A 113,636-nucleotide genomic window follows, 5' to 3' on the forward strand; every position below is an offset into this window, starting at 1 on the left:
GTTTTTAGAAGCAGAACACATAGAAGCCTCCTGTCTTTAGGTGATACATATAGCTATATCCCTAAAACAGGAGGCTTCCCTTTTTCATCCCATTACAAAGTTCGGGATGACTCATGTTTTTCTAAAGTGGCAGCTTTATGTCTTGCAGCAGCCTGGCTACGGGATACATGTTGTGCGTGAACTCATAGTGAGGTGTATTTCTGTACACAAAATCCAGTTGGGCACGGGCATTCTTTGCAAAGTCAGGGTCTTGCTTTTTACGCTCTTCCAGGCGTTTTCTCAGGTCCGGGTCTTTTTTCAGGTATTCCGCTGCCAGGTCCTCAAAAACATAACTGGAAAAATACTCTTTCTGCATCAGTATGGAGTCGAAGAAATTCCAGGCAAAGTATGAGTCTACTGCCTGCGGCTCCAGGGTCTCGACCAGGAAACGGTTAGCCGGCTGATTCAAGTATACCACATAGTCCCCTTTCAGAAACTGGCGTGGCATGGTGCGTTTCTCCACTTTTACATCAGTGTGCAGATAATGCCCTTCGTAAGCACGCGGACTGTTTTTATAGTCTGTTATGTAATAAGTTTCTACCTGTAGGGTTGTGTCGCGCTTCAGTTGCTTCATCTCCACCTTGTCCGTTTTCAGGCGCTCTATTACCTCACGCCAGGCAAAAGGTATAATGTAGGCTACTGGCTTTTGAACGGTTGTGCCGGGTTTAAATTCATTGTAATAGTTCAGCTTGGTAGTATAAGGCGCTGAACGGTCATAGTATAAACGTTCAAGGCCGCTTACCTCGCTAGGTTTATACTTTGCGGCATAGCCCATAAAAGGGATCTTGTCTACTTTGGTGGTGTCCAGCTTCCAGTTCAGTGCAAAGTCTCGTTGCGAAAGCGTTTCCTGCTTTGCCTTTGCCCTGAGCCTGCCGATTTCATCGGCATCGCGGTGCACTGTCTCTATCATGTTCTCCATCAGCTTATAGGTAGCCTGCACGCGCTGGTTAAATGGCTTTAGCATGTGTGTTTCTGGCACAAAACCAATGGTGTTGTATAGGGCGGTGTAGCCAGTGGCGTAGCGAGGAGACTCCATAAAGCCTTCAATCCCTTTCTCCGGAGTTTCACTTCTGGTGTTCATGTAAGGCACCATCGGGAACTTGTCTTTTTTCATGCCATCATAAAGGGCAGGCAGCATTTTCTGGTTCAGATAGCCGGCCAGCGTGGGGTTCAGTTTGTTGTGTTGCGTGGCGATAAGCGTCATTACATGCTGATAGTCGGCCCCATTGGAAGTATGGTTGTCCATGAAAACATCAGGGTCCCAGTCGCGGAAGATGAGGTGGAAAAGCTCGGCGTTGCGCGAGTCCGTTTTAATGTAATCACGGTTAAGGTCCAAGTTGCGGGCATTGCCCCGGAAGCCGTACTCCTCTGGCCCGTTCTGATTGGTGCGGGTGTGGCTGTTGCGGTTAAGGGCACCGCCAATATTGTAAACCGGTATTATGGCCAGCACCACATTGTCCAGTTGCTTGCGTTTGTTTTTATCCTGCAGGTAATCGCGTACCAGCATCATAGTGGCATCAATACCTTCCGGCTCGCCAGGGTGGATCCCATTCTGGATAAGCAGCACGCGCTTGTTTTTCTGTTTGACAGATGCCGGGTCAAAGTCTTTACCGGTAGAGACAAGGACAAGGTGCAGTAGCCTGCCGGAGTCGGTGTAGCCGTAAGGCACCATCTTTACCTCATCGTAGGCTTTGTCTAAAGCACGGTACCATTCTATGGCTTCTTCGTAAGTGGCGGTTTGGTTGCCATTTCCTTTTTCGTAGGGTGTTTTAAGGTCGGGGTTGCCTTGTACAGGGTTGCCTGTGCTTAGCAAGGCCGCGAGTAATAGGGTGGTTAACATGTTTGCGTAGCGTGTTTGGTAATCTGAATGTAATGTTAGTTATTTCTGGGTAGAAATGGTAGTGGTAGATTGGTGACAATAGCTTTTTGTTACAGCTGCATCTTTAGTTTTGGTGACTATGCTTTCTAGCATCCTTTAATCCTCAGCTTTATTAACCTGTAGTTTTATAGTTCGCTTTGGTGACCTCAAGGCCCCCGAAATGCTTCGGGGTAAACTCAAGGCCTCGTCCTTGGCCATCGCGCGGCTGGGGGTAGGGGCCCTCTTCGCTTACTTTGCTCCTGACGTCGCAATGCCTCGCTTGCGCTCGTCACCGGAACCTCTCAAGGCGCTCAACCCAAGGACTGGGATGGATACTTCTTCGTAAGCGGCTGTCGCAATTGGAGATGAAGTATAAAATACGTTTTGTAGGGACAGGTCGTGACCTGTCCGAGGAATAGCCGAAGCTATGAATTTTATACTTTGGCTGAAGTAATGGCAGAAACTCCCCTCCTTGGACAAGGAGGGGATAAAGGGGTGGTTTGACCCGGCAGTGTGAAAATTCCCCCATCAGGGCTAAGGCTACAATTCCGTACTTATTTCGGGAGGAGGGCAGGGCCGTTTCATTTTATCTTTTTTGTCATCCTGAAAGGATCTTGGTGGCTGGGAGGATAAGCTTAACCTCCCTTCTCACAAGTTTCTTTACAGAATGACAGTAGTTTTAGTTACTTTTTTAGTAGAATACAACGGCCCTGGGGTACGGAGCGGTCCGATTTAATAGGACTTACCACAGTAAATTCACTCATTCACCAATTCAGCATTAAAGACGCTCATGGGACCTTCGCACGCCGCGAGGTCGAGGTCTGTAAATAAAAACGCAAAGTATAACTGCAGTTAAAACAAAAAAAGCCCCGACTATTGCCAGGGCTCCTCTTTATAAAACAAAGTATAACTCTTAACTATAGATCCTGCGGTTCTTTTTGTCGGGGAAAATGGCTTTGTCCAGGCTATACTTGCCAGGGCCGATGAAGTATAACGAGAAGAAAAGTATGGCTGCCTCCAGGGCATGAGAGTAGCCTCCAAAACCATCGCCGGCTGTTATGTGCTTTGTGGTGGCAACCAGCATGGTAATAAATAAAAGTATACTGACAGGCCTGAAGAAAAGACCGAGCATCAACAGCAAACCTCCAATAGTTTCGGCAAAGGCTGCCATAAAGCCCCAGAACGCAGGTAAAAAGTCAATACCGAACATCTCCATACTTTTGCCGATCATCTCCCAACGTTCGGGGCCGCCCTGCATTTTAGGCCAGCCATGAAGTATAAACATGATGCCGATACCAACTCGTAGTAGCAGCAGTCCGAGGTTTCTGTAGTTATAGCGCGATCGTAGGAATGACATGAGAGCAATAATACAAATTCATGACATATATCGCAAACACCTAATATATTAATATGCCTTTTATTATGGTATTGGCCGGTACGGTTTGGGGTGTGAGGCTGGCAACTTCGCTTTTGGGTATCTGAGAGGTGTCCAGGACGAATGTCATGCCTCCCTGCTCCGATAGCGCCACCAGTCCGCCATCTGCCAGTTCTATGGCGCTGATGGGGTAATAGCGCTGCACTTCGCTATACTTGGACCCGACCCCAATGCCTTTGGGCGTCTTAAAGTCCGGGTGCTGCACGTTTATGCGCCATACCCTGCAGGAAGGGTTGCAAAGTTGCTCTATTATCAAGCCTTTGTTATGGTTGTTTGGCTTTAGCAGGTAAGCTGCTGCCTGTGTGCCTTCCAGCAAGAGAACAGTATCGGTCAGGGTATAGCCGGCAGGCACCTGGTTGCGTACGCTATCTATAAGGGCTCCTATTTCCATGTCGCCGACCTCGCCTTTCTGAATTACAAAAGAAGCAGGATCGGGTTTTCTTTCAATGTCACTAAGTTCTGCTTCGGCAGTTGTGGCCGGCCGTTCGGCTTCAATTTCAGCCTCGTCGTCGCGTTGCGACAAACAGGCGGCCATCCCAATACCCAACAGTATCGCGTAAATTATACTTCTTACCATTCCTCACTCGTTTTATTTCTATTTAACCTTGAAGTACAGCGGCAGGTTGTCGTATATTAGCACGAAATAGATGTTTGTTTATTTTATCATACATTAACTTTAAAAAATAGCATGGCCAAACCCTTAATTCTTGTTTCGAACGATGATGGCATTACCGCTCCGGGTATAAGAACGCTGGTAGAGGTGGCAAGGTCCATTGGTGAGGTAGTGGTAGTAGCGCCGGATGGGCCGCAGTCGGGTATGGGCCACGCCATTACAATTGGTAACACACTGCGCCTCGACAAGTCTATTGCCTTTGAAGACATTGGTATTGAAGCCTACGAATGCTCCGGCACCCCTGCCGACTGCGTTAAGCTGGCCAAACACCATGTACTGAAAGACCGCAAACCTGACCTGGTGGTGAGTGGCATTAACCACGGCTCCAACTCAAGTATAAGCGTATTGTATTCCGGTACCATGTCGGCTGCCATAGAGGCGGCTATTGAGGGGTTGCCTTCTATCGGTTTCTCGCTGTGCGACTATAGCCATGAGGCGGATTTTTCGCATACCAAGCCCTTTATCAAGCAGATAATTGAGCAGGCTCTGGAGCACCGGATACCGGAGAACACTGCATTAAACGTTAACTTCCCGAAGAAAAGCAAGGAAGAGATAAAGGGAATTAAAGTATGCCGCCAGGCGCATGCCAAATGGCAGGAGGAATTTGACGAAAGACTGGACCCGCGCAACCGAAAATACTACTGGATGACGGGTAGCTTCGTGAATTTTGACAAAGGGGAAGACACTGATGAGTGGGCTCTTATCAATAACTACGTTTCTGTGGTGCCATGCCAGTTTGATATGACGGCACACCATGCCATTGCCATACTTAACGAAGGCTGGCAGTTTTAGCAATTGCTGTTTTTGCTGCAGAATCATACTTAGCGGAATTATTTAGCTTGAAATAAGCTGCAAAGGCCAGGGTAACATTGGGTTGCCCTGGCCTTTCGTGTTTTAGTATATATGTAAGAGTGGTTTGTATTTGTGTGATAATGAGGTGTTTGTTTTGGAGTTATAGAGCGGCTTAAAAACCCTTCAAAAAATCGGCATTATAACATCAGATATAGTATGCAGACATAACATTTTTTTACTATGTTTGCCGGCCGATTTTTTTGACAGCATTAAAAAGGTCATTTAAATCTGCGATTACTATCTTAAATGTTTATAAACCATTTAGTTATCACTATCTACATGAAAAAACTATTACTAGTAGTTATGGTGCTTGGTTTGGTTGCGATGCAGCATGTTTATGCGCAGAGCAGAACCATTACGGGTACTGTAACTGAAAAGGCGTCCGGAATGGGCTTGCCAGGTGTTTCGGTTTTAGTGAAAGGCACTACAACCGGAGCCAGCACCGATGTAAACGGAGCGTACTCTGTTACGGTTCCGGAAAACATCAACCTTAGCACTGCTACTTTGGTCTTCAGGTTCATTGGCATGAACGTGCAGGAAGAAGTTGTAGGCAACAGAAAATCGATCAGTGTGGCGTTAACTCCTGATACGAAACAGCTTTCTGAAGTTGTTATCACAGGTTATACTACACAGACACAGCGTGAAACTGTAGGTTCCGTGTCAACTGTGAAGTCTCAGGAGATCAGACAGGTACCTGTTGGTTCTTTTGACCAGGCGTTACAGGGTAGAGCAACAGGTATCCTGGTGCAGGCTAACTCAGGCCAGCCAGGTGCGGCGGCTAACGTAGTTATCCGTGGTAAAGGCTCTATCTTAGGTAGCAACGAACCATTGTATGTAATGGACGGTGTGCAGATCTCTGCAAACGACTTTGCAACGCTTAACCCTGCCGACTTTGAAAGCCTGACGATTCTGAAGGATGCTTCTGCAACTTCTATCTACGGTTCAAGAGGTGCCAACGGTGTTGTGGTAATCACTACAAGAAAAGGTCTTGCCGGTAAAACCCGCATCAGCTACGATGGCCAGTATGGTTTCTCAAGAGCTCCTGAGAACAAACTGCAGGTAATGAACACGGCTCAGAAACTGGAGTATGAGCTGGCAAACGGTAACCCATTCGGTTGGGATGCTGCTGATCTGGAGCGTCTGAGAAAAGTTGACACCAACTGGGAAGATGTATTCTTCAAAACTGGCCACACTCGTAACCATACATTAAGCGCAGCTGGCGGTAGCGACAAAACTACTTACTTCCTTTCTGGCTCTATGTTCGACCAGACAGGTACTGTACCAAACACTGGCCTGGAGCGCTATACAGGTAGAGCTAACGTAGAATCAAGAGCAGGTGAGTTTACATTTGGTTTGAACTCTACTTTCGGTGTATCTGATTTTACAAACACAAGCGAGGCGAACACAGGTATTGCAACGCCGCTTAACGCGATCCGTTGGAGTAACCCTTACGAAACTCCTTATGATGCAGAAGGAAACTATACTCAGTTAACTTCTGGCCAGCCAAACGCTTTACAGGAACTATTGGAGAACACCAACCTGCGTAAGCAGTTGAAGGGTGTTGGTAACTTCTATGTTGCCTATGAGGCTCCATTCATTAATGGTCTTACGCTAAGAACTAACTGGGGTGCTGACTTTACTTCAAATGAACTTGCTATCTATGTTAACCCTACTACATACTCAGGTTCATTCTCAACAGGCGGTTCAGGTAGCTATGGCCGTGGTTACAACAGAAACTTCCGTTATACTGGTACATCATCAGCAACTTATAACACAAAGTTTGGTGAAGAGCATACACTTACTGTAGGCCTTTTCAACGAGATCGTTAACCAGAAGTATAAAACCTTCAGCTTCACGGGATATGGTTTAGGTGGTGCTTTCCAGAACGAGGCTGGCATTACACCAGGTAACGCTACAAACGGTTTCATTCCGGCTGTAGGTGGTTTCGGCACTGAGAACGCATTGTTGTCATACTTTACCAACATCAACTACGGTTTCAGAGACAAATACTTCCTGACTATAGGTGCACGTCGTGACGGTTCTTCCCGTTTCGGTGCCGACAGAAAGTATGCGAACTTCGGTTCAGTTGGATTTAGCTGGATCGTGATCGATGAGCCGTTCATGGAAGGCCTGACAGATATCTTCAGCGATATGAAGTTTAAAGTTAGCTACGGTTCGGCTGGTAACCAGGCGCTTACTGAGGACTTCAGATCAAGAGAGCTTTTCAGCAGATCAGTTTACAACGGTATCAGCGGTTTGGCTCAAACACAGCTTTCTAATCCAGAACTGCAGTGGGAGAGAAAAACCACTTTCAACACTGGCCTTGAGTTTACGGCATTTAGCGGTCGCTTAAGATCTACTGTAGAATTCTATAACTCTATTACAAATGACCTGTTCCTGAACAGACAGCTTTCAAGAACTACTGGTTATGAGTCTTTATTATCTAACGTAGGTGAGCTTCAGAACAGAGGTGTGGAATTGTCACTTGACGGTGATATCATCCAGGCTGGTGGTTTTACATGGAGTGCCAACGTAAGTGTTACACGCAACCAGAACAAGGTATTGTCACTTGTAGGTGACCAGCAGGAGATCGTGAACGGCATCTACATCAACCGTGTAGGTGAGCCGATGAACTCGCTTTACCTTGTTCGTTACGCTGGCGTTAACCCAGACAATGGTAATGCACAGTACCTGAACAAGGATGGCGAGATCACAGAAGTATACAACCCTAACGATCGTGTGATTGTTGGTACTGCTGAAACGCCATGGTTCGGTGGTTTTGGAACTACTCTAAAGTATAAAGGCTTTGAGGTTAACTCTTTCTTCAGCTTTGTAACCGGTAATAAGTTGTACAACAACGACCGCGTTAACATAGAGAACCCGCTTTACTTGTGGGATAACCTTTCTACAGACCTGCTTAACGAGTGGAGAACGCCAGGCCAGATCACAAGCATCCCAAGCCCGAACAACCCATTCAGATCAGGTACTACACGTTTCGTAGAGGATGGCGACTTCCTGCGTCTGCGTAACATTACGGTATCTTACTCGCTGCCTAAGCAGTGGTTTGGTGTAACAGGCCTGAACAATGTGCGTGTGTTTGCCCAAGGACAGAACCTGCTAACCTGGACTGACTTCCGTGGTTTTGACCCGGAAATCTCAACTGGTTCACTTGTAGGTGCTCAGTACCCTGCGCTACGTACTGTTACGTTTGGCTTAAACCTAGGCTTATAATTTTATAGTTGATCAGAAATGAAATTAAGACATATAGTTTTCGGAATCGGATTGAGCCTTACCTTAGGCCTCTCGTCTTGCGAGAAGGTAATTGAGGTAGAGCCTGAATACAACAAAGACGGCTCTCAGATCTTCAAAAGCCTTGATGATTATGAGTTCGTACTTACAGGAGCATACTCTCAGTTCCGCGCAGTAGGTTACTACGGAAGTGGTGCGCAAACTACCAGCACCTGGGCCATGTTGCCAGACTTAATGGGCAATGACTTTGCTCAGACTGCTGAAGACCTTGGTAACTGGCAGAACCAGACCAACTGGAACTACACCAGCGACGAGGCTGACATTGCACAGGCTTGGGTGGCGGCTTACAATGTAATCACACAGGCAAACCTTGTGCTGCGTAACATTGAGCAGTTCTCAACAGCTAACCCTACGCGCGTTAACCGTATCAAAGGTCAGGCGTTGGCGATCAGAGGTATGGTGCATTTCGACCTGCTGCGTTTCTGGGGCGAGAGCTACGACAGAAACTCTACGAAGCTGGGCGTACCTTACAAACTAACCGTTAACAAGGACGACATGCCATCCAGGCTATCAGTTAAGGAGACTTATGACAAGATCTTTGCTGACCTGAAAGAGGCTGAAACACTGTTGGGTAATGTTGACAGAGCGATCAACACGTCTTCTTCAAAAGCGATGATCGACAGACTGGCGACTCGTGCCCTGCTAGCGCGCTTAAACCTGTACGCGAAGGATTTTGCTGAAGCTGAGCGTTATGCAACACTGGTTATCAGCGAAAGACCGCTTGCTTCTAAAGCTAACTTCCCGAACATCTGGAAAGACGCTTCTGTTGATGAGGTTATCTGGTCGGTTACATTCAGTGCCGGTGAGGGTTCTCCTTCAAGCGGTACTTACAACGGTCCGTCAAACCGTAACCGTTTCAGACCTACTAACCCGATCATGGAGTCATTTGACCAAGTGAACGATATTCGTTTCCCGGCTTACTTCAGCACGCGTGTTAGAAGTGGTGTTACCCGTCCTATTATTAACAAGTTTCTGGGTCGTGGTACTGCCGTGGATAACCTTGTAAACTGGAAAGTGTTGAGAACTGGTGAGATGTACCTGATCCGTGCTGAAGCAAGAGCTTTACAGGGCAAGACAGTTGAAGCTTTAGATGATCTGAACGCATTAAGAGCTGCACGTATCAATGGCTATTTACCAGTTGTTTTAGCCGGCCAGCCATTATTAGACGCCATCTACCTGGAAAGACGCAAAGAGCTTTTCGGAGAAGGCCACAGATGGTTTGATGCGAGAAGAACTACCAGCACCATTACAAGAACAGATTGCGGTACGATTGCAAGAGATTGCAGCATTGTGCCAGCTGATCGTGAGTGGGTATGGCCAATTCCTCAGGCAGAAATTGACGCTAACTCTAATATTAAGAACCAGCAGTCTGCAGGTTACTAATAATAAGTTGATTCTAACAAAAAAGGGTACCCGCACCGGGTACCCTTTTTTTGTCTAAAGGCTTAATGATCTGTATATTTTACAGGACTGCATTGTGCAAAGGGTTCCGCTGCTGTAAGTGGCAATATATAATCTTTCACAAACTGTTCTAAAAGGCTGGCAAACTGCTGTTCCTTCTCAAGGCTTATCTGCCCCTCCGGGAAATTGTAAATAAAATAGTCCACCTTACCATTAGGGCTAAAGTATATTCTGTTAAAGCACCTCACTTCGCTACCCCAGGTAAAATTGTTCTCCTTGAGGAAACTACCCAAGTCAGTAAGAAGCACGGCATAGGCTTTTTGTAGACGCTGTTGTTCCGCTGGCTTCTTGAATACCGCCAGTTCAGGGTTGCTGTGCACTGCGCTTTTGTATACTTCGTCCAGTTGATGGAATGGTGTTCCTTGTTCCTCTGCTTCTTCAAATGTCATGGCTTTATCCTGAGAAAAAGCCATACTTGTCGTGGTCAGGATAAACATTAACAGCGTGTAAAGTTTAAGTTGCATGAGTCTGGTTTCGTTCATGAGTTTATACTTGCCAATTCTTTACTTGTATCTCGTAACGACTACATCCGGCTTAACATCAGAGGCTACAGAATGCTTTTTACTTCCATCGTCTGTTACAAACCTGATGACTAAGTTATAGGTAACCGGTACGGCCTGGCCATCCACCTTTCCGGGGCTCCACTTGCCGTCCATCAGTTTAATTACCTTTCTTAACTCTTCATGTAAAAGTTGGGCATCTTCTTTACTGAGCGCTTTATTCGCGTACATGTATGGCCCAACCACTGAGCCGTCTGGCTTCACAACGAAGCCGGTCTTATAATCGCCTTCAAAAGTGAGGTCTTTAGGGTAACGCAGGTTCTTAGCCAGGAACTTATTGAGTGGTCCATCCTGCAAGGTTGGCTTTACATCTGCTTCATCATAGCTGTAAGATGATTTTGTATACTTTGACATGGATGGGGCCGGCAGGTTTTCTTCAGTTTTCTTATCTGCTGTACCTAAAAACTGAACAGGCAATACCACTTCGGAAGCTGCAGGTTGTCCGCTTTTTAAAGCAGGCTCCCAGTTGCCGGAGGTGGCTTTTACAGCAGCCACAGCTGCCTCGGAAAGTTTTGCCAACAGGGTCTTGTTCTGTAACCCAAAAGTCGAGGCATCCATGTAATCAAGGTCAGAACCAGGGCCAACCGTTTTCTTGAACTTAGTACTCTCTAACCTGATGTTGGATACGTCACCTGCTTTGTCAACATAAAATTTCACAACAACACGTGCATTCAGGTTCTCGTGTTTTGCTTCATCCGGCAGTTTAAGGTAGTTGCTCATAGCCTTCAGCATGGCCTCCTGTCCGCCTTTGTACTGCGGCATTTTGTTGGCAACGGCATTCGTTTCAGCCCTGTCAGATTCGTTTAGCGCAAAGCGTATGGGCATGGTATAGCGTACACTTACTGCTTTGCCGTTTTGTTTCCCGGCTGTCCATTGCCCGTTCATAAGTTTGATCACGCGCATCGCTTCTTCGTCTGTGCCATGGCCGAGCTTTTTAACTGGTTGTACATTGGTAATAGTACCGTCAGTGTCTACCACAAACTGAAGCACAACCAGGCCTTCCACGCCTTTGCTTTTAGCCTCGGCGGGGTATTTTATGTTGCTTGCCAAAAACTTCAGCATTTCGGTTTCGCCGCCTCTAAACTGCGGCATTTGTTCTACATAAGTATAAGGCTGCTCCTTTGATTGGGCATTTGCAGCGTTTGCTGCCAGTAAAGAGCAACCCAGCAATACAGCTGCGGCCATTTTGGGTATTCTGTTTTTCTGTTTCATGGTTGTTTGTTTATAGTTTGGAAAAGGCAATACAAATCTGGTTCGGCTGTTTAATGGCCGAAAAAAGTATTAAGATTAAGAAAATAAGTATGCTTATTTAAGGGTAAAGCGCACCGGTAAAGTATAGCGTACTTGTACAGGTACTCCGTTCTGTTTGCCAGGGTACCAATTGCCGTTCATGCTCTTTACCACACGCAAGGCCTCTGCATCTGTAGCCTCATCAAGCGATTTTAAAACCTCGAAATCCGACAAAGAACCGTCCCGGCTCACAACGAAGCTTATCACCACCAGTCCTTGATTCCCTGTTTCCTGAGACTCTTTAGGATAGCGTATGTTTTTTGCCAGGTATTTCAGCATTTCTGTCTCTCCACCCTTAAAGCCAGGCATCTGCTCTACATAAACGAAGGGTTTTTCTGCATCCGGGTTGGCAGATGTTGTGCCTGCTTTCTCTTCTTTGGGTGGGAGTGGGGCTGCTTTCGTCTCAGTCGGTTTCTCTTTTACAGGCTCAATAGCTTCTGCTTCAGTTGGCGCTTTATCTGGTTCAGTCTTTTCAGCAGTAGTTATACTTTGAGCGTTTGGAAGATCATCCTGGGTAGCAAGCTCTTTGTTTCCAACCACTGCGTTAACTTCCTGTGTAAGCTCCTGTAGTATGCCGGTTTGCGCATCTACCTGCTGCACAGAAAAAACAATTACCAACCCCGCTACAAAAGGCACTGCTAACACCTGTCTTGTCCAGCCAGGTTTGTTGTCCTTTAACTGGAGCATCTTCAAACGCTTTAGCACCTGCGGTTTCTGAAAATAACTGCCAACTGGCAGCCCCATGTTCAGGAGGGCTTCTTTGGAAAGGAGAGAGCTGTATGCCTGAGCCTGGAACGATGCCGCAACGCTGGCATCTGCCTGGTATTCGTGCACGTCGCGGAGCTCCTGCTTTAAAAGCCACACAACCGGGTGTACCCAAAGTATAGCCGACAGGATTTCATAGTATAGCACATCCCAGGTATGGCGAAGCTTTACGTGGGCCAATTCGTGCGCCAGCACCTGGTCCTGATCTGCTTTGCTAAGGTGTTCGCTCTTGCTTAAGAAGATTTTGTTGCCAAAAGCGAAAGTAGCCAGGTTTCCGGGCAACTGGTATACTTGAGCTTCAGCTGGTTGCATGGCTGCAGGGGTGGCGGTTGCTTTAATAGTATAAAGTTGCCAGAGCTGCTTTGCCAGCTTAAACAGCACCAGGGTAACACCGCAAATGTATACTAATGTTGCTAACAGCGATATAGAAAATACGCCAGTTTCTGAGATAGGCTTATTAGTCGGGCCGTAACCTGTCACTGTAATTTCGCTAAGTTGGATTGCCTGCAGCGCTTCGCCTACGGCTGTTTCCGGGGCAAGGGCAACAGGCCACTTCAGCAGCGGAACCACCAGCGCTAACACAGGTGCCAGAAGCAAGTATAGCCTGTTAAAGGTAAAGCTGTTCTGGTTACGCAGCAGGCCATAGTAAAACAGGTACAGCGCCAGCAATACTATTACCGACTTAAGGATGTAACTAATTGTTAGTTCCATTTTTTTCCTCCTTTTCTTCAGAGCTTATGTCTTTGCGTACGTGCTGCATCAGTTGGTCAAGTTCCTGCATATTCAGGTTGTTGTCTTTGGCAAAAAAGGAAACAAGCTTTTCGAAAGAGCCGCCAAAGTATCCTGTCATAAAGCTCTTCAGAAAGTCACTTTTATACTTATCCTTTGGCACAAGCGGAAAGTATTGATGCGATTTGCCAAATGCCTCGTGGCCTACAAAGCCTTTGGTCTCCAGGATGCGCACAATCGTTGACACCGTGTTGTAGGCAGGTTTTGGTTCCGGTAGCTTATCCAGTATGTCACGCACAAATGCACGCTCCAACTGCCAGAGTACCTGCATTATCTCTTCTTCGGCTCTTGTTAGTTCTTTCATCTATACTTATTTGGAGTTCTTTATACTAAGATATAACTAAATACTTAGTAAGCAAACTAAATGTTTAGTTAAAAGAAGAAATAAAATAAAAAGTGGCCCTGAAATACTCCAGAGCCACTTTTTATTTTTAATTAATAACTCAAGTTGCGATTAATACCCAGGGTTTTGCGTAAGGCTTGAGTTAACCTCGATCTGCTGTAACGGAATTGGCCACAGATTACGGAAGGTTTCGTTTGTTGCCGCACAGAAACCAAGTCTTTCGCAGGTCAGGTTATAGCGCTTTAAGTCTATAAAGCGAAGGCCTTCACCAATAAACTCAAGTCTGCGTTGTTCCAGAATCTCGGTAAGTGCCTGCGCATTTGTTAGCACAAGTACAGGCGGCAGGCCGGCCCTGGTTCTGATCTGGTTAATATCAGCGATAACCTGCGGGCTTGCCGGAGCAGAAGCTATCCCTTGTCTGGCACGTGCCTCCGCACGGATGAGGTACATTTCCGCAAGGCGTATTACCGGTACGTTATCTGCGTTATTTACCACATCCTCATACTTGATGAGTCTTCTTCGGCTGCTTTGAATTGTTGTAGTGGCTGCAAAGCGTTTATCGCCATTTTGCGCAGATGTCTGCAGTGCATTATAGGCACCCTCTCTTAAGTAGAATTTCTGTCCTGGCGTTGCAGGGTTCGATGCAGATCCAAGCCCGTTCTGGTCATTCAGCGTAAAGTCAACCTCAAAAATAATTTCAGAGCCACCTTCTGTTGCGAAGATGTTTCTAAAATCCTGCTCCAGGGCAAATCTGTTGCTGGTGATAACCTGGTTGGCTTTTGCCTCTGCCAGCGCGTTGTTGCCCCGCTGCAGGTGCACACGGGCAAGCAAAGCGGTTGCAGCAGAACTGGTGGCGCGAGTTTTAGGGCTGTTAATACCTTGCAGCAACGTCTCAGCCTGGTTCAGGTCATTAATAATGAGGTCATACACCTGGCTTTCTGTAGACCTTGGCAGGCTTTGGATTTCACTTATCTCTGTTGTTGGGGTAAGCGGAGTAGGCACCCCTCCAAAAACCTTAACGAGGTCGAAGTATGCCAGTCCGCGTAAGAAGAGCATTTCGCCTTTAATTCTGTTACGCTGCGCATCAGTTAAATTAGTAAGCTGGTCTGCGGAGCGTAAAACTAAATTAGCCCGGTTTATCACAGTATAAATAGTTGCCCAGGTATTGGCAATCTGTAAGTTTGAGGCATTTATGTTTCGTGCAGTTACCTCACGGTCAGTCGTAAATGTGCCTCTGTGCTCCAGGTTGTCGGCATACACGCCTTGGTATAAAAGGTAGCGCAAGCCATAGTAGTTTGTAGACTGCATGGCACTGTATGCTCCAAGCGCGGCTCTTTGCAGTGTAGTGAAATCTGAGATGGCCCCTTCAGCTTCTATGGCCGTTGTAGGCTCTACGTCCAGTACGTCGTCGCAGCCTGAAAAGGTAGCAAGCCCGAGCGCGGTTAGTAGTATAATCGAATATCTTTTCATGGTCTTTTTCCTTTAGCTAATTAAAATCCAACATTTACACCAAACGTAATGGTACGCGCCTGCGGGAAAGTATAGAAGTCAACACCCAGAGTTGTGTTTGATGTACCCGCGAAGTTTACTTCAGGGTCAAATCCTGGATAATCAGTAAATGTGATCAGGTTTTGGGCCTGCAGGTATACACGCAGGTTGCGCATTTTCAGGCGTTCTGTTACACTGCTTGGCAGGTTGTAACCAAGTATAACATTCTTAAAGCGCAGGTAAGAGCCATCGTAAATGAACCTGGATGAGTTGCTGCGGTTATTGTTGTTCGGGTCAAGCGCTGTTGCTCTTGGTGTGTCTGTTACATCTCCAGGGTTTCTCCAGCGGTTAAGTACATCTGTTAACATGTTGTCATCCAAAAAGTCGTTGCCCAGGTGCTTCTGATACTGATGGCTTGGCGCAGCAATGTCGTTGCCGTAAGAGAACTGCAGGAAAATGTTCAGATCAAAGCCTTTATAACGGAAATCGTTAGTGAAACCGCCTACAGCTTTAGGCTGTGCATTACCGATAATGGTCAGGTCATCATCTGTCAATACGCCATCGTTGTTAACATCCCGGAAGTTTACGTCACCAGGTTGGGCGCCCTGCGCCCGGCGGGAAGCCGGAATCTCTTCCAGGGTGCTATAAACACCGTCTGCAATAAAGCCATAGAAAGTACCGATAGGCTCACCTACACGTAGTACTAGCGAGTTGCCACCGAAGCCATAAAAAATGTCTTGCCCTTGATAAAGGGCTGTTACCTCGTTTCTGTTAAAAGCCAGATTCAGGTCAGAGGTCCATCTCAAACCATCTCCGGTAGGGTCCAGGTTGATTGTTCTAAGGGCTACTTCAAATCCTTTATTCTCAGTGGAGCCTACGTTTGCTTGGAAGCTGCCAAAACCGTTTTGAGTAGGTACAGGGCGTGAGAAAAGCAGGTCATCCGTTTTCTTGATATAGTAATCCAGGGCAAGGTTCACTCTGTTGTTCCATAATCCAATATCAGCGCCGATGTTAAGTTGCTTTGTCTCTTCCCATCTTAAATCTGGGTTCGGCAACTGTGTTAAGGCGATACCTGGCTGATCTAAATAATTAGCTCCAGTAATTAATGCAAAATATCCAAAGTTTCCGATTTCTTGATTACCTGTAGCACCATATGAGGCACGTAGTTTTAACTCGCTCAAGCTTTCTATTCCAGACATAAAGTCTTCACCAATAATTCTCCATCCAGCCGAGATAGATGGGAAGTAACCATAGCGGTTATTTTCACCAAATCGAGAAGAGCCGTCAGCTCGGAAGTTTACACCTACTAAGTATTTGTCGCTGTAGTTATAGTTCAACCTGCCGAAGTATGACAATATACTAGACTCCGATTCTGCGTTGGAACCTGCATTTACGATGGCTGCACTGGCTACATAACGGAAACGCTCGCCAGGGAATCCCTCACCAGTCACAAATGATTGATTGAAAACATTCTTCTCGGTACTGGTGCCAATAACGGCTGAGATATTATGCACATCGCTGAAAACCTTGTTATAAGAGGTAGTGGCTTCTAAAAGACGTTTAGTTATTGTTGAAGTAGCATTGGTAGCAGAGCCACCAACTGCAGTTGATGATGAGCCAGGGTAATTAGTAGGAGTATAACGTCGCTCGTTAATATTCAGTGCGTCATAACCTGCTCTCAGTTGAAAGTCAAGGCCTGGTATAATAGTATACTTGCCAAATATGTTACCTATGCCACGCAAGTTAATTGTTTCGTCATCGTTCTCGGTGCCTTCGGCAACAGGGTTGGTGTAAAAGAAGTTTGGTCGTGTATAGGTGCCGTCATCAAAAAATACCGGCCATACAGGCGATGCTGCAAGTGCGTTGGCAAACGGGCCATTCAGGGTGTTGTCACTGACAATACGATTATTCTCGGAACGACCCAGTTGAATACTCGTGCCAACAGTCATCCTATCAGAAACCTGGTAATCGAGATTAAGGCGTGTAGTATACCTCTGGTACTGGCTGCCTATTACAATACCTTCCTGATCAAAATAAGAACCTGATAAATAGTACCGTGCTTTAGCGTCGCCACCATTCATTGTTAATTCGTAATTTTGGATAGATGCGCTTCTTGTTACTTCATCAATCCAATCTGTTTCAGTGGCTTCAAAGCCAAGACCACCATAGTATAAGTCAGCAAAATCTTCAAATGTTGCTCCAGGAGCGAGGAAGCCATCATTGATGTAAGCTTCCGTCATGATCTCCTTATACTGATCTGCGTTCAGGAAATTTGGCTCTTTCCATAGGTTTTGCACCCCGGCATAAGCATTGAAATTAACTTGCGTTTTTTGGGCTGCACCTCGCTTGGTAGTGATGATAACCACACCATTTGCCGCTCTTGAACCATAAATGGCCGCAGCAGAGGCATCTTTTAAGATGTCAATAGACTCGATGTCATTGGGGTTAAGGTCTGATACAGCGTTCACGTTCTGGCCACCAAAGCCGATCTGTGAGAAGTCGCCGGTTGTAAGCGGTACACCGTCAACTACATAAAGTGGCTGGTTGCTTGCCGAGATGGATGTGGCACCACGCACACGTACGCTTATACCGCCACCAGGCGTTCCAGAGTTTTGCGATATCTGCACACCTGCGGCACGTCCCTGCAGGGCCTGGTCAACGCCAACAACAGGTATGTTCTTTAATTCTTCAGATGTTACCTTGGCAGTGGCACCGGTTACCTCACGGCGTTCCTGCGTACCGTAACCCACCACCACAACTTCTTTCAATAGTTCCTGGTCGGCAACTAAAGCTACATTGATGGTTGAGCGTCCACTCACCGGAACTTCCTGTGTGGTCATGCCAATGAACCGGAACACCAGTGTAGCGTTGGGCCTTACGTTTAACAAGAATTCCCCTTTAGCTCCGGTAGAAACACCGTTTGTGGTGCCTTTTTCCAGAACAGTTACACCAGGCAAGGGTTGCCCGCTCTCTGCCGACGTTACCACGCCTGAAACAGTTTGAGTTTGTGCCCATGCATTGCTAATAACAGCAAATATGAGCAGGAAACTCAGTAGTAAACCTCTCTTCATAATCTTATATTTAATTAAGGTGAAAAACGAAAAACTTTAAAATTAACCACCAAGTAGCAAAAAAGTTATATTCAGGATTGTGTACATTTATTTCGGCTTACTTGTTATGCTATCTGCTATATATCGTTTTGGAAATTTGTCCTGGGTATGCTAAAGGCCTATCCGGTGCAATTGGGTATACCTTTAAAAACAGTTTTGCCTTTGACAGTAGCTTATACTAATTATGTTAGCTAGTGTTACGTTTGGGGAGTTAAAGTTTAGGCTTTAGCGTGCTTATAACTAACTTTAATTAAAAATTCGGCCAAATTTATGAGCTAGGACTGAAGCACCGTTACAGACAAAAAACCATGCCCCTGGTCAAGTGTTTTCTTCCAGCCCATTTTCTGCAACTCCCTCATGATAAAGTTGTTCAGAAGGCCATGTGCCACAAGTACTGTTGTTTTGTGTTCAGCAGCATCGGAAGCCAGGGTTTGAGCACAGCGGCGGGCACGTTTTTTAGCCTCCTTAAATGTTTCGATGTCGCGGTTGTTGAAGCCAAGGAACCAAAGTATGCGTGCACTTACAAGCCATAGTTTTATGGGCAGACGCACAAGCGGCAACGTATAAACCCGGCGCTCAAACTCCCTGAAAACCTGGTCTATCCTGAGCTGTATGTCGGATCCGAAAATGGCTTTGGCGGTGAGCTGGGAGCGGGCCAGGGTGCTGCAGTATACTTTGTCTATCTCGTCGAAGGGGATAACTTCATGCTCCAGCACAAAATGCTCGATGGCCGCGGCATCGTAATCATTAATGTACTTGCAGGCATCCTCGTAGCTAAATAGCCCTTTCTTAGACACAGCAGGTCTGGCATGCCGGATAAGGAAGATACGCTTAGGCAATAAGGCGCTGTTTTCAGGAGCATCCACGGTAAGTTAGGGTTGGTTCCGTGTTTTATACGGCCACAGTTACTATGTAAGTTAAAATAGGGTAGTACCGGAATTACATAGCCATATCGCCGAAGACAGTTTGTTTGATCTGTTCCCACTCCGGCTTAAGTATGCTGTAGTAAATAGTGTCGCGGCGGCGGCCGTCATGCATCAGGGTATGGCTGCGTAAAACGCCTTCTTCCGTAGCCCCAATTTTCTGCATAGCCCTCCTGGATCGCAAGTTCAGTACATCGGTTTTAAGCTCCACCCTTTCATACTTCAGTACCTCAAAAGCATACTGCAGCAGTAAAAATTTGCAGTGTTTGTTCAGGCCGGTTCCCCGGTAATTCCTGCTCAGCCAGGTCCAGCCAATTTCCAGTCTCCTGTCTGTGCCCGAAATGTTGCCATAGCTCGTACTGCCTGCAACTTTGCCTGTGGCTTTGTCAATGATCATAAAAGTATAGCGGGTGCCGCTTTTGTAGCCATGTTCCACAGTTTGTATCCAGGTGTCTAGCTCCTCAGGGGTGCTAACTTTGGTAGGCATCAGCCGCCAGATGTCTTCATCATACACGATATCTTCTAACTGAATTTTATCCGTGGTATGGTATCTGCGCAAAAGCACGCACTCGTCTTCAAGTATGATATCGGTATCAAAAATCATGGCGATTAGCTGTTATAGTATGGCAAATATAGTAAAAGCCCTTTGTTGGTAACGTGGAACAGGGTGTGTTGCACAAGTATAACCAGTAGGCCAGAGTGGGAGTGGTGGTTGGATGTTGTTAAGGTAGTGTAGTAAAATAGAACCTGTTTTGAGTTTATTAAAATCCAAACTGCCTGCCCTTGCTGCGTGTTATCAACAGCAAGTATAATAGCCAGCCCCTTAAATTGTTGGTGAAAAACACCAACAATGGCGGATTCGATTTCTTTTAGCCAAAATCCTAAACAGCTTCATAGGCAATGGCGATACCATGAAGTAAAGCCCACTTTAAAATTGTTAAAAAAATATAGTGATAAACCAACGGAAATTTATGGTAACGCGTAAGAGAGTGCACCGGAATTGAGAGGAAGTTGTAACCTGCCCGGTAAATGCTGCGCAAAACGTGCAAAGCTGATGGTTGCCGGAACCGATAAAAGTATATATCTGCAAGCAGGTATACTTTCAAACTGAAATTTACACTTACTGAACTTAACCGATTCTCCAGTAAGCGATCTTCAAATAAGCATCAATAGTATAAGTTAGCCTCTGATGGCATGCGTTATTCCTTTGTATAGTGAGTACTCATATTTATACTTTAAACGATACAGCCTGAAACTACAGGCCAACAAACTTAGCAACCTGAACGACATCAACAGCTTTGTTGCCATACCAGACAATGCAGGAAATTATACTTGATACGAGGGCACTGACCATGGTGTCTTATTTAGTTAAAATGAACAGCATATAACTTGGCTTAATGGCATCGACTGGATGCTGTGAAGGCAAAGCCAGAGCTGTTGCTTCTGAAAAATGCATTACAGGGGCGAGGATGATAAGATAACAGATGTATAAGATAAATTTTACGGAAGATAGAAGTATGGAAGCACATCACCCTTCAAAGATTTTAATGACAGCCGATACCGTTGGCGGCGTTTGGAATTACTCGCTGGAGCTGATAAGAGCTCTGGGACCATTTAAAACAGAAGTAGCCTTGGCAACCATGGGCGCACCCTTAACAGAGGAGCAGCGACGCCAGGCCGATGAGATAGACAACCTCACCGTTTATGAAAGCAAGTATAAGCTGGAGTGGATGGAGGATGCCTGGGAAGACGTTGAAGCTGCCGGAAAATGGCTGCTGGATTTAAAAGATGAAGTTGAACCTGACCTGGTGCATCTGAACAGTATGGTGCATGGTGCCCTGGACTTTGGTGTGCCTAAAGTGGTTGTAGTGCATTCGTGTGTGCTTTCGTGGTGGAAGGCAGTGCATGGCGAAGACGCTCCGCGGGAATGGGATAAGTATAAAGAACTTGTAACAAGAGGGCTGCAGTCTGCGGATATGGTGGTGGCCCCAACCCAGGCCATGCTCAATCTGGCCACTTCGCTTTACGGACCGTTCAGGAAGAGCACAGTAGTTTACAATGGCCGGGGGCAGCATGGTTTTCAGTTTGGTAAAAAAGAGCCCTTTGTGTTTAGCATGGGCCGGGTATGGGATGAGGCCAAGAACATTTCGATGCTGGCGCACATTGCCTCCGAGCTGCACTGGCCCGTATATATTGCCGGCGACGATAAGCACCCGGCTACAGGCAAAACCATAAATCTGGAAAACGTACATTTCCTGGGGCAGCTGTCTGAGAAAGAAGTGTCTGACTGGTTGTCCAGGGCATCTATTTATGCGTTGCCGGCCAAGTATGAGCCGTTTGGTTTAACTATTCTGGAGGCTGCCATGTCGGGTTGTGCGCTGGTGGTGGGTAAAACCGAGAGCCAGGCCGAGATTTGGGGCAATGCCGCCAAATACGTAAGCCCTAACGATGCCGATGAACTTCGCGACACCATTAACAACCTGATAGACGACGAGTTTGGCAGAAACATCATGGCCTGCCGCGCTGTTAAACGCTCCCATGGCTACACGTCTACCCCAATGGGCCAGGACTATGATCATATTTACCGCCAGGTAATGAAACAGACCGTAACGGTATAGACTCCGAAAGTATGGATCAGGAGTAGCCGTGATCTTTACAACGGATTACTACCGGCGTTTCTTGTATGCTCTGGAATCTGGTTTAACTAAATCAAAATATAGTAGCCGCACTTGCAAAGCAAAAGCAAGTGTGGCTTTTTTACGTGAGTAAAGTATAAATTGCAGCTATGTCAAGTAATCAGCACATGCCAACCCCCAAGCCCTGGAAAGTTCTGAAATCTGAACTGGTTTTTGATGAAAAATGGTATACTCTGCGACGTGATGAGGTAGAATTACCAAACGGCAAAGTGCTGGATGACTATTATGTAAGCGTACGTCCGGATGTGGTGCTCACTTTCCCGATCACAGAAAATGGCGAAGTTATATTTGTGCGCCAGTACAAGCACGCCGGGGCAAATATCTTCACGGAACTTCCGGGAGGCGTTATAGATGAACACGAGCACCATCCCGCAGATGCAGCCAAACGCGAAATGCTGGAAGAAACCGGCTATACTTCCGATGACCTGGAACTACTGGCAGAGGTAATTGACAACCCAACCAAAGACACCAACAAAATATATTTTTACCTGGCCCGCAACGCAAGAAAAGTAGCCGACCAAGACCTGGACGAAACCGAAAACATTGAAGTGCTAAAAATACCTGTCTCAGAAGTAGAAGGTATGGTGCTTCGTGGAGAAATCTGTGTCTCAGGGTCTGTTGCACTGTGCCTGCTGGCTTTAAGAAAACTGGAAATTTAATTGTTGGTTGTTAGTTATTGGTTATTGGGGAATGTAAAGACGCTATTATCGTTGATCGTTGTTCGTTGTTAGGAAATGTAGAGACGCAATACTTTGCGTCTTGTTTGCTACTGTGCGGTAAGCTTCAATATTGAATATTAATCTGTAGAGACGCAATATCTTGCGTCTTGCCAGCAACAAGGCAATAAGTTTCGTTACTGGTTATTGGTGTTTTATACGCTATATTTTGCGTCTTATACTTCCAGAACGCCACCAGGCTGACTTTATCAACACTGCCAAAAGTATAAAGTATACCTTTAGCCTGAACTCGCCCTGAGCATTTTATAGAAATTACCTTTATTTGGTATCAGCTCTACTAACAAAACCTTTCACCTACACTTACTCGGCTTTCAAAGTATAAAGCCGGAACTCTCAAAACAAAATACATGTTGTGTTTGTACATTAAATGTATGTACATTAAATTTGAATCGTACATTAAAGTATAGATTAAAACAATAAATTGAGCAACATGACAACAACAGAAAATAAAATAGCGGTACACAACCTGATAGAGAAGCGCTGGAGCCCAAGGTCCTTTGAAAGTACAGCTGTAGGGGAGGTGCAATTGGAAGCTCTTTTTGAGGCAGCACGCTGGGCACCCTCAGCCATGAACGAACAGCCGTGGCGCTTTATCCATGCCACCCAGGACGATCCTGAAGCGTATGAAAGACTTTTGAATTGCCTGGTAGAAGCCAATCAAGTATGGGCCAAAAATGCACCTGTTCTTTTTCTGTCGGTTGCCAAAACAACGTATGACTTTAACGGAAATGTGAACGGCCACGCCTGGCACGATGTAGGGATGGCAACTGCCAACCTGGTGCTGCAGGCTACAGACCTGGACCTGCATGTGCATTTGATGGGCGGCTTTAGTGCAGACAAAGCACGAGTGGCACTTGGAATACCAGATGGTTATGAGCCCGTAGCAATGGGTGCGATTGGCTATGTAGGAGATCCGGAGGCTTTGCCGGAGCATTTAAGAGCAAGAGAGCTGGCACCAAGGCAGCGAAAGCCACTGCAAGACATTGTGTTTAACGGAATCTGGAAATAATAAAGCATACTGCCATGAGCAAAAAAGTAATTCATAAAGCCGATACCCGTGGCCACGCAAACCACGGCTGGCTGAACTCTTACCATAGTTTTAGCTTTGCAAGCTATTATAACCCGGAACGCATGGGTTTTGGTCTGCTGCGTGTCTTAAACGACGATACCGTAGCACCCGGCATGGGGTTTGGCGCGCACCCGCACGATAATATGGAGATCGTTTCTATTCCTTTGTCCGGGGAGCTGGCGCACAAAGACAGTACCGGCAATGAAAAGACCATACGCACAAATGAGGTGCAGATTATGTCGGCAGGAACGGGCATTACCCACTCAGAGTATAACCACTCTAAAACCGATGAAGTGAAGTTTCTGCAGATCTGGGTGTTCCCGAAAGAGCGTGACATACAGCCCCGTTACGAGCAGAAGACCTTTAAACCGGAAGATCGCCAAAACAAACTGCAAACTGTGGTTTCGCCGGAAAAGGACAATGGAGCCATCTGGATCAACCAAGATGCCTGGTTTACACTCGGCACGCTTAAGCCCGGTTTTTCAGAGGAGTATAAGCTGCGCAGCAAAGACCATGGAGTTTATGCCTTCGTGCTGGAGGGTGAAGTTGAGATCGACGGTGAAAAGCTGGGCAAAAGAGATGGAATGGGCATTTGGGATGCAGATAGCATTCAGATTAAAGCGGATGCGGAGACTGAGTTGCTGCTGATGGAAGTGCCGATGAAGCAATAGAGATCATTTAGTTTAGTATATTGGAAAGCCTGGTAACATTGTTGCCGGGCTTTGGTTTTATACTTTTACGGCATCAAATGGCAGTTCTTGATTCACTACTTTTTTTGTAGATTGACCTCTGAATAACATATGCTATAAACATGCTCAAGAATACCATATATTCTTTATTGCTGGCTTTTAGCTTAGGCGCTTGTCAGCAGCAGGCAACCCAAACAACCACTGCAACTCAGGCTGCCAGCCAGACAAGTAAATATTATTACCCCGGCAAAGGCGATGACTGGAAGTATAAAAAGCCGGAAGAGGTAGACATGGATGCTGCTTTATTGCAAGAGGCTGTAGAGTGGGCCAAGCAACAGGAAACCACCCAGATCGAGAAAGACTTTTCTACACAGAAAGAGATATTCGGGGAGCCGCTGGGGCCGCTGCCGGCCACCAGGGCCAACACCAACGGCATCATCCTCAAAAACGGTTACATTGTGGCCGAGTGGGGCGATACCAAAGCCGCAGACCCTACCTACAGCGTGGCCAAAAGTTTCCTCTCTACCATACTTGGCTTAACCATAGACCGAGGTATGATCCAAAGTATAAGCGACCCAGTGGCAAAGTATGTAAAGGATGGTGGCTACGAATCAGAGCATAACAGCAAGGTAACCTGGGAGCACCATGCCCGCCAAACATCAGAATGGCAGGGCGAAATGTGGGGTAAGAAGCATGACTTTATAGGAAAAGAAGCCTTTGGTCGTGGCGAACGAAAACCGCGTGAATTGCAGGAGCCGGGTACTTTCTACGAGTACAACGATACGCGCATTAACCGCTTTGCCTTATCGTTGTTGCGTTTGTGGGAGAAACCGTTACCGAAGGTTTTAGAAGATGAGATCATGGACCCGATTGGCGCTTCTGAAACCTGGAAATGGGTTCCTTACAGAAATTCTATAGTAGAGATAAACGGCCAGCAGATGCCATCGGTGAGCGGCGGTACGCGCTGGGGCGGCGGCCTCTGGATCAGTGCACGCGACGAAGCTCGTTTCGGTTACCTGTTCCTGCGCAATGGCCGCTGGGAAAATAAGCAGCTGGTATCAGAAAAGTGGGTGAAAGAGGCGACTACCTCCCGCGGCACTGTTGGCCCCGATTACGGTTACCTGTGGTGGCTGAACACCGAAGGCAAAGCCTGGCCCGATGCCCCGACTACCAGCTACGCAGCCTTAGGTGCCGGACAAAATACCGTTTGGGTTGATCCCGAGCATGATATTGTTATTGTTTGGCGCTGGCATGATGGCAAGCAGAACGAGTTGTTTAAAAGGGTTTTGGCGGCGGTGAAGGAGTAGTTGGTTGTTGATTATTAATTGTTTGAAAAACAAGATGTGGGTATGGCATGAGTATTCGCGCTTGGGTACTGTTATGATATCGACGATAAAAGTATCTCTCAGTTCATGATCTCTCCTTTAAGATGCTAATTTGTCTTTGGCTGGCTTTTCGCCTCGCCGGCTGGGCCCTACTTTTTTTCTTGACAAAAAAAGTAGGCAAAAAAGTCAAGACGATTTTGTTTTTCGAGGGCCCCTACCCCCACTCGCTGAACGCTCAAACAAAAAATCGTCGTCTGTGCACCTAGTAAATATCGTCTCTTAGGAGGATAAGTTTAAAACACACCCCTGCCCCTCTCAAGAGGGGAATCCGACACCATAAGCTTATAATTTGTTTCCTGTTGCAAAGGCTCCTACTAAGCAGTGTCGATCCCAGCCTTTGGGTTGAGCGCCTTCTATTGTTGCGGTGCTGAGCTTGCTCAGCAGCCCGCAGCGGAGCGAGGAGCAGCTTCAATAGACAGCGCGATGCCCGAAGGCGAGGCCTCGCGGCCTTGAGCGCACCAAAGCCAAAGGTAAAACGATAGGCAAGCAAGACTGAGGAAAGACATAAACTAGATAGAAAGGCGGGGTTAATTTATCTCAAATAATCACTTTATACACACTCATGATTCAGTAACTACAAAAACAAAAAGCGGCTGCCCCATCTGGAGCAGCCGCTTTTTTACTTTATACTTATAATTTCTTAGTGGCGACAAGTGCAATGCTCACCGGCTATGCCTTCGAAGCGGGTATCAGTACCTTCATGCCAATCAAAGGCAGTAGCAGTACGGCTGTTTTCCCACCAGAACTTACCCGGCTGCTTGTTGTAGTTGCCCATTTCTGCCATGGTAGCGGCATTGTACAGGCGACCATTCACCATCGTATACTTCACGTGCTCGGTGTTCTGGATATTCTCCAGCGGGTTCTGGTCCAGCACGATCAAATCGGCTAGTTTGCCGGTTTCCAGAGAGCCGATTTCCTTGCCCATGCCCAGGTACTCAGCACCGTTCAGGGTAGCGGCGCGAAGTGCTTCCAGGTTCGTCATGCCGCCTTGCTGCAGCATCCAAAGTTCCCAGTGCGCGCCTAAGCCTTGCAGCTGACCGTGAGCACCCAAGTTTACTTTTACACCAGCATCTGTCAACTGCTTGCAAGCTTCTGAAGTCAGGATGTGGCCGTGCTTATACTCTTCGTCTGGCACCAACGTAACTCGGCGCGAACGGCCATCGATGATGGAGCGTGGCGTGAATTTAAGCAGGCGTTCTTTGTCCCAAGCGTTGGTTTTTTGGTACCAGTAGTACTCACCGGAGTTACCACCATAGTTCACGATCAGGGTAGGCGTGTAGCCAGTTTCAGAGGCTTTCCATACTTCTACCACGTCTTTGTAAAGCGGCGCAACCGGGATGTTGTGCTCAATGCCTGAGTGGCCGTCCAGGATCATGCTCATGTTGTGGAAGAACGTAGAACCACCTTCCGGTACCACCGTCATGTCCAGTTCGCGGGCAGCCTGAATTATTTGCTGGCGCTGCTCACGGCGTGGCTGATTGTAGCTCTTCACCGAGAAACCACCGATTGCCTTTAAACGGCGCAGGTGCGAACGGGCATCGTCAATGCCATTTACAACAGCTTTAAAGTTACCGTCAGCACCATAAAGTATTGTACCCGTAGAGAAAATTCTAGGACCAACCATCGTACCGGCTTTCACGGCTTCCGACTGGCTGAATACCATCTCGGTGGTAGAAGAAGGGTCGTGGGTAGTGGTTACACCGTAAGCCAGGTTCGCATAGTATGACCATTGCTTCTGCGGACTCATACCCAAACGGAAAGTACCCAGGTGTGCGTGTACATCCACTAAACCAGGCATAATGGTTTTACCGGCAGCGTCAATTACTTTGGCATCTTTCGGAACGGTTACGTTTTTGCCTACAGCAACAATTTTATTGCCTTCAACAACTATAGTTCCGCCTTCAATCACTTCATCGCCTTTCATGGTAATGATGCGTGCGTTGGTGAAAGCTACTTTACCTTCTGGTGTATCTGTTTTGAGAACTAGGCCAATTTTAGTACCGGTTGTGTCGATGGCAGGTAGTTTATCCGGAGCGCCTTCCACAAACGTGAAGCGGTCTTTCAGGTCGTTTGAGAAATACTCATCGCCCAAAACCCAATTCACTTTTTTGCTGTCTGCAGACCAATGCACACTTGTACCGGCGTCGCGGGTGAAGCGGGCAACCGGAACTGCTTTCGTCTCGGCACTCAACTCAAGGCCAGAACCGTTGGCTGTGAACGGAGCCACATACCCGTTAAACAGCTCTACAAAGGCAATCCATTTGTTGTCAGGGCTTGGGTAGAACTGCTCGGTATACTTGGAAGTATAGTGTGTCTGCTCTTCCTTACCTTTCAGGTCCACGCTTTTAAAAGCATACTTGTCGCCGGCACGGGCCGTGAAGAAAATGCGATCAGAAGCAGCGTTGAAAAGTGGAGAAGAACCATTTTTCTGTACTAATGTAGGGTTATTGCCATCGGCAGTCATGTAGTAAATACCACGCTCGTTGCCGTGAGCATAGCCCATGTGGTTGTTGCCGCTTTCCTTGTTGTAAACGATATACTTACCATTTGGAGAGAACACTGGGTTAGCGTAAAATCCTTTTTCAGAAGTAAGTTTAACCGGCTTTGGATTTTTCTTACGGATGTCCAGCTTCATGATGTTACTGTAGCTGTCATCGTTCCAGGTAGCGTACACAATATACTTGCCATCCGGAGAGAAGGCAGGATAGAACTCAAAATCTGTGCTGTTGGTGATGCGCTCTGGCTTACCATTTGGCAGTTCTTTTTTGTAGATATGGCCGGCAGCATTGAACACCAGTAGCTTACCATCCGGAGAGGTTACTGCATGGCGAATAGCCTTAGCCTCAAACTGCTTCGGCGATACACCACCATTCTTGCTGAAATCGTGGCGCACGGCATCGGCAATGTAATGCGTGGCAGTAGCCTCGAAAGGTATGTTTGTTACTTTCTGCGTGGCTACATCTATTTTATTGATCTTGCCATTCGCCCAGTAAACGATGCTCTTGTTATCAGGTGTCCAGGAGAAAGACGGGTATACACCAAAAATGGCCCAGGCTTCCTGCTGGTCTTTGCTCAGGTTATCCGTGATCGGCCATTGCTCTCCGGTTTTCAGGTCCTGCACAAAAAGCACCGATTTGGTTCTTACACGGCGCACAAAGGCAATGTGCTTGCCATCGCGGGAGACAGTTGGGCGCACAGAGCCACCGTTTCCAGTTACAATGTTCTCTACCTCGCCTGTATTGCGGTCTACCCTGCGAATCACGTAGATCTGGCCGTTAGGGTCTTTATTGTACTCAAACGTAGAGCCGCCACTCATGTCTTCGGAGTAGTATACATACTTTCCCTCTGGCGACACGAAAGGCTCACCGGCGTCCTGCTGGTCGTTTTTACGCTTGGTCAGCTGCACGCCTGCGCCACCGCTTCTGTGGTACATCCACATCTCGCCGGCACCCAGCGAGCGGGTGTTGGTAAAGTGCTTACGCGCGATCAGGTACTCACCGTCCGGCGTCCAGACAGCGTTGTTCAGCAAGCGGAAATTCTCTGTCGTAATCTGCTTGGCATCAGAGCCATCGCGTTTCATGATCCAGATATTGTCGCCGCCGCCTTTATCCGAAGTATAAGAAATATACTTTCCGTCGGGGCTGAAACGTGGCTGCACTTCGTAGGCTCTACCGCCTAAAAGCTGCTTGGCCTTGCCACCTGAGATAGGCATGATGTAGATATCACCAAGCAGGTCAAACACGATCTCCTTGCCATCCGGACTCACGTCCAGGCTCATCCAGGTGCCTTCGTCGGTAGTTACATTGATTTCTTTTTCTTTTCCGTGGGCAGTATCCACTTTCCACTTCTTGTCTTCTTTTTTGTCCTGCGCTACTGCGGTGCCTAAAGGTAAAGCAAGAGCCGCTGCCAGGAACATACTCAGACAGGTACGTTTATGCATGGTAGGGTGAATTTAGATTGGTTTAGTTGTTTCTCAAAGATAAGCATTTGGCCTCAGATTAAGGGGATTTTGTGTATCGATTATGCTTCTGGGGTCTGTATAAATGATGTATCCTTGGGGTTCTTTGAGGTTATACTTACCGCAAAAGTTTAAAAGATTAATACAAAGGTCATGGGGAGATGGTTCAGAACATCATGCGGCCATACTTGTAGAATTCAGGGCCAATACCTACTACAATATATTCGTTACCGGATACTTTGTAAGCAGAGCAAGGGCGCAGGAAAAAACCATGGGCATTGCCGGATTCTGTGTCGTGCAAGGCTTTCCTGCTTTGGCTGCCATCTTTGTGCACAGATACAATAACCGGCGTTTTCCGGATCGCCCGTTGATCATACATGGCAATTCTATCATTTGCCTCGTAGTTATACTCAAAGTCGAGGTACAGGATTTGCAGCGTACCGTTAATGATGCTGGCAAAGTATGAGCGTATGGTGTTTTCTTTGTTAGTGCCGCTTTGCAGTTTATTGATGCTTGTGGTAAAGGCAGCGTTACCGTTCTTATTAAGCTTGGCCACAATGATGTCGTTGTTATGATAAGTATAATAACCGGCACCGTTTTCCCGGATACACACTTCACCTATCAGGTATAGGCTGCCGTCAGGCATTGGCATGATGTGGTCCAGGCTTAAGTGTCGTAACCGCTGGCTGTTATCATTATCAGGCTTAAGGCGTTTGTAATTGCTGATAAAGTCCTCGCTGAATGGGGTGTAGGCTACAACGCTTCTTTTCAGGTTATACTTATTTACACGATACAGGAAAGTGCCAACTGGTTCCGGGTTGTGGCTTGCCACAGTGTTGGACGGTGCCACATAACCCGACACAAGCATGCTGCCATTGGTGGCTAAAGCCATTTTAGCCCTGATTGGGCGGTAATCTGTATGCCCCATGGTCAGCCTGCTGTTTTTGCCGGAGTTCCTGTTAAACTGGTACAGGTAGTAGGCATTGGTTGCTGGGGCAGCCGCAGGTGCCCTTACAAGCATGTAAGAGGTACCGTCGTGTTGCAGCATTAGTTCCTCTATACTTCCCTCGCTTACCACGGTTTGCGACCATAGCGGGCGCAACTCCTGCGATAGTAAAGTAAATACCTGCTTATCGTCGCCGCCCACAGCAATGGCCAGAAATGCATCGTTCGGCGCAATGGCAACTTTCATGTTATCGCCGTCAGCATCCTCCATTACCAATAAAATATCAGAATTATAGTTGCCGTTATGCGTTATTTCCTGGATGTAAACATTTGTTTTTCCGGCGGTGTGGTGGCTGGACAGCATGTAGAGGTTATTGCGGAACATGATGACACAATGGAAGGAGCATTTGCGGCCATCAGGTGTTTTAGGAAGCAGGGCTACGGTCCAGAAGCTTTCATTTTGTGGGTTGTAGTGCTCGAGGGTAATCTGGTCATTAACGGCATAGGTTGCGAAAAATCCGTCCTGGTCAACCCCAATTATTTCCATGTTCTCTAGCTGCCCAAATTTTCTGTTTATTTTTTCTCCCCAGCTGAACTGTGGGTTTTGGGAAATAACTGGTGTTGTATAAAGTATAAATACAATATATAATAAAATTAACTTCATGGTGCCCTTACACTTATTGTATACGGGGTTTTATCTGCATAAGTATAAAAGAGTGCAATTTTTAAGTGAGAAACAATTGCTGAATATGGTTTAAATAAAGCTAAATATAAATAAAAAAGGAGGAATGATATAAACACGCCTCCTTTTAGTAATAGAAAATAGTTATATTTTATTGCACCTGTGTCTTGTCTACTCTGGTAGGGGTTTCCTTGCCGTTCACAACATTTTTAGAACCAATGGCGATGGCTTTTATCATACTTGTCATGTGGGCCATGTCTAACTGCTCAAACTCATCTTTTACAGTATGGTAGGTCTTGTCTTTGTCTATTTGCACCGAAGAGATAGTATGTGCAGGCACACCCAACCGGGCAAGGGTGGCATTGTCAGAGCGGTAGAAGAGGTTTTGCTCCGGGTATGGGTCCGGGTGTATGCTGAAGGCGGTGCCGGAAAGGCTGCTCTGCATCAGTTGGCCCAGGTTAGACCGCTCGTAGCCGGTTACATAAGCACTGTTTGGCCCGAATTTAGAAGGCTTGCCCACCATCTCGATGTTAAACATTGCCACAATTTCGTCGGGGTTTAGCAGTTCCGAAAAATGCCTGGAACCATACCCACCGATCTCTTCAGCGGCAAAGGCCACAAACAATATGCTGCGCTCCGGCTTGCCTTGCTTTTTGTAATGCTTTGCCAGTGTCATCATGGCGGTAATGCCGGAGGCATCGTCGTCGGCGCCGTTTGCAATGCTGTCGCCGTCTACTGGTTTTTGTATGCCAATGTGGTCGTAATGGCCCGAGAACACCACAAACTCGTTTTTGCGTTTGCCCTCTATCATGCCGCCCACGTTTGTCAGCTGCTTTTCCTCAATCTTGTTCTCGGCTGTAACCGCAAATGCAGGGGCGGTGGTTTGGTCGGTTAAAACGAATATCTTACTGCTGCCTTTGCCTGCCTCTTTAATCACAGAACCGGCGCGCAGGTGGCGCTGGTAAGCGGTAAACATAGTCTTATGGCCAGGGTGCACCAACACCAGCATGTCTTTATCAGATCTGCTCAGCTGCACAAATGCCTTTCTAAAGTCTTCACCTTCCGGTATGGTCACTGTCTCTACCTGTTGCGCCTGAGTCCAGTTTATACTTGGGTGGGTTGTTCTGGCAAACAGATTCTCGGCAGGCTGGCCAACACCATTCAGGCTAACCGAAATGGAAACAGGGGTGAAGTGGTATACTTTAAAAGTCTGCTTGAAATCTACCTCGCTGGGGAGTGGGGCAAGTTTAATTTTTCTGAATTCACTGGCTATGAAATCAGCCGCTTTCTCGCCTCCGGGCGTAAAAGATGCACGGCCCTGCATGTCATCAGCACTCAGTGTTTTCATCAGGCGGGTAACCTCAGGCTCCTCAATGCCTTTTAATTTCTGAGCCTCTGCCACACTGCAAAAGCACAAGGCTGTTAATGCAAGCGCGGTAATTTTTAGTTTCATCATAGTAGATAAGATTGAAGGAATTTGTGTAGATTATGTTATCGTTGCTTGTAAAATATAGGTAAAGGAATTTGAAGCTCTAATATACCTGATTTTTATGGATACCCAACCCAAAGTTGACTGGCTAAGGTTACTGTTATACATTGTGTTAACTGCAGTGATCTTATACGTTGGGCGCAACCTGTTCATTCCTTTAAGCTTTGCCCTGCTTATCAGTTTTGTGCTTTACCCGGTGTGCCGGTGGCTGGAGCACAGAAAGCTTCCGAGGTGGGCAGCCATTGGCGTTTGCCTGCTGCTGTTGCTGGTGCTGACTGGGCTAGTTGGCTGGCTGCTTGTAAGACAGATGGTAAGCTTTAGCCGGGAGTGGCCCGGCCTGCAGGCAAAGCTGATAAGTACCTGGCAGAAGCTTAGCGAACACGTAGAGCACTCCTACAGTATAGACACTGCCAGGCAACGGGCATGGCTCGAAAGTATGGCTGCCGATGCTTTTTCGTCGTTGTTTAGCATGGTGCAGGATCTCATCTACACGTCGGCTGTCGGGTTGGTGCTGCTGCTGCTGATACCCATTTACATTGCGCTTATACTTTACTTCCGGGAGCAGCTGGCGCAGGGCTTGTTTCTGTTGTTTAAGCAGGATGAACAGAAAAAGATAAGGGCCATACTTCACGAAACCATCACTACCTACTACAACTTTATCAAAGGTATGGCAATTGTGTACCTGGTGGTGGCCATCCTGAACAGCATCGGACTTTTACTGTTGGGTATTCCGCATGCCATTTTCTTCGGCACGGTTGCCTCTATACTTACATTTATACCCTATGTGGGCATCACCATAGGGGCTATACTTCCCATGGCCATTGCCTGGGTTACTTATGATAACATCTGGTATCCTGTTGGTGTGGTGGCGGTGTTTAGTGTGGTGCAGTACCTGGAGGCGAATCTTATTTTTCCGTGGGCGGTTAGTTACCGGCTACGGGTTAACATGCTGTTTACGCTGCTGGCCATAGTGGCAGGCGGTATACTTTGGGGAGCATCCGGCATGATCCTGTTTATCCCTTTCCTGGCTATACTTAAGCTCATCGCCGATAAGCACGAACAGATGGAGGTGATCTCGGTGCTGCTTGGCAACGGGAATGACCGACCCAGCTAAAGCGCTAGTTACCTGAATTCTCCCATTCTTTCCGGAGCAGGCTGTATACTTCCAGGTCGTGGAAACGCCCATTGCTTAGCAGTTCGCCATCGCGTTCTGTGCCTTCAAATGTAAACTTCAGCTTTTTCGGGATGCTGCTACTGCGAACATTGCCTACTCCCACTTTTATCTGTATCCTGTTCATCTGCATTTGCTCAAAAGCATACTTTGTCAGGGCGGAGCAGCACCGGACCGCCAGGCCTTTGTGTTGCTGGTCTTCGGCAAGCCAGTAGCCTACCTCCAACTTCAGGTTGATCAGGTCTATACTTTTAAAACCGATGATGCCGGCAGGCTGGTTCTGGTGCCAGATCACGAACACGAGGTCACTGGTGTTGCCCTCCTGGGTAACAGATTTAACAAAAGCCTCCGTATCTGCAACTGCCTTAGTATAATCTACAAACGGAAGCCACTTGCGTAAATGGCTTCTGTTCGTGTCAATCAATTGAAAAATAGCCGGCACATCGTTCAGCGTGATCTCACGGAGCTGTAGGCTATCTGCAACGGGTATGTGCTGGGTTTTACGTTTCATAGCTTTGCTTTCGGCTTGTATTCGGCGGTGTTTACAGTGTACGAGGTAAGTCGTGGGTCACGTTCTGTCTAATTTATCTGCTTCCGGAAGCCGCCCTTTCCGCCTGGTTTTCTTCCGCTGGATTTGCCTCCAAAGGTGCCTGATCTTTTAGCAGGGGCTTTAGGTGCCTTGGCTGCCATACTTTTCAGTTGGGTTACCTCGTCAGGTGTAAGTTCGCGGTACTCGCCGGGTTGCAATTCGCCTAATGTAAGCGGACCGATGGCAGGCCTGATCAGGCGGAGCGTCGGGTAACCAACTGCGGCTGTCATGCGGCGTACCTGGCGGTTCATACCCTGTGATATCTTAATTTCCAGCCAGGAGGTAGGTACATTTTTGCGGAAACGAATAGGCGTGGAGCGTTCCCACACCTGCGGTTCTTCTTCCAGTAACTGTGCCCTGGCAGGGGCTGTTTTAGTGCCTTTTATCAGAACACCTAACCTGAGCTTTGTGAGAGCCTCGTCCGTAGGTACTCCCTCTACCTGCACCCAGTAAGTTTTTTCAACTTTAAACTGCGGGTCAGATAAACGGTGTTGAAGCGTTTTGTCGTCTGTCAGGAGTACCAGGCCTTCGCTGTCGTAATCGAGGCGGCCAACGGGGTAAATATTAGGCACAGGGACATAGTCTTTCAGGGTGGCTCTTCCGGCCTCATCAGTAAACTGGGTCAGTACCTCGTATGGTTTATTAACTAGTATGTATTTCAATTTTCCGGATGTTAGTATAATTCAGTTAAACCTGCAGCAAGCCCCAGGTCGATTTTAATTGCTGGAACTCTGGCAGCAGCAAAGATACGAGAAGAGAGTCCTCGTTTACACCATCCACCACATAATGTCCTCGTATAGTACCTTCCTCCTTAAAACCATGGCGCTTCAGAAGTTTGTAAGAGGGTTGATTGTCTGCCGCCAAAAGCGCCTCAACGCGGTACAGGTTCATCTGCTCAAACCCATAAGCAAGTATAGGGCCCAGCGCTTCGGTCATCAGTCCCTTGCCACGGTCTTTTTCTTCGATCAGGTGATAGCCAACCTCTGCTCTTCTGTGTTTGGGTATCCAGGTATGGAAGCCGCACCTGCCCAGTACTTCACCGCTTAGTTTGTCCTGTAGGTAAAAGTTGGCGAAGGAGATATAATAGGTCTGGTAGCCCTTTGCAAAGTTTTCTTTCTCGGTTTTAAGTTCCTCCTCTTTTCTAAAGCCGAAGCAGGCCATAATTTCCTGGTCTGATGCAGTGGACATGACATGCCCGTAAACTTCCGGGGTTACAAGCCGCAGGTGCAGGCGTTCTGTTTCCAGCAGGGTAGGGGTGAGGGTGGTTGGAGTGCTCATAGTTTAAGTGGTTAAGTGGCTGTTTTAAATTATAGGTTGAGGCAGCGTATATTTTGTTGCAATTACTTTCTATCCGCAAACAATTAACGAATTAAGGTTGCGATCTTCAAAAGACCAAGCTGATGCAAACCCACCCCTGCTCCTCCGAGGCTACGCTTAGGACACAAGTATAAAATGCTCTATCTACCGCGAGTTTTCAGCTCGTGGTTGTCCATGAGGGCAAGCTTTCAGCTTGCGAGAGTCGCTTTTTACACTTTTGCATACCTACGCAAGCTGAAAGCTTGCCATATAATAAGCCACGAGTTGAAAACTCGCGGCAGGAATAACAACGAATGTAAATTTGTGTCCTAATAGTAGGCCCCTCCTCGGATAGGCAGGTTAATCGTTACTTGAGTCAACAATTAACAATCAACAATCAGCAATTAATAACTCCCATTATACTTCCGGATAAACCATTCAGCGCACACAAAGCCAAGTAGCAGGAAGAACAGCCATTTCAGGTCTACCAGGTCTTTTAGTTCTTCAGAGCTATAGATCTTTGCCTTATGATCAGCATTAAGGATGTCCTGCTCCAGCTGCTGCAGTTGTGCCGGGTAGTATAACTTGGAGCTCGTGTTGCTGGCCAGTTGGTATAGTAAGTTGTGGTCTGCCACAGAGCTAAGGGCCTCCAACTGCAATTCCTCTACCACAAACTCGCCTTTATCCTGTTGCATTTGTCCATTAATTCTGGCGGAGGCAGTGTAGGTATAACGACCACCTTCCAGGGTGCTAATGTTTACCCCAGCCTGATTCTCGCCGTTGGCAAAGTTAAAGGTTCTGGTCTGGCCCTCGTCATTCTTTATACTTAGCGTGATGTTCTGACCATAGATCGGCTCAAGTGCTTCGTTGTAGGCCTCTGCATTAAAGCGGACTTCGTCTGAGCTGGTATATTCTGTTTGTACCGGGTAAACGTTCAGGCGCTTTTTGTTGCGTGGCGCACTCAGTAACTGTATCAGGTTGGTTATCAGTTTGTCGTATACTTCGGGCTGCTCGTTGTTGGCATTCTCCATAATGCGCCATTGCCAGATGCCGGATGCCAGCATGGTGGCATTGCGTTTATTGTCGGAGGTTTGCACGGCCAGCATGGGTTTGTTGGTTTTAACACGCCCCACCTGCTGGTACAGCACTACCTCCGTGTTCGGATTCAGGCGCACATCGCCAAAGGGCACACGTGCAGGGGGGTACTGCTGCAGACGTTCGGGGGTGGCCTCCGGAAGCTTAAAAGTAGTAAAATTGGCGTTGGCTACCGGTGTCACCTCGTCTTGTTGGCCATTGCTGCTTATGTTCAGGCCCACATTCAGGCGGTTATAATCGTTCAGGTCGCTTTGCGGGCCAAGTATGTATAGGGCAGGCAGGTTTTTCTGGCGAACCAGGTTAATGGCTGCCTCTCCACCGGGCACCCTGCCGGGCAGTTGGTGCAATACGGCTACATCATAGTCCTGCTGTTTTAATGGAGTTAAGCCCGGTACAAAAAGCGAAGTTTCATAGTTCTCATTCGTCTCTATGGCTGCGCGTATGGCTTTAATGTCGGGGTGTGGGGCAGCGGCGGCCACCAGAACTTTTATCTTGCCCTTCACCACGTCAATGTAGGCGTGCTTTGTATTATTAAGGGTCGTGAACTCGCCCTGCAGCGGCTGCACCTCTACCTCATAGTGGCGTTTACCAAGACCGGAGGCCAATACCTGGAAAGGCACCTGCTGCACCGCCTGGCCTGTCTGCAATGTTACTGTTTTGCTGGCGATGGCCTTGCCGTTCTCTTTAAGTATAACATTGGCGGCTTTTCCCCCGAAACCCTCTTGTTGCAGCTCTACCTCCAGCGGAAAACGATTGCCGCTATAGTTTACCTTGTTGTAGCGCAGCGATGCCACGAGCACGTCTTTTTTGGGAATGGTATCGCCTACGGCCACCGGGTATAAAGTATAGCCATAGTTGCTATAGGTCGGCGACATACCCTGGTTCACAATGCCATCAGAAAGCAACACCACGCCAGCCAGGTTTTGCTCTGCATACTCTTCCTGCACCTGCGCCAGCAATTGGCTCAGGTTAGTGGTTTCGGAAGTATAGGCAAGCGGGGTTATACTTTGGCGCTGTTCCGGCACAAGCGTTCTGATCTCAGTTTTGTAGCCCGCACCCTGAAGTTTGCCAAGTATGCTTTGCAAGCCTTGTTCGGCCTCACGCAGCTGCACAGAGTCGGAAAACAGCTTTACCGATTGCGAATTATCCAGGGCAAAAACAATGGTAGGCTCCTGTGTGGTGTTGGAAACATAGCGTACCAGCGGCCCCAGCAGCAGGAAACTGATGAAGCTGACCACCACAAACCGCAGGCCCGCCAAAGCATAGTTTATACTTTTAGGCCAGGGGGCACGCTTGCTGTAAAGCAGCCAGGCATAGAGCAGGCCAACAGCCAGGCAGGCAAGTATAAGCCAGGGCGAATAGGTAGTTATGAGTCGGAATGAGTTCAATTCTATAATCTATGAATTATGAATTATGAATTATGAATTATGAATTATGAATTATGAATTATGAATTATGAATTATGAATTATGAATTATGAATTATGCCTCTTAAAAGTTGAGCCTGTTTATAGTTTTTTAAAATCCATAGTGCCTGCCCTTGCTGCGTGTTCTCACCAGCAAGTATAATAGCCAGTGCCTTAAATTGTTGGTGAAAAACACCAACAATGTCGGGTTCAATTTCTTTTAGCCAAAACCCTAAACAGCTTCTTTATACTAAATATAAAATAAAAAGACCAATGCTACTAACGTAAACGCCGGAGCATTGGTCTTTATTAATTGCGAATGATAAAATTATTAACTAAGAATTGAGTGTATTTACTCAGATAATCTCTCTAGCAAATAATTCATCATTCATAATTCTTAATTCATAATTATTACGTCAGCATGCCGCCGTCAACCTGCAGGGTCTGGCCGGTAATGTAAGCCGACTCATCAGATGCCAGGAACACAGCTGCTTTGGCCACATCCTCAGGAGAACCGCCACGCTTCAACGGAATTGCTTTTCTCCACTCGTCTACTACTTTCTGGTCAAGTTCGCCAGTCATCTCGGTTTCGATAAAGCCTGGGGCAATGGCGTTGCAACGGATATTGCGTGAGCCCAGCTCAAGCGCAACAGACTTTGTGAAGCCGATGATACCAGCCTTAGAAGCCGCATAGTTTGCCTGTCCTGCATTGCCTTTAATGCCTACCACTGAAGTAATGTTGATCACAGAGCCATACTTGGCGCGCATCATGTGCTTGGTAGCTGCCTTCGTCACGTTAAACACAGACTTCAGGTTGGTGTTGATCACGGCATCCCACTGCTCCTCGTTCATGCGCATCAGCAAACCGTCGCGGGTAATGCCGGCATTGTTTACCACAATATCGATCTTGCCAAACTCCTTTACCACATCCTCTACCAACTGCTCTGCCTGAGCTGTGTTAGAGGCATCGGAACGGTATCCTTTTGCCACACCGCCATTAGCAGACAGCTCCTGTTCCAGGGCCTGTCCTTTTTCTACGCTTGACAGGTAGGTGAATGCTACCTTGGCGCCGGCCTCTACAAATTTCTCTGCAATGGCGCGGCCTATTCCTTTTGATGCTCCCGTTACCAGGGCTACTTTTCCTTCTAGTGCTTTCATGGGGGCCAAAGTTATAAAAAGAAATGTTTTTTGCGAAAGTACTTCCACAGTTTGGTTTGTACACAAAAAGTATGGCTCTTAGCATGTTAGGGCTATCCATTTTAAGCGATGGTAAAACACTGGTTTGGGAGAAGGGTAAACGGAGTGCTATATTGAATTTCTGTAAAACAATTGTAACTTATTTGTAATCTGTTAATTATGTTTGGTTTGATTTTTGTTTTTAACGGTTAAAGCATATTTTCGTGTGATTTTCTAACCTAAGTATTTTTTAGTGATGTACAAACGCAGTAAAGGGCTTGCCACCCTCATAGCTTTGCTGCTTCTTATTTTTATTATTGCAGCCCGTCTTTTAAACCTTAATTCTGACCAGGCTTTCGCGCTACAGAACAAAGCCAAACCACAGGTTAACCAGCCTAAAAAAGTAAAAAAAGAGCCTGCTCCCGTAATTTTCGGGATTCCTACCGATACCCTGGCCGTAGTGGAGGGGATTGTGCAGCGTGGCGAGAATATTTCAGAAATATTAAGCGACTACAACATAAACCCCACGCAGGTACACACGCTGGCAAAAAAAGCCCGCAAAGTGTATAACGTAAGGCACATAGCCATCAGCAAGCACTATACCATACTACACGCCTTAGACTCGGCCAGAACGGCGCGCTACTTTATTTATGAGCCCAACCCGATCGAGTACGTTGTGTACGATCTGCGCGGCGAAACCGGGGTTGAGGTGGTTAAACGCGATGTGGAGGTAGTAGAGCGTACCCTGGCAGGTGTTATCAGCAAATCGTTGTTCGAGGACATGGTGAATGCCGGTGGGTCGCCGCAGCTGGTAAATAAGTTTGCAGATATCTATGCCTGGCGCCTTAACCTGAGCCACCTGCAGCCCGGCGATAAGTTTAAGCTGATATTTGAGGAAAGGGTTGTAAATGGAACCACCATTGGCTACGGAGATCTTAAATCGGCTGTTTTTGAGCATGAAGGCAAGGAGTTTTATGCAATCGGCTTTGACCAGGGCAACGGGATGGGCTACTACGACGAAAACGGTCAAAGCCTGAAAAGGGCTTTCCTGAAGGAACCACTGGAGTATAGCCGCATCAGTTCCCGTTTCTCCAAGCGCCGTTTTCATCCGGTGCAAAAACGATACAAAGCCCACCTGGGAACAGACTTTGCCGCTCCACGCGGTACACCCATACGCTCCGTAGGGGACGGAAAAGTGCTGGAGGCCCGCTATACGCGCGGGAACGGATATTATGTGAAGATCAGGCATAATAAGACCTATACTACGCAGTACCTGCACATGTCTAAGTTCGCCAAAGGTATTCGTGCCGGTAAGCATGTAAAGCAGGGCCAAACAATAGGTTATGTAGGCAGCACCGGCTTGGCCACAGGACCTCACTTGTGCTACCGCTTCTGGAAAAACGGAAGGCAAGTGGATGCGCTCCGTGTAAAACTGCCAACAGCAGATCCGGTCAAGCGCAAGAACAAAGAAGCATTTGCGGCTTTAAAAGAGCAGACCATCAAACGTATGCAGACTATTGATATTAAAGAAGCCAAGCCAGATCTGCTTGCTTCCGGAAAGTCTAAAAAGCCAACTGGGGTATAGTTTACTTCTGATTTATACTTAGAAAAGGCGCTGCTATAGCGCCTTTTCTTTTTTGGGATAGATGTAATTGAGAGAGTTTTACTGATAGTTATTCTTGCTAGTTGGCTGTACTCCTTAGTCTTACCTGCTGTATCGTTTCACTTATTGCTTTGGTGCCCTCAAGGCCGGGCGGCCTCGTCCTTGGCCATCGCGCTGTCTATCTTTCCTGCCCTCGTGCCTCGGGCTGCCTCGCTAACGCTCGTCACCGGAAACCTAGAAGGCGCTCAGTCCAAGGACTGGGATTGACACTTCTTGGTTAAAGACTTCTGCATCTGGCTAGCAAGTATAAATTAGTATTGGCAGAAAATTCCCCGCCTTGGACAATCGAGAACGAGAGTTCGAAGATTGCGAGCGTAGCTCTGAGGGGATAAAGGGGTGGTTTGACCCGGTATTGCTTTATTCTCCTCTTGAAAGAAGGGTAGTTTCATTCTAGTAAATTCTATACTTAGATCACTAGCAGTCATACTCTCAACCTGTGTTATTGGCCCTCCGGACCAGTTGAGGAAGCCTGTCCCGGGCGGAGTCCCGGGAAGACTCAACATTATTTGTAAGTCACGAATCTGGAGATTCGCGCCAGAAGAGATTAGAATGAAACGGCTCTGCTCTTTAGAGGGGTAGGGGTGTGTTTACACGTTTGTAAGGACAGGTCGTGACTTGTTCAAAGAACAGCAGAAACTATGAATTTTATACTTTGGCTAAAGCTGTGGCAAAAATTCCCCTCTTGAGAGGGGTGTAGGGGTGTGTCAATCGTTTACAGGAAACTTGGCTTTAAAGGAGGCCCTTTTGCCCCTAGGAGGGGCATGGGTGGTTTAACCCGGCACTTCAGAACCAACAACCAGCAATCAACAAACAAAAAAAGGTTAGAAAGTATGTGACTCTCTAACCCCTTTCCTCTTACACTATATTTACTTTACTACTTGCAGTATTTCTTCAGGTAGAAATCAGCTTCCTTAATTCCAAGCGATTTGGCCTTGTTCCAGTCGGTGCAGGCGCCTTCTTTATCGCCGAGGTTATACTTTGGAGCACCTCTGTTATAGTATGCTTCCTCGTATTTCGGGCTTAACTCAACTGCTTTGTTGTAATCGGTGATGGCGCCACTGAAATCGCGGAGGCCATATCGCACAAGGCCACGGTTGTTGTAGGCTTTGGCATCTTTCGGGGCCAGTTCAATTCCTTTATTAAAGTCCAGTAAAGCGCTGCGGTAGTCCTTCATGTTATACTTAGACAAGCCACGGCTCAGGTAAGCTTCCGTATACTTTGGGTCAGCGGCTATGGCTTTTGTAAAATCCTCAATGGCATCGCGGTACTCATGCAGCCTGTCTTTGGCGATGCCGCGGTTGGTTAGGGTAGGCGCATGCTTGGGCTCAAGCTTTATAACCTGGTCGTAGTCTTTAATGGCCTCAGCATATTTACCAGCATTAAATTTCTCGTTTCCGGTCATAAAATAGTCTTTTGCAGACTTCTGAGCCAGCGCTGAAAACGATACAAGTATAAAAAGTATGATCGGTAAAAGTGTTTTCATGCAGTCGGGTAAAAGTGAATACAACTTGTAAAGTACAGCACTATGGCACAATCTTAAAAGACATTTTTATTTTTTGTAATCTTTTCACCACATCGTCCTATGCTAATCTTTGCAATGTGCTATGTTTAGTATGTGCTGGCAGTTTTGCTATATAAGGATTATCGCTTAATTTTGCCCATCAACTTTAAAGACGACATTATGGCATCAAAATACGATTTAGTAGTGCTTGGTAGTGGCCCAGGCGGTTATGTGGCAGCAATCCGTGCATCGCAGCTGGGTATGAAGGTAGGCGTGATCGAGCGTGAGTCGCTGGGTGGCATTTGCCTGAACTGGGGCTGTATCCCGACCAAGGCACTATTGAAGAGCGCAAACGTATTCGAGTACATCAACCACGCTTCTGATTACGGTATTAATATCGGCGAGGCATCTGTAGACTTCGGCGCAGTTATCAAGCGCAGCCGTGGTGTGGCAGAGGGCATGAGCAAAGGCATTAACTTCCTGTTCCGCAAAAACAAGATCGACGCGATCATGGGTACCGGTAAACTGGTAGCCAAAGGCAAGATCGAGGTAACTGACAAAGACGGCAAGAAAGAAACCGTAGAGGCTACCAACATTATCCTGGCCACAGGTGCCCGTTCACGCGAGTTGCCTAACCTGCCGATCGATGGCAAGAAGATCATCGGATACCGTCAGGCAATGGCATTGGACAAGATGCCGGAGAGCATGGTGGTAGTGGGTTCTGGCGCCATCGGTGTTGAGTTCGCATACTTCTACAACGCTATGGGCACGAAAGTAACTGTAGTTGAGTATATGCCAAACATTGTTCCTGTTGAGGACGAAGAGGTATCGAAGCAACTGGAGAAGTCTTTCAAAAAGGCTGGCATCAGCATCATGACAAGCGCTTCTGTAGAGGCTGTTGATACTAACGGTGACATCTGCAAAGTAAAAGTAAAATCAGCTAAAGGCGAGGAAACGCTGGAGGCTGAGGTTGTGCTGTCAGCGGTTGGTATCCAGACAAACCTGGAGAACATCGGACTTGAAGAGCTTGGCATTAAAGTAGATAAAGGCCGCGTGATCGTGGATGAGTACTATAAAACAAACGTGGATGGCATCTACGCGATCGGGGACATCGTTCCTGGTCCGGCATTGGCACACGTTGCTTCTGCGGAGGGTATTATCTGTGTTGAGAAACTTGCAGGCCACCATCCGGAGCCGTTGAACTACGGTAACATCCCGGGCTGTACGTACTGCTCTCCTGAGATAGCGTCTGTGGGCTTAACAGAGAAAGCTGCCCGCGAGCAAGGCCTGGACATCAAAGTAGGTAAGTTCCCGTTCTCTGCGTCTGGTAAGGCAAGCGCCGCCGGTGCCAAGGATGGCTTCATTAAAGTTATCTTTGATGCCAAGTATGGCGAGTTCCTGGGTGCGCACATGATCGGTGCCAACGTAACTGAAATGATCGCAGAGGTAGTGGTTGCCCGTAAACTGGAGACAACCGGCCACGAGATCATCAAGTCTGTTCACCCGCACCCAACCATGAGTGAGGCCATCATGGAGGCAACTGCAGCTGCCTACGACGAGGTAATTCACTTGTAATAAAATCCGCTCTGCGGGGCATCAAAAAAACGGGGTTAGCCGAATCATCGGCTAACCCCGTTTTTTTGTTTAAGCTGTATTTTTTAGCCTGCTTTAAGGTCAGTTTAAGCATGACTCTGATATTTATTTGATAAAATAATTCGTGTATATAGTGTTATGCTAATATTGGTATGATTGTTGAAGATGTTTGAACACCTGAAGAGGGTTGATAAAGTATAAAATTGACGCTTTTGCAGGGATGATCTTGTTTAGAAACTTTTAAAAATAAAACTATGAAAAAACTATTACCATTGGCGCTTGCTGCGCTTGCACTCACCTCCTGCGATAAAGAACAAGAAGACCTATCTCCAGAGCCACAGAAAACAGCGGTTATTGTACACAAACAAATCGGAGCTTCTTTCGGGTATGCTACTCCATTGCAAATAGATGTAAACAACGACGGGAAGTATGACTTCTCGTTCGGAAACACATTGGTTTCGGACTCAGAGGGTGCACATAACCTGTTTTACATAAGAGCTTTAGATCAACACCAGCTTTTGCTGAACACGACCACAGAAATATCAGCAGGTAATTGGGGCGCAGGTCTTTATGTAAACGACCTTGTGGAGGAAGACCTGGCGAAGAACTTTCAATGGAAAAGGGATACCGGTTATTTACTTGATATCAACAAGCCCGATGACAGGTTTACGTACTACAATGGCCCGATGAGCTTTAACGGCGGAAGCCAGTATATAGGCGTCAGGCTAAAAGAAGGAGATGTATACAAGCCAGGCTGGATCAGGGTTTTTTATGTAATGGGCAGCGATAAAGTAGAAGTAATAGAAGCCGCATTTATACCTGCCGAAGGGCAGATCTTAAAAGCCGGACAACGGTAAATGGATAAAATCATAAACAAAAAGGCGGGTATTGATACCCGCCTTTTTGTTTGTCTGCGTCATAGAACCTGCCTTTCATTTGCTTTTTATGTGCAGTTAGTAGTGCGGTAACGGTTGTATGGCGGGATTTGAGACTATACTCCGCTGTTCTGGTTATTTATGCCTATATTGTTAGCTTAAGCAGTTTAAATGCCATCACTACTTTCGAAAATTTTAGAGGTTTTTGTAATCAGTTAAGGCTATTCTTTTCATCGCGGATCACAATCACCATGAATAAAAAGTGCAAAGTAAAATTCGTGTCGAAAGACCGAAACCTGTTTTTTGCCACCCTACGCAAACGGGTAGATGCATACTTTATAGAAAACAACAGTTCCAAGACAGCCAATGCCACCATGGTAACCAAAAGCGTCGTGCTATTGATGTCTTACATTCTGCCTTTTGTTGCTTTACTTATTTTCCAACCTACGTTTCCGATTAGCCTCATACTTTGGTTTGTGATGGGGCTGGGTCTTGCAGGCATAGGCATGAGTGTGATGCATGACGCCAACCATGGGGCCTACTCCAATAATAAGCGCATCAATTTTCTAATGGGCCATACATTAAATCTGGTGGGTGGTTCGGCTTTTAACTGGAAGCTGCAGCATAATATTCTCCACCATACTTATACCAATATTGTGGAGATGGACGAAGATATACAGGACCGACTGGTATTACGGTTCTCGCCACATACCAATGTCAAGTTTTACCACAAGCTGCAGTGGGTTTATGCATTTTTCTTCTACGGACTGCTTACGCTTTACTGGGTATTAGCCAAAGACTTTGTTCAGTACAGGCTGTTTATAAAAAATGGCGTTAATCCGGATTCTGACGGGAAGAACAGAGTTACGCTTCTGAAGATCGTAGTGATGAAAATTTTATACTTTTTTGTGATGCTGGTGGGGCCTGAGCTGTTTTTCGGTATTCCTTTCCTAGAAATACTGCTGGGCTTTTTGCTGATGCACTTTGTGGCAGGTATCATACTTACGGTAGTGTTCCAGCTGGCCCATACGGTAGAGGGAACTAGTCACCCAAGGCCATGCGGAAACGGCACTATCGAAAACGACTGGGCAATTCACCAGTTAAACACAACGGTAAATTTCTCTCCAAACAACAAATTACTTTCCTGGTATGTGGGAGGTTTGAACTTCCAGATAGAGCATCATCTCTTTCCGCGTATTTGTCATGTACACTACCCGGCCATCGCGCCTATAGTAAAAGTTACAGCCGAAGAGTTTGGCATACCTTACATGGAGAATGAAACGTTTGGCAAGGCCCTACGATCGCACATTGCCACCTTGCACCGCTTTGGCCGTCTACCGGACATAAACGAAGCTATCGCTTAAGTATAAAAAAATGATATACCATTTACCTGGAACATTACCGTTTAGTAAGCTCTTAAAAAACTAAAATAGGAACAGACTATACTTACCACTACCTTTGTGGTACAATTTCTTTCTCTGAACCTTAGTTTGTATTATAAGGTTAAGGGGAGGTAAGATGAGCAAGAAGCACGGTTGTTGCTATACTTTCAGAAAAAGTTGGCTTGTTCATCAGCATTAGCTGTGCTGGCGTTTGCCTGGCAAGCCTTTATACTGAGATACCATTTAATGACATTCGAGAATTTAAACCTGATAGAGCCTATCCTAAAAGCTCTTAAAACAGAAGGATACACCAAACCAACCCCCATCCAGGCACAAGCCATCCCATACATACTGCAGCAGCGCGACATCTTAGGATGCGCCCAGACTGGTACAGGTAAAACAGCCGCTTTCTCAATCCCTATTTTACAGTTGCTGCACGCGCAGCCACAAAACGGGCCAAGAAAGATCAGGGCGCTTATACTTACACCCACCCGTGAGCTGGCCATACAGATAGGGGACAGCCTGAAAGCTTATGGCAAAAATACTGGCCTGAAGCATACCGTTGTTTTTGGCGGTGTGCCGCAGCGTCCGCAAACTGATGCATTAAGAGCAGGCGTGGATATACTGGTGGCAACGCCGGGCCGACTGCTGGATTTGATGGCGCAGAAGTATATTAACCTGAGCCACCTGCAGCTGTTCGTACTGGACGAGGCGGACCGTATGCTGGACATGGGTTTTGTGCACGATGTGAGAAAAGTGATCCTGGCATTGCCGGTTAAGCGTCAGTCGTTGTTCTTCTCGGCTACCATGGCCCCGGACATTATGAAGCTGGCCGATACCATACTTGTAAACCCTGCGAAAGTGGAGGTAACGCCGGTTTCATCTACGGCCAACACTATTCAGCAGAAAGTATACTACGTTAAGAAATCGGACAAAAAGAACCTGCTGATACACCTGCTGAAAGACGGTGAGATTGACAGGGCACTTGTATTTACCCGCACTAAGCACGGCGCTGACAGAGTAGCCCGCGATATGACGAAAGCCGGAGTACAGGCTGAGGCTATACATGGTAACAAGTCGCAGAATGCCCGCGTGCGTGCCCTTGATAACTTTAAGAGCAGCAAGACACGCGTATTGGTGGCCACTGATATTGCCGCGCGAGGCATCGACGTGGACGACCTGAGCCATGTGATCAACTTTGAGCTGCCTAACGAGCCTGAAACCTATGTGCACCGTATTGGCCGTACAGGCCGTGCCGGGGCCAGCGGAACAGCACTTTCTTTCTGCGATGCCGAGGAAACTGCTTATTTGGTGGGTATCCAGAAACTGATCTCCAAAGCGGTGCCTGTGGTTGATAATCACCCATACCCAATGACAGCCAAAGACTTTGCCGAGGCAGCCAGCACGGTAAAAGAGCAGAAAAAGCGCGGCGGCAACGGAGGCAGAAAACGCTGGGGAAATAATCCTGCTGGAGGCAATGCTTCTGGCAGTGCCAATGCCAACAGACCAGCCGGTGGCCCACGCAATGGTGGCGGCAATCGCCGCTGGGGCAATAATAAACCAAAAGCGAAAGCTTAATAAGCTTTTTGTTTAAAGTATAAAGTCCTGCCAGTGCTATCTGGCAGGACTTATTTTTTTGTCTGAATCAGGATTTGCGGGATTATAGGATGAGCAGGATATAAAGGCCTCGCAGCGTCTTTCAGAACTGCGAGCGTCTGGCAATTGAAACAATTAAATTTTGAATGTGCGGATGAGTGAATGAGTGAATACTAAAAACTCTTAAACTTTCTAACACTATAACTCTCTAACTCAAAAGACACTCGCGGGACCTTCGGACGCCGCGAGGTCAGACATATAAAGGGCTGCCAATAATTAAACTGGCAGCCCTTTATATTGTATTACGCTTAACTTACCTTTTATCCTGATTCTTATCTCTGTACCTGTCGTGGCGTTGTTTGTCTTTCTTTTTGTCTTTTTTACGACCAATGGCACCACCAGCCACTGTACCGGCAGCGGCACCTACCACGGCGCCTTCAGTGCCACCCACAACGCCGCCCACAGCAGCACCAGTAGCACCGCCAACAGCAGCGCCTTTCGCCTTGCGGCTCCAACCTTCTCCTGTGCAACTACCTAGTAGAAACACAGTGAGTAACATGCATATCGAAACTCTTAAATTTTTCATAGCTGTACGATGATAACATAAATAGTACGATTTGTAACTGCCTGTAGTTTACTATATTAAGTGCTATTTTTAGGCTGCTTGTTTCCAGGTTTATGTTGGTTTGCCGGTTAAAATGATGGATAAAGTATAAATGCTGCAAATGATTGGGTTTTAAAGTAGTGCAAACCTTAAGGCAAGGGTAGTGAAAAGAATTGCCTAACTTGCATGCTACTGATAGTGTCAACCTGAAGCTTCAGGTTCGTCAGTCAGTATATTCTTTTAAAAGTATAAACGCTTCACATGCCATCACTTGCCATAGTTCCTTGCACCACCTCCGATCTGCACACGTTACAGGATATTGCCATCAACTCCTACGGCGACCATTATTTATACTTGTGGTACGATGGCGGCATGTGGTACATAGACCGCTGCTTCAGTGATGCTGCGATCAAGAAAGACCTGGCAGACGCTAACGCTGCTTATTTCCTGGTTTATGCAGAAGACCAGTTGGTTGGTTTCCTGAAGCTGAACGTTGATAAGGAAACAGAAGGCTACAGTGCGCAGGAGGCGCTGGAACTGGAACGGGTATACCTGCTTAAAAGTGCGTCGGGTAAAGGCATTGGCAAAGCCTTACTGGATTTTACCAAACAGTTTGCCCGTGAGCGTGGCAAACGTGTTGTCTGGCTAAAGGCTATGGACAGCAGCAAGTCTGTTGATTTTTATGAGCAAAACGGTTTCGTGAAATGCGGCATCCATACATTGGATTTCGAGGCCATGAAAGAGGAATACCGGGGCATGTTTGTAATGAAGCTGGAGCTTTAGCCAAATTTCGGAGCATAGCAGCGTGTGACGAGATACCTGGCCATAAGAGAAGTTCTTATACTTGTGTGCACATTTAATGTATATACATTGTTATCTTTGCATCACCTGAACTATCTGCTTTAGAAATAGTAAAGGTTTTGTACGTGAGCAAGAAACAACAAAACATCATCATACTTATACTTGGCGCATTGGCTGCACTGGGGCCCTTCGCCATTGATATGTACCTGCCGGGCTTTCCGGCCATTGCAAAAGACCTGCGCACCGATATCTCGCATGTAGCACTCTCCCTGACAAGTTATTTTATAGGCATTTCGGTGGGGCAGCTTATCTATGGGCCTTTGATAGACCGGTTTGGGCGTAAAAAGCCCCTTCTGATAGGCCTGAGCCTGTTTATACTTGCTGCCGTTGGCTGTGCGTTTGTACCAACTGTAGAGTGGCTGATCGCGCTGCGCCTGCTCTTGGCGTTAGGCGGATGCGTGGGTATGGTGGCTGGCAGGGCTGTAGTGCGCGACGTGTTCCCGGTTAAAGATATCCCAAAGGTTTTCTCGATGCTGATGCTGGTAATGGGCGTGGCGCCAATTATTGCGCCTACGGTGGGCGGTTTTGTTACGGCAACGTTGGGCTGGCGATACATTTTTGCAGTGCTGGCACTTATTGGCGTAGCGGTTATGCTGCTTATTGTGTTGCTGCTGCCAGAGAGCAAAGGTCCGGACCCTGGCATGTCGTTAAAGCCAAAGCATGTGCTTGGCGATTTCCTGAGCGTGCTTAAAAACCCGGTTTTCCTGACGTATGCTTTTGCAGCCAGTACGGCACAGGCAGGTTTGTTTGCATACATTACAGGCTCTCCGTTTGTTTTTATGGAGATATTTGGCCTATCGGAAACATACTATGGCTGGGTGTTCGGGATGAACGCCTTTGGGTTTATCGCCGGAAGTCAGTTTAACAACCTGATGCTTCGTAAACGCACTTCGGCACAGATTACTCTGGGAGCTGGTTCTGTGCAGTTTGTGCTGGGTTTCCTGCTTTTGTCGGGTAACTATTTTGGTTTTCTGAGTGCGCCAACATCCCTTATACTTATCTTCTGCTACCTGTTTTGCCTGGGTGTTTTATCGCCGAATGCCGCTGCCCTGGCGCTGGCCCCGTTTGCGCGTAATGCCGGGAGTGCGTCTGCCTTGATGGGAAGTGCCCAGATGGCCACAGGTGCCATTGCGTCTGCCCTGATAAGTGGTTTGCATAACGCTACGGCCATACCTATGATGGGAGTAATGGCGGGTACAACCATTATCTCGCTAAGCCTGTTAGTAGGCTTTAGGAAAAACACCGCACGTGCGTTAATGGTAACAGCACAAGATAAAGCCTGAACCAGTGTTTTGCCTGTTGTAGAATACTTGAGGTTGGATTTTACGGCACCATACGATTTATACTTTGGAAGACACGTTAGATATTTTGATAGTGGGTGGAGGCCCCATAGGGCTGGCCTGTGGCATTGAAGCTAAAAAGGCTGATCTAAGCTATGTGATCATTGAAAAAGGCTGTCTGGTAAACTCGCTTTTTAACTATCCGCTGCACATGACCTTCTTTTCCACTGCCGACAGGCTGGAGATCGGCGGTTACCCTTTCCCCTCTATTCACCCGAAGCCAAACCGCATGGAGGCCCTGGAGTATTACCGTAAAGTGGCTGATGTAAGTGACCTGGATATCCGGTTGTTTGAGGAAGTGCAAAGTATAAAGCCTGTTTCGGACAAAGTATACCAGGTGGATACCAGCAAAGCGAAGTATAAAGCCAGGCATGTGATCATCGCCACAGGTTTTTACGATATCCCGAACATGCTTGACATACTCGGCGAGGACCTGCCGAAGGTAAAGCACTACTATTACGACCCGCACTATTTTTATAAACAAAAAGTAGTGGTAGTGGGAGCCAATAACTCTGCTGCCGATGTGGCCCTGGAAACCTGGCGCAGGGGGGCAGAAGTTACCATGGTAGTGCGTGAATCAGAGCTGCAAAGTATAAAGTATTGGGTAAAGCCAGACCTGCAGAACCGTATTGACGAAGGCTCTATTAAAGCATATTTCAATGCGACCTTAGCCGCCGTGCGTGCTGATGAGGTGGATATACTTACGCCCACAGGTAGCGTTACCATAGCTAACGATTACGTGATGGCCATGACAGGCTATCAGCCAAACTTCGGGTTTCTGGAAAAGGTCGGGATAGCATTATCACATGACGAAAAGCGCCACCCCACGCACAATCCCGAAACCATGGAAACCAACATACCGCGCATTTACCTGGCCGGCGTGGTATGCGGAGGCATGGATACCAGAATATGGTTTATAGAAAACTCCCGCATACATGCCATTAAAATCGTGAGGCATATCCTGGAAAAGGAAAACAGCTAGGTCTGCTTTGCCGGCAGGCGTTGTTTCGTTCGGCTAACCAGGTATACCCCGATAAATATCATCAGTGCATAAAAGGCCTTTTGTAGGGTAAAAACATCGCTGCCCAAGCCTACAGCAATAAGTATAGCCATGACAGGTTGCAGGTAAATATAAGCCCCCACCAACGAGGGGTTGGCATAGCGCAGGGCCCAGGTGTTAAGCAGGTAGGCGATAATGGTTACCGCCAGTACCATGAAAAGTATAGCCAGCCAGATAGAAACCGGGAAGCTGCTGTAGTTTGGTACCACCAGCTGGTTGAAGCCAAAAGGAACCACCAGCACGGCACCCACCGTAAAAATGCGGCTTACGATGGTGATGGCCTTATACTTCTGCATCAGTGGCTTTACCAATACCAGGTACAAACCAAAGGAGGTGGCATTAAGTATGATAAGCAGGTCGCCGTAAATGTTGCCGGTTGTGCTGGTACTGCCGGAGCTGTAGATCAGCAACAAGGCCCCGGTGCAGGCAATAAGTATACCCGACACTTTTCGCATTCCTACACGCTCTTTCAAAAGTATAGCCGAGAACAGCAACACCACCACAGGCACGATCACCATCAGCAGGGCCGCGTTAATGGGGGCTGTCAGGTTTAGGCCGGCAAAAAAGCAGAGCTGGTTAACGGCCACCCCGGTTATGCCGCAAAGTATAACGCGCAGGTTATCGGCCCTGCCCACGATCTTCTCTTTCGTCACCATCCGCGAGAATATCCCGAAAAAGATAGCCGCCGACACAACCCGTATCACAATCAACCCAAAAGGACCCACGTAGGCAGGCATCACTTCTTTGGCAATGCTGTAATTGCTGCCGTAGATCAATGCCACCAGAAACAAGGCCCCATGCACCTGCACTTGTCTGTTCATGGGTGCAAAGGTACGTGCTTATTCTGTTTCTGCCGTATAAGGATGAAAACAAAAACAGACACCTCTTAAATGGACTTTTTAAATAAGCTGCCCCTTACTGTACGACGTGCTATCGAGGTTATGGGGCTTTTTTTTCTGGGCTGGATCGTAGTGTTAGGAAACGGTATTCTGGCCCCTATCCTGATGGCGTTTTTTATCAGTATAATGCTGCTGCCCCTTTACCGTTACCTGCGCAAAGGCAGGCTGCCCGAGATGGCTGCAATTTCGGTAAGCATACTTGTTCTTGTTATAATCGCAGGGATGATCGTTTGGTTTTTTTCGGTGCAGATCAGTAACCTGATCAAAGACTTCCCAATCATACAGAAAAATGTCATGCAGCACATCAGTGCACTAAGTAATTGGGTAGAGCAGCACTCCCCGTATTCTACTGAAGAGCAGATGGCCTTTATCAAAACCAGTAGCAGTATGCTGTTAAGTTATGCCGGAGGCTTGCTAAGTGGGGCTGCCCTCTCGGTTACCGGCATTTTTATTTTTGTAGGCCTGTTGCCCATTTATGTTTTCCTGATGCTGTTTTACCGTAACCTGTTGTTGCGGTTTGTTTTTTTATGGTTCCCGGAGGAGATGCACAAGCGGGTAGGTGAGGCCTTATCTGAGATACAGGTAATTATTAAAAGCTACTTATTTGGCCTATTAATACAGGTCAGTTACATGACAATATTGTTGGGCGGTATCCTGCTGATTATCGGTATCAAACACGCGCTGTTGATTGGCGTTATCTTCGCCTTCCTGAATCTTATTCCCTATGTAGGCGCTCTAATTGGCAATATTATCGGAGTGCTTCTTACGCTGGCTTCCTCATCGGAACTGTGGCCAATTATTGCTGTGCTGGGCACTATCGCGGTAGTGCAGTTTTTGGATAACAACATTCTGATGCCTCGCATTGTAGGATCTAAGGTTAAGATAAATGCATTGGCAACTATTGTGGGGGTATTGGTAGGGGGCGAAATTGCAGGTATTGCCGGTATGTTCCTGTCTTTGCCTATCATCGCCATACTTAAGATCATATTCGATCGCAGCCTTACTTTCAGGCAATGGGGCGTGCTGTTCGGGGATGAAAGGCCGGGTGCGAATCCTATGCATGTGCCTGCCCTGAGGTCGAGAAGTGAAACGATACAGGAGCATCTTAAAAGGAGAAACGATGTAGAGCCACCTGAAGAGGGATGAATGACGTAGCACGTATCACGTATCTCGTAGCACGACTCTTCTATGACGATTAGACAAAAGACAACTTGACAAAGGATAGAGATGAGAAAAAATGGGTCTTAAAGTCTTTTGTCACAAAGTTTTTTGTCAAAAATCGAGATACTTGCTACGTAATACGCTTTCCTTTATCCTGGCTGCTGACCAATCGTTCCTTTGTCTTCAAATTTGTACCTTTGTTAAGAACCGAATCCGGAGAAAGTATAGCGTACCATGAACCACCCAAATATACCGCTGGCCGAACGCATGCGGCCGCACAACCTTGATCAGTATTACGGACAGAAACACCTGGTAGGGCCTGACGGCATCCTGCGTCGCTACATTGAGGGTGGCGTAATTCCAAGTATGATTTTATGGGGCCCTCCGGGGGTAGGCAAGACCACGCTTGCTAATATTATCGCCAACCAGATGAAGGTGCCTTTTGTGGCGCTGAGCGCTATCAACTCCGGTGTAAAAGATATTCGAGAGGTAATAGACCAGGCTAAAAAGCGGCAGGGGACCGTACTGTTCATCGACGAGATCCATCGCTTTAACAAATCGCAGCAGGATGCCTTGCTGGGTGCCGTGGAGAAAGGCATTGTTACGCTGGTGGGTGCCACAACCGAGAATCCGTCTTTTGAGGTGATATCGGCTTTACTTTCTCGTTGTCAGGTGTATATACTTAAGCATCTTTCAAAAGACGAACTGATAGAGCTGGTTGATAAAGCACTGGAGCAGGACGAGTGGATGCAGTACCGCAACGTAAAAGTGCAGGAGTATGAAGCGCTGCTCACCATATCCGGCGGCGATGCTCGCAAGCTACTGAACCTGCTCGAGATCGTGGCCGAAGGCGTGAAAGCTGACGAAGTAGTGGTTACAAACGACCTGGTAAAACAGGTGGCGCAGCAGAACATCGTGATGTATGATAAGTCCGGGGAAATGCATTACGACCTGGTATCTGCTTATATCAAGTCTATTCGTGGCTCCGACCCCAATGCGGCAGTGTACTGGCTGGCCCGCATGATAGAGGGCGGTGAAGATCCTAAATTTATTGCACGTCGCCTGCTGATTGCAGCTTCTGAGGATATTGGCCTGGCTAACTCCAATGCACTTCTAATGGCGACCTCTTGTTTTCAGGCAGTGCAGATGATCGGGTATCCCGAGGCAGAGATTATACTTTCGCAATGCACGGTATACTTAGCTACATCCCCGAAAAGCAATGCCTCGTACAAGGCCATCAAAACGGCACGCCAGTTAGTACAACAGACAGGTAATTTACCGGTGCCGCTGCACATACGCAATGCCCCAACTAAGCTTATGAAAGAGATTGGCTACGGCAACAACTATAAGTATGCCCACGACTACGAAGGTAATTTTGTGCAACAGGAGTTTATGCCGCAGGAGTTAAGCAACACGGCCCTTTACCAGCCCGGCAATAACGCCCGCGAACGCGACATGCTAAAGCAACTGCAGGCACAGTGGGGTAAGAAGTATAGGTATTAGTTATTGGTTGTTCGTTATTGGTTATACGTTGGTTTGACTAAAACTCAAGTTTCGATTAACACACCCCTGCCCCTCTCAAGAGGGGACTTCTTGCACGAGTAAAATTCCCCTCTTGAGAGGGGCAGGGGTGTGTTTACACATCTTTGGTTTATAGTATACACAACTTAAGTTGTTAATTTAAATGAAAGTGAAATAAACGTTTGGGTAAGAATCCTAAAAGATTTTCATTTCCTTTTTAGCTGATCATTAATATCGAATAACGATCAACCAACAACGAATAACAATTAACCATCAACCAATTTTGTCTATGAAATCTGCAGGTTAGTCGAGAAGGGGGGAGAGGCTTGAACTATACGCATTAATTTTGCTTATTGTAGTATGAAACCCTGTGTGGTTTAATAAATTTATAAAGCGTAACAAACACTAAAGACTATATGCTAAACTTTCTGAAATATGTGTTGGCAACCATCGTGGGCCTGCTCATATTCTTCTTCATCAGTATGCTGATCATGGTAGGTATAATTGCCAGCGCCGCCTCCGACGATGAAGTTAAAATAAAAGATGGCTCCGTGCTGGAGCTGAAGCTGGATAAAAGAATTACAGAACGCGACCCTAAAAACCCGCTTAACGAGCTTGGCTTTTCTTTTGGAGGCCTTAGCAGCACTGATGGCCTGGACCAGATAAAAGCCGCCATCCGCAGGGCAAAGGCTGATGAGAACGTAGAGGGTATTTTCCTGAATATGACCTTTGTGGATGCCGGCATGGGTAAGCTGGAGGAGATAAGAAACGAACTGATCGATTTTAAAAAGTCGGGTAAGTTCATCGTTTCCTATGCTGATATCTCGACTGAAAAAGCCTACTACCTTGCTTCCGTTTCCGATAAGATCTACCTGAACCCGATGGGTACGATCGAGTTTAACGGCATGAGCTCTGAGCTCTTCTTCTTTAAAAAGTTGCTGGATAAGCTAAACATTGAGGCACAGATATTTAAGGTGGGTACTTACAAAAGCGCCGTGGAGCCATTCTTTCTGGAGAAAGCAAGCGAAGCAAACCGTGAGCAGCTGAACTCCTTCCTGAACTCCATGAACAACTACCAGCTGCAGAACATTGCCAAGTCCAGGAAAATGACAGTTGCTGAACTGAAGGATGTACAGGACAACCTGCTGGTGCGTGATCCGGAAGATGCCAAGCGCTATAAACTGATAACTGACATTGGCTATTACGACGAGGCCATCAGCTTTATGAAAGACAGGATCGGCAAGGAAGAAAACGACAAGCTGGAGCTGGTGAAACTTTCGAAGTATAAAAAAGTGAAGGACAAGGACGTGAGCACTTCCAAAAACCGTATCGCGGTGATCTACGCCGAAGGTGACATTGTGGACGGGGAAGGCGACGAAGACAACATTGGTGGCCGTAAGTATGCCGACGCTATTCGCAGTGCCCGCATGGACGAGAATGTGAAAGCCGTGGTGTTGCGCATCAGCTCGCCGGGTGGCAGCGCACTAGCCTCCGACATTATCTGGCGCGAAATACAGCTAACCAAAAAAGTGAAGCCGGTAATTGCCTCTATGTCTGATGTGGCGGCCTCGGGTGGTTATTATATGGCCATGGGTTGCGATACCATTGTGGCGCACCCGAACACCATTACGGGCAGCATCGGTGTATTTGGCATCATCCCGAACATGCAGGGCTTCCTGAATGAGAAACTGGGCATTACTGTAGACCACGTAAGTACAGGCAAGTTCTCTGAGGCCCCAACCATTACCCGCCCGATGACGGCAGAGGAGAAAGAGATCGTGCAGAATCAGATCAACCAGATCTACGAAACATTTACGAGCAAGGCAGCCCAGGGCAGAAACATGACCCAGGACAAGCTGAAAGAGTATGCCTCTGGAAGGGTATGGTCTGGCATTGAGGCCAAGCAGCGCAACCTGGTGGACATGTATGGCGGCCTTGAAACTGCTATAGCCGTTGCAGCAAAGAAGGCTGGCGTTGCTGACGATTACCGCATCAAAGAATTGCCTGCGCGTAAGTCATTCTTCGAAGAGCTGTTCGGAGACATGGGCTCGCAAGTTAAGGAGCAATCCATAAAGGCCGAGCTTGGCGAACTGTACCCATACTATAAGCTTTACAAAAAAGTAGAGAATTTGAAAGGTGCCCAGGCCCGCATGCCTTACGAACTGATTGTGCAGTAAGCTAAACTGTTAAACTGCTTAATTGCTAAATTGTTGGTTTCCTTATGGAGCTTTATTTATCGTCTTTATCGGGATAAATAGTGAGCCAACAATTTAACAATCTAACCATTTAACCATTCTATCAGTCAACAACTGACTAAAGTATAAAAACCGCCTTTGGGTATTGCACCCGGAGGCGGTTTTGCTTTTAGGGCAATCTATTTTTTTGCAACTTGCCGACCTGTTCTTTCGCTGCGCTAAACAGCGATTGGCAAGTATAAATTTTTATGCCAAATGCAATGCGTGTGGTATGACAAAAGTCATTTTACCTATCAGTTTGAAAGCTTTATTTTGCGTGCATAAGAGGCAGTTTTGATTTTATTGTTGGAAGCGAAAAGGGGGGATTCAGGGTTCTGGCGAGGCTCCTTTTGAGTGGCATAGCAGCGCTATGGCGCGAAAAAGAGGCGAAGCCAGGTTCCGGAAAATTCCCTTTGCAGCCCAATGAATAAAATTAAAACAGCCTCTAAAACATAGAAACTTATTTACGCATACACTCAATCACTCATTCACAATTAATAATTATGATGCAGTCTTTGCAAGAAACAACCAGCTATATACAACAGCAGATCAGCGGCTTTGCCCCGGAGTTTGGCGTTATACTTGGCACCGGCCTTGGTGCGCTGGTAAACGATATCGAAGTGCAGTACTCCCTTAACTATTCCGAGATCCCGAACTTCCCGGTATCAACAGTAGAGAGCCACTCTGGTAAACTAATATTTGGCAAGCTTGCAGACAGGGATGTGGTGGTAATGCAGGGCCGTTTCCATTTTTACGAGGGCTATACTATGGAGCAGGTGGTGTTCCCGGTAAGAGTGATGAAGCTGTTGGGTGTAAAGAAACTGTTCGTGTCTAACGCGGCAGGTGGCCTGAACCCAAGCTTTAACACCAGCGACCTGATGGTTATAACCGACCACATTAACCTGCAGCCAAGCAACCCGCTGATAGGCAAAAACATTGACGAGCTTGGTCCGCGCTTCCCGGATATGAGTGACGTATACAACGAGCAGTTGATACGCCAAGCCATGGTAATTGCGGAAGACGCTGACTTTGATATTAGAGAAGGTGTTTACGTGAGCGTGCCTGGTCCAATGCTGGAGACTCCTGCAGAATACAAGTACCTAAGTATAATCGGGGCAGATGCAGTGGGTATGTCCACGGTGCCGGAGGTTATTGCCGCCCGCCACATGGGAATGCCGGTTTTCGCAGTATCGGTTATCACAGACATGTGCACCCCGGACAGGATAAAGAAAGTAGTGCTGGCCGATATTCTGGAGGCAGCTGCCATTGCAGAGCCACGCATGACCTACCTGATAAAAGAGCTGATCAGACAGCAGTAAATTACAGCAGTAAAGTAATAAGAAAGGGCGGAGTTATACTTTGCCCTTTTTGTTTGCATAACTAACTTAGGCTGCAAGGTATATCAGCAGTCATATTCAAAGTATATTCTACCGCGAGTTTTCAACTCGTGGTTGTACATGAGGCAAGCTTTCAGCTTGCGTGAGTCGCCTTTTATACTTTTGTATTTCTTCGCAAGCTGAAAGCTTGCCTCATAATAAGCCACAAGATGAAATCTTGCGGCATGAGTTTTACGAGTGAACCAGCTTAAGGCCTCATTAGTATAGTATAAACACCCACCAAAACTAACCGAGCCGTTTACTCTATACTTTCGCTATTTCCTCTGCCAAAGCGGTACATAATTCCCCAACTGCCCCTGAGTATGGCCGAGCTTTCAAAGTCAGAGATAACAGCTATTTCTCCATGAAAAGCCAGGCCCTTGTTGGCAAACGGAAATGCTGCGAATCCGATAGGCACCACCAACCCACGGAAGGAGTTAGACCGAACACCAGCACCGGCATCCACATAGTAGTTTTCCCTGGAGAGCACTTTTACAGGCAGCACAAACTCTACACTAACATCATCTACAAAAACATTGGTTGATACCCTTAGCTCGGGTGCAAAGCGCTTAAGATCGTAGCCGATACCGGCAAAGGGTATATTTGATTGGTGGTAAGAGACAAACACCTGCCCAAACAGCTTTGGCGAGGCAGTTGCCAGAAGCAGAAAAAGGAGGAGCAGTTTTATTTTCATAAGTATAAATTTGGCTAAAAAGTTATACTTACACGAAATAAAGTGCAAAGGTTCGGGGCAGACGCTGTTGCCTTATTTTAAAACCACTGTTTTGCGCTGGAAGGCCAGGTTCGTAAAAATACCGATTCCCCCCTGTACCGATGACCTGATCTTGGAAGGCTGGGCAAACGGATTGCCGTTGGCACTTTTGGCATCCTCCACAGAGTTCAGGTAGTCGTAATACTTTTTCTCGATGTGATAAAGCGACACGATTATGGTGGAGTTACGGTCATAATCGTAGGCCGAGCCCAGCGAAGTGCGCTTGCCGTTGGTCAGGTTGTCGTTCAGCGTGAAGTCGCGGTCCGGCTTGGTGTTAAGGCTGTCTATATGCGTTACGTAGCGGTAATAGTTGCTGGTGCCTGCATCGTCCTGGAAAGAGGTGAGCAGATAGGCTTTGCCTTTATCGTTAAACTTCCATTCCACTTCCTCTATCGGTACCACCGGAAGTATGGTTGTAAAGCCGGTAACTTTTCTCCCTTTGTTATCGGTTACCTCCAGGCCGTAAATATCGCCGGGCTTGCCGTTCATCACCTCCGAAGAAGTATGGGTAAAGTATTTTTTGGAGGTCTGCGACATGGATGGTTTGTAACCAAGCTTTATGCGGCGGCCATTGTGGGTGATAAACACCTGGGCATCTGGCACAAAGGGGGGCTGTGGCGCATCAAAGTATGACGAGCTTTCGGTTACGGATACTTTGTAGGTCTTGCCCTGCTGCAGGTAACACTCCACCACCAGTTGCGGCGTATGCTCCGGCAACACAACTTCAATTTCCTTTTCCAGGTCGCAGGCTGTTAATAATAGCAGCACCGGAAGTATAAAGTATGTTAGAAACCTGAATCTCATTAGAATTTAAAGTTATAAGTTACAGATGGGATGGTTGGGAAAAGTGACACCTGCTTGGCCTGAAATTTAAGAGTGCGGCCGGTTTGCTCATCCTCTACCTGGTCGAAGTACACAAAGTATGGGTTGCGCCTGTTGTAGGCATTATAAACACTAAAAGTAAGGTCTGCGCTGCCCCGTTTCGGGTTCAGTTTCCAGACCAGGCCCAGATCCAGGCGATGGTTTGGTGCCAGCCTGAAGCCGTTGCGCTCGGAGTATACAGGTACCACTGAAGACTGCTGCCCCTGCACATCCTGGAAAGCAAAACGGGCCACCGGCAGCGAGAATGCATTGCCAGAGCCATAGGCAAAAGCTCCGGTCAGGTTAATGCGGTTACTGAGTTTGTGCAGCAGTACCACGCTCAGGTCGTGGCGGCGGTCGTAACGGGTCGGGAACCACCTGCCCTCGTTTATGGCATCATCCGGGTTCTCACTGTCGAATTGGCGGTAGGTCCAGGATAGCGTATAACCTACCCAGCCTGTCGTTCTGCCCTTTATTTTCTCAAGGTATACTTCATTGCCGTAGCTTTTGCCCCTGCCAAACAGGAATTCTTCTTCCAGGTTGTCGTTCACAAACAGGTTTGCTCCGTCCCGGAAATCGATCTGGCGCGCCATCCATTTGTAGTATGCCTCGTTGGTGAACAGGAACTTGCCATCGCCAAACAAATGGCTGATGCCGGCCGCCACCTGCTGAGAGCGTTGCGGCTTTACTTTGGCGGAGGACGGGTACCAGATATCTGTTGGCAAGGAAGCGCCGGAATTGGCCACCAGGTGCACATACTGCATCATGCTGGCAAAGCTGCCTTTTACCGAAGTGTTTTCTGTCAGGTTATACTTGGCGGCAATGCGGGGCTCCAGGGCAAAGTATGTTTTCTGGTTATGGAAGCCGGAAAACCGTAGCCCATAGTTAAGCGACAAGCGTGCGTTTACCTGGTAGTCGTCGGCGAGGTAAGCACCAAATTCGGTGGCGCTGTAGTTATTGCCTGCGCCAAAGGCAAGGCTGTTGTCTTCTGAGTCGAAGTTGAGGCGGCCTACAGTGAAGTAGTGGCGTGTGGCGCTTGCCCCGAATTTTACGCTGTGCCCTCCGTCCAGAAACAGGTCGAAATCAGTTTTCAAAGTATAATCCTCAATGTCGGAGGTAAGCCTGAAGGTGAAGATGTCGATCTCGTTCTTGATGGCGTATTTGTAGCTGGTGATGCCAGCCGATGTATTGCCATAGAGCCTGTCGTTATACTTGTGGCGCCAGTTCAGGTTTACCATGCTGTTGCCCCAGTCAAAGCCAAACTTAAAGTCATCGTCCTTGAAGGTAAAGAAGTCGCGGCCCCAGTAACTGCTCAGGGTCAGTTCGTCCTTTTCGCCGAGAGTGTAGTTCAGCTTGCCATTCAGGTCGTAGAAATAGTAGTCCGGTATTGGGTTGTAGTCTGGCTCGTCCTCATTCAGGCGGTTTAGCTGGCGTGTAAACACATCTACATACGTTCTGCGGCCTGAGATCAGGAAGGTGGCTTTGTCTTTTATGATCGGGCCATCCAGGGTAAGGCGTGACGAGATAAGGCCGAGTCCTCCGCTTGCATGCACCTTGTCGGGGTTGCCTTCGGTCATGTCCACATCCACTACCGACGATAGCCTGCCTCCAAACTGAGCCGGAAACCCTCCCTTATAAAGCTCCACACTTTTTACGGCATCCGAGTTAAACACACTAAAGAAACCGAACAGGTGAGAGGGGTTATAGATAAGCGCGCCGTCGAGCAGCACCAGGTTCTGGTCGGGGCCGCCGCCGCGCACATACAGCCCCGAGGAGCCCTCGCCCCCTGACTGCACCCCCGGTTTCAGTTGCAGCGTTTTGATCAGGTCTACCTCTCCGAAAAGGGCAGGTAAAAGTTTCGCCTCTCTGGTTGTAAGCTTCTCCACGCTCATGCGCGTATCGTTCAGCTTTTGGCGCAGTGTCTGGGCTTCTATCTCCACTACCTGCAGTTCGTTGGCTGCTGCCTCCAGGGTAATGTTAAACGCCTGGTTACCGGATACCCGCACACTGCCACTGAAAGGGGCATAGCCGATGTAAGTGGCTTGTAACGTATAAACACCCTGTGGCACCGACAAAGAATAAAACCCGCGTGCGTTGGTAGTGGTGCCTGTGTTTAAGCCTGGTATGGCCACTGTGGCACCAACCAGCGCCTCACCGGAGCCGGCAGCGCGCACAATGCCGCTAAGCATGTAGGTTTGTGCCAGGGCAGGAAATGCCAGCAAAAGGGTAAATGCTAAAACCAGCAGGTAAACGTTGTGGCGCATGGAGGCAGTTGAAATTTGTGGCGTGTCAAAATTAGATAAACCTTATCTGATAATAAAGTAAGGGACAAATTGTTCGACCAAACCAGAAATTAATGTTGCAAACTGCCCCAGACACACGCTTAAAAAGCAGGAGCCGCACCCCGAAAGGCAACGGCTCCTGCAAAATAGATAGGTAGTAGTGGTATTGTTAACCCTGGTAGAGCTCAAGTATTCTTTTTTTGAAATAGAACTCACATTTGCTCTGAAGTAGTTCCGTTTGTGCCCTGTTTTTATTGTTCAGAGATTCCATGTAGGCAAAAAAGTCAATGGTGCCCAGTTCATAACGCTTTCTGGCCGATTCAAAGGCTTTCTCGGTATACTCCAGGTTTGCCATCACGGTGTTATACTTCTCCTGGGCGGCCAGCGCGTCCTGGTATACTTGCTGCACAACCTGGCGTAGCTGGTTTTGGCGGGCCACCAGGTCCAGTTCGGCATTGCGCAGGTCTATGCGGGCAACCTGCGCGTCGTAGTGGCGGCTCAGGCCATCAAACAGCGGTATGCTCAGGCTAAGCCCCACGATCTTGCGCTGGTTCAGGTCCAGTTGGTCAAAGTATGGAATGGTGGTGAAGTCGCCGTTGGCGGGGTCGCGGAGCACGTTGCTGGTGTAGTTTGAGCTAAGTACGCCCTGCAGCGTCAGGGTAGGCGAAAAATTGCTTCGTGCCACTTTCAGGTTGCTTCTGGCAGCCTCCAGCGATGCCGCCGATGATTTAATGCTCGGGGAGTAGCCCAATGCCTGCGCCATCACTTCCTGCTCGGTGGGTAACTGCATGCTCATATCCAATGGTGCGGACGGTGCCTGCAAAGTATAAATTGGGTTGTGCTCCGTGTTCATCTCCTGGGCCAGTTGCAGCATTGCCCTGCGGTAATTGTTCTGGAAGGTTATCAGGTTTAGTTTTTCACTGGCTATTTGCCCCTTTATCTGGTATACTTCGTCCTGTGCCCGTATGCCGGCTTTCTCCAGCTTCTCCATTTTGCTTTGCTGGCCTTCGAGTAACTTTATCCGTTCCTGCACAATGGCGATGTTCTCGTGGTCGAGCAGGGCCTGCAGGTAATAGTTGGTGATGTTGGTTTCAAGTTCTATCTCGGCCTGCTGGGCTGCATAGGTGCTTGCCGTCGCCAGTTGTTTTGCGCGTTTCAACTCAAACAGTTTGGTAAACCCGTCGAACAGTACTACCTGACCCGCCAGGTATGGGTAAGAGGTGGTGGTGGTACCATTCTTTACCTGGCCGGTCACGTTGTCAAAGGTCTGTCCGTTAATTTTGTTTACATCTGCATTAGCCGACACGGCAGGTAGGTAACTGAACTTACTGCGGTTAACATCGATGTCGGCTTTGGCCTGGCTATACTTTGCCTGCCGCAGCGCCACGTTGTTCTGGCGGGCAATGGTAAGGCTTTGCTCCAGGGTAAGGGTTTCCTGTGCCTGGGCGGCATACGTTAAGGTAAGGCAAAAAGCCAGCCCTCCCAGCTTTTGCAGCAGGGCTTTACAAGGTGTTTTTTTCATAGTTTTATAGTGTACTTATGGCTGTAATTTATACTTCTTTGTTGAGCCAGGCAGCACGCAGGGCTTTTTGCGCAGCTGTGGCATCGGGGTCTGGTTTCAGTACATGTATCGCCTCACGCTCAATGGGCATTACGGTGCCTTTCAGTTTCTTCTGCTTTATCTTGCCTCTTCCGTTCTTTCGGCCTACGGTTATGGTTACCTGTTCCCCTGGCTTCATGGCCTGCAGTGAGTCGGCAATCAGGTCGCGGATATTCTCAGGAGTGATCGGTGTACCATTAAAGGCCAGCAACTGGTCGTTCTCCTGAAAGCCCATTTGCTTGCCAAAGGCATCCATTTCAGAGGTTTCCGCTATAAAGATCTTGTTGTTTTCCTGGTCGTAGCCAGGTGTAAAGCCGCCGTAAGAATTAAAAGTTTCCCTGGACCGTGGCTCATATACAATACCTACCTTCCGGAAGGTTTCCTCCAGCGGAAGCGGCTCAGCGCCTTCCACGTATCTCGTGAAAAACTCCCGGATACCTGGGTAAGTCAGCTCCGCGATCTTGTCAAAAAGCTCGTCGTCTTTAAAAGCCTTTTGCTTGCCATAAGTTTTCGAGAGATCCTGCATCAGGTTGCGCAGCCCATACTTGCCATTGCTCTGTTCCAGCAGTTTTATATCCAGTACCAAGCCGATCAAAGGACCTTTCTGGTATACATTGGCATACTGCTTCTCATACTTGTCCAGCACTTCGGTGCTCATTAAGGTAAAGGGCAGGGTGTCGTTGTAGTATTCGCGGGAGGTGGCAATGTATTCCCGCAGTTTCTGCAGGTAGGTGTCCAGGTCATACAAGCCTTCGTGTATCTGTACATGCGAGGCAAAATACTCTGTTACACCCTCGTACAGCCACAGGTGCCTCGACATTTTTGGGTTAATAAAGTCAAAGTTGCCGATCTCTTCGGAGTGGATGTTCAGTGGCGTAACAATATGAAAGAACTCATGCGCGGCCACGTCCCTAATCGTGGAACTGAACATCTCAGCAGGCATCTCCGGCAGAAAGTATACCGAAGAGTAAGAATGCTCCAGGGCACCGTAAGAACCAGACTTGCCCACACGCTCCGGCACATAGATCAGGAAAGCATACTTTTCGACTGGCAATGTGCCGCCCAGGTAAACGCGCTGTGCCTCCAAAATGTCGCGCACGTTGGTGGCTATGGGCTTGGAAGTAACACGCCCGGAAGGGGAGTAAACCGATACCAGCACATCTGTATTCCCGATCTTCAGAACCGTAGTATCAGGTTTATTGTACATCAGCGGCGAATCGGCAAGCTCTACATAGTTTGGTACCAGGTAGGTGTCCCGGGTGGCAGTGGTTGATTTGGCGATAAGCGGGGTGGAGCCGTAAAAGCCCTGTGGTTTGGTAATGTTAAGCTCGTAGGGTACTTGCTTCATACCTTCCAGGTAGCCGATTACGCCAAAGGGGTTCAGTAAAAAGTTCTTGTCTGTTTCGATGTTGGTGCCGCCTGGTTCAAAAATAGCGTTCAGCGGGGTGTTGGCGTCAAAGGTGTCGTCGATCCAATAGGTGATTTTGTGCAGTCTGCCGGCATTGCTTATCTTCCAGCGGTTGGTGTCGAGGCGCTCCACAGCGAGTGCGTTGCCATTCTTGTCCAAAGCCTTAAACTCATTCACAAAGCGGCCAAAGTCTGAGATGGAGTAAGTGCCGGGCACAATTTTAGGCATGTTGTAGATGATCTCGTTTCGGGTAATTTTAGGTACTTGCACCGAAACCTGGATCTTGTCGTCCTTTACCTGCGTCAGGTCCAGGGAAACCTGGTACTTGTTTGTGGCGGCGGTGTTTTGCTGCGCCACAACCACCCCGGAAAGTATGAGGTTAAGGCAAAGGGTAAGTATGGAAATGGTTCTTTTATTAAACATGGTTCGCTTTTTTAGGTGGACCGCTCTCTATCCAACCTTTACTTGCTTCTGCATAAGTATGTTAGATCAGAGGTAAACAGTATACTACAGATGTACTCCAATCTACCAATTTTGTGCTTCTTACCTGCCTGTTTTCGACCATCGCCCCATTTTTGCTGACAAATACTGCGCTATACTTAGCAGATGCGGCTATGGCTTGTGAAGTTGCCTAGGGGGCAGGTTAAATTTCCGTACCCCCGCAGCTTCTCCTTAAACAAACAAATAATGGCTTACTGGGTCCGCAGGGCGACTACAGGATCCAGCAAAGCTGTTTTCACGGCCTGGAAACTCACCGTTATCAAGGCTATGGCCATGGCTGCAAAGCCGGCCACTACAAAAATCCACCAGCTCAGATCAATGCGGTAGGCAAAGTCCTGCAGCCAGGTGTTCATGCCATACCAGGCAATAGGGCTTGCCAGGGCAATAGCCAGCAATACCAGTATGGCAAATTCTTTCGAAAGCAACATCACGATACTGGCTACCGAAGAGCCCAGTACCTTTCGGATGCCTATTTCTTTGGTGCGTTGCTCAGCAGTAAAAGAGGCAAGGCCAAACAAACCAAGGCAGGCAATAAGTATGGTAAGGGCAGCGAAGTAACCGAATACGGTCAGCATTTTTTCTTCGGCTTTGTACTGCCTGTCAAAAAACTCATCCATAAAGAAATACTCCATCGGGTGCTTCTGGTCAAACTGCCTCCACTGCTGCTCCACAAACTGTATGGTGGCGGCCTGGTTTTCCGGGGCAATGCGTGCCAGCAGGTAACCCGGCGACTCTGGTGCCAGGGTAATGGCTAAGGGTTTCACCTCCGAGTGCAGCGACTCGACATGGAAATCCTTTACTACTCCAATAATTCGGGTAGGGGTATCTGCTATGGCTGTATCGCCGGTAAACACTTTTTTCCCGATAGGATTATCCCATCCCAGCCACTTTGCCGCCGCCTCGTTTATGATTACCCCATGCTTTTCGTCTGTTTTGATGTCTCTTGAGAAGTTTCGGCCTTCTGTTATCTCAATGCCCATCAAAGGGATGAAATCGTAGTCCACGGCCATTAGGTCAATGGTCTTTTCAACCATCTTGTCATCTTCCTGCTCCATCAGCATCAGTGCACGGTTAAGCGACTCCGAAGGGATGCTGTTTGTATTGGAAACATGCGTGATGTTGGGGTTCTGCAGCAATTGTTGCTTTATAACAGGCAGACGCTTCACCAGCGTTGAGTCACCGTTAGGTACATCGATTACAAGCACCTGCTCTTTCTGAAAGCCCAGGTCGGCGCTTTTCAGGTAGCGCATCTGCGCAAACACCACAATAGTGCCGATGATCATGATCAATGAGATACTGAACTGCACCACCACAAGGGCTTTACGAAGTATGGCGCTGCTGCCACGCGGCATTTTATCGGTTTTAAGCACATCTGCTGGTTTAAAGCGCGACAGGAAGAAAGCAGGATAGCTGCCGGCAAGTATACCCACAAGTATAACGATGGCTAACAGCAGCAGTACAAACTCCCACTGCAAGAAGAAATTAGAAGAGAATTGCTTGCTGGTAAGCTCGTTAAAGGTCGGGATGAATACCTGCACCAGGGCAAGCGCCAGCAATACGGAGATCAGGGTTAGCAACACCGACTCGCCGAGAAACTGGCTGATAAGCTGGCTGCGGTCTGCGCCTACCACCTTGCGCAGGCCCACCTCTTTGGCGCGCTTCGCAGAGCGGGCCGTGGCCAGGTTCATGTAGTTTATACTTGCGATCAGGAGCAGGAACACCGCTACCGCGCTAAAGATGTACACATAAGCCATGTTGCCTGATGGGGCCATGCCATGTGCATAGCGTTCGTCGAAGTGGATGTCTTTTAGAGGCTGCGCAATAAAATTCATCTGCGCGTTTAACCTGTTTTCCTTTATCCAGGGGTTTATGAAGTTAGCAGAGAAGTCGTTGAGCTGTTGCTGGAAAGCAGGCAGCTGGTCTATGTCGGGCAGCACTGCATAGGTGTAGCGGTTAAGGTTAAACCACAAGTTCTTAAGTTGCTCCTCTGTTAAATTATTGTCTATGGTAGCACGCGAAAGCAAACCGGTTGCCTCTATATGGGAGTGCCCTTTATCCTTGTATACCCCTGTTACGGTGTAGGGGTTGCGACTGAACTGCAACACTTTTCCCAGGGCCTGATCCGGGCTTCCGAATAATTTGGTAGCAAGCGCCTCCGTAAGTACTATTTTTTGGGGGGCATTGAGGGCAGTAGCCGGGTTGCCTGCTATAAATTCGTAATCAAATACTTTAAAGAAAGCACTGTCAGCGAAAAGCAGTTTATCCTCGGTAAAGCTCTGGTTGTTGTACCAGATCGTTTGTTTCGAGGCAGGAGAGAACTGGGTAACTGTTTCTAGGCCTGTAAACTTTTGAAGTGAATTGATAAGCGGTGGCGGCGTTACGGCAAAATTATCCTGCTGTCCCTCAAACACCACTTCGCCTACTACGCGCACAATGCGGTCTGATTTGCTGAAGTTACTTTCATAGCTAAGCTCATCCTGCACATACAGGAAAATAAGTATACAGGAGGCCACGCCAATGGCCAGGCCAATGATGTTGATGGCCGAGTATACTTTGTTCCGGTACAGGTTGCGGATCGCTATTTTAAAGTAGTTCTGCAGCATGACGCTTCACGTTTACATTCTCTGTTACAATTTGACCATCGAACAGATTAACAATTCGGTGGGCGTATTCGGCGTCAGAAGGAGAGTGGGTAACCATTACCACAGTGGTGCCGGCATCGTTCAACTCTGACAGCAAGGTCATTACTTCGCGGCCATGCACCGAGTCCAGGTTACCGGTTGGTTCGTCGGCAAGTATAAGCGCCGGGTTAGAAACAGTTGCACGGGCAATGGCCACACGTTGCTGCTGACCACCGGAGAGCTGCTGCGGAAAATGGCTGCGGCGGTGCGCGATGCCCATACGTTCCATGGCCTCCTGAACTCTTTTTTGTGTTTCCGCTTTAGAAACGCCCAGGTAAGCCAGAGGCAGGGCAATATTTTCTTCCACTGTAAGCTCATCGATCAGGTTAAAGCTCTGAAACACGAAGCCCAGGTTTTCTTTGCGTAGTTTGGCGCGCTGGCGCTCAGTGGCGTTGCTTATATCCCGGCCCAAAAACTTAAACGTACCGTCGCTTGGCGAGTCCAGCATACCCAAAATATTCAGCAGCGTAGACTTGCCACAACCCGAAGGGCCCATAATGGCCACAAACTCGCCTCTGGTAATTTTAAGGTCTACACCAGCCAGGGCAGTGGTTTCTACGGTGTCGGTTACATAGCGCTTCTGCAGGTTCTTCGTTTCAATTACTAGCTCTTCCATGTTTTTTTAAGTTGTTGGGATGTGGTTATAGTTTTATTTTGTACTAATGGGGTGTTTGGTTGTTAATTGTTGATTGCTAAATGGTTAAATTGTTTAATGGTTGATTTGCTGAATGTGGTATTTTATCTTCATCAGAATGCGCGGAGGTTCAGTTTTCTAACCAACAATCAACAATTCAACAATCAACAATTTATTTTAACTCCAGCCTTTCGATGTCACCGTAGCTGTCGTAAGATGATAGTACTACTTTATCGCCTGGCTTAAGTCCATCTATCACTTCGTAGAAATTCGGGTTCTGGCGGCCAAGCTTTATCTGGCGCTTTTCGGCATAGTTACCCGATTTATCCACTACAAATATCCAGTTGCCGCCAGTGCTCTGGTAAAAGCCGCCGCGTGGTACCAGCACCGCATTCGCACCGTCGTTCAGGTTAAGCTTTATCTGCAGCGTCTGGCCCCGGCGAATACCTTCCGGGGTGCCATCCACAAACTCCAGGTCTACCTGGAAGGTGTTGTTCTGCACTTCCGGAAATACCTTGGCAACTTTAACCTTGTAGGTTTGTCCGTTAAAATCGAAGGTGCCAGTAAGGTCTGGATATACTTTGGAAATGTAGTGCTGGTCTATTCTGGACTTGATCTTAAAGCCGTTCATGTCATCTATCTGGCCAATGTTTTCGCCGGGAGCCTTAGACTCACCCACTTCTGCCTTTAGCGTAGAAAGCTGCCCGGTGATAGGAGCCACTACATACAGGTTGTTTAATGTGTTGCGGGCCATGTTGATGTTGCGTTGCATGCGGTTAATAGATTCGTCGAGCTGGCGCAGGCGGTCATTCATCAGTTTGGCATCTTGCTTTACAGAGCGGTCGGCCAGTGTTTTGCGCTTGCTCAGGTAATTAAATTCGTCTTTAGAGGCCTCAAATTCTTCCTGCGGAATTACCTTTTCGGCAATCAGCATCTTGTTGCGTTCATACTTGCGTTTGGCAAGGGCCAGGCTATACTCTATTTCGGCAAGCTCATTTTCTTTTCTGATCAGGTCCTGCTTCATGGTAATCTCAGAGTTCTGGCGCTCGTTCATCAGCTCATACAGCTGCGCCTCGCGGGTCATGAAGTCGATTTGTAGTGTGGTGTTAGATAATTTCAGAATGGTGTCGCCTTTCTGCACGGTGCGGCCATCGTCGGTATAGATCTTATCTACGCGGCCACCTTCGGTAATATCCAGGAAAAAGGTATTGATCGGGTCTACGGAGCCATCCACAGCAATGAACTCCTGGAACTTGCCAGTTTCTACGCTACCAAGCGTGATGCGCTCACTGTCAACGTTCAGCTTGGAGGTATGCTCTGCAAAAAGTATGTTGTAGATCACAAGCACCAGCACCAGTGCGCCGCCTGCAATCAGGGCAATTCGTTTTGGGGTATTCTTTTTCTTTTCAATTACGCGATCCATAGCAGATTTTTAGTTCGATGGGTAAAGTTTTTTCATAGTTCAGTTACTAGTTTGCCAATAAGTGTGCCATTAATTGTATATTGTTGGTAATCAGTATTTTGTGATTGATTTGTTGTTGAAATTACCCTGTAATTGTCCGTTTGCGAACACTTTACTGTCTGCATGCGAACAGTTATGCACAGGCAAGTTGGGCAACAGGCTGATTTTGGGAAAGATACTTAGCCCTTATTTTAGCGATTGAGCAAAAAACAGTACATTTACATTGTTTCGCGATATCACAAAACCCATTTAAACTATGAGTAAAATACCGTGCAAGATATTGATTGTGGATGATGAGGAGGACATTCTGTTAGCTGGCAGACTGTTGCTGAAGCAGCATTTTGCCACAGTGCTTACCACCTCTGACCCGTATCAGATTCCGGGTATGTTGCAGGAGCATGGGTTTGATGTGGTGTTGCTGGACATGAACTATAGCACCGGGGCAACTTCCAGTAAAGAAGGTTTTCACTGGCTTCGACAGATCCTCAACCTCTCTCCCAAGACCACGGTTATACTTATGACGGCCTACGGCGATATTGAGCTTGCCGTGCGGGCACTGAAAGAGGGGGCATCTGACTTTGTGCTGAAACCCTGGCAGAACGATAAGCTGGTGGCCATACTTAAAACAGCCTGCCAGAACAAAACCGGCGAAACAAGGCAGTACACCGAAGATAAAACTAAAGAAAGCACTACTTTCCATTACGACGAGTTTATCGGGGTGTCGCCGGCCATGCAGCGCGTGTACCAAACCATAGACAAAGTGGCCGGAACAGATGCCAACGTGCTTATACTTGGCGAGAACGGCACCGGTAAAGAAGTGGCTGCCCGCGCCCTGCACCGTAAATCGAAACGTGCCGACAAAGCCTTTGAGAAAGTAGACCTTGGGGCCGTAAGTGAAACCCTGTTCGAGAGTGAGCTTTTCGGGCATGCCAAAGGCGCCTTCACCGATGCCAAAGAAGACCGCGCCGGACGTTTTGAGGCTGCAACCGGGGGCACACTTTTCCTGGACGAGATCGGCAACCTGTCACCAGCCTTGCAAGCAAAGCTTTTAACTGTTCTTCAGGCGCGGCAGGTAATCAGATTAGGCACCAACAAACCACGGCCCATCGATATACGCCTGATCTGCGCCACCAATATGCCCTTGTACGATATGGTAAAGGAGGGCACCTTCAGGCAGGATTTGCTGTACAGGGTAAACACCGTTGAGATACACTTGCCGCCACTGCGTGAGCGCCGTGAAGACATAGAGTTACTGGCCAGGCATTTTCTTAAAGTATACAGCCAGAAGTATGACCGTCCGCAACTGAGCATGAGCGACAGTACCCTGCGCCGCCTGAAAGAATACCACTGGCCCGGCAACATACGCGAACTCGACCATGCCATTGAACGCGCCGTTATACTTTGCGATGGCACCGAACTGCACCCCGACGATTTTTACCTGGCCCCGAACGAACCGCAGCATGCGCAAAAAGAGCAGACGGGTATAAACGCAGATGAGCACACGCTGGAGAGCCTGGAGAAAATGATGGTGCAGAAGGCACTGGTAAAACATGCCGGTAACATAACGCATGCAGCCAAAGAACTGGGCATTACCCGCACGGCGCTTTACCGCAGAATAGAGAAGCATGGGCTTTAGTGGTTTCCGGTTTATACTGCTGCTTCGGCTGCTGCTGCTGGTAGTGGTTATTTTAGGTTTGCTGCTTACCATCTACCGCACCGACTGGTATGTAACGGCCTTTTGCCTGTTCTTGCTGGCCCTCTTCCTGGTTTACGACCTGGTATACTTTGTGGAGCGCACCAACCGCGATATCAGCAGTTTTCTGGAGGCTATGTTGCATTCCGATTTTACCCAGCGCTTTGCCACCGAAAACAAGAATACCTCTTACCGCAAACTGTATCAGAGCTTTAATGCCGTTTCAGAGGCTTTTATGCGGATAAAGGCTGAGCAGGAGGCAAACTACCATTATTTGCAGGCCATAGTAGAGCAGGTAAGCGTGGGCATTATAACCTACGATGAAACCGGAAATGTGCTGTTGGCCAACCAGGCGGTAAAAGACATGCTGCACGTGGCCTATCTTCAGCACATCCATACCCTGGAACGCGTAAGCCCTGAACTGGTGCAGGCCCTCAAAACCACGGAAGCTAACAAGAAAGCACTGGTTACGGTACAGGCAGGGCAGGAGGAACTGCTCTTAAACGTAAATCTTACCGAGATCATATCGCAGGGCCACAGGCTGCGCATCGTTACTTTGCAAAACATACAGTCGGAGTTGGAGGAGAAGGAGCTGCAGACATGGCAAAAGGTGATACGGGTACTGACGCATGAGATCATGAACTCCATTACTCCGGTTATCTCCCTGACATCTACTATTACCGGCCTGGTGCAAAGCGAGGTGTACGAGAAGTATAAACAAGGCGAACAACCCGATGCGGAAACGCTGGAGGATATACAGTCGGGTTTACAGACCATTGAACGGCGCAGTGCCGGTATGCTGAGCTTTGTGCAGAATTACCGCCGCCTGATGCGCCTGCCGGCCCCTGAACTGAAACCACTGAAAATAACAGAGTTGCTGCGCAGCGTGCACCGTCTGCTGGAAGCTGAAATGCAGGCACAGCAAGTGAAGCTTAAAATGTATCTGCCTGACGATCGGGTGATGGTTTTAGGAGATGAGGAACAGCTGGAGCAGGTGCTTATAAACCTGATAAAGAACGGGATGGAGGCCTGCAAAGGTGCCGAAAAACCATGCGTGGAGGTAGTGGCTTACCAACCGGAGCAGGAACGCGACAAAGTACGCATAGAAGTTACTGATAACGGTGCTGGCATACCAGACGATGTGCTCGACAAGATCTTTATTCCATTCTATACGACCAAAAAACAGGGCTCGGGCATTGGCCTAAGCCTTTCGAAACAGGTAATGCAGCAGCACGGTGGCAGCATAAGAGTAAACACCAAACCCGGCGAAACCACTTTCACTTTGCAGTTGAGATTAATGAGCGGATGAGTGAAATTTAATTTTGAATGAGTGGATGAGTGATTGAGTGGATGTTGAATGGCTGAATTGTTTTGGACATGCCGCAAGTTTAGCGAAGCGTAAATGTGGCTATGTATGGCAGCAGTTTTCAGCTGCTTTGCTTTGAAAAAGCAAGGACTGGAACAGCTTGGGCTGCACTTTATACTTTTTCGATATTATGAAGTATAAACCTGCAAAGTATAAATTTTCTCAAAGTATAATTTTCTGCTTGCGCAGAAAACCAGTTACAAACTGGCGTCATATTACACCACATTTACGCTTCGCTAAACTTGCGGCATGTCCAAAATAATCTAATATTCAGCAATTCAGCCGTTCAACATCCACTCACTCAAAATTAAATATACTGCTGAATAACCTGCGTTAGCTGTTGTGCTGGCATGGCACCGGACTGTCGCCATACTTGCTGGCCTTTGCTGAAAAGTATAAAGGTGGGTACGCCCTGCACTCTGAACTGCGCCGCAGCGCTCTGGTTGCTGTCGATGTTTACCTTTACCACTTTCAGTTTGCCGTTGTACTGGCTTGCTACCTGCTGTATTACCGGGTTCATGGCTTTGCACGGTCCGCACCAGTCAGCGTAAAAGTCCACTAAAACTGGCATGCCTGGGCTATTTATCAATTCCTGAAACGATTTCTTGGCCATTGCTATTCGTGTTTTTATTTGATGTATACTTGTACGGCAGGCAGACTAAAATGTAGCTTGGGATATGGGTTTTCAGGATGAGTAGAGAATAGGTTTTATACTTGCCTGCTAAGTATGAAGTGGTACCGGCATACGATTGTCATCCCCCTACCCCCTTCAAAGGGGGACTTTTTCAGGGTAAGATTAACCCACCCCTAACCCCTCCGAGGAGGGGAATTACATAGATGAATGTCCCCCTTTGAAGTCGCAGATCCCGGACTTGATTCGGGAGGGGTAGGGGGATGACAATCGTTCAAGAACTATCCACCTACAGTTAATGCTCCCGTGAATGTAACAATCCCCTCGGCTCTTTAAAATCTCAAACCCCAACAGAACCAACACCCCAAATCCATCCAATCCCAAAACTCCCCCTTAATCTGTGGTCAAATTACCTTAATCACCGGTCAAGTTACCGGTCCTGTTTTGTGGCTTTGATCGAGTAGACCATCGGCAGTTTCTCTTCCATGCCTTTAATGCGCCAGTTGCCGTCGGGGCCTTGTGCCAGTTTGGCGAAGCAGTTGTAAGGCGAGTAGGGGAACTCGTGCAGGAACTCCGGGTAAATGCCGCGGCTGGTAAGTGCCGTTACCACCTCGCCCAGGCCATGGTTCCAGCCATACTCGGTGTGCGTAATCGGGGCTTCGCGATCGGCGTAGGTGCCTGTCATTTCGGTAATAATCGGCTCGTAGGTGTTGTGGTAGGCGTACTCTATCTTGCTAAAAGAGTCATCGAACATCCAGAGCACCGGGTGGAACTCGGCAATATAAAAGGTGCCGCCAGGCTTCAGGAAATGGTCGATGATGTCGGCCCATTTGTCGAGGTCGGGTAGCCAGCCGATGGTGCCATAGGAGGTAAACACAATGTCGAACTGACCTTGCAAGTTTTCCTTCAGGTCGTAGAGGTTGGAGCGCACAAAACGGGCATCAAGGCCTAGCTGTTCGTTAAGCTTTTGGGCCTGTGCTATGGCCTCGTCCGAAATATCAATGCCGGTAACGTGGGCACCCATTCTGGCCCAGGAAAGCGAGTCTTGCCCGAAGTGGCATTGCAGGTGCAACATACTTTTGCCGGCTACATCGCCCAGTTCAGAAAGCTCTATCTGGTTTAGCGAGGTTTTCCCGGCCAGGAAGGCAGGCATGTCATAAAACTCAGATGCTACATGTACCGGGGTTTTCTGGTTCCAGAGGCTACGGTTGGTTTCAAAGTATAAATCATAGTTTTCCATATGGTTAAAGCTAAGGATTTATGGAGAAGGGCACAAATTGGTGAATAATTTTTGGTAGAATAGTAAAATAGCTATATTTCGTATTCCAACCACAAACACAACAGACCATGCCAAAATTTAACGGAAGCGAGGGAAGCCCGATCGATCGTGCTCAAGCCGCTAAATGGACAGCCAATTACCGCAATGCCAATGCCGGCTCTAACGGAAATACGGTAAAGGCGCACTTTTACGGCCGCGAAGTATTACAGCAGTTACTTGAGCAGCCCGGCTGCATGGGCATACGCATCTACTACGCTCGCGACGAGAAAGGGCAAAAGCAATTAGTATTGGTAGGCGCTGATGCTGAAGGCAATGACATGGAAGATCTGATCATGGACAGTTCAAAATTATGTCCACCGGATTGCAGCACAGGGGGTGACCTGAACGGATAATGGAGTTTTTTCTTCGGAAGGTATACCCGTGGATGGTAGATGTGTCGTCGCTAAGTATACTTTTACCATTAATCACAGCCCTGATTTTCTATTTTAAAGCCAGGTATAATAAACTTTTTTGGCTTATTTCTTTACTGGTTTTTTCGTTGGCTCTTTCAGAATTATTAGGCCATTTGACTGTATTTCTGGGAACCACAAACAATTTATGGGTGACGCATCTGAATACACTGATCAATTTCATATGTATAGCTGCCATATTCTACCATAGTTTTTGGAGGCCATTATTTAAGAAGACTATAGTTGTGTTAGGTATTATAGTTCTGATAATAAGTGTACTGGATGCCACAATCGGAGTTGGTATTACACAGGTGAATGCTTTGGCAAAAACTATTGAAAGTACGTTGGTAATAGGTCTTGCCATACTATACTTTTACAAAATTGCGAAAGACCAGCAAATCACTTACCTCGACCGCGATCCCGTTTTTTTGCTAAGCTGCGGGCTGTTGATTCACAGGGCCGGTACATCAATGTCGTGGGGATTGTTTAACGATGCGCTTGCCGAGTCTTATGATGCGGCACGCATATGTATTACTGTTATTTTAGTACTCAACATACTCTTTAACATCAATTTGGTGTATGTGCTGAAACTGGCCTCCGAAAAATGAAAACATTAGAACCCCTGATCATCATCACGCCTGTACTGCTAGTATTGGCTATCGGCATTATTCTGTTCGTGTTTCTGTACCAGCGCCGCATGCTGCAACACCAGGTGCAACTGCGTGAGTTGCAGGAGCTAAAGCAGCGCCAGGTGCTCGATGCCACCTTGCAGACACAGGAAGAAGAACGCCGCCGTGTTGCCCGCGACCTGCACGACGATGTTGGGGCCACCCTGGCACTGGTAAAGCTTAATGTGCACCAGCTTATTGCCCCACTCGAGGATAAAACCAAAGGGCTAAGTATAAAATCCACACTTGACGATGTGATCGGCAACGTGCGGCGTATATCGCATGGCCTGATGCCGGTTGTGCTGGAGAAAATGGGCCTGCCCCAGGCCTTGGATGCCATGAAAAGGTCCTTGCCGGCTTCGTCGGGCATCGAAATGGAGCTTATTTGCAACGATGCTAACAGGCGCATCGACCCAAAACTGGAACTGTCGCTTTACCGCGTGGTACAGGAACTGCTGAACAATACCCTGAAACACGCCGAAGCTGCCAAAATATCCGTTCAGCTGCAGTTCTCTGATAATGAGCTGCACCTGACCTACACCGATAACGGCAAGGGGTTTAACTACCAAGAACTACTTAACTCACAAGAAAACAGCAGCAAAGGCCTCGGCTTACTTAATTTACATGCGAGAATTAACCTATTAAATGGTACCTTTGCTTTTCGATCCGCCCAAAATTCTGGCACAAAAGCTGAAATATCTGTTCCGATTTCTTAAATTTATACAAACTTAAAGGCTATATAATGGAATATCAGCCACTTAAACTCGCAATCGCCGACGACCACACGCTTTTCAGGAAAGGCGTTCTGGAAATTTTAAAGGCTTACCCCGAAATAGATGTTATCGCAGATGCGGCAAACGGCGCCGAACTAATCGATAAGATAGAAGATGATTTACCTGAGGTGGTAATGCTGGACCTGGAAATGCCTGAAATGGATGGTATTGCCACTGCACGTTACCTGATCAGCAAATACCCGGAGGTTAAAATTCTGATCGTGTCTATGTATGGCGAGGAGTCGCTGGTAGAAAAGCTTTTAGAAGAGGGCGTACATGGCTATCTGCTTAAAAGCGCCGAGCCTGATGAACTTCGGGATGCATTACAGATCCTTAAAAACTGTAAGCACTACTACTCGCACGAATTACGAAAGAATTTTCACCTATAGGCCTTCGTCTGTAAGGTAGTAAACTACAAAGCGGACCCCATGTTAAATATGGTCCGCTTTTTTTTGTAAACCGGGTAGCCCTGTTCTGAAGAGGGGAGTTTTAACCTCCCCCGGCCCCTCCTAATAACAGGAGGGGAGTACTCGTGCTGGCGCGGATCTGTGATCCGTGACTTGTCATATCGTTGGATTTGCAATCCAACTAGGCCAGCCTGTCCCGGGCGCAGTCATTGGAAGGCCCAGCTAGAACCAATCACGAGTCGCAGATCCCGCAAAAGAGGGGAATTACATACGCGGTTAAAATTCCCCTCTTGAGAGGGGTAGGGGTGTGTCAATCGTTCGCAAATTCCCTCATTGTTTTGGGGGCCGAGGAAAATGCTATCAGTTTAAGAACTACACAAAGCTGATGCGGACATCCTTGTCCGCGTTAGAGAATACGGGGACAAGGATGTCCCCTGGCAGTTTTACTTTCGGACAAAGATGTCCGAAAGAGCTTTTGGCTTAAGCTGACGGCATTGGGGGGTAGGGTTGCCCATAGCAGTAATCAAACTGTTGTCGTATCCCGCAACTTGAGTTAATCAGGCTTCTTATATCACAACAGATGTAATTAAAGTATACTTAAAAGTATGGCGCGGAAACAAACAGAACAGGTATGCGAACTGTGCAGGCGCGAAGTGCAAAAGCTATCGCGGCATCACCTGGTGCCCCGCGAGGAGGGAGGCCGTTACGGAGCCACTGCCGACCTGTGCCAGCCCTGCCATAGCACCATCCACCTACGCATCAGTAACCAGGAACTAGCCCAGCAATACAATACCATTGAGGCTCTCCAGAAAGCAGAGCCATTACAAAAGTACCTGACGTGGGTAAAGAACAAGCGTGTGGAACGTATTGCCAACCGTCGTGGCAAAAACAGGCGCAGGTAGTATAATCATTATACAAATTCAGTAATACTTTACCGGGCTTACATTTCTGCTTACCTTTAACCATGCAAAAGCGAACTTACATTCCGTTTTCTGAACTCAAAAAGCACAACGCCATTGTAGTAGACAGTACCCACCCAAAGGGCTTTATGCTGTCGCATTGGAAGGGCGCACCCACGCCGCAAAGTATAAAAGACGACACCAGCGCAGCCATCGTGCTAAATGCCATGCGCCAGCAACTACTTGAACTGGACCAGCCTTTTGTAACGGCAAACCATTTTGATATTGACGGGTTTGTAGGCGTTTGGGCTTTACTAAATCCGGAAAAAGCACTGGAGAATGAGGAGCTGCTTAGGCAAATGGCCCTGATCGGCGACTTCAGGGAACTGGACCTGAACCATCCGCTGGCAGGAGAGGCCCTGAAACTGGTGTGCTGGATAAATGCCAAAGAGAAAGAGCTTTTCTACAGGCCATTCGAAGCCGATGAAATGGAGGAGAAGGAAGTGCAGCAATGTACCCGCAAGTTCGAATACTTTTTGCGTGAGTTTAGCCGTGTGCTACAGGACCCGGACTGGGAGAAAGGTGCCTGGGAAGAAGAGGTGGGCAGCGTGCTGCTTGGTTACCGGGATATGTATAAGCCAGAAACCAAACTTACCCGAAAGCCGGAGATCGGGCTGATCATCATCGAAACACCGCACCCGATCCACTATTATGCCCTGTTTAGCCGCACCCAGGGCTTTGACATAGTGCTGAGTTGCTACGAACATAACCGCTACGAACTTGAGTATAAGTATACCACCTGGGTAGATATGGCATCACGGCCTACTTTGCCGCGCATTAGCATGGCGCCTTTGGCAGAGCGGCTAAACAACCTGGAGCAAAGCGGCTACCGCTGGACCTTCGATAGCATTACTGAAACCGGCCCGATTTTGCGCCTGGAAGGGGATAACCTGAACCGGGCAGATACTTATGCCAACCCTACAGAGCGGGAAATTTATACTTCGTCGATACCGGTGGAGCAGCTGAAGCAGGAGGTGATTTTATACTTTGCCAAAGCCTACGAGCACATACAGCCCAAGTATGACTGGAGCTGGCAGGAGGTAAAAGAACTGAACCGTACGCAGTAACTGTAAATGTATGACATAAGCTGTTAATTTCAGTGATTAAAGTCAGTTTCGGAGCAGGTTCTATACTCTATCTTCGTGTTCACGTATACATCGAAAAACCAAGATATAGCATCCACAGCAAGCCGATATGAAAAAGATCCTTTGCCCTACCGACTTCTCCAAAACAGCCAGTAAAGCCATAGAATTTGCCACTAACATTGCACAACGCGCCGGCGGTCATCTTACCCTGATCCATGTGGTGCACCTGCCTATAGTGGATACCTCCGAAACCGCCCTTGTAGCCAGTGAGTTGCTTGGCGAGCAAATGCGTGATGCCGGCGAAAAACTAAAATCAATGTGCCGCCAGATAGAGGAAACCCACGGAGCCAACCAGGCTGGCAATTTTACCTGCGACTTTGTGCTGAAAGAGGCCTTGCTTACGGACGTAACCGAACACTTGACCAAGCGCGAAGGCTACGACCTGGTGGTAATGGGCACCACCGGCTGTGACAACACCATGGAAGAGCTTTTGATCGGGAGTAACACAGAGGCTGTAATTGAAGAGGTAAAATCCCCGGTTTTATCTATTCCCAGTATTGCTGCATGGCAGGGTGTTCAGAAGATTATCTACGCAACAGACTTTGCGCCAGGAGACAGAGAGGCAATGGCGAAGGTAATTGAGTTGGGCAGCTTATTTAATGCGAACATTGATGTTGTGCATGTGGTGAAAGAAACAGACGCTGAAGAAACTGCCAAAGGACAAGCACTATTGCAGGAACTACAACAGGTATACCCAGGTGTGCCGATGCGCTTCCAGGAAATAATCAGTAAACGCGCCGATGAAGGATTGAAAGAGTATTTTGTGCGTGAGAATGGAAGTATACTGGCTGTGCTCCGCAAAGAAAAAGGTTTTTTGAAAAACCTCTTCTCCCAAAGCCTCGCCGAAAAAATGACCTATCAGGCAGAAGTGCCGCTACTTGTGCTGCAGGGGAAGAAAGTATAAAACAGTGCTGAGTGTTATTTTAATCAGTAATATAATTCCAAGGCTTTTAAGTATAACCCCGTTGTGCTAAATAAAACGCAACACATTTTTAGTTACTGGCTTTTGTAGATACTCACTCTTAGATGTAAAACATCCCCCTACCCCCTTCTTTGACGAGGGCCCCTACCCCCAAGGGGGACTTTTTCGTTAAATGTAAACCAATTTAATTTAAAAATTACATTCCAGGAAAGTCCCCCTTGGGGGTAGGGGGATGACAATCAGTAGCAGATGAATTATACTATACCCTAAACCTACCGCTGCTGGCCAAAGCCAGTCTCCATCCTTACAGCATCCTCATCAAAAATCACATCCATGTCTTTGGCGCATACCTGGCAGTTGTAGCGGCCATAAAATTCAATGGCTTTCGGTAACGTGATGTTTCGGAATGTGCCATTGCCTTTGCACTCCAGCAACACTGGGCAGTCGTGTTTTACATGGAAGATATCGGCTGTATTGTTCTCGCAGATCCAGACACGATTTTTGGTCATCTCTTCAGGTATAACAAAAAACTCTGGTGCAGGGCGTTTATCCACTACCTGTGTTGCTTCTGTAGCCGGTGCTGCCGTTGCACTAGTCTCTTCCTCTTCCTGCTGCTCCGTATTTTGCTGGCAAGCCATGGAAGCACTGCCAAGTATAAGTATAAATGCGAATGCCTTTACAGTGTTGCTAAGTTGTTTTGATAGGGTGGTTTTCATATGATGACTTATTTTTGATAAATGTACAAAAAGGGAGGTTAATTGCTACAGGTTTTGTCAAGCCGTCGGTCATATTCTCTGATGGCGGCAGCTTCTGTTACGGCCAGCACCTCTGCCTTGCAGCGCTTAAGCGTATAGCAGGTTTTATCCAGATGGTAAACCTCCGAACCATCGCTGTTGCACAGGTAAACTGTGCGCTTTGTTGCTCCGGATGGCACGGGAGTCATTGTTTTTTGAGTAGGGGTTGAAGTTGAGGTGCCGCCGGTTTTATTTTTCCTGAAATCCCAGGGTGCAACGGGATTAGGGTCTGCCCAAAGACCACGCTTAAAACGACGTGCATCTGCCTCTGCGTTTGCAAGGTTCACATCCTTGGAGTAAGCCTTGTAATGCCATGCAAAACCACTCTTGATCAGCTCCTCGTTCAAGTTGCGGCCATCAGGAAGTATAATGGTGCCCACAGTGCGGCCGTAGCGGTCTTTGTTGTGCACGATCAGGCGTACCTGTTTGCCAAACACCATATCAGAGGTAAACTGCTTTGCCTTTTGTCCGAATGCCTGGTTCTTCTCTGGGGTGTCCACACCAAACAAGCGCACGGTTACTTCTTCACCGTTTCTCAGCAGCACCACAGTATCTCCATCCTTCACACCAACTACCTTATCGCCGGCTGTGGTAGAGGGTTTGGCCGGAGCCTGTTCGTCTACAACAGGTTCTTCTGTTACCTCAAAATCAGCCGTGTCGATTTCCTCTTCCTGCGCTTCGTCACGCTCAAGTATGGCTTCCTGCCGTTCCCTGAACTGCTCTTGTGCGTCGCGGTGGTCCTGCTGGCAGGCTGTGGCACCCAGCGATAAACTTAATAGTAGAGGGAAGTATAGCAGCTTTTTCATGCGTGTAAGTATAGGTGTGATGGAAAGTATAAAGTATAGCTCCGAACGCTTTTAACAAAGATAGTATACTTTACTCAACGTGCCAGTAAAAGAAAAAGTCCCCTTGCCAGGTTAGCAAGAGGACTTTTTAACTATGGGAAAAAATATTACTGTTGAATACCAGGCACACCTACAGGCTGTGCGCTGTGCCAATCGAAACTAGGTGCTTTGCGCTTGGTTGGTGCCAGTTCGTCCAGTGTGCTGGCTTCGTACAGGCGGCCGTTGCGCATCACATACTTCACCGTGTTGGTGTTACGGATATTTTCCAACGGGTTCTGGTCCATAATTACCAGGTCGGCAAGTTTACCGCCTTCAATAGAACCCAGGTCACCGTCCAGCCCTAAGCCTTTAGCACCAAGTATGGTTGCAGTTTTAAGTGCATCCAGGTTGCTCATGCCGCCAGCCTGCATCGACCAAAGCTCCCAGTGGTAACCAAGGCCCTGCAACTGGCCATGCGATCCAACGCCAGCCAAACCACCGGCTTTCACCAGCTTATCAACAAACTCGGCATGGCGATCGAAGATGTGCTCTTCTTTGGCAAACCATCCTGGTCTGCGTCTTGCCTTCGAGTCCAGTTCAGACTTAGGAGTGAAGTAGTTCAGCTTTTTATCACCGATCACATCTTCTGTGGCATAGTAGTAGTTCTCAGCCCAAGGACCACCATAAGATACAAGCAACGTCGGGGTATAGGTCATCTGAGACTTCGCCACAAGATCAACCACATCCTTGTACAGCGGGTAGATCGGGAACGAGTGCTCATGACCTGGATAACCGTCGATTGTCTGTGTCATGTTCAGTTTAAAGTCAAGGCCACCTTCTGTTGTCGGTAACAAGCCTTGCTCTTTCGCTGCCATTATGATCCACTGGCGGTGCTGGCGGTTGCCTACTAGGTACATTTTGATGGTCTTGGTGTTGTAGTACTCAGAGTACTGTTTTAACACCTGTTTGGCGTGGTCCAGGCTCTTCAGGTTATAAGACCAGTAGCCAACACCAGGGCCGGTAGAGTATACTCTTGGTCCGATCATCTTACCCGCGTCCACCATGTCGGCATAGGTAAGTACGTCGGTAGTGGCAGTTTGCGGGTCGCGGGTGGTGGTTACTCCGTAGGCCAGGTTAGCGGCATAGATCCATACCTGGTTGGTGTGTACGCCCCAACGCGGCCACATGTGCGCGTGCGTGTCGATAAAGCCAGGCGTAATGGTTTTGCCTTTTACATCCACTACGTTAGCGCCGTTTGGTACAGTAAGTGTACCAGTTGGGCCAACAGCTTTGATGCGGTTATTCTCGATCAGGATGTCACCGTTTTCGATTACCTGGTCGCCGTTCATGGTAATGATGCGGCCACCCTGCAACAGGATAGTACCCTGAGGAATGTCACGCTCTACCTGTATGGCAATCTTAGTCTCAGCTGGCTTGTACCCTTCGTCCTTTTTAGCTTCTTCTTTCTTAGTCTCGTCTTTTTTCGCTTCGTCCTTATTGGCCTCGGCTTTTGCTTTTTCAGCTTCCTTCTTCAGTTCCAGCTCTTCTTTTTTAGCCTTTGCCTCGTCGAGGTTATAAGCGAAGAAGCCGTTACCGATAGACCAGTAAACTGTTTTGCCATCAGCAGACCAGCTCGGGAACTGACCACCAATTTCTGTCAGCTTCCAGCTCGGGAAAGCGGAGTTCGCCACATCGGCCACTGAAATGCTAGGCGTATCGCCACCTTTCTCCGGTATGGTTACCACATAGATCTCGTTGTTGATCAGGGCAAGGGCTTTGTCGCCTACAGGTGCCTTGATAACAGTAGAGGCCGTTGATGGTTTCTGCTGTGGCTCACGCTCTTCCAGGTGCATGTTGTGGTTCATTTCCTCCTCGATCATATCCTCCACAGAGCCATAGGTAGTAATGCCTTTTACCTGCAAGTATGACTTTTTATCCGTGCCATCCCAACGGATCGAGATAAGGCCATCGCTGCCGTTGTACAGGTAAATGCGGTCATCGCCTTTTACAAAGTGCGGCTTAGAGCCCACGTTTGCCTTTGCAATGTAGTTCGTTTCGCCACCTTTAGCAGATACCCAGTTAATGTTCAGCCTCGATGCAAATGCACCCGGGCCTTCTGCCTCGCGGTAAGCCTGTGCTGAGCCTTTAATGAACACGATCTTGCTACCATCCGGCGACCACACCGGGTCCTGGAAAATAGCGTTCTCGATGGTTACTTTCGTTGGTTTGCCTTTGCCATTCGCGTTTATCTTGTAAATAGCACCGCCTTTTTTGTCTTCCCAGGTTACATAAGCCAGTTGCTTGCCATCCGGCGACCAGGCTGGCTGGGCTTCTGTGTAGCTGGCATCTGTCAAACGTTTAGGCGTGCCGCCTGGGTAGTCCATTACATAAAGCTTGTCAAGGGCAGTAAAGGCCAGTTGCTTCCCGTTCGGCGACATTACCGCATCCCTGATCTGGGTTACGGTCATCATCTTATCGTCTTTTATCGGGAATTTAAAGTCAAGCTTAGGGCCAACTTCAATTTCAGTATCTACCTGGAAAGCTATCTCTTTGGATGGGCCACCCGCAACCGGCAGACTGTAGATCTTACCGCCATAAGAAGCGATCAGGTTTTTGCTATCCGGGGTAAACGACATGGCAGGTAATACTCCAAGCGGAGCGATAGACTCCTGCTCGTCGCGTTGTACCGGGTAGGCCAGCCATTTTTCTTCACCTGTTTTTAGGTTTTGAGCTACCAGGCCTGTTTGGTTATTGTAGCGTGTACCGTATACCAGCCAGTTTCCGTCCGGTGATAGGGTGGGAGTAAAGGCAGAACCGTAGCGTGATGTTTTGGTATCAATATCGCCGGTTTCACGGTCGTAGGTGGCTAATTGGTACTGTGGTAGTTGTGCGTTGTAGTTCCAGGCACCTGTGCGCTGCGAGAACCAGATGTAACGGCTGTTTGGTCCGAACGCAGGCTCTACAGTTTTAAGGTTGTCCGGTTTGCTGATAAGCTCAGCGCCAGAGCCACCATCTTTGTGGTACATGTGCAGCTTCAGGTTACGGCGTCCTTTAGAGGCGATGATATACTCACCATCCGGCGTCCACTCCGCTGACTGGAAGTTTTCGTTTTTGCTCTTGCTGATCTGCTTCGCCTTTTTCGTGCCCAAATCCATCGTCCAGACGTTGTCTGCACCATCTCTGTCGGAGATGAAAACAATAGACTTGCCATCCGGGCTAAAGCGACCCTGCGTATCGAAGGACATGCCAGAGGTAAGCTGCTCGGCCTTGCCACCACTAATCGGAAGCAAGTATAAATCGCCCAGCATGTCGAATAACAGCTTACTGCCGTCCGGGCTCACATCCAGGGATAACCAGGAACCCTCTGTGGTGTTGATCTTTACTTTGCGAGTGCCTTCCAGGGGGAGGTCTTTTTTCTCTTTTTTATCCTTGTCCTTTTCGGTTTTAGCAGCATCCTGGGCCATGGCTGGCTCCAGCATTAAACCAAGCGAACAAAGTACCAGCAGCGATTTCTTCCATCGCCGGCCTGTGTTGTATAATGGTGAGTTCATAAGCTGGTGTTAGTTTAGTTTGTCAAGCTCAATATACAATTAAATGTAAACAAAGAATTGTGAAATAGATGAATACCATGAATGTGTAGGTGGCAAGGTTAATTTTATAGATTAACAACGGTTTGGACAACGCCAAAAAAATATAGTCAGTTCATTTAAGATGAGACTAGCAGTACCGGATCCAACCACCCCTGGCCGCTCTCCCGAAACAAGTCCGGGATCGTAGACTTGTAAGGCGGGGGATTCTTTACCTCTCCCCAGCCCTCTCCTAAAAACAGGAGAGGGGGCTTAGCTCTTACTGCTTCTTTTCTATCCTACTTTTCCTTTTGTCATCCTGTCAAGGATCTTGTGTGAAGGGAGGTTATGCAGAAACAACAGGATTTATACTTATACCAGAGTAATGAAAGAATTCTCCCTTAGATAAGTCTACGATCCCGGACTTGTTTCGGGGGAGGGGCCAGGGGTGGTTGGACAAGGTACCCAGTACTAAAATATACTATTACCCACAAACAACCTCAACCTTGCTAACCCCACCCGGCATCCGCTGTACTTTTATCTGGGTGCTGATGCGTTCTTTCAAGGCCTCTACGTGCGAGATAATGCCGATCATCTTTCCACTTGCCTGCAGGTTTTCCAGAGTAGATATCGCTGCATCCAATGTTTCAGAGTCCAGTGTGCCAAAGCCCTCATCGATGAACAGCGAGTTGATCTGGGTGCGGCGGCCGGCCAGGTCGGAGAGACCCAAAGCCAGGGCAAGGCTAACGAGGAAGCTCTCGCCACCCGATAAGGTGTTCATCGGGCGAATGGCTTCGGCCTGGTAGGTGTCCACAATCAGCAGTTCCAGGTCGTCGGTTGAGGACTTTAGGATGCGGTAGCGGTCGTTGAGTTTTTGCAGGTGGCGGTTGGCCAACTCTACCAAACGTGCCAGTGTTAAGCCTTGGGCAAACTTACTGAACTTGGTACCATCACCTGAGCCTATCAGGTCGGCCAGGTTTGCCCAGCGTTGGTATACCTGCTGCTGTAAGTGTAGCTGCTCTGCCAGTTCCTTGTTTTTGTCGCGCTGCTGTGCATCCTGCTCCAACAACTGTTGGTGGCGGGCACGTTTCTCTATGAGATCACGTACCTCATCAGTGCATTTTTTGTGCTGTTTTTGCAGGCTGTCTATACTTTCCTGGGTTATTTCTTTGGCTTTCAGTTGAGCCAGTTCTTGCGCTACATCGCTTATACTTTTGCGCAGTTCGGTCAGGTGCTTTTCGGTCTGGGCTTTCAGGTTTGCCAGGCGGTCGGCTTCGTCGCGGTTCAGCAGCATCTGGCTCAGAGCCTCAATGGTTTCGATGCCTTTTTGCTGTAATACACGCAATAGGCCGGCACTCAACTCATCCAGAACCGACTTGTTTTGCTTGTGTCTGTTGTGGCAGTCTGCCTGGCGGTTTCTGGCTTCCTGTAGTTCTTGTTGTTTTTGTTGTTGTTTGCTTCTGGCTTCCTCGGCCTGCACGGTTTTAGCCTTCAGCTCACGCTGCGCCAGCTGACGTTCCTGTTCCGGGTCTTTGTCGCCGAATAAAGTATGGCGTGCGGTTTTGAGGGCAGTAAGCTGGTCATGCTCTTCTTTTAACCCTTGCTGGCGTTGTTGCTGCTCGATCTGCTTTTCATTGGTGCGTTCCTGCAAGTGTTTTACCTGTTCCCTGGTGGCGGCATACTGCTCACGCATGCCCTCCAGCTTTTGCTGCTTCTGCGCATAGCTGTTGGCCAATTGCTCTAGCTGTAAGTATAGCTGTTGCCTTGCCACGGCATCATACTTTAATCCATAGCCAACTGCAAACGATTCGGCGGTTTGGGTATGAACCTGTAATTGTTCCTGCTCATCAGAAAGTATAAGTTGCAACTTCCGGAGCTGGGTTTGCTGCAGTTTTTGCGTTTGCTGCACCTGTTCATACTTTGCCTGGGCCTGTACCTGGGCCTCACGTAGTTGTTGCTGCTGTTGGCTTATACTTTCCAGACTGCGGCTCAGGGCACGGACATCGGATAGCTGTTTCTGCAAGGTAACCACAGACTGCTGCTGCTCCTGCAATATTGCGGCAAGTTTATCCGGCTCCGTAATGTTTATACTTTGCGGAAGCTCATCTGAAAGCTGTCCAAACAATTTGAGTAAGCGCTTAGCCTCAGCTTCGGTTTCAGTTTTAGTGGCAGCATCCAGTTGCTGCTTTTGCGTGTTGGTACTGATTGCCAGCTGCAGCTTGTTTATACTTTGCTCCAGTTCTTTTACGAGTACCTGCTGCTGGTCACGTTTCTTTACTTCCTCTGGCAAGTCAATGGTATAGTTGCCGTGGGCAAATGGGTGTTCCAGAGAACCGCATAAGGGGCATGGCTCATTTTGCTGCAGGGTATGGCGTGCCTCCTCGTATTGCAGCATCTGCTGCTGCAAAGCCACTACTTTCTGAAGCGCCTCCAGGTGTTCCTGTGCCAGTTTATACTTTGCATTGGTATCCTGTAAACTTATCTCCAGGTTTTGCTGCTCCTGCGCATACTTGGCAAGCTGTGTGGTTATACTTTCTAATTTTTGCTGACAGGCTGCATGTTGCCTTGCCAGCTCCAGCATGCGCTCATACTTAGCCACCAGGGCCGGCTGGCTTTGCGCCGCCTGCTCCAGGTCCTCCATGCTTTTGTCGGAAAGTATGACCTGTAGTTGCGTTAGCTTTTCTTCTTTTTGTTGCTGGAGTTCTGCCTGTTTGACCTGCTGCTTTTGCTGATTTTCCTGCAGTGTGGCCAATTGCAAAGTTTCCTGCTGCAGGAGTTGCTGCAATTCCTGTTGCTCGTGCTGGTTGCGCTTTATGCGTAGCTCAGCTTCCTGCAGGTCACGCAGGGTGGCTTTGAATTCCGGCAAGTGCTCTTTCAGGTCTTGTAGCTTAGCGTTCTGCTCCAGCCAGCTTTTTATACTTGTGGCTTCTTCAGTAAGCTTTTCCAGTTCCTGCTGTTTGGTCTGCAGCTGGTTTTGCTCCTGCTTTAGCGCTTCCTCAAAGGCCACGTAAGCCGTTTTGTTTCTGCTGTATGATTCCCGGATGCTGCGAAGCTGGTGATCCAGCTTGCTTACTTCTGCCAGCTTTGGTTCCAGTTGCTGCAAGGCCTGCTCTTGTTCCTGTTGCGCTTTGGATGCCTCCATGGCCAGTTTGCCAGCTGCCTCCAGTTCAGTTTCCAGGGTAGGGATCTGCTTCTCTAGTACGAGTAACTGTTGATGTACTTCAGCCACCTTACCGTTCATGCTTTTTATCTCGGCCAGCTCGCCAACAAACTGGTGTGCCTGTTCATGGTGCTGTAGTTTCAGAAAATCAGGTTGCAGGGCTTCAAGTTTCTGTTCCTGTACTTGTAAGGCCTGCTTGTGTTGCTGCTGCTTTAGCTCTAGACCCTCTATTTGCTTTAGCCACTGTGCCTTTTCCTGAAGTGCGTTCAACTCCGCCTGAAGTATACTTTCCTGGGAAGTAAGCTCGCTTATACTTTGCTGGTAGGCCTGTAACTGCTCCTCGGTGAGTAGCTGCACATTGTTTAGTTTAGCCTCCAGTTCTTCACGCTTCAGACGTTCAGTTTTAGCTTTCTCAAAGGCAAACTTCGATATCTCAGAATAAATGCCGGTGTCGGTGATCTTCTCTAACAGGTTGCTGCGCTCACTTTGGGTTGCTTTCAGAAAGCGGGCAAAATCGCCTTGCGATAGCATTACCGAACGCAGAAACTGGCTGTAGTCCAGTCCGCAAAGCTCTGCCACCTTATCCGGTACCTGGCTCGGCTTTAAGTCGAATGGCTTATCGTCTTCCAGGTCGCAGAGCTCCATGTGCACCGCCTGTATCTTCCCGTCCAGCTTACCACGGCTCCTGCGGATTTGCCATTTGCTGCGATAGCATTTGCCGTTGGCTTCAAACTCTACTTCCGAAGTACTCTCTGCGGTGTGGCGCGTCATGAGTTCCAGCGGTTTATCTTCGTTATGGCGGTGCACCCTGCCATAAAGTCCAACCGTTATCGCATCCAGAATGGTGGTTTTGCCTGCACCCGTTGGGCCGGTTATCGCAAACAATCCAGCCTCCGCCAAAGGGCTTTCGTCGAAACGGATCTCATGCTCTCCTTTCAGCGAGTTCAGGTTCTGGAAACGTACAGCAAGGATTTTCATGGGGTGTAATTGGTTACTGGTTGTTTGTTATTGGTAATTTAATGACCTCGCAGCGTCCGAAGGTCCTGCGAGCGTCTGAACTGTTAGAGACTTAGTGGGCTAGAAGGATTGGGTACATAAATATTCACTCATTCACTCATGCACTCATTCAAAATTCAGACACTCGCAGGAGCTGCGCACGCTGCGAGGTCATTTCTAACTCTCCTGCTCCTCCCGCATCAGCTCCAGCAACTCCGAGAAAGTAGCCACTAACTCAGTATGATCGCTGTCCGGGTATTGATTTTGGCAGCGTTTCAGAAACACGTCTTTTTCGGTGAGCACATGCAGGTCGGCTTCTTCCTGGACCTGCTGCTCTAAAGTCTGTCGGTTTTTTTTTATGATCGGGGGCCTGTGTATGAGCAATTGCAATTCACTTTCCTTCAGCTTCAGTATCTCTTCCAGTTGCTGGTTCAGGTCGGGGAGGGGAGCCTCCAGTTCTACCTGCAGTTCGGCCCAGGCGGTTAAAGTATAGTTGCAGTTGTCGTACACCGCGATCTGGGTTTTTACCTTTTCCAGATCTCCTTTAAAGCGCACCAGTTTGCGGCAGCAGGGTATTTCCACCTCGCGCAGGTTAGTTAGTTTACCCTCCTCAAAATCAAGTATAAAAATTACCTTGGTATCGGCTACTTCGCTAAAGCTTAGCGGGATAGGGGAGCCGGAATACCGGATGTGGTGCGATTTGTTTACCATTTGTGGCCTGTGCAGGTGGCCAAGGGCAACATAGTCAAACTCCTTCGGAAACTGGTCGGCCCCGATCTGGCCCAGGTTGCCTACGTGTATCTCCTTTTCGCTTTCGGAGGCCGAACCACCGGCTGCAAACAAATGGCCCATGGCTACCACCGGTATACTTTGCGCTTTATACTTTTGGATGTGTGGCACAAAGGCGTGGTAGTGGTCGGCGATGCCCTGTTTAATGCGCTGCTCACGCTCTTCAGTGGTTTCGCCGGGCACTGATAAACGCACGTCGCGGTCACGGAGAAAAGGCACGGCGCAAACTGCCAGTTGTAGTTCACCTTGGTCGTTGCGTAGTTCGATCAGTTCGTCGAGTGGGTCGGGGGAAGCACCGCCTACTACCCGTATATTAAAATACTCGAGCAGTTCTTTGGGTGCATTCAGGGTGGAGATGGAATCGTGGTTACCGCCCGTGATGATGATGTGGCGGCAGCAGGTAGCGCATACTTTCCGGAGAAAGTCGTAATACAGTTTCAGGGCTGTGTTAGAAGGGGCACCGCTATCAAATACGTCGCCGGACATCAGCAATACCTCTACCTGCTCCTGCTCAATGGTTTGCAGCAGCCAGTTCAGGAAGTGCTGGTGTTCTTCGGTACGTTCGAGGTTAACGAGGCGCTGGCCCAAATGCCAGTCTGAGGTGTGTAATACGCGCATACTTCTTCATCTCCAATTCCGATTAAAGATACATCAGGATATAGGGATATTGCAAATAACTAAAGGTTATTTGAGTGAAGAAATTTGTAGGTTATTGTAGTACGGGTTTATACTCTAAAGCCCAGTTTAGCGCTTCCTTTGGGTCTGTAAAGCTTTTTACCTCATACTTAGTAAACCCTAATGCATCGGCACGGGTTACTACAGACTCCAGTGTTACCTGCTGAAATACATTGGCAGGTAAGACCCTTGACAGCCTTTTCAAGTTGGTCTTTGAAAGCAGTTCGTAAAATATGGTAGACAGCCAATCCTTTGTAGCGGGAGGAATGCTACCGATCTCCTGGCCATTGGCAACAGCGCGTTCAACTTTGGTCTCAAGCAGCACCTCATATAGTTTGATAGTGCCTTCCTTTAACTCTTGTTCATTTACAGGTCTGTGCCACTTTGACCGAAGCAGGTTTCCTTCTACATCAACTTCTATGGTGTAAAAGTCGGACTGGTACATTATTTTAAATGGCATAGGCATACAATGCTCAACGTGAGCTGCAAATGTACAATTTAAATTGAGCTGTAATATAACAGAGGGTACTATTTTAATTTAAGCAGCCTTAAGCAGTGCAAAAATCAAGTATAAATTGCTCCGTTAGTTGCCCGTATCACCTTCTGTGGGCACGCCGGCCTCTTTAAGCATGTTGTAACCGCCAATATTATAGATGTGCCTGAAGCCTGCCTCCCGTAACAGTTCGGCCGCTTTGCCGCTTCGGTTGCCGGAGGCGCAATACAGGTAGTATACTTTGTCTTTGTCCCAGTTCTGCAGTTCCCTGGCAAAGTCGCCGCCACGGTAGTCCACGTTTTCGGCTCCGTCTAAATGCCCGGCAGCAAATTCTTCGGGTGTGCGCACATCCAGCAACACTGCCTTGCTGCTCATCTTTTGTTTCTTAAACTCGTTTGGGGTAAGCTGCTTTACCTTTACAGCGTCCTGCTGTGGCTCGGTGCAGCCCAGCACTAGGGCAGTCAATATGCTAAGGATGATCATTTTCATGGCTTATAGGAGTTACACAATTGTTACGTTAACGCAGGCCAAAGGTAGCAAATAACGCGGTTTAAAATACCCTGCAACTGTTGATGCATCCAATAATATTGGTGATGGTGTTATCGGTCAGGAAGTAGAATACGCGCTTGCCTTCGCGCTGGGTGTCCACGATGCCTTTATCGCGCATGTTGGTAAGGTGATGCGACAGCAATGACTGTTCGATATCCAGCACTTGCTGTATCTCAGAAACTGTAAGCCTCTCGCGTTGCTCCAGCAGATCGATTATGCCTATTCGAACCGGGTGGGCCACACACTTCAAAACATAGGCCGCTCGTTCCAACTTCTTTTTATCCACCCGAACTTTTAAGGTACTCATGCAATGTAATTAAGGTAAATATGTAATACATGAACATGATTTCATGTATTAGAATCTTTACAATCTTAGCATGGTTATAGTTCCGGATCGGGGCTTTTTTAGGTTAAATCATGCAAAAAGTAGTACAAGATATTGTAGCTGACACACAGCGGTACAATTTAATACTGAAAGTATAGTCCCTTGACCTTGAAGATAGGAAAGCGCTATGCCAGGAAATATATCACCAGCAAAGAAGAGGTGGCTACCAGCACCCAAAGTATAAAACCCTGGTAAAACGGCCTGGCGCTGATGCTGCGAATGGTTGCCATGTTCAGGTTTGCGCCAATAAGAAATAGGGAGAGGAGCAAGGCTTTTTTGGCTCCGAAAAGTATAAACGGACTTACCTGGCCAAGGGCAGGCACGAAGGTAACCAGCACAGAGGCAAGTATAAACAAAAGTATGAACAGCGGAAGAGAGACCTTTGTGCCTTCAGATTTGAACAGGAAACCCGACACCAGTACCAGCGGCACGATCCAGAGGGCGCGGGTAAGTTTCAGGGTGGTGGCCAGTTGCAGGGCCTCGTCGCCGTAGCGGCTGGCGGCTCCAACCACCGAACTGGTATCGTGTATGGCTATGGCGGCCCACAGGCCAAATTGTTGCTGAGAGAGTTGTAACGCGGCCCCAATACCCGGAAAAACAAACAGAGCCAGCGCATTAAGTATAAACACAATACCCAGGGCCACCGAAATTTCCTTTGCAGATGCTTTGATAGCCGGCGCTACTGCTGCAATGGCGCTGCCACCGCAGATGGCTGTTCCGGCTGAGATGAGGTGTGTTAATTTGGGTGCGTTGCCGAACATCTTTCCCAGAACCAGGCCCAGTACCATGGTTAAACCAAGCGAGGCAAATGTGTACACGAGGCCGTTTAGTCCTGTTTCGGCTACCTGGTAGAGATTAATGCCGAAGCCCAGACCCACCACAGCTGCCTGCAACACGTATTTAGAGCCTTTGGCCGATGCTGCCTGAAACGGATTGCCAACAAGTATACCTACCACGAGGCCGGCTGCCAGGGCAATCGGCGAAGAAAAAAGGGATGTGAACAGCAGCAGGAACACCAACAGTACAAATACCAGCTTCTGAAGATGTAGCGGTACCTGGTATCCGGAAAAAGGCATAGGGCAAAAGAATGCTTTAGGGGTGCAAACTTAAGCTTTTATACTTTTACCCCAAAGGTTTCGCTAGAATGCCTCGCCTATCACGATGTAAAAGTTAGTGCCTTCGCGGCCGTAGCCAATGTCTGCCCGTATGTTCAGTTTCTGTTCCTGGTTCAGGGCATAGCGTATGCCGCCGCCAACCGAGTACTTAAGGGTGCTGAAACTCACATCGGAAGTCTTGTCGAACACATCGCCGAGGCCGGCAAAAGTGGTCATGCCAAACCGTTTGTAAACCGGGAACCTGTACTCTACCTGTGTGCCCGCAAAGTTCTGGTCAATAAAGCGATTGCGGGCATAGCCTCTTAGTATTCTGTCGCCGCCGGCTGTGGCCATTCTGAATAAAGGGGTAGTGCCGTCGTTAATGTTGATGAACGTGTTGCTGCCCAGCACATGGTTTGGTTTTAATGCATAGTACTTGCTGAAGTTGATGCTGTAGTTTCTGTAATCGAAGTCGCCGCCAAGTATACTGCCGAAACTATAAGCCGCAGCCTCCAGGAAAACGCCGCTGCTGGCAAAGGCTACGTTGTCGCGGGAGTCATACAAAAACACGGCACCCACACCACCATTGTATCCGCCTTTGTAGCCTGGTACCTGTTCTGTTTGAAGTATACTTGTGCCAGATTCCTCTCCATCGTGTAACTCTAAATTATAGTAGTTGGTAAGCTGAACGTCGAGGCCCGCAAAAGTGTGTTTACCTGTCTTTTTTAAGGCGCCCAGTCTGGCATTTACCAATTCGTACTCATACTTCTCGTCGTTAGCTACAAGCGACTCGTTGCCGATGCCATAAAAACGATCCACGTACTTACGGTGCCGCAACTCGCCACGCAAAAAATACTTCTCTTCTCTGGTAAAAACGTTCCACTCCAGTTGCTGGTCTGTCTGTTTGTTTAAAGTATAATCCACCAGAATACGGGCCGTAGAGAGGCGGGTATAGGTAGAATCGTGCTTGCTCTTGAGTTGCATGTAGCCAATTACGGCAGCCCCGAATCCCAGGCGTGTGTCGGGTGTGTAGTAAAGCACCGGAATAGGGATAAATCCTTTTTTAATGTCGCTTTTTACCGGGGCATCTGCAGCGCCACTGTCCTGGGCCTTTGCAGGTGCGAGTGCCACTGCCAGCAGCAGCATTACGAACGCGATATTTTTTTTCATGAACGGAGAAAAATAAAGTGAGGCGCTTTTCGCAGCTATCCTGGTTTTCTGCAAGGTAAGTGGCTGAAGCTTATGAAATATACGAAGTTTTTTATACTTAATCTATGTGTGTGATTAAGCCTTTTTGAAAAACTATAGTCTATAGACAGGAACTAAATTAAGTGTATAAACACTATTTATACTTGGATAATACCGGTATTATTTGTGAGTCAATAAATTATGCTTTCAGTATATAGCTAATACAAGTATAAATTCTAAATTTGAGTAACTACAACTAATCACACTAAACCACCTTAAAAAAATCGGATGAAAAAAATCTTAACCATTGCAGCCTGCCTTGCATTAGGAGCCGGCAACGTGATGGCGCAGGAGACCTTTCCGCGCAACGGGGTGTATGATGAGCGCTCCGGCCTGGTTGCTCTCACCAACGCCACCATCCACACAGATTACAAGACCACCATCAGCAACGCCACCCTGCTTATCCGGAACGGAAAAGTAGAGGCGGTGGGAACAGGTATAAAAGTGCCTGCCGGCGCGGTAACCATCGATGCCAAAGGCAAGCACATTTACCCTGGCCTGGTGGATATGTTCTCCAGCTACGGCATGCCGGAAGTAAAAAGCGAGCGTGGCGGATGGGGAGCAGCACCCCAGATGGAAACAAAAAAACAAGGCGCTTATAGCTGGAACCAGGCTGTGCGCCCCGAGACCAACGCTGTTGAGCTGTTCAAAATAGACAGGAAACAGGCCGAGGAAATGCGTAAGCTGGGCTTTGGCTCTGTGCTGGCCGTGCACCGCGATGGCATAGCCCGTGGTACCGCCACCCTGGTTACCCTTGCCGACGACAAGCGTGAGAACGAAGTGGTGTTGGTGGACAAGGCCGCCGGTGCGTTGTCGTTTGACAAAGGATCCTCTACGCAGGATTACCCGAACTCACTGATGGGCAGCATCGCCCTGTTGCGCCAGACCTACCTGGATGCCCAGTGGAACGCCCAGAACCCTACTAAAGAGCAGAACATTTCGCTTTCGGCTTTCACGGCTGCCAATAAATATCCGCAGATATTTGAGGTAAACAGCAAACTGGATGTACTGCGCGCCGATAAGGTAGGCGATGAGTTTGGCAAGCAATACATTATTAAAGGCAGCGGCGATGAGTACCAGATGATCAAAGAGGTAAAGGCGACGAATGCCCCGATCATACTTTCGCTGAATTTCCCGGATGCCTATAACGTAGAGGACCCGTTTGATGCGCGCCGTGTGCCGCTTGAGTCCATGAAGCACTGGGAAATGGCACCTGCCAACGCCGCATTACTAAATAAGGCTGGCGTTACCATCGCTTTTACGGCAGCTGACCTGAAGGATAAAAAAGACTTCCTGCCTAACCTGCGTAAAGCCATTCAGTATGGCCTGAGCGAGGAGGAGGCGCTGAAAGCCCTTACCGCTACACCTGCAAAATTGCTTAACGCTGAGAGCAAGGTTGGTAGCCTGAACAAAGGCATGCTGGCAAACTTCATCGTGACAAGCGGCAACCTGTTCTCAGCTGATAACATCATCCTGGAGAACTGGGTGCAGGGCAGCCAGTACAAAATCTCTGAAATGCCTGCTGACTACAGAGGTGTTTATACTTTGAAAATGGACCAGCAGCCGGAGCGCAAACTGATGATCTCTGGAACAGCTGACAAGCCGGAGCTAAAAGTGATTGCCAAAGACACGGTGTCTGGTAAGGTTACTTTCAGTGGCAACCTGGTAACGCTTTCTTTTGCCAAGGACAAGAGAAGCAAGGAGAGTATCCGTTTGAGCGGCTGGGTACAAGACAAAAACCTGCAGGGCGAAGGCCAGTTGCCAGATGCCTCTACGGTAAAATGGACTGCCACTTTCTCGGAGGCCATGAGCCAGAAAGCAAAAAGCGACAGCACCAGAGTAGCCAAGGCCCCACAACTGGGCAACATGATCTACCCGTTCCGTGCCTATGGCCAGACCGAGTTGCCAAAGCAAGAGACTATACTTATCAAGAACGCCACTGTCTGGACGAACGAGAAAGAAGGAAAGCTTGAGAATGCCGATGTACTGATCAAGAATGGCAAGATCGCCAAGGTAGGCAAAAACCTGACTGAGAATGGAGCCAAGATCGTGGACGGAACTGGCAAGCACGTAACGCCGGGTATCATTGATGAGCACTCACACATTGCATTGCACGGTGTAAACGAAGCCACACAGTCTGTTACGGCTGAGGTGCGCATGGCCGATGTGGTTAATTCCGATGACATCAATATTTACCGTCAGTTGGCCGGTGGTGTTACTACATCGCAGTTGCTGCACGGCTCTGCCAACCCGATCGGTGGTCAGTCTGCTATTATCAAATTGCGTTGGGGTAAGAGCCCGCAGGAACTGATGGTGGAGAATGCGGATGGTTTCATCAAATTTGCCTTGGGCGAGAACGTGAAGCAGTCTAACCGCACCAACGCCACTACCCGTTTCCCGCAATCCAGAATGGGTGTGGAGCAGGTGTTTGTAGATGCCTTCCAGAGAGCCAAAGAGTATGAGCAGGCCTGGAAAACTTACAACAGCCTTTCTAAGAAAGACAAAGCCAAAACCCCGGCACCTCGCCGCGACCTGGAACTGGATGCCCTTGTGGAGATCCTGAACGACAAGCGCTTTATAACCTGTCACTCTTATGTGCAGTCGGAGATAAACATGCTGATGAAAGTGGCCGACGAGATGGGCTTTAAAGTGAACACCTTTACGCACATACTGGAAGGCTACAAAGTGGCCGACAAAATGAAAGAGCGTGGCATTGGTGGCTCTACTTTCTCTGACTGGTGGGCTTACAAAATGGAGGTGAAAGACGCCATACCGCAAAACGCTGGTCTTATGAACCAACTGGGTGTGGTTACCGCCATCAACTCTGACGATGCTGAAATGGCACGTCGCCTGAACCAGGAAGCTGCCAAGAGTGTGAAGTATGCCGGTGTAAGTGAAGAAGACGCCCTGAAAATGGTAACGCTTAACCCTGCCAAACTCCTGCACTTAGACGATAGAATGGGAAGTATAAAAGCCGGTAAAGACGCCGACGTGGTGCTTTGGAACGACAATCCGCTATCTATCTACGCAAAACCCCTAAAGACTTACGTGGACGGTATTGCTTACTACGACCTAGAGCGCGACGAGCAGATGCGCGTGGAACTGGAGAAAGAGCGTATGCGCCTAATCCAGGCCATGCTGAACGCCAAAACAGGCGGTGCCAGAACACAGGCTCCTGTTAACAGAAGAGTAAGCGTAGTGCACTGCGAAGACGTGGAGCACGAAGAAGAGGAGTCGTATTTTGCTTACTAATTTTTGAAGGTTAAATGGTTAAATTGTTAAATGGTTGTTTATCGTTTTTCTGAACAACAATTAAGCAATTAAACAATCCAACAATTAATAACATGAAAATTCATAAAAGATATATTTCTGCTTTTGTGGCGCTGATGCTGAGCGTGCCTGTGTTTGCACAGGTGCCGGCTGCTGCTCCAAAGCAAAGCAAGCCAGTGTTGCTGAAAGGTGCTACGCTGCACGTAGGCAATGGCCAGGTGGTAGAGAATGCCGCTGTCGGTTTCGATAAAGGAAAGATCACGTACGCTGGTCCGCAGAGCGGTGCCAACCTGAGTGGCTACGAGGTAGTGGATGTTACAGGGCAGCACATTTACCCTGGCCTCATCCAGCCTAACTCGCACTTGGGCCTTAACGAGATCGAAAGCGTTCGTGCCACCATCGACTGGCGCGAAGTAGGTGAAATGAACCCTCATATTCGTTCTGTTATCGCTTACAACACCGATTCTGATATCATCCCTACCATCCGCACAAACGGTGTGCTGATGTCGCAGGTAACCCCGGTGGGTGGTACTGTGTCCGGTTCATCGTCGGTGGTGCAGCTGGATGCATGGAACTGGGAAGATGCCATTGTAAAAGCCGATGAAGGAATACACCTGAACTGGCCAAGCATGCTGATCGCTATTGGTAATAATGCACAGGACCCACGCCTTGCCCGCATGAAAGAGCAGCGTGAAATTGCCCTGAAAGAACTGACTGCTTTATTCAGGGATGCGGCTGTTTACAAAGCTGGCAAGCACGACAACGAGAACCTGAAGCTGGCTGCAACTGCTGGTTTGTTTGATGGTTCTAAGAAGCTCTACATCCATGCAAACTATGGCAAGGAGATCATCGAGTCGGTGAATTTTGCCAAAGCGCATGGCGTAAAGCAGATCGTGATCGTAGGTGGACAGGATGCGGTGGCTGTGGCTGAGTTCCTAAAGGCGAACAACGTGGCTGTGATCTACTCTGGTGTGCATGCGTTGCCTTCGCGTGCCGAGGAGGACGTGGATATGCCTTACAAAACGCCATACCTGCTGCACAAGGCCGGTGTTACCTTTGCCCTGGACTATGACCTGAGCATCCACGGTATCCGTAACCTGCCGTTTATTGCGGGTACTGCCGCTGCATACGGCCTGGATAAAGAGCAGGCGCTTGCTGCTGTTTCGCTAAACACGGCAAAGATTTTGGGAATTGACAAGCAGGCTGGTTCTGTGGAGGTTGGCAAAGATGCTACAATTGTAGTATCGTCTGGTGACCTGCTGGATATGCGCACCAACAACGTAACGCATGCCTTCATCCAGGGCCGCAAGATAGACCTGAACAACAAGCAGAAGTACCTGTACGAGAAGTTCGATAACAAGTATAAGGAGGAGAAAAAAGCTCCTGCTACTGTAACGACTTCAGCGGGTAATTAAGCTTGATCTTATACTTTTAGAGAAGGGAGCTGCCGGTTTGGTAGCTCCCTTTTTGTTTAGGTAAAGTAGAAGCTTTTCAATCTAGATTTCGTTTATACTTTGTGGTCTTTATACTTGCTGCTATTTACTTTAGCCACTATTCTTCCTGAGTCATACAAACCAATAGTTTCACTTCAACTTTGGTACCCTCAAGGCCGGGCGGCCTCGCTTTCGGGCATCGCGCTGTCTATTGAAGCTGCTCCTCGCTCCGCTGCGGGCTGCCTCGCTTCGCTCAGCACCGCAACAATAGAAGGCGCTCAACCCAAAAGCTGGGATGGACACTTCTTGGCTAACGACTTCTGCAACTGGAAAGAAAGTATAAATTGGTAATGGCGGAAAATTCCCCGCCTTGGACAATCGAGAACGAGAGTTCGAAGATTGCGAGCGTAGCTCTGAGGGGATAAAGGGGTGGTTTGACCCAGTAATACCAGACACTCGCAGGAGCTTCGCACGCTGCGAGGTCTTTTAACTCTGAAAATTATGGAGGTAGGGGCGCGACCTGCCAGAAGAACGACCTCAACAATGAAACTTCCATCTCAATTCAGCAATGGCCTAGATTCCCCTCTTGCAGACTAGCCAAAACGTGAGTTTTGAGCTAGCGAGCGTAGCTCTCAGGGGTGTGTTAATCGTTCACTGAAAATCCCCCTCCTGTTGTTAGGAGGGGCTAGGGGAGGTAAATTCCCCTCTTGCAGACTAGCCAAAACGAGCGTTTTGAGCTAGCGAGCGTAGCTCTCAGGGGTGTGTCAATCGTTCCCAGAAAACGTACAAGCGAGTCTGGAGACTCGCACCCACTTGGCGGCACCAGTTGGATACTGGCGCCAGGTAGGAGCTGAAGGTGTCCTGTGCATCCTCTGATACTGGAAATATAACCAAAGAAAAACCCCAGCCTATTATAGCCGGGGTTTATATAACATTAAACTCAGTCAATTTAACCTTTTACAGGTTGCGCATCCAGCTGTTACGCAACGCTACTTGCTGCGGAGAGGCTTGCTCATTTACAGAGAACTGGTGTTTCAGAACCTTTTCCTTTTCGATTATACTTAAACTTACTTCCTGCTCCTGACCGTCACGGTTAACTGTAAACTTATAAGCGTCTCCCGGTTTCAGGGCCTGCAGACCACCTATCACCTGGTTTGCGTTTTGTAAGTTTAACTGAACACCGTTCACAGCCACTACTTCATCGAACTCTTTTAAGCCGCTGGCTTTTAAGCTATCGTGAATATTGGCCACGCGTATTTTGCCATCTGGTGCACCAAAGTTATACCCCAGTGCCTTTACCATTTGCCCGGTTTTTATAGCCGGTGTATAGTTGATGCCCAGTTTTCCATAGTAGTCCGCGAGTGGCAGAGGCTCTGCATTTTTGATGTATCGGTTAAAAAAGTCACCGATCTCAGGGTAGGTCCTGGCTGTAAAAAGGTCGAAGAACTCATTCTCGGGAAAAGCTTTTTTCTGGCCGTATTCTTTCGAAAGCTCATTGATCACTTCACGCAAGCCTCGCTTCCCTCCAGACAGTTCCAGCAGGCGAATATCCAGCAGGGCAGCAGCCACGGCGCCACGGTTGTAAATATTGCCATACTGCTTGTGTCCCTCAGAAGTATAAGAGGTGAGTGCCAGCTTCAGGATGCTGTAGTTCTTGTCCATGTTGTCATCGTAGTACAGCTTTTGGGTCAGGTCCTGCAGGTAGGCTGGCAGGTCCATGAGGCCGCCGCGCAGTTGCATCATGTCAGAGGCCCACTCGGTAGTGCCCTCATATAACCAAAGGTGCTGCGATGGCGTGGGCTCCACAAAGTTGAACTGCTCAATTATCTCGCTGTGAATATTAAGCGGGGTGATGATGTGGAAGAACTCATGCGAAGCGATATCCGAAATGTGCTTTGCAAACTCAGGGGTGAGGTCTTTCTCCTTCATGATGTACTCCGAGCTGTAAGAGTGTTCCCACGCGCCCCACTCCTGGTCCTCGAAGTGATACAGGAAAGTATAACGATCAACCGGAAAATCCACAACAAACTTGTGGGCAGCCCCCAGCATGGAGGTCATGTTTTCAAGCAGGTCTTCGGATTTGATTTTACCTGTTTTGGAGTAAGTATAAATATCGATGACAGTGCCGTTATATGCAGTTTCGGCTTTTGTGAGCGTGCCCAAAAGTATCGGCGAATCCACCACATGGTCGTAGCTGGTGGCGGTGTAAAAGCCTTTGTTGTCGGTTTTAAGGGCAGTACCTACCAGCCAGTTCTGAGGGTAATCCAACTTTATGCGCATAGGGGCAGCCTGCAAGCCTTTGAAGTAGCCAAACACGGCCTGTCCGTTTATAAGCGCATGGTCCTGCTCCAGCGAGGTGCCGCACATCCAGTATACTTTGTTTTCCTTTACAGGCGTGTCCCAGGTTTCGGCAACCTGGTAAGCTATTCTGTGTACTTTCTCGGGTTTGCTTAACTTCCACTGGTTTGTGCTGATCTGTTTGACCTCCAGCTCACGACCTTTCTTATCATAGGCTTTAAAGCTTTTTACAAAACGGCCAATGTCCATGGTCTGGTAGGTTCCGGGTGCAGTGGCTGCAAACTGGAAGATATTGTTCTCGGCGCTCAGTCCTTTTACGTCCAGCGTTACTTTAAACTGGTCGTCGGCCCTGTCGTTCAGGTTCACAGTATAGGTAAGGGCAGGGGTTTTGGCGGCTTGTGCAGCCGGTGCAAGCGCCAGCAACGATACAAGCCCACAGGCCATCAGTAGCTTTTTCATGAGTTATCTAGATTTGAACACGGCATCAAAGTATAAAATACAGGTTATACTTTATAATGAATTAGATGAACCCACAAAAGTACTCGACCAACCCTTAGCACCTCTCAGGTAAAAGGCTTTGCCCAGGATTTATTATCTTTAAGTAAATTGATTCATTCACACATATTTACCGCGTAAACTATGAAGATAACAGCCCTTACCCTTGACACCAGGCAACCTGAAAAGTTAAAGGAATTCTACACCCGCATACTTGGCTTCGAAATCATAACAGAGCAAACGGAGTCCTTTATAGTTGCAGCCGGATCAACTACCCTTACCTTTAACCACGATCCGAAACGTACCGGTGGAGTATACCATTATGCCTTCCGGATTCCTTACCATGCTTTTGAAAGTATAAAAAGCTGGCTAGAGGCACGCGTGGCCATACTTCCGGATCCGGATTCGGGCTTGCCGGTTGTACTACACGAGGCCTGGGAGGCTAAGGCCCTGTACTTTTCTGACCCGGACGGAAACATACTGGAGTTTATTGCCCACCAAAGTATACAGGAGTCGGAGCAGCCTGAACATGAGAACGGCGTTTTGAGCGTTTGCGAAATTGGTTTGCCAGTTCCGCAGGTGCCAGTGTTTGCCCAGGAACTAAAGCAGGCATTTGGGCTTGAACAATGGAAAAACGCCAATCCGAAATTTGAGGCCGTAGGGGATGCGTATGGGATGTTTATACTTGCCGAAGAGAACCGTAATTGGTTCCCGACCTCTCTGCCTGCCGTTTTGCTGCCCACCAGTGTAGTTGTGGACACCCCAGTTGGCGGTAGTATAAACAGGCATGGGTATGAAATTATGCATGTAACCAGGCAGGAGGTTATTGCCGAATAAGAGAAACGAAATTTAATGCGACTCCAACGTTGCCGGCTCAGGTTCGTTTATAGGTACAGTTAGATTGATAATTTAAAGAACCTTACCTATGGAAAGAAACGATAGATATTACGGCAACAGAGGCCACGAAAATTACGGAGATAACCGTGATCAGCAGTTCGGCAATTACCGTGACCGCTACAGCAACCGTGGCAATTATTATGGCATGGAAGATGCCCGGCAAGCCTACCGCGATGTAAAAAGCTCTGGAGGCTATATTTCACAAGGACCTGGCCCAATGCAATCGGGCAGACACGAAGACTATAGAACCAGCGACAGAGACCACTACCGGTACGGCGATCAGAACCCATACATGCGTAATGAGCGCAACCGCGAGTATGATAGGGGAAGTGAGTTTGGTTGGCGCAGCGAACGTGATACAGGGCATAGCCGAGGCGACAGCTTTGGAGCACGTGACCGCTATGGCCGCCAGGACAACAGCTACCGCTACAGTGGCGAAGGACGACGTTATAGCGAATTTGCCCGTGACGAGAAACGAACCGATGACCGTAACAGAAGCTATAACGCAGGCACCGCAGACCATTACATAGACCGTGGCCCACAGCCAGAGCGCCGTGAGGACAATGACTATGGCCGAGACAAGGAAATGAGCGGCGAAAGCCCTTACTACGAAGGCACCTACGATATCAGCGATTTTAAGTACAGTGGTGTAATCAGAACTCCGCTGAACCGCAGCGACGAAAGTAGGTATTATTCAGGCAGATACGGCTCTGATCGTGGCTACAAAGGCGAGCATCACAGGCAGGCCGGCTCCAGCGACGGAGAGCACGTTAGCAGCCGAAGACCTCACCCGCGCTCAGGCCCGGACTATAGTGCAAACTCACCAATAAGCTCTTATGGTTACACCGATTTCGGTGCGTAACAATACCCGATTTTTAAAAAGCCTGCAGTGCAAACTGCAGGCTTTTTATTTTGCTAATGCTTTGCGGCTATACTTTAAGCCTTCCGGTTGCGTATGCAATAAACACAGTTCAGAACCTGTAAATGTAGAGATGTCATGAAGAACGCTATACTACCCATACTTATACTTGCCACGGCTTTTTGTATGCAGTTTTGCACCATGCAGCCCGCCACCGAAGTAGCCGACCAGGAAGCTATAGTTGATGCCTACTGGATGCTTTTATCGCTGGAGGGTGAGAATGTGCCGGCGCCAAAAGACAACAGGATGGCTTACATCAGACTGCAGGAAAACGAAGACGACATTTTTGGGTTTGCAGGCTGCAACAAATTTAAAGGAAAGTATATACTGACCGAGACCACGCTGCAACTCTCAGACCTCTCTACTACCCGCATGACCTGCCCAAGTATAGATACAGAGCATAAACTGATGGAGGCACTCAGAAAGACAACTGCTTATAAAAAGTCGGGGAGGGTGCTGACGCTTTATGCCGGTAATAAGGCAGTAGCTACATTCAGGTCAGGAAACCCGGATGAAATCGGGCTTGATTTACGGTAATTGCCCTAAGCTGTGAGGTATTTTTTTTCAGTTGGTAGCTTCCAGCAACTACGCGGCAATGCCGGTAGTTTATACTTTACTGAAAAGCAAAATCCCTCTTAAGGCAATTAAGAGGGATCTTATACTTGCAGCGTTTTGCTTTAAAATTTTAGTTCGCGGATGTTTTCAGCAGAAGCTCGTTAAACTTTTCGAGCAGGGCGATGTACTTGCGCTGCAGGGCAACCAGTTCCGCTTCACACTCTTTCATGTTATTTGGTTTTGGCATGCCGGCCGGCTCTCCGTCGAAGGGCAGGAGCAGGTTGGTGCTGACAGGCATTTGCGGCAATGCAGGCTCTTTTTTTACACTTTTACTCAAATGCGGGAATTCCTGTGAAAAGTCGTGGTGGATCACCTCGCCAAGCTTAAGTATAAAACTGAACGGGATGCTGCTTTCCTTAAATTTATTGTAGAGCGTTTTTCTGCTTATACCAAGTTTTTCAGCAACTACACCAATTGCCACGCCACTTGCTTTAATGGCATCTCTGATGATCTCACCTCTGTGAGCGTTCGTTTTTGCTGCTGTGCGCTGTATCGTTTCCATGGCATTTTATCCTTAGTGTCTTTACAAAAATATGTAATAAACAGGCAGGAAATGTGCATGTGGACAAATTTTACACAGTTGGGCAAGGGTGTGTTGAGTAATATTTGGGATGTGTTTGAAAGTCAGTTGTATACGCTAAAAGGGGCTTTGAATTATTAACACCTTGTGTACGTTTTCCACAGCCAAATTTTAGCCTGTGGAGAAACCTGCAGGCACAGAAAAGCCCCGGCCACTGAATGAGTAACCGGGGCTTCAAAGTATAATCACAGTTCTTACTTACCGAAACGGGTTCCGAAGAAATCACCCTCATTCCAGGTTGGCCGCTGCTCGCTTTGGGCCACCAGGTAGCCGATCAGGAAATTGAGCTGCACGTACTTTTTACCGGCCTCAAAGTCAAACACACCGTCCAGTCCGTCCTGTGGCTTGTGGTAGTATTTGGCGCGCCATACTTTCACGGTTTCGTCCAGGTTGTTCTTGCCGTCAGCCGTTTTGTTGCCATACTTTATGTGCAGTGCAGGTATGCCTTGCGTTACAAAGCTGTACTGGTCGCTGCGCACAAAGCGGTTCTGTTCCGGTTCCGGGTCATTCTCTATGTCCAGGTTCAGGTAGCTGGCAGCCTTGCTTACCTGCTGCATCAGGCTGGAGTGCGGCGCACCCAAAGGCACCACCGATAGCAGCGGCGCAATAATGGTTGGCATATCGGTGTTTATGTCGGCTACGATGCTGTTGGATGGCTCTGTAGGGTACTTGGCAAAGTATGCCGAACCCAGCAGGCCCATTTCCTCTGCGGTAACCATTACGAGCAACACGGAGCGCTTCGGTGCTTTCTTCAAACGTGCGTACACATTGGCAATCTCCAGTAAACTGGCTACCCCGGAGGCATTGTCGTGGGCACCGTTGTAGATAGAGTCTCCGTCTACGGGAGTGCCTACGCCCACGTGGTCCAGGTGTGCGCTGTGCACTACGTACTCATTCTTCAGTTTAGGGTCAGCCCCTTCAATCTTGCCCACCACGTTATGGCTCACAATATCGTTTTAGTTTGATGTATAGGCTGCTTTGGCAGAAAAGCCCAGCTGAGTAGATGCCGGTTTGCCGCTTTTAAGGTTGGCAGCTGTTTCGGCTACGTTCAGGCTTGCACTGGAAAGCAGCTTTTCGGTGATCTCGTGGTTAACGGCAGCCAGCAGGTCTATGTCTTCGTGGTATGTTCTGGAGAAGGCAACATCGCCATTGGCGTGCATCACATTGTTTACACCCCCACGCAGGTTAGGTAACAGAGCCTTTGGGTTAGTGCTTCCTATAATCACACCCACAGCACCGTGGTCGGCAGCGTTCTTAAGTATAGTTTGCAGGTCCATGCTGTACGATGACACCGTGTTCGGGAAGCTTTCCGGGGCTCCGCGCAGCACCACTACAATCTTGCCTTTTGCATCCAGGTCAGCATAGTCGTCATAGCCTAAGTCCGGGGCGGTAATACCATAGCCGGCAAACACAAGTGGCGCCTGCACAGCGGCACTGGCATCCTTCGGGTTCGGGTAAACCGTAAAGTCCTTGCCTGCAGTTAAGGGTGTAACCGCGTTGCGCATATCCGACAGCTGCATGTTCGCGTCGGCAGTGCGGGCAGTGCGCAGCCTTACCGTTTGCAGGTAAGTGCCATTCTCGCCGGCAGGCTTCACACCCATTTTCTTATAATTCTCGATTACGTAGTCAACGGCTTCCTGGTAGCCCGGCGTGCCCGGCTTGCGGCCCATCAGCTTATCATCGGCAAGGTACCAGATGTGTTTTTTGATGTCTTCCGGCTCAACTTTCTTAAGGGCCCTGGCAACAGGCTTACTGATCTTTAAATCCTGGGCAGGTGCCTGCTGCGTTGCGGCCAGCAAGCAAAGCCCAAGTATGATGCGGTGTAATTTCATGGGATTAGTTAAAGTTCTGATACCAAATATAAGCATAGATACTGAATCCTGTGGCGTAGTGCTGCGAAGTTGTAAACGGCATTGCCATAACTATACATGGTACGTGTCTCGTAGGTAATGCTTATCGGGCACACTATGAAACAACAGGCAATCATTGGCATAGACATCGGAACCACCAGCACCAAGGCGGTTGCTTTTGACATGCAGGCCAGGCCTCTGTGCCGCTTTGCAGTAAAGTACCCCATCATCAACACAAAACCCGCTTTTGCCGAGCAGGACCCAGCCCTGGTTTTTGATGCCGTGCTCACTAGCCTGAAGACAGTAGTGCAACTGCTAAAAGAAGGTGATTTTGAGTTGCTGGGAGTCAGTTTCAGTAGCGCGATGCATAGCCTTATTGCCATGAACGCCGAAGGCTTGCCCCTCACGAACTGTATTATCTGGGCTGATGCCAGAAGTATAAAACAAGCAGCCAACCTGAAGGAAAGTATAATAGGCCGAAGCATTTACCTGCACACCGGCACGCCTTTGCACCCCATGTCGCCGTTGCCCAAAATCTGCTGGTTACGTGAGGAAGATCCAGACCTTTTTAAGAAAACAAGCAAGTTTATAGGTATCAAGGAGTACGTGTTTTTCAGACTTTTCGGGGAGTATAAAATTGATTATTCCCTTGCTTCGGCCACAGGGCTGTTCAACATCTTTGACCTTGACTGGCACCCCGATGCGCTGGAGATAGCCGGTGTTACGCCCTCTCATTTATCAGAGCCTGTGCCTGCCGATTATACTTTCCGAAATATGAGAGAGGAGTATGCCGCAAAAATTGGGGTTGCACCGGAGCTTCCTTTTGTGATCGGGGCAAGTGACGGCTGTCTGGCAAATCTCGGGTCTGATGCAGTTTGCGAAGGCGATGCCGTGGTTACTATCGGCACCAGCGGGGCAATCCGGGTAACTGCGAACCAACCCGCCACCGACCTGAAAGAGCGTATCTTCAGCTATGTGCTCACCCCTGAAAAGTATGTGCTGGGCGGCGCAGTAAATAACGGTGGAATTGTGCTGCAGTGGTTCCGGGACAATTTTTACGAAGCAGAGTCAGGGGTGGCAGCCAAAACGGATGAGGATATTTTCGAGTTACTAAACACAGAAGCCGCATCAGTCAGACCCGGTTCCGAAGGCCTTATTTTTCTGCCGTACCTGCTCGGCGAACGCTCTCCGCACTGGAATGCAGCCGCCAGAGCCTGTTTTTTCGGGGTCCATTACACGCACCGGCGGGCACATTTCCTGAGGGCTCTGATGGAAGGGATCATTTTCGGTATCTACAGTGTAGGCGAGGCGCTGGAGCAAACCATGGGTCCGGTAAAGGTGATCTACGCAAATGGTGGCTTCACGCATTCGAGTTTGTGGGTGCAGATGCTGGCTGATGTGTTTAACGTAGAGGTACGTTTAACGAATACCGCTGAAGGCTCTGCGCTTGGCGCAGCCATACTGGGCATGTGCGTATTGGGTAAGCTTGAGAAACTGGAAGACGCCAGCAAGCTGCTGACAGTGCAGCAAACCATCACCCCTGACCCGGAAACACATGAACTATACATGCAAAGCTATGACCTTTTTAAAGCGCTTTACCCGAAACTGGAAGATAGCTTTATCCGGCTGGCACAACTTAGAAGTATAGATAAACCTAAAGTATAAAAGCAGCAGTGCTGCCTATGTTAGAGCATAAAGAAAACAAACCATGCAAATAGGACTGATCGGACTCGGAAAAATGGGCTACAACCTGGCACTTAACTTAAAAGACCATGGGCACGAAGTAGTGGCCTATGACATTGCCCGGGAAACAATAGATGCTATTGCGGCTGAGGGTATAACCCCTGCCTACACCATACCAGAAGTAGCCCAAAAGTTAACCGCACGGAAAGCTGTTTGGGTTATGGTACCCGCCGGAGATCCGGTTGATGCCGTGATCGAACAGTTAGTGCCGCACCTTAAGCAAGGAGATGTGATCATTGACGGGGGTAACTCTAACTTTAAAGACTCTATAAAACGGGCAAGTATGTTAAAGGATCAGGGCATCTTTCTGGTGGATTGCGGTACCAGCGGAGGGCTGGAAGGTGCCCGGCACGGCGCCTGTACCATGGTAGGAGGGGAGCCGGAAGCCATTACTTTTTGTGAACAGATCTTCAGGGATGTGTCGGTGGAGAAGGGCTACCTGCATGTGGGCAAACCGGGCAGCGGCCACTTTGTGAAAATGGTGCATAATGGTGTGGAGTATGGTATGATGCAGGCCATTGCCGAAGGCTTTGAGGTGCTGCACAAAAGCGACTTTGACATGGATTACAAAGAAGTGGCCCGCGTCTGGAACCACGGTTCTGTGGTGCGAAGCTGGTTGATGGAACTGGTGGAAAATGCCTTTAGCAAAGACCCTGAACTGTCAGGCATAAAAGGCATCATGCACTCCTCAGGCGAGGGCAAATGGACCGTAGAAACCGCGCTGGACATGCAGGTGGCCACTCCTGTTATTGCCCTGTCGCTGCTGATGCGCTACCGCTCCTACGAAACAGATACATTCTCAGGCAAGGTAGTAGCCGCCCTGCGCAACGAGTTCGGCGGACACAAAGTGGAGAAAGCAGGGGAGTAGAAGTATAAGTTGCTTCCCGATTAAGTATGGCTACACGGTAATGTCCTTGTGTTCGGGATGGGCCTTCAGGTATTTTACCACTGCCGGGCAGGTGGCTTTTACTTTGTAGTTATGCTCCCGGGCATAAGCCAAGCCCTTCTCGATCATCTTTACAGCAAACCCACTGCCCCTGTCTGACTTGGGAACATAGGTATGGGTAAAGCAGATCACGCCCTCTGAAGGTAAAGTATAAGCCAGTTCTGCATCATCCTCGCCTAGCTTAATGGTAAACTGTTGGTATTCTTTCTCGTGCTTTATATCTGCCATGGTTATCCTTGATTGGGTTTACAAAGTATAGCTTACGGCAGAAGTTGGAGTTGGATTGGGAGGGAGGTTTAGGTTATTGGCTGAGGTTGTTTCTACGCAAGTATAAACACACACCTGCACACCAATTACCTCCCCTAGCCCCTCCTAAAAACAGGAGGGGGATTTTCAGTGAACGATTAACACACCCCTACCCCTCTCAAGAGGGGAATCTGCGCTATTGCTGAATTGAGATGTAAGTTCATTGTTGAGGTCGTCCTGGGACAGGTCACGACCTGTCCCTACTAAGGTATGAAGACTGCCCTGCGCCACTCCTTTTGTCGGGGGGGCCTGCCTCCCATAATTTTCAGAGTTAAAAGACCTCGCAGCGTGCGAAGCTCTTGCGAGTGTCTGGTATTACCGGGTCAAACCACCCCTAACCCCTCCTTGTCCAAGGTGGGGAATTTTCTGGATTTACTTATCTTAGCTATAAGTTTCATTGCTGACAGCACTCTTCGGACAGGTCGCGGCCTGTCCCTACAATTCAGAATTTATACTTTGCTTCCAATTGCAAAGGTCGCCATCTAAGAAGTGTCAATCCCAGTTTCTCTGTTGAGCCGCCTTGTGAGATCCGGTGCCCGGAGGGCAGCGCGCAAGCGCAGGAGGGAACACAGCGGCGATGCAGAGAAACGAGGCCGCCCGGCCTTGAGGGCACCAAAGCCAGAAGTAAAACTATAGGTAAGTAGGGCTGAGGATGAACAGCAGCTGGATAGAATAGCTCAAGTATAAGATTTCATTACTTCCTTAAAATCAGGAGAAAAGAAGCGAGCACATTCAACTAATAACTAACAACCAATAACCAATAACCAACAACTACCTACCCTGCACTTGCTTTTTCAAAGGCTCCAGCAGATACTCCAGCCCATTGATCTTTATCTCGTAGATAGTGGCTAGTTGCATACCCAGCTTGCCTTCCGGAAAGCCCTCGCGGTAAAACCACTCCAGGTATGACACCGGCAGGTTGCAAAGCGTGGTGCCTTTATACTTCCCGAAGGGCATTTTCATGCGCACCAGCGAAAGCAGTATATCCGAGTTAGGTTGTTCGTTCATCACCAAAGTATAAATTGCCCGTTAAGGTTTGATCATGTGAATATGGTCGATGCCATCTTCGTCGTATACATCGCCTGTCAGCTCAAAGCCGAAAGCCTCATAAAAGCCTTTGGCATACAGCTGGGCACCAATCTGGATAGGGCCGTTGCCGAAAAGGCGATAGCACTCCGCAATGGCAATATCTACAAGTTTTTTGCCCAGGCCAGTGCCACGGGTAGCAGGGCTGGTCACAATCCTGCCAATCGACATTTGCGGGTAAGATAAACCCGGGGGAACCAGTCTGGCGCAGGCTTCTAAGTTTCCGTGTTGGTACAGCAGCAGGTGGTAGCACTCCTGGTCTTTGTTATCCAGGTCCAGGAACACACAGTTTTGCTCTACAACAAAAACCTCGCTGCGAAGGCGGAGCATCTCATACATTTGCTGGGGCGTTAACTCATCAAACGCTTTGCAAATCACTTCTAAGGACATAAACATACTTTAAAGCCTAAAGATAGTAAGCGGCAGGCAATTAACCTGCGCTGCACACCAAATCGCCAGCGTTGCCTGTGCTCTCTTAATTGCATTTTAGCCCCGATTGCCCGATATTGGCGAAAAGCTTAGAGCAGATGAAGATCAAATTAATAGCCATCGGCAAAACAGATGAGGCATTTCTGGAGGAGGGGATCGAGAAGTACCTGAAGCGACTGAAGCATTATCATCCGGTTGAGTTTATTGTTATTCCGGATATAAAGCAGGGCGGAAAGTATACAGCCGATAACCTGAAAGAAGCTGAGGGTAAGCTGATACTACAAAAAGTGCAGGAAGGCGATTACCTGATCCTGTTGGATGACAAAGGCAAAATGTTCACTTCATCGGAGTTTGCCGCGTTCCTGCAAAAGAAGCTGAACTCGGTTACCACCAACCTGATCTTCGTAATTGGCGGTGCCTTTGGTTTTTCGCCGGCTGTTTACCAAAGGGCAAACGAAAAACTTTCGCTTTCCAAGATGACATTCTCGCACCAGATGGTAAGGCTGTTTTTTACCGAGCAGCTGTATCGTGGCTTTTCCATTCTGAGAGGGGAAAAGTATCATCACGAGTAAAAGCAAATACACATGATTACGACCTGAGGACCAACTCAATTCTTATTTGCCTGATAGCTGCAAGTATAAACATGAATCATCCCGAACTTTTTAACCTAGAGTAATAGCTAAGTTCGTCGAAGAGGTTGGCCAGTGCCAATCGGATGCGGTAAAGCGGCGTGGGAGTGTTCCTGCACCGCTTTCCTGTT

At 48.1% G+C, this 113,636-nt stretch carries 88 protein-coding genes; 39 read left to right on the top strand and 49 right to left on the bottom strand.

Features of this window, described 5'->3' with window-relative positions; genetic code table 11:
* Window positions 1-121: 121 nt before the first annotated feature.
* The 3 genes from AC4BAP_RS16850 to AC4BAP_RS16860 form a co-directional block, all read right to left on the bottom strand.
* On the bottom strand, window positions 122-1,879 hold the full coding sequence (locus tag AC4BAP_RS16850) for a M14 family metallopeptidase (protein WP_490583842.1): 1,758 nt from the start codon (window positions 1,877-1,879) through the stop codon (window positions 122-124).
* 931 nt (window positions 1,880-2,810) lie between these two features.
* Window positions 2,811-3,254, bottom strand: coding sequence for a DoxX family protein (locus AC4BAP_RS16855; protein WP_490583843.1), 444 nt, complete (start codon window positions 3,252-3,254; stop codon window positions 2,811-2,813).
* A gap of 40 nt (window positions 3,255-3,294) precedes the next feature.
* A complete protein-coding gene (locus AC4BAP_RS16860; RefSeq protein ID WP_490583844.1) occupies window positions 3,295-3,909 on the bottom strand; it encodes a mechanosensitive ion channel protein MscS in 615 nt (204 codons plus the stop codon).
* A gap of 111 nt (window positions 3,910-4,020) precedes the next feature.
* Between AC4BAP_RS16860 and surE the strand changes: the two genes are divergently transcribed.
* The 3 genes from surE to AC4BAP_RS16875 all read left to right on the top strand — a co-directional run bounded on the left by surE (window position 4,021) and on the right by AC4BAP_RS16875 (window position 9,549).
* Window positions 4,021-4,797: a 5'/3'-nucleotidase SurE gene (gene surE, locus AC4BAP_RS16865; protein WP_490583845.1), complete on the top strand. Its 777-nt coding sequence runs from the start codon at window positions 4,021-4,023 to the stop codon at window positions 4,795-4,797.
* A gap of 339 nt (window positions 4,798-5,136) precedes the next feature.
* Window positions 5,137-8,088: a SusC/RagA family TonB-linked outer membrane protein gene (locus AC4BAP_RS16870; protein ID WP_490583846.1), complete on the top strand. Its 2,952-nt coding sequence runs from the start codon at window positions 5,137-5,139 to the stop codon at window positions 8,086-8,088.
* A gap of 18 nt (window positions 8,089-8,106) precedes the next feature.
* A complete protein-coding gene (locus AC4BAP_RS16875; protein ID WP_490583847.1) occupies window positions 8,107-9,549 on the top strand; it encodes a RagB/SusD family nutrient uptake outer membrane protein in 1,443 nt (480 codons plus the stop codon).
* A gap of 62 nt (window positions 9,550-9,611) precedes the next feature.
* On the opposite strand, the gene AC4BAP_RS16880 is transcribed toward AC4BAP_RS16875, so the two are convergent.
* From AC4BAP_RS16880 to AC4BAP_RS16915, 8 genes are all read right to left on the bottom strand, one after another.
* Window positions 9,612-10,109, bottom strand: a complete 498-nt coding sequence (locus AC4BAP_RS16880) for a hypothetical protein (RefSeq protein WP_490583848.1) — start codon at window positions 10,107-10,109, stop codon at window positions 9,612-9,614.
* A gap of 21 nt (window positions 10,110-10,130) precedes the next feature.
* On the bottom strand, window positions 10,131-11,399 hold the full coding sequence (locus AC4BAP_RS16885) for a TonB family protein (RefSeq protein WP_490583849.1): 1,269 nt from the start codon (window positions 11,397-11,399) through the stop codon (window positions 10,131-10,133).
* A gap of 93 nt (window positions 11,400-11,492) precedes the next feature.
* Window positions 11,493-12,953 carry a TonB family protein gene (locus AC4BAP_RS16890; RefSeq protein WP_490583850.1) on the bottom strand — a complete coding sequence of 487 codons (1,461 nt, stop codon included), beginning with the start codon at window positions 12,951-12,953 and terminating at the stop codon, window positions 11,493-11,495.
* A complete protein-coding gene (locus AC4BAP_RS16895; RefSeq protein ID WP_490583851.1) occupies window positions 12,937-13,335 on the bottom strand; it encodes a BlaI/MecI/CopY family transcriptional regulator in 399 nt (132 codons plus the stop codon). The genes AC4BAP_RS16890 and AC4BAP_RS16895 overlap by 17 nt, the downstream gene beginning before the upstream one ends.
* Window positions 13,336-13,485: 150 nt before the next feature.
* On the bottom strand, window positions 13,486-14,844 hold the full coding sequence (locus tag AC4BAP_RS16900; RefSeq protein WP_490583852.1) for a RagB/SusD family nutrient uptake outer membrane protein: 1,359 nt from the start codon (window positions 14,842-14,844) through the stop codon (window positions 13,486-13,488).
* Between the two features lie 20 nt (window positions 14,845-14,864).
* The gene (locus AC4BAP_RS16905; RefSeq protein WP_490583853.1) at window positions 14,865-17,933 is read right to left on the bottom strand and encodes a SusC/RagA family TonB-linked outer membrane protein; all 3,069 of its coding nucleotides are present in this window, start codon (window positions 17,931-17,933) and stop codon (window positions 14,865-14,867) included.
* A 314-nt stretch (window positions 17,934-18,247) separates the two neighbouring features.
* The gene (locus AC4BAP_RS16910) at window positions 18,248-18,838 is read right to left on the bottom strand and encodes a histidine phosphatase family protein (RefSeq protein ID WP_490583854.1); all 591 of its coding nucleotides are present in this window, start codon (window positions 18,836-18,838) and stop codon (window positions 18,248-18,250) included.
* A 73-nt stretch (window positions 18,839-18,911) separates the two neighbouring features.
* Complete coding sequence (locus AC4BAP_RS16915) at window positions 18,912-19,499, bottom strand: GNAT family N-acetyltransferase (RefSeq protein ID WP_490583855.1); 588 nt, start codon at window positions 19,497-19,499, stop codon at window positions 18,912-18,914.
* A gap of 585 nt (window positions 19,500-20,084) precedes the next feature.
* On the opposite strand from AC4BAP_RS16915, the gene AC4BAP_RS16920 reads away from it, so the two are divergent.
* From AC4BAP_RS16920 to AC4BAP_RS16945, 6 genes are all read left to right on the top strand, one after another.
* A complete protein-coding gene (locus tag AC4BAP_RS16920; RefSeq protein WP_490583856.1) occupies window positions 20,085-20,231 on the top strand; it encodes a hypothetical protein in 147 nt (48 codons plus the stop codon).
* Window positions 20,232-20,379: 148 nt separating this feature from the next.
* Window positions 20,380-21,513, top strand: a complete 1,134-nt coding sequence (locus AC4BAP_RS16925) for a glycosyltransferase (RefSeq protein ID WP_490583857.1) — start codon at window positions 20,380-20,382, stop codon at window positions 21,511-21,513.
* Between the two features lie 167 nt (window positions 21,514-21,680).
* Window positions 21,681-22,250 (top strand): NUDIX hydrolase, encoded by a 570-nt coding sequence (locus AC4BAP_RS16930; protein ID WP_490583858.1) that lies wholly within the window; start codon window positions 21,681-21,683, stop codon window positions 22,248-22,250.
* Window positions 22,251-22,758: 508 nt separating this feature from the next.
* Complete coding sequence (locus AC4BAP_RS16935; protein WP_490583859.1) at window positions 22,759-23,337, top strand: nitroreductase family protein; 579 nt, start codon at window positions 22,759-22,761, stop codon at window positions 23,335-23,337.
* 14 nt (window positions 23,338-23,351) lie between these two features.
* Window positions 23,352-24,068 carry a pirin family protein gene (locus AC4BAP_RS16940; protein WP_490583860.1) on the top strand — a complete coding sequence of 239 codons (717 nt, stop codon included), beginning with the start codon at window positions 23,352-23,354 and terminating at the stop codon, window positions 24,066-24,068.
* A gap of 140 nt (window positions 24,069-24,208) precedes the next feature.
* Window positions 24,209-25,393 carry a serine hydrolase domain-containing protein gene (locus AC4BAP_RS16945; RefSeq protein ID WP_490583861.1) on the top strand — a complete coding sequence of 395 codons (1,185 nt, stop codon included), beginning with the start codon at window positions 24,209-24,211 and terminating at the stop codon, window positions 25,391-25,393.
* A gap of 718 nt (window positions 25,394-26,111) precedes the next feature.
* Here the strand turns inward: AC4BAP_RS16945 and AC4BAP_RS16950 are convergent.
* The 3 genes from AC4BAP_RS16950 to AC4BAP_RS16960 all read right to left on the bottom strand — a co-directional run bounded on the left by AC4BAP_RS16950 (window position 26,112) and on the right by AC4BAP_RS16960 (window position 32,512).
* The gene (locus AC4BAP_RS16950) at window positions 26,112-29,387 is read right to left on the bottom strand and encodes an amidohydrolase family protein (protein WP_490583929.1); all 3,276 of its coding nucleotides are present in this window, start codon (window positions 29,385-29,387) and stop codon (window positions 26,112-26,114) included.
* A 208-nt stretch (window positions 29,388-29,595) separates the two neighbouring features.
* Window positions 29,596-31,038 carry a hypothetical protein gene (locus tag AC4BAP_RS16955; protein ID WP_490583862.1) on the bottom strand — a complete coding sequence of 481 codons (1,443 nt, stop codon included), beginning with the start codon at window positions 31,036-31,038 and terminating at the stop codon, window positions 29,596-29,598.
* A 169-nt stretch (window positions 31,039-31,207) separates the two neighbouring features.
* A complete protein-coding gene (locus AC4BAP_RS16960) occupies window positions 31,208-32,512 on the bottom strand; it encodes a M20/M25/M40 family metallo-hydrolase (RefSeq protein WP_490583863.1) in 1,305 nt (434 codons plus the stop codon).
* Between the two features lie 94 nt (window positions 32,513-32,606).
* Between AC4BAP_RS16960 and AC4BAP_RS16965 the strand changes: the two genes are divergently transcribed.
* A complete protein-coding gene (locus AC4BAP_RS16965) occupies window positions 32,607-33,659 on the top strand; it encodes an AI-2E family transporter (RefSeq protein ID WP_490583864.1) in 1,053 nt (350 codons plus the stop codon).
* A gap of 4 nt (window positions 33,660-33,663) precedes the next feature.
* On the opposite strand, the gene AC4BAP_RS16970 is transcribed toward AC4BAP_RS16965, so the two are convergent.
* From AC4BAP_RS16970 to fabG, 5 genes are all read right to left on the bottom strand, one after another.
* Window positions 33,664-34,227 (bottom strand): GNAT family N-acetyltransferase, encoded by a 564-nt coding sequence (locus AC4BAP_RS16970; protein ID WP_490583865.1) that lies wholly within the window; start codon window positions 34,225-34,227, stop codon window positions 33,664-33,666.
* A gap of 68 nt (window positions 34,228-34,295) precedes the next feature.
* Window positions 34,296-34,967 (bottom strand): pseudouridine synthase, encoded by a 672-nt coding sequence (locus tag AC4BAP_RS16975; RefSeq protein ID WP_490583866.1) that lies wholly within the window; start codon window positions 34,965-34,967, stop codon window positions 34,296-34,298.
* 25 nt (window positions 34,968-34,992) lie between these two features.
* Window positions 34,993-35,583: a GNAT family N-acetyltransferase gene (locus AC4BAP_RS16980; protein ID WP_490583867.1), complete on the bottom strand. Its 591-nt coding sequence runs from the start codon at window positions 35,581-35,583 to the stop codon at window positions 34,993-34,995.
* Window positions 35,584-36,005: 422 nt separating this feature from the next.
* Window positions 36,006-38,084 carry a VWA domain-containing protein gene (locus AC4BAP_RS16985; protein ID WP_490583868.1) on the bottom strand — a complete coding sequence of 693 codons (2,079 nt, stop codon included), beginning with the start codon at window positions 38,082-38,084 and terminating at the stop codon, window positions 36,006-36,008.
* A 428-nt stretch (window positions 38,085-38,512) separates the two neighbouring features.
* Window positions 38,513-39,259, bottom strand: a complete 747-nt coding sequence (gene fabG / locus AC4BAP_RS16990; protein ID WP_490583869.1) for a 3-oxoacyl-[acyl-carrier-protein] reductase — start codon at window positions 39,257-39,259, stop codon at window positions 38,513-38,515.
* A gap of 274 nt (window positions 39,260-39,533) precedes the next feature.
* Here fabG and AC4BAP_RS16995 point away from each other — a divergent pair, with 274 nt between their 5' ends.
* Entirely contained in the window at window positions 39,534-40,862 is a 1,329-nt protein-coding gene (locus AC4BAP_RS16995) for a peptidoglycan DD-metalloendopeptidase family protein (protein ID WP_490583870.1), read from the top strand.
* A 952-nt stretch (window positions 40,863-41,814) separates the two neighbouring features.
* On the opposite strand, the gene AC4BAP_RS17000 is transcribed toward AC4BAP_RS16995, so the two are convergent.
* Window positions 41,815-42,423 (bottom strand): tetratricopeptide repeat protein, encoded by a 609-nt coding sequence (locus tag AC4BAP_RS17000; RefSeq protein WP_490583871.1) that lies wholly within the window; start codon window positions 42,421-42,423, stop codon window positions 41,815-41,817.
* A 198-nt stretch (window positions 42,424-42,621) separates the two neighbouring features.
* On the opposite strand from AC4BAP_RS17000, the gene lpdA reads away from it, so the two are divergent.
* The 4 genes from lpdA (at window position 42,622) to AC4BAP_RS17020 (ending at window position 47,869) form a co-directional block, all read left to right on the top strand.
* On the top strand, window positions 42,622-44,016 hold the full coding sequence (gene lpdA, locus AC4BAP_RS17005; protein WP_490583872.1) for a dihydrolipoyl dehydrogenase: 1,395 nt from the start codon (window positions 42,622-42,624) through the stop codon (window positions 44,014-44,016).
* 272 nt (window positions 44,017-44,288) lie between these two features.
* Window positions 44,289-44,891 (top strand): hypothetical protein, encoded by a 603-nt coding sequence (locus AC4BAP_RS17010; RefSeq protein WP_490583873.1) that lies wholly within the window; start codon window positions 44,289-44,291, stop codon window positions 44,889-44,891.
* A gap of 269 nt (window positions 44,892-45,160) precedes the next feature.
* Complete coding sequence (locus AC4BAP_RS17015) at window positions 45,161-46,273, top strand: fatty acid desaturase family protein (protein ID WP_490583874.1); 1,113 nt, start codon at window positions 45,161-45,163, stop codon at window positions 46,271-46,273.
* A gap of 264 nt (window positions 46,274-46,537) precedes the next feature.
* Complete coding sequence (locus tag AC4BAP_RS17020) at window positions 46,538-47,869, top strand: DEAD/DEAH box helicase (RefSeq protein ID WP_490583875.1); 1,332 nt, start codon at window positions 46,538-46,540, stop codon at window positions 47,867-47,869.
* A 331-nt stretch (window positions 47,870-48,200) separates the two neighbouring features.
* On the opposite strand, the gene AC4BAP_RS17025 is transcribed toward AC4BAP_RS17020, so the two are convergent.
* Window positions 48,201-48,473, bottom strand: coding sequence for a YMGG-like glycine zipper-containing protein (locus tag AC4BAP_RS17025; RefSeq protein WP_490583876.1), 273 nt, complete (start codon window positions 48,471-48,473; stop codon window positions 48,201-48,203).
* Between the two features lie 279 nt (window positions 48,474-48,752).
* On the opposite strand from AC4BAP_RS17025, the gene AC4BAP_RS17030 reads away from it, so the two are divergent.
* From AC4BAP_RS17030 to AC4BAP_RS17040, 3 genes are all read left to right on the top strand, one after another.
* Complete coding sequence (locus AC4BAP_RS17030; protein ID WP_490583877.1) at window positions 48,753-49,274, top strand: GNAT family N-acetyltransferase; 522 nt, start codon at window positions 48,753-48,755, stop codon at window positions 49,272-49,274.
* A gap of 143 nt (window positions 49,275-49,417) precedes the next feature.
* Window positions 49,418-50,635 (top strand): multidrug effflux MFS transporter, encoded by a 1,218-nt coding sequence (locus tag AC4BAP_RS17035; RefSeq protein WP_490583878.1) that lies wholly within the window; start codon window positions 49,418-49,420, stop codon window positions 50,633-50,635.
* A 64-nt stretch (window positions 50,636-50,699) separates the two neighbouring features.
* Entirely contained in the window at window positions 50,700-51,674 is a 975-nt protein-coding gene (locus AC4BAP_RS17040) for a YpdA family putative bacillithiol disulfide reductase (RefSeq protein ID WP_490583879.1), read from the top strand.
* Here AC4BAP_RS17040 and AC4BAP_RS17045 read toward each other — a convergent pair.
* Window positions 51,671-52,573 (bottom strand): DMT family transporter, encoded by a 903-nt coding sequence (locus AC4BAP_RS17045; protein WP_490583880.1) that lies wholly within the window; start codon window positions 52,571-52,573, stop codon window positions 51,671-51,673. The two genes, AC4BAP_RS17040 and AC4BAP_RS17045, sit on opposite strands and share 4 nt — an antisense overlap.
* A 69-nt stretch (window positions 52,574-52,642) precedes the next feature.
* Between AC4BAP_RS17045 and AC4BAP_RS17050 the strand changes: the two genes are divergently transcribed.
* The 4 genes from AC4BAP_RS17050 to AC4BAP_RS17065 all read left to right on the top strand — a co-directional run bounded on the left by AC4BAP_RS17050 (window position 52,643) and on the right by AC4BAP_RS17065 (window position 58,886).
* A complete protein-coding gene (locus tag AC4BAP_RS17050; protein WP_490583881.1) occupies window positions 52,643-53,797 on the top strand; it encodes an AI-2E family transporter in 1,155 nt (384 codons plus the stop codon).
* Between the two features lie 249 nt (window positions 53,798-54,046).
* Window positions 54,047-55,315, top strand: a complete 1,269-nt coding sequence (locus AC4BAP_RS17055) for a replication-associated recombination protein A (RefSeq protein ID WP_490583882.1) — start codon at window positions 54,047-54,049, stop codon at window positions 55,313-55,315.
* A gap of 434 nt (window positions 55,316-55,749) precedes the next feature.
* A complete protein-coding gene (gene sppA, locus AC4BAP_RS17060; RefSeq protein WP_490583883.1) occupies window positions 55,750-57,510 on the top strand; it encodes a signal peptide peptidase SppA in 1,761 nt (586 codons plus the stop codon).
* Between the two features lie 560 nt (window positions 57,511-58,070).
* A complete protein-coding gene (locus tag AC4BAP_RS17065) occupies window positions 58,071-58,886 on the top strand; it encodes a purine-nucleoside phosphorylase (RefSeq protein WP_490583884.1) in 816 nt (271 codons plus the stop codon).
* Window positions 58,887-59,202: 316 nt separating this feature from the next.
* Here the strand turns inward: AC4BAP_RS17065 and AC4BAP_RS17070 are convergent, their stop codons facing one another.
* The 8 genes from AC4BAP_RS17070 to AC4BAP_RS17105 all read right to left on the bottom strand — a co-directional run bounded on the left by AC4BAP_RS17070 (window position 59,203) and on the right by AC4BAP_RS17105 (window position 71,105).
* Window positions 59,203-59,637, bottom strand: coding sequence for a hypothetical protein (locus tag AC4BAP_RS17070; RefSeq protein WP_490583885.1), 435 nt, complete (start codon window positions 59,635-59,637; stop codon window positions 59,203-59,205).
* 72 nt (window positions 59,638-59,709) lie between these two features.
* Window positions 59,710-60,519, bottom strand: a complete 810-nt coding sequence (locus AC4BAP_RS17075) for a DUF4249 domain-containing protein (protein WP_490583886.1) — start codon at window positions 60,517-60,519, stop codon at window positions 59,710-59,712.
* Window positions 60,519-62,840, bottom strand: a complete 2,322-nt coding sequence (locus tag AC4BAP_RS17080; protein WP_490583887.1) for a TonB-dependent receptor — start codon at window positions 62,838-62,840, stop codon at window positions 60,519-60,521. Before AC4BAP_RS17080 ends, AC4BAP_RS17075 begins: the two co-directional genes overlap by 1 nt.
* Before the next feature lie 187 nt (window positions 62,841-63,027).
* Window positions 63,028-64,380, bottom strand: a complete 1,353-nt coding sequence (locus AC4BAP_RS17085; protein ID WP_490583888.1) for a TolC family protein — start codon at window positions 64,378-64,380, stop codon at window positions 63,028-63,030.
* A gap of 28 nt (window positions 64,381-64,408) precedes the next feature.
* Window positions 64,409-66,289, bottom strand: a complete 1,881-nt coding sequence (locus tag AC4BAP_RS17090) for a M61 family metallopeptidase (RefSeq protein WP_490583889.1) — start codon at window positions 66,287-66,289, stop codon at window positions 64,409-64,411.
* A 269-nt stretch (window positions 66,290-66,558) separates the two neighbouring features.
* Window positions 66,559-68,970 (bottom strand): ABC transporter permease, encoded by a 2,412-nt coding sequence (locus AC4BAP_RS17095; protein WP_490583890.1) that lies wholly within the window; start codon window positions 68,968-68,970, stop codon window positions 66,559-66,561.
* The gene (locus AC4BAP_RS17100) at window positions 68,951-69,664 is read right to left on the bottom strand and encodes an ABC transporter ATP-binding protein (protein ID WP_490583891.1); all 714 of its coding nucleotides are present in this window, start codon (window positions 69,662-69,664) and stop codon (window positions 68,951-68,953) included. Before AC4BAP_RS17100 ends, AC4BAP_RS17095 begins: the two co-directional genes overlap by 20 nt.
* Window positions 69,665-69,854: 190 nt before the next feature.
* Complete coding sequence (locus AC4BAP_RS17105; protein ID WP_490583892.1) at window positions 69,855-71,105, bottom strand: efflux RND transporter periplasmic adaptor subunit; 1,251 nt, start codon at window positions 71,103-71,105, stop codon at window positions 69,855-69,857.
* Between the two features lie 295 nt (window positions 71,106-71,400).
* On the opposite strand from AC4BAP_RS17105, the gene AC4BAP_RS17110 reads away from it, so the two are divergent.
* Window positions 71,401-72,780, top strand: coding sequence for a sigma-54-dependent transcriptional regulator (locus tag AC4BAP_RS17110; protein ID WP_490583893.1), 1,380 nt, complete (start codon window positions 71,401-71,403; stop codon window positions 72,778-72,780).
* On the top strand, window positions 72,770-74,146 hold the full coding sequence (locus AC4BAP_RS17115; protein ID WP_490583894.1) for a sensor histidine kinase: 1,377 nt from the start codon (window positions 72,770-72,772) through the stop codon (window positions 74,144-74,146). The genes AC4BAP_RS17110 and AC4BAP_RS17115 overlap by 11 nt, the downstream gene beginning before the upstream one ends.
* 364 nt (window positions 74,147-74,510) lie before the next feature.
* On the opposite strand, the gene trxA is transcribed toward AC4BAP_RS17115, so the two are convergent.
* On the bottom strand, window positions 74,511-74,816 hold the full coding sequence (gene trxA, locus AC4BAP_RS17120) for a thioredoxin (RefSeq protein ID WP_490583895.1): 306 nt from the start codon (window positions 74,814-74,816) through the stop codon (window positions 74,511-74,513).
* Window positions 74,817-75,264: 448 nt separating this feature from the next.
* Complete coding sequence (locus AC4BAP_RS17125; protein ID WP_490583896.1) at window positions 75,265-76,074, bottom strand: class I SAM-dependent methyltransferase; 810 nt, start codon at window positions 76,072-76,074, stop codon at window positions 75,265-75,267.
* 107 nt (window positions 76,075-76,181) lie between these two features.
* Between AC4BAP_RS17125 and AC4BAP_RS17130 the strand changes: the two genes are divergently transcribed.
* The 7 genes from AC4BAP_RS17130 (at window position 76,182) to AC4BAP_RS17160 (ending at window position 81,418) form a co-directional block, all read left to right on the top strand.
* The gene (locus tag AC4BAP_RS17130; RefSeq protein ID WP_490583897.1) at window positions 76,182-76,505 is read left to right on the top strand and encodes a hypothetical protein; all 324 of its coding nucleotides are present in this window, start codon (window positions 76,182-76,184) and stop codon (window positions 76,503-76,505) included.
* Between the two features lie 377 nt (window positions 76,506-76,882).
* Window positions 76,883-77,170, top strand: a complete 288-nt coding sequence (locus tag AC4BAP_RS17135; RefSeq protein ID WP_490583898.1) for a hypothetical protein — start codon at window positions 76,883-76,885, stop codon at window positions 77,168-77,170.
* Complete coding sequence (locus AC4BAP_RS17140; protein ID WP_490583899.1) at window positions 77,167-77,946, top strand: sensor histidine kinase; 780 nt, start codon at window positions 77,167-77,169, stop codon at window positions 77,944-77,946. The genes AC4BAP_RS17135 and AC4BAP_RS17140 overlap by 4 nt, the downstream gene beginning before the upstream one ends.
* 26 nt (window positions 77,947-77,972) lie before the next feature.
* Window positions 77,973-78,392, top strand: coding sequence for a response regulator (locus tag AC4BAP_RS17145; RefSeq protein ID WP_490583900.1), 420 nt, complete (start codon window positions 77,973-77,975; stop codon window positions 78,390-78,392).
* Between the two features lie 623 nt (window positions 78,393-79,015).
* The gene (locus AC4BAP_RS17150; protein ID WP_490583901.1) at window positions 79,016-79,312 is read left to right on the top strand and encodes an HNH endonuclease; all 297 of its coding nucleotides are present in this window, start codon (window positions 79,016-79,018) and stop codon (window positions 79,310-79,312) included.
* A 62-nt stretch (window positions 79,313-79,374) separates the two neighbouring features.
* Window positions 79,375-80,436 carry a DUF6687 family protein gene (locus tag AC4BAP_RS17155; protein WP_490583902.1) on the top strand — a complete coding sequence of 354 codons (1,062 nt, stop codon included), beginning with the start codon at window positions 79,375-79,377 and terminating at the stop codon, window positions 80,434-80,436.
* Window positions 80,437-80,563: 127 nt separating this feature from the next.
* Entirely contained in the window at window positions 80,564-81,418 is an 855-nt protein-coding gene (locus AC4BAP_RS17160; RefSeq protein WP_490583903.1) for a universal stress protein, read from the top strand.
* Between the two features lie 290 nt (window positions 81,419-81,708).
* On the opposite strand, the gene AC4BAP_RS17165 is transcribed toward AC4BAP_RS17160, so the two are convergent.
* The 10 genes from AC4BAP_RS17165 to AC4BAP_RS17210 all read right to left on the bottom strand — a co-directional run bounded on the left by AC4BAP_RS17165 (window position 81,709) and on the right by AC4BAP_RS17210 (window position 95,931).
* Window positions 81,709-82,152 (bottom strand): hypothetical protein, encoded by a 444-nt coding sequence (locus tag AC4BAP_RS17165; protein WP_490583904.1) that lies wholly within the window; start codon window positions 82,150-82,152, stop codon window positions 81,709-81,711.
* A gap of 38 nt (window positions 82,153-82,190) precedes the next feature.
* On the bottom strand, window positions 82,191-83,036 hold the full coding sequence (locus tag AC4BAP_RS17170; protein WP_490583905.1) for a thermonuclease family protein: 846 nt from the start codon (window positions 83,034-83,036) through the stop codon (window positions 82,191-82,193).
* A 146-nt stretch (window positions 83,037-83,182) separates the two neighbouring features.
* Window positions 83,183-86,605 carry an amidohydrolase family protein gene (locus tag AC4BAP_RS17175; RefSeq protein ID WP_490583906.1) on the bottom strand — a complete coding sequence of 1,141 codons (3,423 nt, stop codon included), beginning with the start codon at window positions 86,603-86,605 and terminating at the stop codon, window positions 83,183-83,185.
* 499 nt (window positions 86,606-87,104) lie between these two features.
* Window positions 87,105-90,758 (bottom strand): SbcC/MukB-like Walker B domain-containing protein, encoded by a 3,654-nt coding sequence (locus tag AC4BAP_RS17180; RefSeq protein WP_490583907.1) that lies wholly within the window; start codon window positions 90,756-90,758, stop codon window positions 87,105-87,107.
* A 195-nt stretch (window positions 90,759-90,953) separates the two neighbouring features.
* Window positions 90,954-92,183 carry an exonuclease SbcCD subunit D C-terminal domain-containing protein gene (locus AC4BAP_RS17185; RefSeq protein ID WP_490583908.1) on the bottom strand — a complete coding sequence of 410 codons (1,230 nt, stop codon included), beginning with the start codon at window positions 92,181-92,183 and terminating at the stop codon, window positions 90,954-90,956.
* Between the two features lie 91 nt (window positions 92,184-92,274).
* Entirely contained in the window at window positions 92,275-92,700 is a 426-nt protein-coding gene (locus tag AC4BAP_RS17190; RefSeq protein ID WP_490583909.1) for a hypothetical protein, read from the bottom strand.
* A gap of 123 nt (window positions 92,701-92,823) precedes the next feature.
* The gene (locus AC4BAP_RS17195; protein ID WP_490583910.1) at window positions 92,824-93,222 is read right to left on the bottom strand and encodes a rhodanese-like domain-containing protein; all 399 of its coding nucleotides are present in this window, start codon (window positions 93,220-93,222) and stop codon (window positions 92,824-92,826) included.
* Window positions 93,223-93,283: 61 nt separating this feature from the next.
* A complete protein-coding gene (locus AC4BAP_RS17200; RefSeq protein ID WP_490583911.1) occupies window positions 93,284-93,589 on the bottom strand; it encodes an ArsR/SmtB family transcription factor in 306 nt (101 codons plus the stop codon).
* A gap of 203 nt (window positions 93,590-93,792) precedes the next feature.
* Window positions 93,793-94,743 carry a YeiH family protein gene (locus AC4BAP_RS17205; protein WP_490583912.1) on the bottom strand — a complete coding sequence of 317 codons (951 nt, stop codon included), beginning with the start codon at window positions 94,741-94,743 and terminating at the stop codon, window positions 93,793-93,795.
* Between the two features lie 63 nt (window positions 94,744-94,806).
* Complete coding sequence (locus AC4BAP_RS17210) at window positions 94,807-95,931, bottom strand: BamA/TamA family outer membrane protein (RefSeq protein ID WP_490583913.1); 1,125 nt, start codon at window positions 95,929-95,931, stop codon at window positions 94,807-94,809.
* Between the two features lie 306 nt (window positions 95,932-96,237).
* On the opposite strand from AC4BAP_RS17210, the gene AC4BAP_RS17215 reads away from it, so the two are divergent.
* Both AC4BAP_RS17215 and AC4BAP_RS17220 read left to right on the top strand, forming a co-directional pair.
* The gene (locus AC4BAP_RS17215; RefSeq protein ID WP_490583914.1) at window positions 96,238-99,261 is read left to right on the top strand and encodes an amidohydrolase family protein; all 3,024 of its coding nucleotides are present in this window, start codon (window positions 96,238-96,240) and stop codon (window positions 99,259-99,261) included.
* A 92-nt stretch (window positions 99,262-99,353) separates the two neighbouring features.
* Window positions 99,354-100,694, top strand: coding sequence for an amidohydrolase family protein (locus AC4BAP_RS17220; RefSeq protein WP_490583915.1), 1,341 nt, complete (start codon window positions 99,354-99,356; stop codon window positions 100,692-100,694).
* 975 nt (window positions 100,695-101,669) lie between these two features.
* Here the strand turns inward: AC4BAP_RS17220 and AC4BAP_RS17225 are convergent.
* Window positions 101,670-103,469 (bottom strand): M61 family metallopeptidase, encoded by a 1,800-nt coding sequence (locus AC4BAP_RS17225; protein WP_490583916.1) that lies wholly within the window; start codon window positions 103,467-103,469, stop codon window positions 101,670-101,672.
* 180 nt (window positions 103,470-103,649) lie between these two features.
* Between AC4BAP_RS17225 and AC4BAP_RS17230 the strand changes: the two genes are divergently transcribed.
* From AC4BAP_RS17230 to AC4BAP_RS17240, 3 genes are all read left to right on the top strand, one after another.
* Window positions 103,650-104,342 (top strand): VOC family protein, encoded by a 693-nt coding sequence (locus AC4BAP_RS17230; protein ID WP_490583917.1) that lies wholly within the window; start codon window positions 103,650-103,652, stop codon window positions 104,340-104,342.
* Window positions 104,343-104,430: 88 nt separating this feature from the next.
* Window positions 104,431-105,264 carry a hypothetical protein gene (locus tag AC4BAP_RS17235; protein WP_490583918.1) on the top strand — a complete coding sequence of 278 codons (834 nt, stop codon included), beginning with the start codon at window positions 104,431-104,433 and terminating at the stop codon, window positions 105,262-105,264.
* Between the two features lie 135 nt (window positions 105,265-105,399).
* Complete coding sequence (locus AC4BAP_RS17240; RefSeq protein ID WP_490583919.1) at window positions 105,400-105,858, top strand: META domain-containing protein; 459 nt, start codon at window positions 105,400-105,402, stop codon at window positions 105,856-105,858.
* 148 nt (window positions 105,859-106,006) lie between these two features.
* Here AC4BAP_RS17240 and AC4BAP_RS17245 read toward each other — a convergent pair whose 3' ends face one another.
* From AC4BAP_RS17245 to AC4BAP_RS17255, 3 genes are all read right to left on the bottom strand, one after another.
* Window positions 106,007-106,438 carry a helix-turn-helix domain-containing protein gene (locus AC4BAP_RS17245; protein WP_490583920.1) on the bottom strand — a complete coding sequence of 144 codons (432 nt, stop codon included), beginning with the start codon at window positions 106,436-106,438 and terminating at the stop codon, window positions 106,007-106,009.
* 272 nt (window positions 106,439-106,710) lie between these two features.
* Complete coding sequence (locus AC4BAP_RS17250) at window positions 106,711-107,463, bottom strand: M28 family peptidase (protein ID WP_490583921.1); 753 nt, start codon at window positions 107,461-107,463, stop codon at window positions 106,711-106,713.
* A 9-nt stretch (window positions 107,464-107,472) separates the two neighbouring features.
* A complete protein-coding gene (locus AC4BAP_RS17255) occupies window positions 107,473-108,348 on the bottom strand; it encodes a PA domain-containing protein (RefSeq protein WP_490583922.1) in 876 nt (291 codons plus the stop codon).
* Between the two features lie 135 nt (window positions 108,349-108,483).
* Here AC4BAP_RS17255 and AC4BAP_RS17260 point away from each other — a divergent pair, with 135 nt between their 5' ends.
* Together AC4BAP_RS17260 and gnd are read left to right on the top strand one after the other, a co-directional pair.
* Window positions 108,484-110,031 (top strand): gluconokinase, encoded by a 1,548-nt coding sequence (locus tag AC4BAP_RS17260; protein ID WP_490583923.1) that lies wholly within the window; start codon window positions 108,484-108,486, stop codon window positions 110,029-110,031.
* A 43-nt stretch (window positions 110,032-110,074) separates the two neighbouring features.
* Window positions 110,075-110,977: a phosphogluconate dehydrogenase (NAD(+)-dependent, decarboxylating) gene (gene gnd, locus AC4BAP_RS17265; RefSeq protein ID WP_490583924.1), complete on the top strand. Its 903-nt coding sequence runs from the start codon at window positions 110,075-110,077 to the stop codon at window positions 110,975-110,977.
* A 30-nt stretch (window positions 110,978-111,007) separates the two neighbouring features.
* On the opposite strand, the gene AC4BAP_RS17270 is transcribed toward gnd, so the two are convergent.
* The 3 genes from AC4BAP_RS17270 to AC4BAP_RS17280 form a co-directional block, all read right to left on the bottom strand.
* Window positions 111,008-111,283: a GNAT family N-acetyltransferase gene (locus AC4BAP_RS17270; protein ID WP_490583925.1), complete on the bottom strand. Its 276-nt coding sequence runs from the start codon at window positions 111,281-111,283 to the stop codon at window positions 111,008-111,010.
* An 849-nt stretch (window positions 111,284-112,132) separates the two neighbouring features.
* Window positions 112,133-112,369 (bottom strand): DUF3820 family protein, encoded by a 237-nt coding sequence (locus AC4BAP_RS17275; RefSeq protein WP_490583926.1) that lies wholly within the window; start codon window positions 112,367-112,369, stop codon window positions 112,133-112,135.
* Between the two features lie 21 nt (window positions 112,370-112,390).
* On the bottom strand, window positions 112,391-112,843 hold the full coding sequence (locus AC4BAP_RS17280) for a GNAT family N-acetyltransferase (protein ID WP_490583927.1): 453 nt from the start codon (window positions 112,841-112,843) through the stop codon (window positions 112,391-112,393).
* A gap of 131 nt (window positions 112,844-112,974) precedes the next feature.
* Between AC4BAP_RS17280 and rlmH the strand changes: the two genes are divergently transcribed.
* Window positions 112,975-113,448, top strand: coding sequence for a 23S rRNA (pseudouridine(1915)-N(3))-methyltransferase RlmH (gene rlmH / locus AC4BAP_RS17285; protein ID WP_490583928.1), 474 nt, complete (start codon window positions 112,975-112,977; stop codon window positions 113,446-113,448).
* Window positions 113,449-113,636: the final 188 nt, after the last annotated feature.

The organism is Pontibacter sp. GD7, from assembly GCF_058216375.1.

Coding starts and splice junctions, on each gene's coding strand:
- AC4BAP_RS16850 (WP_490583842.1), bottom strand. CDS start 1,879: ATGTTAACCACCCTATTACTCGCGGCCTTGCTAAGCACAGGCAACCCT.
- AC4BAP_RS16855 (WP_490583843.1), bottom strand. CDS start 3,254: ATGTCATTCCTACGATCGCGCTATAACTACAGAAACCTCGGACTGCTG.
- AC4BAP_RS16860 (WP_490583844.1), bottom strand. CDS start 3,909: ATGGTAAGAAGTATAATTTACGCGATACTGTTGGGTATTGGGATGGCC.
- surE (WP_490583845.1), top strand. CDS start 4,021: ATGGCCAAACCCTTAATTCTTGTTTCGAACGATGATGGCATTACCGCT.
- AC4BAP_RS16870 (WP_490583846.1), top strand. CDS start 5,137: ATGAAAAAACTATTACTAGTAGTTATGGTGCTTGGTTTGGTTGCGATG.
- AC4BAP_RS16875 (WP_490583847.1), top strand. CDS start 8,107: ATGAAATTAAGACATATAGTTTTCGGAATCGGATTGAGCCTTACCTTA.
- AC4BAP_RS16880 (WP_490583848.1), bottom strand. CDS start 10,109: ATGAACGAAACCAGACTCATGCAACTTAAACTTTACACGCTGTTAATG.
- AC4BAP_RS16885 (WP_490583849.1), bottom strand. CDS start 11,399: ATGAAACAGAAAAACAGAATACCCAAAATGGCCGCAGCTGTATTGCTG.
- AC4BAP_RS16890 (WP_490583850.1), bottom strand. CDS start 12,953: ATGGAACTAACAATTAGTTACATCCTTAAGTCGGTAATAGTATTGCTG.
- AC4BAP_RS16895 (WP_490583851.1), bottom strand. CDS start 13,335: ATGAAAGAACTAACAAGAGCCGAAGAAGAGATAATGCAGGTACTCTGG.
- AC4BAP_RS16900 (WP_490583852.1), bottom strand. CDS start 14,844: ATGAAAAGATATTCGATTATACTACTAACCGCGCTCGGGCTTGCTACC.
- AC4BAP_RS16905 (WP_490583853.1), bottom strand. CDS start 17,933: ATGAAGAGAGGTTTACTACTGAGTTTCCTGCTCATATTTGCTGTTATT.
- AC4BAP_RS16915 (WP_490583855.1), bottom strand. CDS start 19,499: ATGATTTTTGATACCGATATCATACTTGAAGACGAGTGCGTGCTTTTG.
- AC4BAP_RS16920 (WP_490583856.1), top strand. CDS start 20,085: ATGGCATGCGTTATTCCTTTGTATAGTGAGTACTCATATTTATACTTT.
- AC4BAP_RS16925 (WP_490583857.1), top strand. CDS start 20,380: ATGTATAAGATAAATTTTACGGAAGATAGAAGTATGGAAGCACATCAC.
- AC4BAP_RS16930 (WP_490583858.1), top strand. CDS start 21,681: ATGTCAAGTAATCAGCACATGCCAACCCCCAAGCCCTGGAAAGTTCTG.
- AC4BAP_RS16935 (WP_490583859.1), top strand. CDS start 22,759: ATGACAACAACAGAAAATAAAATAGCGGTACACAACCTGATAGAGAAG.
- AC4BAP_RS16940 (WP_490583860.1), top strand. CDS start 23,352: ATGAGCAAAAAAGTAATTCATAAAGCCGATACCCGTGGCCACGCAAAC.
- AC4BAP_RS16945 (WP_490583861.1), top strand. CDS start 24,209: ATGCTCAAGAATACCATATATTCTTTATTGCTGGCTTTTAGCTTAGGC.
- AC4BAP_RS16950 (WP_490583929.1), bottom strand. CDS start 29,387: ATGTTCCTGGCAGCGGCTCTTGCTTTACCTTTAGGCACCGCAGTAGCG.
- AC4BAP_RS16955 (WP_490583862.1), bottom strand. CDS start 31,038: ATGAAGTTAATTTTATTATATATTGTATTTATACTTTATACAACACCA.
- AC4BAP_RS16960 (WP_490583863.1), bottom strand. CDS start 32,512: ATGATGAAACTAAAAATTACCGCGCTTGCATTAACAGCCTTGTGCTTT.
- AC4BAP_RS16965 (WP_490583864.1), top strand. CDS start 32,607: ATGGATACCCAACCCAAAGTTGACTGGCTAAGGTTACTGTTATACATT.
- AC4BAP_RS16970 (WP_490583865.1), bottom strand. CDS start 34,227: ATGAAACGTAAAACCCAGCACATACCCGTTGCAGATAGCCTACAGCTC.
- AC4BAP_RS16980 (WP_490583867.1), bottom strand. CDS start 35,583: ATGAGCACTCCAACCACCCTCACCCCTACCCTGCTGGAAACAGAACGC.
- fabG (WP_490583869.1), bottom strand. CDS start 39,259: ATGAAAGCACTAGAAGGAAAAGTAGCCCTGGTAACGGGAGCATCAAAA.
- AC4BAP_RS16995 (WP_490583870.1), top strand. CDS start 39,534: ATGTACAAACGCAGTAAAGGGCTTGCCACCCTCATAGCTTTGCTGCTT.
- AC4BAP_RS17000 (WP_490583871.1), bottom strand. CDS start 42,423: ATGAAAACACTTTTACCGATCATACTTTTTATACTTGTATCGTTTTCA.
- lpdA (WP_490583872.1), top strand. CDS start 42,622: ATGGCATCAAAATACGATTTAGTAGTGCTTGGTAGTGGCCCAGGCGGT.
- AC4BAP_RS17010 (WP_490583873.1), top strand. CDS start 44,289: ATGAAAAAACTATTACCATTGGCGCTTGCTGCGCTTGCACTCACCTCC.
- AC4BAP_RS17015 (WP_490583874.1), top strand. CDS start 45,161: ATGAATAAAAAGTGCAAAGTAAAATTCGTGTCGAAAGACCGAAACCTG.
- AC4BAP_RS17020 (WP_490583875.1), top strand. CDS start 46,538: ATGACATTCGAGAATTTAAACCTGATAGAGCCTATCCTAAAAGCTCTT.
- AC4BAP_RS17025 (WP_490583876.1), bottom strand. CDS start 48,473: ATGAAAAATTTAAGAGTTTCGATATGCATGTTACTCACTGTGTTTCTA.
- AC4BAP_RS17030 (WP_490583877.1), top strand. CDS start 48,753: ATGCCATCACTTGCCATAGTTCCTTGCACCACCTCCGATCTGCACACG.
- AC4BAP_RS17045 (WP_490583880.1), bottom strand. CDS start 52,573: ATGAACAGACAAGTGCAGGTGCATGGGGCCTTGTTTCTGGTGGCATTG.
- AC4BAP_RS17050 (WP_490583881.1), top strand. CDS start 52,643: ATGGACTTTTTAAATAAGCTGCCCCTTACTGTACGACGTGCTATCGAG.
- AC4BAP_RS17055 (WP_490583882.1), top strand. CDS start 54,047: ATGAACCACCCAAATATACCGCTGGCCGAACGCATGCGGCCGCACAAC.
- sppA (WP_490583883.1), top strand. CDS start 55,750: ATGCTAAACTTTCTGAAATATGTGTTGGCAACCATCGTGGGCCTGCTC.
- AC4BAP_RS17065 (WP_490583884.1), top strand. CDS start 58,071: ATGATGCAGTCTTTGCAAGAAACAACCAGCTATATACAACAGCAGATC.
- AC4BAP_RS17070 (WP_490583885.1), bottom strand. CDS start 59,637: ATGAAAATAAAACTGCTCCTCCTTTTTCTGCTTCTGGCAACTGCCTCG.
- AC4BAP_RS17075 (WP_490583886.1), bottom strand. CDS start 60,519: ATGAGATTCAGGTTTCTAACATACTTTATACTTCCGGTGCTGCTATTA.
- AC4BAP_RS17080 (WP_490583887.1), bottom strand. CDS start 62,840: ATGCGCCACAACGTTTACCTGCTGGTTTTAGCATTTACCCTTTTGCTG.
- AC4BAP_RS17085 (WP_490583888.1), bottom strand. CDS start 64,380: ATGAAAAAAACACCTTGTAAAGCCCTGCTGCAAAAGCTGGGAGGGCTG.
- AC4BAP_RS17090 (WP_490583889.1), bottom strand. CDS start 66,289: ATGTTTAATAAAAGAACCATTTCCATACTTACCCTTTGCCTTAACCTC.
- AC4BAP_RS17095 (WP_490583890.1), bottom strand. CDS start 68,970: ATGCTGCAGAACTACTTTAAAATAGCGATCCGCAACCTGTACCGGAAC.
- AC4BAP_RS17100 (WP_490583891.1), bottom strand. CDS start 69,664: ATGGAAGAGCTAGTAATTGAAACGAAGAACCTGCAGAAGCGCTATGTA.
- AC4BAP_RS17105 (WP_490583892.1), bottom strand. CDS start 71,105: ATGGATCGCGTAATTGAAAAGAAAAAGAATACCCCAAAACGAATTGCC.
- AC4BAP_RS17110 (WP_490583893.1), top strand. CDS start 71,401: ATGAGTAAAATACCGTGCAAGATATTGATTGTGGATGATGAGGAGGAC.
- AC4BAP_RS17115 (WP_490583894.1), top strand. CDS start 72,770: ATGGGCTTTAGTGGTTTCCGGTTTATACTGCTGCTTCGGCTGCTGCTG.
- trxA (WP_490583895.1), bottom strand. CDS start 74,816: ATGGCCAAGAAATCGTTTCAGGAATTGATAAATAGCCCAGGCATGCCA.
- AC4BAP_RS17125 (WP_490583896.1), bottom strand. CDS start 76,074: ATGGAAAACTATGATTTATACTTTGAAACCAACCGTAGCCTCTGGAAC.
- AC4BAP_RS17130 (WP_490583897.1), top strand. CDS start 76,182: ATGCCAAAATTTAACGGAAGCGAGGGAAGCCCGATCGATCGTGCTCAA.
- AC4BAP_RS17140 (WP_490583899.1), top strand. CDS start 77,167: ATGAAAACATTAGAACCCCTGATCATCATCACGCCTGTACTGCTAGTA.
- AC4BAP_RS17145 (WP_490583900.1), top strand. CDS start 77,973: ATGGAATATCAGCCACTTAAACTCGCAATCGCCGACGACCACACGCTT.
- AC4BAP_RS17150 (WP_490583901.1), top strand. CDS start 79,016: ATGGCGCGGAAACAAACAGAACAGGTATGCGAACTGTGCAGGCGCGAA.
- AC4BAP_RS17155 (WP_490583902.1), top strand. CDS start 79,375: ATGCAAAAGCGAACTTACATTCCGTTTTCTGAACTCAAAAAGCACAAC.
- AC4BAP_RS17160 (WP_490583903.1), top strand. CDS start 80,564: ATGAAAAAGATCCTTTGCCCTACCGACTTCTCCAAAACAGCCAGTAAA.
- AC4BAP_RS17165 (WP_490583904.1), bottom strand. CDS start 82,152: ATGAAAACCACCCTATCAAAACAACTTAGCAACACTGTAAAGGCATTC.
- AC4BAP_RS17170 (WP_490583905.1), bottom strand. CDS start 83,036: ATGAAAAAGCTGCTATACTTCCCTCTACTATTAAGTTTATCGCTGGGT.
- AC4BAP_RS17175 (WP_490583906.1), bottom strand. CDS start 86,605: ATGAACTCACCATTATACAACACAGGCCGGCGATGGAAGAAATCGCTG.
- AC4BAP_RS17180 (WP_490583907.1), bottom strand. CDS start 90,758: ATGAAAATCCTTGCTGTACGTTTCCAGAACCTGAACTCGCTGAAAGGA.
- AC4BAP_RS17185 (WP_490583908.1), bottom strand. CDS start 92,183: ATGCGCGTATTACACACCTCAGACTGGCATTTGGGCCAGCGCCTCGTT.
- AC4BAP_RS17190 (WP_490583909.1), bottom strand. CDS start 92,700: ATGCCATTTAAAATAATGTACCAGTCCGACTTTTACACCATAGAAGTT.
- AC4BAP_RS17195 (WP_490583910.1), bottom strand. CDS start 93,222: ATGAAAATGATCATCCTTAGCATATTGACTGCCCTAGTGCTGGGCTGC.
- AC4BAP_RS17200 (WP_490583911.1), bottom strand. CDS start 93,589: ATGAGTACCTTAAAAGTTCGGGTGGATAAAAAGAAGTTGGAACGAGCG.
- AC4BAP_RS17205 (WP_490583912.1), bottom strand. CDS start 94,743: ATGCCTTTTTCCGGATACCAGGTACCGCTACATCTTCAGAAGCTGGTA.
- AC4BAP_RS17210 (WP_490583913.1), bottom strand. CDS start 95,931: ATGAAAAAAAATATCGCGTTCGTAATGCTGCTGCTGGCAGTGGCACTC.
- AC4BAP_RS17215 (WP_490583914.1), top strand. CDS start 96,238: ATGAAAAAAATCTTAACCATTGCAGCCTGCCTTGCATTAGGAGCCGGC.
- AC4BAP_RS17220 (WP_490583915.1), top strand. CDS start 99,354: ATGAAAATTCATAAAAGATATATTTCTGCTTTTGTGGCGCTGATGCTG.
- AC4BAP_RS17225 (WP_490583916.1), bottom strand. CDS start 103,469: ATGAAAAAGCTACTGATGGCCTGTGGGCTTGTATCGTTGCTGGCGCTT.
- AC4BAP_RS17230 (WP_490583917.1), top strand. CDS start 103,650: ATGAAGATAACAGCCCTTACCCTTGACACCAGGCAACCTGAAAAGTTA.
- AC4BAP_RS17235 (WP_490583918.1), top strand. CDS start 104,431: ATGGAAAGAAACGATAGATATTACGGCAACAGAGGCCACGAAAATTAC.
- AC4BAP_RS17240 (WP_490583919.1), top strand. CDS start 105,400: ATGAAGAACGCTATACTACCCATACTTATACTTGCCACGGCTTTTTGT.
- AC4BAP_RS17245 (WP_490583920.1), bottom strand. CDS start 106,438: ATGGAAACGATACAGCGCACAGCAGCAAAAACGAACGCTCACAGAGGT.
- AC4BAP_RS17255 (WP_490583922.1), bottom strand. CDS start 108,348: ATGAAATTACACCGCATCATACTTGGGCTTTGCTTGCTGGCCGCAACG.
- AC4BAP_RS17260 (WP_490583923.1), top strand. CDS start 108,484: ATGAAACAACAGGCAATCATTGGCATAGACATCGGAACCACCAGCACC.
- gnd (WP_490583924.1), top strand. CDS start 110,075: ATGCAAATAGGACTGATCGGACTCGGAAAAATGGGCTACAACCTGGCA.
- AC4BAP_RS17270 (WP_490583925.1), bottom strand. CDS start 111,283: ATGGCAGATATAAAGCACGAGAAAGAATACCAACAGTTTACCATTAAG.
- AC4BAP_RS17275 (WP_490583926.1), bottom strand. CDS start 112,369: ATGAACGAACAACCTAACTCGGATATACTGCTTTCGCTGGTGCGCATG.
- AC4BAP_RS17280 (WP_490583927.1), bottom strand. CDS start 112,843: ATGTTTATGTCCTTAGAAGTGATTTGCAAAGCGTTTGATGAGTTAACG.
- rlmH (WP_490583928.1), top strand. CDS start 112,975: ATGAAGATCAAATTAATAGCCATCGGCAAAACAGATGAGGCATTTCTG.